At 62.7% G+C, this 81,641-nt stretch carries 72 protein-coding genes and 1 pseudogene (1 of these 73 running past the window's edge); 21 read left to right on the plus strand and 52 right to left on the minus strand.

The window, feature by feature from the left end; translation table 11 throughout:
• On the minus strand, window positions 1–85 hold the 5' portion of the coding sequence (locus M3I53_RS18075; protein ID WP_254317252.1) for an alanine--glyoxylate aminotransferase family protein. Its footprint begins 1,133 nt before the window's first position; the window shows 85 of its 1,218 coding nt (coding positions 1–85); it begins with the start codon at window positions 83–85; the stop codon falls past the left edge of the window.
• A gap of 162 nt (window positions 86–247) precedes the next feature.
• On the opposite strand from M3I53_RS18075, the gene M3I53_RS18080 reads away from it, so the two are divergent.
• Window positions 248–964, plus strand: a complete 717-nt coding sequence (locus M3I53_RS18080) for a GntR family transcriptional regulator (protein WP_254317253.1) — start codon at window positions 248–250, stop codon at window positions 962–964.
• Between the two features lie 26 nt (window positions 965–990).
• Here the strand turns inward: M3I53_RS18080 and M3I53_RS18085 are convergent, their stop codons facing one another.
• A complete protein-coding gene (locus M3I53_RS18085) occupies window positions 991–1,944 on the minus strand; it encodes a LysR family transcriptional regulator (RefSeq protein WP_254317254.1) in 954 nt (317 codons plus the stop codon).
• 164 nt (window positions 1,945–2,108) lie between these two features.
• Here M3I53_RS18085 and M3I53_RS18090 point away from each other — a divergent pair, with 164 nt between their 5' ends.
• Both M3I53_RS18090 and M3I53_RS18095 read left to right on the plus strand, forming a co-directional pair.
• Window positions 2,109–3,299 (plus strand): M20 aminoacylase family protein, encoded by a 1,191-nt coding sequence (locus tag M3I53_RS18090; protein WP_254317255.1) that lies wholly within the window; start codon window positions 2,109–2,111, stop codon window positions 3,297–3,299.
• On the plus strand, window positions 3,296–4,600 hold the full coding sequence (locus M3I53_RS18095) for an MFS transporter (protein WP_254317256.1): 1,305 nt from the start codon (window positions 3,296–3,298) through the stop codon (window positions 4,598–4,600). The genes M3I53_RS18090 and M3I53_RS18095 overlap by 4 nt, the downstream gene beginning before the upstream one ends.
• Window positions 4,601–4,718: 118 nt before the next feature.
• Here M3I53_RS18095 and M3I53_RS18100 read toward each other — a convergent pair whose 3' ends face one another.
• Complete coding sequence (locus M3I53_RS18100; protein ID WP_254317257.1) at window positions 4,719–5,093, minus strand: hypothetical protein; 375 nt, start codon at window positions 5,091–5,093, stop codon at window positions 4,719–4,721.
• Window positions 5,094–5,315: 222 nt separating this feature from the next.
• On the opposite strand from M3I53_RS18100, the gene M3I53_RS18105 reads away from it, so the two are divergent.
• Window positions 5,316–5,870 carry a type 1 glutamine amidotransferase domain-containing protein gene (locus M3I53_RS18105; protein WP_254317258.1) on the plus strand — a complete coding sequence of 185 codons (555 nt, stop codon included), beginning with the start codon at window positions 5,316–5,318 and terminating at the stop codon, window positions 5,868–5,870.
• Window positions 5,871–5,891: 21 nt separating this feature from the next.
• Here the strand turns inward: M3I53_RS18105 and M3I53_RS18110 are convergent, their stop codons facing one another.
• Window positions 5,892–7,826, minus strand: coding sequence for a potassium transporter Kup (locus tag M3I53_RS18110; RefSeq protein WP_254317259.1), 1,935 nt, complete (start codon window positions 7,824–7,826; stop codon window positions 5,892–5,894).
• 199 nt (window positions 7,827–8,025) lie between these two features.
• Here M3I53_RS18110 and M3I53_RS18115 point away from each other — a divergent pair, with 199 nt between their 5' ends.
• Window positions 8,026–9,006, plus strand: a complete 981-nt coding sequence (locus M3I53_RS18115; protein WP_254317260.1) for a helix-turn-helix domain-containing GNAT family N-acetyltransferase — start codon at window positions 8,026–8,028, stop codon at window positions 9,004–9,006.
• Between the two features lie 140 nt (window positions 9,007–9,146).
• On the opposite strand, the gene M3I53_RS18120 is transcribed toward M3I53_RS18115, so the two are convergent.
• The gene (locus tag M3I53_RS18120; RefSeq protein WP_254317261.1) at window positions 9,147–10,031 is read right to left on the minus strand and encodes an oxaloacetate decarboxylase; all 885 of its coding nucleotides are present in this window, start codon (window positions 10,029–10,031) and stop codon (window positions 9,147–9,149) included.
• Window positions 10,032–10,373: 342 nt separating this feature from the next.
• Between M3I53_RS18120 and M3I53_RS18125 the strand changes: the two genes are divergently transcribed.
• Both M3I53_RS18125 and M3I53_RS18130 read left to right on the plus strand, forming a co-directional pair.
• Window positions 10,374–10,985, plus strand: a complete 612-nt coding sequence (locus M3I53_RS18125) for a LysE family translocator (protein ID WP_375542548.1) — start codon at window positions 10,374–10,376, stop codon at window positions 10,983–10,985.
• 11 nt (window positions 10,986–10,996) lie between these two features.
• Window positions 10,997–11,851: an alpha/beta hydrolase gene (locus M3I53_RS18130; protein ID WP_254317262.1), complete on the plus strand. Its 855-nt coding sequence runs from the start codon at window positions 10,997–10,999 to the stop codon at window positions 11,849–11,851.
• 84 nt (window positions 11,852–11,935) lie between these two features.
• On the opposite strand, the gene M3I53_RS18135 is transcribed toward M3I53_RS18130, so the two are convergent.
• Both M3I53_RS18135 and M3I53_RS18140 read right to left on the minus strand, forming a co-directional pair.
• Window positions 11,936–12,205 (minus strand): hypothetical protein, encoded by a 270-nt coding sequence (locus tag M3I53_RS18135; protein ID WP_254317263.1) that lies wholly within the window; start codon window positions 12,203–12,205, stop codon window positions 11,936–11,938.
• A gap of 406 nt (window positions 12,206–12,611) precedes the next feature.
• Window positions 12,612–12,902: a hypothetical protein gene (locus M3I53_RS18140; RefSeq protein WP_254317264.1), complete on the minus strand. Its 291-nt coding sequence runs from the start codon at window positions 12,900–12,902 to the stop codon at window positions 12,612–12,614.
• Window positions 12,903–13,060: 158 nt separating this feature from the next.
• Between M3I53_RS18140 and M3I53_RS18145 the strand changes: the two genes are divergently transcribed.
• Entirely contained in the window at window positions 13,061–13,447 is a 387-nt protein-coding gene (locus tag M3I53_RS18145; RefSeq protein ID WP_254317265.1) for a DUF3175 domain-containing protein, read from the plus strand.
• A 179-nt stretch (window positions 13,448–13,626) separates the two neighbouring features.
• Window positions 13,627–16,212, plus strand: a complete 2,586-nt coding sequence (gene acnB / locus M3I53_RS18150) for a bifunctional aconitate hydratase 2/2-methylisocitrate dehydratase (protein ID WP_254317266.1) — start codon at window positions 13,627–13,629, stop codon at window positions 16,210–16,212.
• A gap of 102 nt (window positions 16,213–16,314) precedes the next feature.
• On the opposite strand, the gene M3I53_RS18155 is transcribed toward acnB, so the two are convergent.
• A complete protein-coding gene (locus M3I53_RS18155) occupies window positions 16,315–16,908 on the minus strand; it encodes a TetR/AcrR family transcriptional regulator (protein WP_254317267.1) in 594 nt (197 codons plus the stop codon).
• A 112-nt stretch (window positions 16,909–17,020) separates the two neighbouring features.
• Between M3I53_RS18155 and M3I53_RS18160 the strand changes: the two genes are divergently transcribed.
• Together M3I53_RS18160 and M3I53_RS18165 are read left to right on the plus strand one after the other, a co-directional pair.
• On the plus strand, window positions 17,021–17,401 hold the full coding sequence (locus tag M3I53_RS18160) for a DUF4267 domain-containing protein (protein ID WP_254317268.1): 381 nt from the start codon (window positions 17,021–17,023) through the stop codon (window positions 17,399–17,401).
• Between the two features lies 1 nt (window position 17,402).
• Window positions 17,403–17,723, plus strand: coding sequence for a DoxX family protein (locus tag M3I53_RS18165; RefSeq protein WP_254317269.1), 321 nt, complete (start codon window positions 17,403–17,405; stop codon window positions 17,721–17,723).
• Between the two features lie 62 nt (window positions 17,724–17,785).
• Here the strand turns inward: M3I53_RS18165 and M3I53_RS18170 are convergent, their stop codons facing one another.
• Window positions 17,786–18,148, minus strand: coding sequence for a BON domain-containing protein (locus tag M3I53_RS18170; RefSeq protein ID WP_254317270.1), 363 nt, complete (start codon window positions 18,146–18,148; stop codon window positions 17,786–17,788).
• A 102-nt stretch (window positions 18,149–18,250) separates the two neighbouring features.
• Window positions 18,251–19,120: a LysR family transcriptional regulator gene (locus M3I53_RS18175; protein ID WP_254317271.1), complete on the minus strand. Its 870-nt coding sequence runs from the start codon at window positions 19,118–19,120 to the stop codon at window positions 18,251–18,253.
• A gap of 141 nt (window positions 19,121–19,261) precedes the next feature.
• Between M3I53_RS18175 and M3I53_RS18180 the strand changes: the two genes are divergently transcribed.
• Window positions 19,262–19,912 (plus strand): ureidoglycolate lyase, encoded by a 651-nt coding sequence (locus tag M3I53_RS18180; RefSeq protein WP_254317272.1) that lies wholly within the window; start codon window positions 19,262–19,264, stop codon window positions 19,910–19,912.
• Between the two features lie 38 nt (window positions 19,913–19,950).
• Here the strand turns inward: M3I53_RS18180 and tatA are convergent, their stop codons facing one another.
• Complete coding sequence (tatA, locus tag M3I53_RS18185; protein WP_254317273.1) at window positions 19,951–20,178, minus strand: Sec-independent protein translocase subunit TatA; 228 nt, start codon at window positions 20,176–20,178, stop codon at window positions 19,951–19,953.
• A gap of 557 nt (window positions 20,179–20,735) precedes the next feature.
• On the opposite strand from tatA, the gene M3I53_RS18190 reads away from it, so the two are divergent.
• Window positions 20,736–22,928: a glycoside hydrolase family 28 protein gene (locus tag M3I53_RS18190; RefSeq protein ID WP_254317274.1), complete on the plus strand. Its 2,193-nt coding sequence runs from the start codon at window positions 20,736–20,738 to the stop codon at window positions 22,926–22,928.
• Between the two features lie 56 nt (window positions 22,929–22,984).
• Here M3I53_RS18190 and M3I53_RS18195 read toward each other — a convergent pair whose 3' ends face one another.
• From M3I53_RS18195 to M3I53_RS38215, 4 genes are all read right to left on the minus strand, one after another.
• On the minus strand, window positions 22,985–23,221 hold the full coding sequence (locus tag M3I53_RS18195) for a hypothetical protein (RefSeq protein ID WP_375542549.1): 237 nt from the start codon (window positions 23,219–23,221) through the stop codon (window positions 22,985–22,987).
• 19 nt (window positions 23,222–23,240) lie between these two features.
• A complete protein-coding gene (locus tag M3I53_RS18200; protein WP_254317275.1) occupies window positions 23,241–23,552 on the minus strand; it encodes a high-potential iron-sulfur protein in 312 nt (103 codons plus the stop codon).
• Between the two features lie 232 nt (window positions 23,553–23,784).
• Window positions 23,785–24,798, minus strand: a complete 1,014-nt coding sequence (locus M3I53_RS18205) for an NAD(P)-dependent alcohol dehydrogenase (protein ID WP_254317276.1) — start codon at window positions 24,796–24,798, stop codon at window positions 23,785–23,787.
• The gene (locus M3I53_RS38215) at window positions 24,795–24,926 is read right to left on the minus strand and encodes a hypothetical protein (protein ID WP_302057719.1); all 132 of its coding nucleotides are present in this window, start codon (window positions 24,924–24,926) and stop codon (window positions 24,795–24,797) included. Before M3I53_RS38215 ends, M3I53_RS18205 begins: the two co-directional genes overlap by 4 nt.
• 120 nt (window positions 24,927–25,046) lie before the next feature.
• Between M3I53_RS38215 and M3I53_RS18210 the strand changes: the two are divergent.
• A pseudogene (locus M3I53_RS18210) lies at window positions 25,047–25,443 on the plus strand (LysR family transcriptional regulator); the annotation flags it as partial.
• A gap of 94 nt (window positions 25,444–25,537) precedes the next feature.
• On the opposite strand, the gene M3I53_RS18215 reads toward M3I53_RS18210, so the two are convergent.
• Both M3I53_RS18215 and M3I53_RS18220 read right to left on the minus strand, forming a co-directional pair.
• Window positions 25,538–25,948 (minus strand): hypothetical protein, encoded by a 411-nt coding sequence (locus tag M3I53_RS18215; protein ID WP_254317277.1) that lies wholly within the window; start codon window positions 25,946–25,948, stop codon window positions 25,538–25,540.
• 110 nt (window positions 25,949–26,058) lie between these two features.
• Complete coding sequence (locus M3I53_RS18220; protein ID WP_254317278.1) at window positions 26,059–26,307, minus strand: hypothetical protein; 249 nt, start codon at window positions 26,305–26,307, stop codon at window positions 26,059–26,061.
• Between the two features lie 256 nt (window positions 26,308–26,563).
• Here M3I53_RS18220 and M3I53_RS18225 point away from each other — a divergent pair, with 256 nt between their 5' ends.
• On the plus strand, window positions 26,564–26,752 hold the full coding sequence (locus tag M3I53_RS18225; protein WP_254317279.1) for a hypothetical protein: 189 nt from the start codon (window positions 26,564–26,566) through the stop codon (window positions 26,750–26,752).
• A 108-nt stretch (window positions 26,753–26,860) separates the two neighbouring features.
• Here M3I53_RS18225 and M3I53_RS18230 read toward each other — a convergent pair whose 3' ends face one another.
• From M3I53_RS18230 to M3I53_RS18275, 10 genes are all read right to left on the minus strand, one after another.
• Window positions 26,861–27,151, minus strand: coding sequence for a hypothetical protein (locus tag M3I53_RS18230; protein WP_254317280.1), 291 nt, complete (start codon window positions 27,149–27,151; stop codon window positions 26,861–26,863).
• Between the two features lie 1,030 nt (window positions 27,152–28,181).
• Window positions 28,182–29,081 carry a LysR family transcriptional regulator gene (locus tag M3I53_RS18235; RefSeq protein WP_254317281.1) on the minus strand — a complete coding sequence of 300 codons (900 nt, stop codon included), beginning with the start codon at window positions 29,079–29,081 and terminating at the stop codon, window positions 28,182–28,184.
• A 233-nt stretch (window positions 29,082–29,314) separates the two neighbouring features.
• On the minus strand, window positions 29,315–29,953 hold the full coding sequence (locus M3I53_RS18240) for a TetR/AcrR family transcriptional regulator (RefSeq protein WP_254317282.1): 639 nt from the start codon (window positions 29,951–29,953) through the stop codon (window positions 29,315–29,317).
• Between the two features lie 286 nt (window positions 29,954–30,239).
• Window positions 30,240–31,103, minus strand: coding sequence for a 4Fe-4S dicluster domain-containing protein (locus M3I53_RS18245; RefSeq protein WP_254317283.1), 864 nt, complete (start codon window positions 31,101–31,103; stop codon window positions 30,240–30,242).
• A gap of 10 nt (window positions 31,104–31,113) precedes the next feature.
• Window positions 31,114–34,092 carry a molybdopterin-dependent oxidoreductase gene (locus tag M3I53_RS18250; protein ID WP_254317284.1) on the minus strand — a complete coding sequence of 993 codons (2,979 nt, stop codon included), beginning with the start codon at window positions 34,090–34,092 and terminating at the stop codon, window positions 31,114–31,116.
• A 91-nt stretch (window positions 34,093–34,183) separates the two neighbouring features.
• Window positions 34,184–34,582 carry a hypothetical protein gene (locus M3I53_RS18255; RefSeq protein ID WP_254317285.1) on the minus strand — a complete coding sequence of 133 codons (399 nt, stop codon included), beginning with the start codon at window positions 34,580–34,582 and terminating at the stop codon, window positions 34,184–34,186.
• 76 nt (window positions 34,583–34,658) lie between these two features.
• The gene (locus tag M3I53_RS18260; protein ID WP_254317322.1) at window positions 34,659–35,363 is read right to left on the minus strand and encodes an OmpW family protein; all 705 of its coding nucleotides are present in this window, start codon (window positions 35,361–35,363) and stop codon (window positions 34,659–34,661) included.
• 289 nt (window positions 35,364–35,652) lie between these two features.
• Window positions 35,653–37,641 carry an acyl-CoA synthetase gene (locus M3I53_RS18265; RefSeq protein ID WP_254317286.1) on the minus strand — a complete coding sequence of 663 codons (1,989 nt, stop codon included), beginning with the start codon at window positions 37,639–37,641 and terminating at the stop codon, window positions 35,653–35,655.
• Window positions 37,638–38,594 (minus strand): fumarylacetoacetate hydrolase family protein, encoded by a 957-nt coding sequence (locus M3I53_RS18270; protein ID WP_254317287.1) that lies wholly within the window; start codon window positions 38,592–38,594, stop codon window positions 37,638–37,640. The genes M3I53_RS18265 and M3I53_RS18270 overlap by 4 nt, the downstream gene beginning before the upstream one ends.
• 33 nt (window positions 38,595–38,627) lie before the next feature.
• Complete coding sequence (locus M3I53_RS18275; protein ID WP_254317288.1) at window positions 38,628–39,698, minus strand: VOC family protein; 1,071 nt, start codon at window positions 39,696–39,698, stop codon at window positions 38,628–38,630.
• A 332-nt stretch (window positions 39,699–40,030) separates the two neighbouring features.
• On the opposite strand from M3I53_RS18275, the gene M3I53_RS18280 reads away from it, so the two are divergent.
• Window positions 40,031–40,786: a TetR/AcrR family transcriptional regulator gene (locus tag M3I53_RS18280; RefSeq protein WP_254317289.1), complete on the plus strand. Its 756-nt coding sequence runs from the start codon at window positions 40,031–40,033 to the stop codon at window positions 40,784–40,786.
• A gap of 65 nt (window positions 40,787–40,851) precedes the next feature.
• Here the strand turns inward: M3I53_RS18280 and M3I53_RS18285 are convergent, their stop codons facing one another.
• The 6 genes from M3I53_RS18285 to M3I53_RS18310 all read right to left on the minus strand — a co-directional run bounded on the left by M3I53_RS18285 (window position 40,852) and on the right by M3I53_RS18310 (window position 50,566).
• Complete coding sequence (locus M3I53_RS18285; protein ID WP_254317290.1) at window positions 40,852–41,592, minus strand: membrane integrity-associated transporter subunit PqiC; 741 nt, start codon at window positions 41,590–41,592, stop codon at window positions 40,852–40,854.
• The gene (locus tag M3I53_RS18290; protein WP_254317291.1) at window positions 41,589–43,184 is read right to left on the minus strand and encodes an intermembrane transport protein PqiB; all 1,596 of its coding nucleotides are present in this window, start codon (window positions 43,182–43,184) and stop codon (window positions 41,589–41,591) included. The genes M3I53_RS18285 and M3I53_RS18290 overlap by 4 nt, the downstream gene beginning before the upstream one ends.
• Before the next feature lie 8 nt (window positions 43,185–43,192).
• The gene (locus tag M3I53_RS18295; RefSeq protein WP_254317292.1) at window positions 43,193–44,578 is read right to left on the minus strand and encodes a PqiA/YebS family transporter subunit; all 1,386 of its coding nucleotides are present in this window, start codon (window positions 44,576–44,578) and stop codon (window positions 43,193–43,195) included.
• A 173-nt stretch (window positions 44,579–44,751) separates the two neighbouring features.
• On the minus strand, window positions 44,752–46,224 hold the full coding sequence (locus M3I53_RS18300) for an efflux transporter outer membrane subunit (protein WP_254317293.1): 1,473 nt from the start codon (window positions 46,222–46,224) through the stop codon (window positions 44,752–44,754).
• Between the two features lie 2 nt (window positions 46,225–46,226).
• Window positions 46,227–49,400: an efflux RND transporter permease subunit gene (locus M3I53_RS18305; RefSeq protein ID WP_254317294.1), complete on the minus strand. Its 3,174-nt coding sequence runs from the start codon at window positions 49,398–49,400 to the stop codon at window positions 46,227–46,229.
• Entirely contained in the window at window positions 49,397–50,566 is a 1,170-nt protein-coding gene (locus M3I53_RS18310) for an efflux RND transporter periplasmic adaptor subunit (RefSeq protein ID WP_254317323.1), read from the minus strand. Before M3I53_RS18310 ends, M3I53_RS18305 begins: the two co-directional genes overlap by 4 nt.
• Before the next feature lie 429 nt (window positions 50,567–50,995).
• Here M3I53_RS18310 and M3I53_RS18315 point away from each other — a divergent pair, with 429 nt between their 5' ends.
• Window positions 50,996–51,793, plus strand: a complete 798-nt coding sequence (locus tag M3I53_RS18315) for a TetR/AcrR family transcriptional regulator (protein WP_254317295.1) — start codon at window positions 50,996–50,998, stop codon at window positions 51,791–51,793.
• A 116-nt stretch (window positions 51,794–51,909) separates the two neighbouring features.
• Here the strand turns inward: M3I53_RS18315 and M3I53_RS18320 are convergent, their stop codons facing one another.
• Together M3I53_RS18320 and M3I53_RS18325 are read right to left on the minus strand one after the other, a co-directional pair.
• Window positions 51,910–52,965 (minus strand): AI-2E family transporter, encoded by a 1,056-nt coding sequence (locus M3I53_RS18320; RefSeq protein ID WP_254317296.1) that lies wholly within the window; start codon window positions 52,963–52,965, stop codon window positions 51,910–51,912.
• A gap of 1,086 nt (window positions 52,966–54,051) precedes the next feature.
• A complete protein-coding gene (locus tag M3I53_RS18325) occupies window positions 54,052–54,234 on the minus strand; it encodes a hypothetical protein (protein WP_254317297.1) in 183 nt (60 codons plus the stop codon).
• A gap of 454 nt (window positions 54,235–54,688) precedes the next feature.
• Between M3I53_RS18325 and M3I53_RS18330 the strand changes: the two genes are divergently transcribed.
• From M3I53_RS18330 to M3I53_RS18340, 3 genes are all read left to right on the plus strand, one after another.
• Window positions 54,689–57,229 carry a DUF3772 domain-containing protein gene (locus M3I53_RS18330; RefSeq protein ID WP_254317298.1) on the plus strand — a complete coding sequence of 847 codons (2,541 nt, stop codon included), beginning with the start codon at window positions 54,689–54,691 and terminating at the stop codon, window positions 57,227–57,229.
• Window positions 57,230–57,243: 14 nt separating this feature from the next.
• Window positions 57,244–57,846 (plus strand): NAD(P)-binding domain-containing protein, encoded by a 603-nt coding sequence (locus M3I53_RS18335; RefSeq protein ID WP_254317299.1) that lies wholly within the window; start codon window positions 57,244–57,246, stop codon window positions 57,844–57,846.
• A gap of 98 nt (window positions 57,847–57,944) precedes the next feature.
• Window positions 57,945–58,334, plus strand: coding sequence for a VOC family protein (locus tag M3I53_RS18340; RefSeq protein ID WP_254317300.1), 390 nt, complete (start codon window positions 57,945–57,947; stop codon window positions 58,332–58,334).
• A 152-nt stretch (window positions 58,335–58,486) separates the two neighbouring features.
• Here the strand turns inward: M3I53_RS18340 and M3I53_RS18345 are convergent, their stop codons facing one another.
• Window positions 58,487–59,032 carry an FUSC family protein gene (locus M3I53_RS18345; RefSeq protein ID WP_254317301.1) on the minus strand — a complete coding sequence of 182 codons (546 nt, stop codon included), beginning with the start codon at window positions 59,030–59,032 and terminating at the stop codon, window positions 58,487–58,489.
• Entirely contained in the window at window positions 59,029–59,658 is a 630-nt protein-coding gene (locus M3I53_RS18350; protein ID WP_254317302.1) for a hypothetical protein, read from the minus strand. The genes M3I53_RS18345 and M3I53_RS18350 overlap by 4 nt, the downstream gene beginning before the upstream one ends.
• Window positions 59,659–60,549: 891 nt before the next feature.
• Between M3I53_RS18350 and M3I53_RS18355 the strand changes: the two genes are divergently transcribed.
• Window positions 60,550–61,122, plus strand: coding sequence for a cupin domain-containing protein (locus M3I53_RS18355; protein ID WP_254317303.1), 573 nt, complete (start codon window positions 60,550–60,552; stop codon window positions 61,120–61,122).
• Between the two features lie 34 nt (window positions 61,123–61,156).
• Here M3I53_RS18355 and M3I53_RS18360 read toward each other — a convergent pair whose 3' ends face one another.
• The 15 genes from M3I53_RS18360 to M3I53_RS18430 form a co-directional block, all read right to left on the minus strand.
• Window positions 61,157–64,312, minus strand: a complete 3,156-nt coding sequence (locus M3I53_RS18360; protein ID WP_254317304.1) for a multidrug efflux RND transporter permease subunit — start codon at window positions 64,310–64,312, stop codon at window positions 61,157–61,159.
• Between the two features lie 16 nt (window positions 64,313–64,328).
• On the minus strand, window positions 64,329–64,886 hold the full coding sequence (locus M3I53_RS18365; RefSeq protein WP_254317305.1) for a GNAT family N-acetyltransferase: 558 nt from the start codon (window positions 64,884–64,886) through the stop codon (window positions 64,329–64,331).
• Window positions 64,887–64,891: 5 nt separating this feature from the next.
• On the minus strand, window positions 64,892–65,419 hold the full coding sequence (locus M3I53_RS18370; protein WP_069261311.1) for a GNAT family N-acetyltransferase: 528 nt from the start codon (window positions 65,417–65,419) through the stop codon (window positions 64,892–64,894).
• Window positions 65,420–65,463: 44 nt separating this feature from the next.
• The gene (locus tag M3I53_RS18375) at window positions 65,464–66,825 is read right to left on the minus strand and encodes a metallopeptidase TldD-related protein (RefSeq protein WP_254317306.1); all 1,362 of its coding nucleotides are present in this window, start codon (window positions 66,823–66,825) and stop codon (window positions 65,464–65,466) included.
• Window positions 66,825–68,261 carry a TldD/PmbA family protein gene (locus M3I53_RS18380; protein ID WP_254317307.1) on the minus strand — a complete coding sequence of 479 codons (1,437 nt, stop codon included), beginning with the start codon at window positions 68,259–68,261 and terminating at the stop codon, window positions 66,825–66,827. The genes M3I53_RS18375 and M3I53_RS18380 overlap by 1 nt, the downstream gene beginning before the upstream one ends.
• Window positions 68,258–69,889: an ABC transporter ATP-binding protein gene (locus M3I53_RS18385; protein WP_254317308.1), complete on the minus strand. Its 1,632-nt coding sequence runs from the start codon at window positions 69,887–69,889 to the stop codon at window positions 68,258–68,260. The genes M3I53_RS18380 and M3I53_RS18385 overlap by 4 nt, the downstream gene beginning before the upstream one ends.
• Entirely contained in the window at window positions 69,889–71,001 is a 1,113-nt protein-coding gene (locus M3I53_RS18390) for an ABC transporter permease (RefSeq protein ID WP_254317309.1), read from the minus strand. The genes M3I53_RS18385 and M3I53_RS18390 overlap by 1 nt, the downstream gene beginning before the upstream one ends.
• Entirely contained in the window at window positions 70,955–72,010 is a 1,056-nt protein-coding gene (locus M3I53_RS18395) for a microcin C ABC transporter permease YejB (RefSeq protein ID WP_254317310.1), read from the minus strand. Before M3I53_RS18395 ends, M3I53_RS18390 begins: the two co-directional genes overlap by 47 nt.
• Before the next feature lie 8 nt (window positions 72,011–72,018).
• Window positions 72,019–73,917 (minus strand): extracellular solute-binding protein, encoded by a 1,899-nt coding sequence (locus M3I53_RS18400; RefSeq protein WP_254317311.1) that lies wholly within the window; start codon window positions 73,915–73,917, stop codon window positions 72,019–72,021.
• A 163-nt stretch (window positions 73,918–74,080) separates the two neighbouring features.
• Window positions 74,081–76,837 carry a TonB-dependent receptor gene (locus M3I53_RS18405; RefSeq protein ID WP_254317324.1) on the minus strand — a complete coding sequence of 919 codons (2,757 nt, stop codon included), beginning with the start codon at window positions 76,835–76,837 and terminating at the stop codon, window positions 74,081–74,083.
• A gap of 293 nt (window positions 76,838–77,130) precedes the next feature.
• Window positions 77,131–78,336 carry a lipopolysaccharide assembly protein LapB gene (locus tag M3I53_RS18410; protein ID WP_254317312.1) on the minus strand — a complete coding sequence of 402 codons (1,206 nt, stop codon included), beginning with the start codon at window positions 78,334–78,336 and terminating at the stop codon, window positions 77,131–77,133.
• Between the two features lie 14 nt (window positions 78,337–78,350).
• On the minus strand, window positions 78,351–78,782 hold the full coding sequence (locus tag M3I53_RS18415; RefSeq protein ID WP_254317313.1) for a biopolymer transporter ExbD: 432 nt from the start codon (window positions 78,780–78,782) through the stop codon (window positions 78,351–78,353).
• Between the two features lie 9 nt (window positions 78,783–78,791).
• Window positions 78,792–79,217: a biopolymer transporter ExbD gene (locus M3I53_RS18420; protein ID WP_069261321.1), complete on the minus strand. Its 426-nt coding sequence runs from the start codon at window positions 79,215–79,217 to the stop codon at window positions 78,792–78,794.
• Window positions 79,218–79,231: 14 nt separating this feature from the next.
• On the minus strand, window positions 79,232–80,143 hold the full coding sequence (locus M3I53_RS18425; protein ID WP_254317314.1) for a MotA/TolQ/ExbB proton channel family protein: 912 nt from the start codon (window positions 80,141–80,143) through the stop codon (window positions 79,232–79,234).
• Window positions 80,144–80,218: 75 nt separating this feature from the next.
• The gene (locus tag M3I53_RS18430) at window positions 80,219–80,926 is read right to left on the minus strand and encodes an energy transducer TonB (protein WP_254317315.1); all 708 of its coding nucleotides are present in this window, start codon (window positions 80,924–80,926) and stop codon (window positions 80,219–80,221) included.
• Window positions 80,927–81,641 lie beyond the last annotated feature (715 nt).

The raw sequence follows: 81,641 nt of genomic DNA on the forward strand, positions 1-81,641 counted from the left end.
CGCGCAGGATGCGATCGGGCACCGGGCTCGGCCCGGGAATCTGCAGGAAGTGGCGACCAGCGGGATGGAAATCGAGCTTCAACATGCAATCGCTCCTGTTTTGAATTTTGCATTCAAAAAACTATAATCCAGCCAGCTCCTCCGCAAAGAGAGAATTCCAACATGGTTTACCCCAGTATCAGCTAGCTCCTTTGGGGTCCTTTCCTTGGGCTAGAATTCGCTGGAAACCGATGGAAATGCCTTTTGCATGCAAAATCCAAACCTGAACCCCACTGCGATCAGCCCGGAGCTGCCGCCTGTTCCGCGCCAGCAACTCCATGACACCGTCGTCGACCATCTACGGCGCTTCATCGTGGAAGGCATGCTCGAGGCCGGGCGCAAGCTCAACGAACGCGAGCTGTGCGAAACGCTGGGGATTTCGCGCACGCCGCTTCGCGAGGCGCTGAAGGTGCTCGCCTCCGAAGGGCTGATCGAGATTTCGCCGAATCGCGGCGCCTCGGTCTCGAAGATGTCGGAGGCGGAACTGCGCGAGACCTTCGAACTCATGAGCGGGCTCGAAGCGTTTTCAGGCGAGCTGGCGTGCGAGCGGATCACCGCGGCTGAGATCGCCGAGATCAAGGCGCTGCACTACGCCATGCTCGCCTGCCGCGCGCAGAACGATCTGGCCGGCTACTACGGCCGCAATCAGGCGATTCACGACAAGATCAACGAAGCGGCGCGCAACTCGGCGCTGCGGCAAACGTATATCGCGGTGAATCGCCGTTTGCAGGCGCTGCGGTTTCGCTCGAACTTCGAAACCCCCAAGTGGGATCGCGCGATCCACGAGCATGGCGAAATGCTGGAGGCGCTCGATGCGCGCGACGGAAAGCGGCTCGCCGCGATACTGCGGCAGCATTTGCTCGCCAAACGCGATGCGGTGCTGAGGATTGGGGATACGCCGCCGGTGCAGGACGCCGGCAACTGATTCGTTGCGCGCGCCACGCCTTTCGACTACTTCGCCGTCGACTCCAAAAAACTCTGCGCAAGCTGCTTCCTCAGGTGATCGGCCGCGGGCGAGAGCCTGCGGCCCACGCGCGTGACCATCTGGCTCGAAAAGCCCGCCGCGATCGGATGATCGATCGGCACGGCCACCAGTTCGCCCAGATCGATGCCCCGGCGCGCCGTAATCGACGACATGAACGCCACGCCCAGCCCGGCGGCCGCGAGCGTCTGCGCCGTGTTGAACAGATCGACGCGATAAGCCGGCATCACGTTCAAACGCGCGTCGTCGAACAGCGACTGCACGAAGTGCTGCACACCGAACGACTCGGTCATGAAGATCAGGCGCTCGCTGGCGAGTTCGGCGGGCGCCACCTTCTGCAGCTTCGCAAAGCGGTGCGAGGGCGCGACGAGCGCGCAGAGCGGCCGCGAGGCGAAGGGATGAATGCGCATGGCAGGGTCGTCGGACGTGCGCGTGCACAGGCCGATATCGACGACGTCGTCGCGCACGAGCGAGAGTACGACCGGCGTCGGCCCCGAGCGGATCTCCACGAGGATGTCCGGGTACGTCATCGAAAAACGCTGCAACGCCCGCGCTATCAGATTGCCGATGAAACCCTCGCCCACGCCCAGCGCCACGCGACCGCGCCTTAGGTGCCGGTACTCTTCGAGGCGCGCGGCCAGATCGCGCTGGCGGCGCTGCCCGTCGCGATAGTGGTCCACGAGCACCTGACCGATCTCGGTCACGGCCACGCTGCGCCCGCGCCGCTCGATCAACGGAAAGCGCAGTCGCCGCTCCAGCGCCGCCACCTGCCGGCTGATGACCGAGGCGTTGATGCCCAATGCCTCGGCGGCCATGCGCACGCCGCCTGCGGCCGCGATTTCGGCCAGATAGCGCAACGGCCGCTCGCCGATATCGTCGATCACGCCTCGCGCCACCTCTTCCCGATCTGCCTTTCCCCGCACTGCATCGCTCCTTCCGCGCGCGTCGTCTTGCTGCGGCGCGACAATCGACTGTTGACTTCAAGTCAACATTTTCGATGCTTTTCCGTCATGGGTCGAGTTTTTCGTCGATGCAATACTCGGCCTTTGGCTTTTGCCCAAAACCCATTCCAATAAGGGGAGTCCCCGTGAGCGAGCACCACTACTGCGAAGTCGCCGACCTGGCCGAAGCCCGATCGGAACTCGACGAAATCCGTCATCACCTCCACAAGCACCCCGAGCTGTCGTACGAGGAGGCCGACACGTCGCGCTTCGTCGCCGACAAGCTCGAGTCCTGGGGCTACGACGTCACGCGCCGCGTGGGCGGCCACGGCGTCGTGGCGGCGCTCAAGGCGGGCACGAGCACGCGCACCGTAGGGGTGCGCGCCGACATGGACGCCCTGCCGATCCAGGAGCTGACCGGCCTCGATTACGCAAGCATCCACGCGGGCAAGATGCACGCGTGCGGCCACGACGGCCACACCACCGTGCTGCTCGGCGCGGCGCGCCAGCTCGCGAAAACGCGCAATTTCGACGGCACCGTCCACCTGATTTTCCAGCCCGCCGAAGAAGCCGGTTCGGACAGCGGCGCCCAGCGCATGATCGCCGACGGCCTGTTCGAGCGCTTCCCCTGCGAAGCCATCTTCGGGCTGCACAACCATCCGGGCGTGCCCATCGGCACCTTCGGCTTTCGCGCCGGCCCGCTCATGGCCGCGTGCGACACGGTCAAGCTACGTGTTCACGGCAAGGGCGGCCATGCGGCGCGCCCCCATCTGGCCGTCGACCCGGTGCTCGTGGGCAGCAGCATCGTGATGGCCTTGCAGTCGGTGGTGTCGCGCAACGTCGATCCAAACGAAGCCGCGGTCGTGACCGTCGGCGCGTTCCGTTCGGGCCACGCGCCCAACGTGATTCCCGAAGACGCCGTGCTCGAATTGAGCGTGCGCTCGTTCTCGCCCGAGGTGCGCGCGACGCTCGAGGCACGCATCCGCGCCCTCGTGCAAGCGCAGGCGCAAAGCTACGGCGCGACGGTGGACATCGAATTCATCCGCGGCTATCCGGTGCTCATCAACAGCGAAGCCGAAACCGAATTCGCACGTCAGGTCGCCGAGGAACTGGTCGGGCCGGAGCACGTCATCGCGCCATTCCCGCCGATCGCCGGCAGCGAGGATTTCGCGTACTACCTGCAGCAGCGGCCCGGTTGTTTCGTGCGCCTTGGCAATGGCGAAGGCCGGCCGATGCTGCACAACGCACGCTACGACTTCAACGACGAGAACCTGACCATTGGCGCCGCGTTCTGGACGCGCCTCGTCGAACGCTTCCTCAGCAAGGAGCGTGCATGAACGCCGCCACGGAACCGCTTCTGGAAACAGCCGAAGAAGCGCCGCTCTCGCCGGGCTACCAGCGCAAGATCGTTCTCGCGGCGGTGATCGGCAACCTGCTCGAATTCTTCGACTTCACGGTCTATAGCTATTTCGCGCTCACGATCGGCCATCAGTTCTTCCCGGCCGACAGCCAGGTCACGTCGCTCTTGCTCGCGTTCGCGGTGTTCGCCGTGGGCTTCGTGATGCGCCCGCTCGGCGGCATCGTGCTCGGCCGCTACGCGGACCGGGCGGGCCGCAAGCCGGCGCTCACGCTCACTATCCTGCTGATGGCGGTGGGTTCCGCGTCCATCGGTCTTGCACCCACCTATGCGCAGATCGGCCTGGCCGCCCCGCTCCTGATCGTCGTCGCCCGCCTCGTGCAGGGGTTCGCCCAAGGCGGCGAGTTCGGCGCGGCAACCGCCACCCTCCTCGAAATGGGCGGACAGGCAAGCCGCGGTTTTCGCGCGAGCTGGCAACTCGCGAGCCAGGGCGCGGCAGCGCTGCTCGGCTCGGGCCTCGCGGCGAGCCTCGGCTTTCTGCTCTCTGCGGAAACGATGCATAGCTGGGGCTGGCGCATTCCGTTCCTGCTCGGCACGCTCATCGCGCCGGTCGGCATCTATCTGCGCCGGCACATTCGCGAGGAGCCGCCGGCGCAGCGCGTAGTCGCGGACCGCGACGACCCGAAGCGCGGCGTGTATGTGCGCAACTGGTTTCTCACGATCTTCGCGATCATGGGCATGTCGGTTTCGACCTACGTGATGATGTACTACATGCCGACCTACTGCATCCAGTACCTGGGACTGCCGCCCAAAATGTCGATCCTCGCGGGCGTGGCGTCCAGCACGATCTCGCTCGTGATGTGCCCGATCTACGGCGCGTGGTCGGACCGCATGGGCCGCCGCAAGCCGCTCACGGTGATCGGGCGCGTCGCGTTGATCCTGCTGCTCTATCCGGCGTTCTGGCTCATGACGCACTTTCCGTCGCTGCCGGTCGTGCTCGCCGCGCTCGTCGTGCTCATGCTCTGCTATACGATGGGCTCTGCGCCCGCTTACGCGCTGATGCCGGAAAACTTTCCGAAACATCTGCGCGCTGGCTATATGTCGAGCGCCTACGCGATTGCGGTGTCGGTGTTCGGCGGCACGGCTCAGCTCGTGGCCGGCTGGCTCATCCATGTGACGGGCAACAAGATGGCGCCCGCGTGGTACATGATCGGCTGCGTGCTGATTTCGCTCATTGCCGTTTCAATGTTCGAGGAAACCGGCAACAAGCAGATCGACTGACCGCTCGCCTGAAAAGATGCAGCCCTAAAAAAGGGCGGGCGACGCTGGGTGCGTCGCCCGCCCTTCGCACTACACCCCGATTCTTCTTCGATAGTTAGTTTGACTACATACCCCGCCGTTATTGGCTGCCGCCAGGCTGAGTGCTCATCCCGCCATTACCATTGTCGTTGTTATACGGCATGCTCTGGGGGGTTCCCGTGGCAGGCGCAGGCGCCGCGCCAGTCCCGGTTCCCTGGCCGCCGCCGGTCGCTGTAGTGCCGGGCGCGCCATAGCCGCTATTGTTATAACGGGTGCCTGCGGTGCTGCCCGGCGGACGCGCCGTATTGATGCCCGCCGCGCCCGTCGTGCCGCCGCCCGCGCCTACGCCATTGCTACCCCCGCCGGCGCCACCGGCTCCACCGCCGGCTCCCCCGCCTGCGCCCTGCGCGAGCGCGGCTGCCGAACACGTTGCGATGATCACCCCAGCCAGCAATTGTTTGATCGATCCATTCATTTCGCTCTCCTTGAGGATTGTGGATGGAACTGCTACGTGGCGAACCGGCGGCGCACCACGCCTGGCTGTTGTTCCGCAAGCGCCATGCCGCCGCAGAGTCGAACCCGGCTGCGCGCCGTTTGCTCTGATTAGAGGTTTCACGCGCCGCGCGGCATCCGCCTTGCTACAGTTGAGATTGGTTGCAAACGGTCTCAGACGGTCTCAATCAAGGAGGAAATCGCAATGGCCAACATGCTCGACAACTGCAAGGTCGCAATCCTTGCCATGGACGGATTCGAGGAAGTCGAACTTACCGAGCCGCGCCGCGCATTAAAGGAAGCGGGGGCGCACGTGGACGTGATATCGCAGAAAAGCGGCGAAATTCAGGGCTTTCGTCACGTCGACAAGGGCAGCAAGATCAAGGTGGACCGCACTTTCGGCAGCGTGAAGGCGGATGACTACGACGCGGTCGTATTGCCCGGCGGCGTGGTGAACTCGGACGCCATCCGCCTCATCCCGGAGGCGCAGGCGTTCGTGCGTGCGGCCAACGACGCGCACAAGACGATTGCCGTGATCTGCCATGGTGGTTGGCTGCCGGTCTCGGCTGGTATCGTCAAGGGACACACCATGACGAGCTGGCCCTCGCTGCAGGACGATATCCGCAATGCGGGCGGCAAGTGGGTCGACGAGACCATGGTCCACGACGGCAACTTCATCACGAGCCGCAAGCCCGACGATATACCTGCCTTCAACGCCGAAATAATTTCCACCCTGTCGGCGGCGGCAGGCACGGCATGACAGCGCTGGCCGGCGTCATGCTCATAGCGCCACCTGCACGCCCAACTCGACCACGTGCGCGGGAGTCAGACCGTAGTACTCTGCGCTCGATGTGCAGTGATGCGACATGAACGCGAAGAGCCGCGCACGCCAGCGGCTCACGTCCTGCTGGGCTTGCTCGCGCAGCACCTCGTCGCGCGGCAAATAGAAGGTGGTCTGTTGCGGGTCGAAACGCCAGTCGCCCAGCCTGCCTTGCAGCGATGCCAACAGGCGCGGCAGATTGGGCCGCTCCACAAAGCCATGATGCGCGACGATCTCCCAGCATCCCGCGCCGAGGTCGCGAGCTTCGATGCGGGTTTCATCGTCCGCCTGTGGCGCGGACTCCGCAACGTTGGCGAACACGATCACCGTACGATGCAAGACGTGATTGTGACGCACGTTGCTCGCGAGCGCGGCCGGCGTCATGCCGGGTACGTTGCCCGGATACACGGCCGTGCCCGGCACTCGAGGCGGCTTCGGATCGGCAGTGCAGACACCGCGCAAAAAGGCGTCCACTGATTCGCCGCGTGCCGCATGGCGCGCCTCCAGTTCGCGGCCCCGGTTCCAGGTACTCATCGTGATGAACAGCAATGCGCCCACGGAAACCGGGAACCAGCCACCGGTGGGAATTTTCGGCAGGCTCGCGGCGAGCAGCATGCCGTCCACGATCAGCAGGGGCACGCATGCGAGCCATGTGGCGACGCGCGGCCAGCCCCATACTTCGCGGCACACCGACAGCATCTGCATCGAGGTGGTCACCATCGTCACGGCCACGGCGAGGCCATACGCGGACGTGAGCCGCTCGGAGCTGCGAAAGAACAGCACGAGAAACACCACGGCCACGAGCAATCCCGCGTTGACTGCCGGAACGTAGATCTGGCCGCGCCGCGTGCTCGAGGTTTCGATCGTACGCATGCGCGGCAGGAAGCCTAGTTCGATGGCCTGGCTCGTCATTGAAAAAGCGCCCGAGATCACCGCTTGGGAAGCGATGATGGTGGCAAGCATGGCGATGCCGACCGCCGGAATGAGCGCCCAATGCGGCACCGAGCGAAAGAACGGCTGGCTGGCGCCGCCCGGCTCGAACAGCACGGTCGCGGCCTGGCCGAAATAACCCGCGACGATCGCGGGCAGCACGACGCAAAAGAACGCAATACGAATGGAGCGCGTGCCGAAGTGGCCGATGTCGGCGTAGAGCGCCTCGGCGCCCGTCAACGCAAGAATTACGGCAGCGAGCACGCCGAACGCGAGCCCCGGATGCGCGAACGCGAGCCGCACGGCCCAGACCGGCGATGCCGCGGCGAGAATCGCCGGATAGAGCACGATGTGATAAACGCCCACCGCGCCGAGGCTCAAGAACCAGAGCGCCATGACCGGCCCGAACGTGCGCCCGACCATGGCGGTGCCGCGCGACTGGAACAGGAAGAGCGCCACTAGAATCGCCAATGAAACCGGCAGCACGGCGCTGTCGAATGCGGGATTGATTTCCTTGAGCCCTTCTACCGCGGAAAGCACCGAAATGGCGGGCGTGATCATCGAGTCGCCGTAAAACATCGCCGCGCCGACGAGACCCGCGAGCACGAGCAGACGCGGCGCGGGCCGCCCCGCCTTCGCGAACCCCGCCCGCACGAGCGCCGTGAGCGCGACGATGCCGCCCTCGCCTTCGTTGTCGGCGCGCATGACGAAAATGGCGTACTTGAGCACCACCACGATCAGCACCGCCCACAGGATCATGGAAAGCACGCCCATCACCACGGGCTGGGCCGTCGAATGCGCCGTCTGCACGGCTTCGCGCAGCGCGTAGATCGGGCTCGTGCCGATGTCGCCGAACACGACGCCGAGCGAGCCGAGCACCAGTGCGCGCTGGCCAGCGTCGTCGTCCTGCTTGCGCGCCTGCTCTTTCGGCGCGTTTGCGTGCGGGTCCAGGCGTTCCTTGAGCATGGCTGCGCGGCGTTCGTGGAGGTTTTGCCCTCTCGCAATTGGCGTTCCACTCGAACCTGCGCGAGTCAGGGGTCGATCGGCAATTTGCCGTCGGCGTTGGGAACTTGCCTTATCCGTCGGGCGCGTCTATATTGAGCCCAGATGGTTGCGAGTCGCAACCATTAGCCTAAATACCGTGAAGACCGTAACGGAGACCATCATGGATTTTGTCGACGTGCCCGCGCAGCCCCGCGAGACGACCATCCTCGAACTGCGCGAGTTCTCGCGGCGGCTCGTGCGCGAGCTGGGCTTCATGCGCGCGACGCTCGCCGACAGCGATCTCGCCCCGTCCGCCGTGCACGCCATCATCGAGATCGGCGCGCAGCCGGGCATCAACGCGAGGGCGCTCGGCGACATCCTGCGGCTCGACAAGTCGAACACGAGCCGGCAGGTCGCGCGGCTCGAAGCGGCCGGTCTCGTCAAACGCAAGACCGCCGACGATGACGCGCGCTCTTCCGAGCTGACCCTGAGCGCGGCAGGCCAGAAGCTGCGCGCGAAGATCGACCGCTTCGCCACGGATCAGGTTTCCAACGCGCTGCGCAAGCTCGTTCCTGCCGACCAGCAGACGCTCGTGCGAGCGCTCTCGCTCTACGCCGACGCGCTCGCGCACGACAATCCCAACGAGACCAGCGCAACGGCGCCGGCGGCGGGGGTGCAGATCGTCGAAGGCTACCGGCCCGGCTGCATTGGCGACATTGCGAGCCTGCACGCGCGGTTCTACGCGGCGAACTGGGGCTTCGGCTCGTACTTCGAGAAGAAGGTGGCGACGGAACTCGCCGACTTCGCCGGCGCGTTGCCAGCGGTTGGCAAGGCGCTCTGGCTCGCGGTGGAACGCGATCGCGTATTGGCTTCGCTTGCCATCGACGGGAACGAGTGCGGCAACGCAGGCGTCGCCCACCTGCGCTGGTTCATCGTGGACGACTCACTGCGCGGCACCGGCATCGGGCGGCGGTTGATGACGAACGCGATGCAGTTCGTCGATGCACACTACGCCGAGACCTACCTGTGGACGTTCAAGGGCCTGGACGCCGCACGGCACTTATACGAGTCGTTCGGCTTTCACGTCGCGGAAGAGTCCGAAGGCCACCAGTGGGGCACGAGCGTAACGGAGCAGCGCTTCGTGCGGCGCCGCGCCGGTTGACTCGCACGCATGTGCACCGAGGCGAAGCCGCCAGGCATCACGAGGGCGGCGAACGAAAGCAGGAACGCCACCAGTGGATCGCGCGTATGGCTGAACGCCGTGAAGAGCGGTACGGAAAACAGCGTGGTCGAGTGGGGCGTTCAGTCCTTCGGTGCGTACTCGCGATCGAGCCGGTCGAAGAGCGGCTTGTTGACGAGGCGCTGACGCTCGGCGAACGGCGCGACGATCGTCGCGTCTTCGTCGAGCCGGCCGTTTGCGCGCAATTGCCCGAGAGCACGCTGCATGCCGACCACTGCGCCCTGCAGCGCCGCGTTCGCGTACAGCACCAGCGCGTAGCCAAGGGCCGCCAGCGCTTCGCGCGACTGCACCGGCGTCTTGCCGCCAATTACGATGTTGATGAGCTGTGGTGCATCGATGAGTTTGGGCAGGCATTCGATGTCTTCGAGCTTTTCCGTGGCTTCGATAAAGAGAATGTCCGCGCCCGCCTCGATGAACGCGTGGCCGCGCGCAATCGCGTCTTCGATGCCGTGCACGGCGGCGGCATCGGTGCGCGCCATGATGAGCAGATTGCCGTCTTCGCGCGCGTCCACGGCCGCGCGGATCTTGCCCGCCATCTCGCTCGCGCCGATCACTTCCTTGTTGGCGAAGTGGCCGCACTTCTTCGGCATCACCTGGTCTTCGAACTGGATCGCATCGGCGCCGCTGCGCTCGAGCGTACGCACGGTCTGGCGCACGTTGAGCGCATTGCCGAAGCCCGTGTCCGCGTCGACGATGAGCGGCAGGTTGACGGCGTCGCGCACGCGCGCCGTGTGCTCGGCAATGTCGCTCAAACCGATGAAGCCGAGATCGGGCAGGCCGAACGACATGTTGGTGACGCCAGCGCCAGTGAGGTAGAGCGCTTCGAAGCCGGCGTCCTCGATCACACGGGCGCTCATGGCGTTGAAGGCGCCCGGCACGAGCAGGCCGCGGCGTTCGTTGACTTTGGCGCGGAACGCGGCACGGCGTGCGGCAGTGGAGGTGGTCATCGCAATAACTCCGTTCAGTGGGTTTTGAGAAGGCTCAGACATTTGCAGGATGTATGCCAACCAGCAGAAGCTGGCCGCAAGCCATGCAGAACAATACTTTAGCGGCCCCAGCGTACGACCGGCGTTTCGCACCCTGTATTTCCGGAGTTCGCGCAGAGCGACGCAGCGAGCGATGCGCCGCCGCGCACGCCGGCCAATCGTGCCGCCGCCAGCCGCGCGCTCGGCATAGGCCGCGCCACGCTTTTGCGCTTGATGAAGGGCGCGTGATCGCACGGAGTATCATGACAACCTCCACGATGCGTCGGTTGAGGGCGCATCGAACCTGCCGCGGAACCTGCCATCGTGAACTATTTCAACGTCCTGCTCGCGCTCTCGGGCGTCCTGCTGCTGAGCGTCGCCAGCCCCGGGCCGAACTTCGTCATCGTCACCTCCACGGCGGTGGCCTCGCGGCGCGCGGGCCTCGCGACCGGCCTCGGCCTCGCCGCCGCCTCCGGCACGTGGGCATGGATCGCCATCGCGGGCCTGAGCCTGATCGTCACCCACGTGGCCTGGATCGGCACCGGGCTGCGCATCGCAGGCGCGACTTATCTGATCTGGCTCGGCGCAAAAATGCTCCTCACCGCGCGACAGCCCTTGCAGGTTGCCGCGCAGCCGGGCGCATCGGGTTGGGCCGCCGCGAAGAAGGGCTACTTCGTCAGCATGACGAATCCCAAGGCCATTGCGTTCTACGGCAGCATCTTCGCGTTGATGGTGCCCGCTGCCGCGCCGCGCTGGCTCGAAGTGGCGGTCGTCGTGATCGCGATCCTCATCTCGTGCGCCTGGTATTGCTCGATGGCCCTGCTCGCCTCGCATCCCACCGTGCGCCAGTTCCTCGTCCGGCGCAAAGCCGCGCTCGACTCGGTGGTGGGCGTCGTGCTGGTCGGGCTCGGCGGGCGCATGCTCGCAGGGCGCTGAGCCTCGCGGCCATGAGCGGGCGCACGGCCTGGCGAAGGCGGCACGCCGCGCCGCTGGCGTCGGCGTTGACCCTGGCGTTCGTGCTCGCAGCGTCGTCCTTGCTGGCCCACGCGCAAAGCGCGCCCAGGGTCGTCGACCTTCCCACCCGGCCCGGCGTCACCCAGCGCTTCCTTTTCATTGCGCCCGCGGCGCCAAAGGCGGTCGCGATTCTTTACGCGGGCGGGCACGGCGGCCTCCAACTGGACCCGCAGGGAAACTTCGGCTGGGGCGCCAATAACTTTCTCGTGCGCAGCCGCATGCTGTTCGTGAACGACGGCGTCGCTGTCGCAGTCATCGACGCACCGAGCGACCGTCAATCACCGCCCTACCTGGAGGGCTTTCGCCTCACGCCCGAGCACGCCGTGGACGCCCGCATCGTGATCGCATGGTTGCGCGAGCAACTACACGTGCCAGTCTGGCTCGTCGGCACGAGCCGCGGCACGCAGTCGGTTGCGGCCATCGCGATTGCACTCGCGAAAGACGCGAACCCGGACACGGACCCAGGAACAGGCCCGGACGGCATCGTGCTCACCTCGACCATCCTGCGCGATAACCGGGGCGGCGACCCGGTCACGGGCATGAACCTCTCTGCGCTCAGGATTCCCGTGCTCGTGGTGCACAACAAGGACGACGCCTGCAAAGTGTGTCCGGCAGCCGAAACGGACACCCTCATGCAAAAGCTTACGCAATCGCCGAAAACGAAGCTGATACTCGTCTCCGGCGGCACTTCGCGGGGCGACCCGTGCGGGGCGTCCGCGTATCACGGCTTCAACGGCATCGAAAGCGACGTCGTGCACAGCATCACGGCGTGGATGCTCGCGCGTTAGCGGGGTTTTCGCGCCTCGTGCATTCGGGACGTCGTGGAAACGCCGGTGTATCGTGAAACGAGCACGCCGGGGTATTTCGCATGACTAACCGCCCTTCTTTTTCGCCGGCGCACTGTTGTGCCCGAACGACCCCGGCGGCTCCGCCCGGCCGTGATGGCCTAGCGGCACCTCTGCCGTCTGCTCCGGATGCGGACCGCCCTCGCGTGGCATGAACTCGGGTCGCGACTCCGGTTGATCGAAGCTGCCCGGCACACCTCGTGCGGGTTGCTCCTGCGCAGGTTTCTGGCCGGCGGCGCGCTCGTCGCCGGTCTCGTCGGCCTCATCCGGCGTGGGGTTTTGTGTCGATAGACCCATAACTCGGCTCCTTAAGGGGGCGCGGATGCGATGCATCCTGTTCACTCTTTTGGACCGCTCGCCGGAGCCGGTTGCACACCGGCTGGTGCCGACATCTGGGTCGGCGAAGGGTCCTGGGTTTGCGGGCGAGTGCCTTCGTCCGCACGTTTGCAGGCCGTACACCCGAGCGCCAGCGCGGCCGCGCCGAGCAGCCACCAACGCGGCCACGAACGCAGCCGCAAACGGGTGCGCGGACTCGCCAAATTTTTACGCGATTTAGCAGTGCTTTTCATCTGATCCCTCCCTTGTGCGCGCCAATTGCAATTCCGCGCGCCACGCTTGTAATTCTTCTACCCCGTCCCCGGCGCTCCGATTTTTCACGTTCGCGCTGGCGCGCTCCGTGTTGCGCCGGTCCCGCGCCCATCGTTCATTCCCGATAGGCCGCCATCACGATCCACATGTCGCGCTCGCCGTTGCTCACTTCAGCGGCCAGCGCATAGCGGTCGTGCGGGCTGCAGGCGTTTTGCAGCGCCTTACGCGCCTGCTCCGTATTGTCGTACTCGCGCCTTTCCAGCGGACGCACCTCGTTGCGTCCCTCAAACATCTTCTGGTCCTTGCGGTAGATAAGCGTTTCGTTTTTCCATTCGCGAAAGCATTCCCGGACATGCTGGAAATCGCCTCCGCAGACGTTCACTACGTAGCGTGGAGTTGACTTCATGATCGACCGCCTCCCTTGCCGGTTCGACGCGCACTTGCCGTTTTCCTCACGCCGCGCGCGTGCACACCCGTGTGGACGCATGGGGCGTGCCGGACCTCCCTCGCCATCGGCCGGTATTGCATTTGCGCACGGGGTGAATCTTCTGTGGGGGAGCCTTCATGAGCACGAGCCAGCATCCTTCTACGCAGCGCAAGGGCGGCCGCCCGGCGCGGCAGCGTCACGCCCACGCGAGCGCCGCCAAAAGTCACGCGAAAAGCGCCACGAGCGGCGCCGCGAATAAATGGTCGAAGCACGTGAACGAGACGAGCGACGCCATGGACATCGAGTCGGGCGTATTCAAGTCCGGCAGCGCCGAAGCGATCGCCCGCTCGCTCAAGGAATCGTCGCTGCACAGCCGGCGGCGCAAGGGCACGCCGTTTCAGTCGGCCATGTCGATGCTGAACTTCTACATCAACCGCGCGGGCAGGAACCTGCCCAAATCGCGGCGCGACACGCTCGTGAAAGCCAAGGGAAAGCTGCGGGAAGCGTTTGGCCGCAAACCCTGACGAAAAATCCCAGACTTTTTCACGCTGCCATGGGCGTTGGCGCCAAGTCTTATATAAGACATAAGACATTTGACGTTATATCGTATTGCGCTTAAAATCCCGGTCAAAGCAGTGCCTGGAAAAGCCTCGGAGTGCCTGAAAAGCCTTCGCCTTCAAACGCAATACCAGTAGGTCCCCCAATGCTTGAAAACTTTCGCGCTCACGTAGCCGCACGCGCCGCGCTCGGCATTCCCCCCCTCCCGCTTACGGCCCAGCAGACCGCCGAACTGGTGGAACTGCTGACGAATCCGCCTGCTGGCGAAGAGCAGACGCTGGTCGACCTGATCACCCACCGCGTGCCGGCGGGCGTCGACGAAGCCGCCCGCGTGAAGGCCGGGTTCCTGGCCGCCGTGGCCAAGGGCGAAACCGCCTGCGCGCTGATCTCGCGCGAGCGAGCCACCGAACTGCTCGGCACGATGCTGGGCGGCTACAACATCGCCCCGCTGATCGCGCTGCTGTCCGACGCCGAAGTGGGCACCGTGGCTGCCGAAGCGCTTAAGAAAACCCTGCTGATGTTCGACCAGTTCCACGACGTCAAGGAACTGGCCGACAACGGCAACGCCAACGCCCGTGCCGTGCTGCAAAGCTGGGCCGACGCCGAATGGTTCACGAGCCGTCCGGAAGTGCCGCAAAGCCTGACCATCACCGTGTTCAAGGTGACGGGCGAAACCAACACCGACGACCTCTCGCCGGCCCCGGACGCGACCACGCGCCCGGACATCCCTTTGCACGCGCTGGCGATGCTGAAGAACGCCCGTCCCGGCATCACGCCGGAAGAAGACGGCAAGCGCGGCCCGGTCAAGTTCATCGAATCGCTGAAGGAAAAGGGCCACCTGGTCGCCTATGTGGGCGACGTGGTCGGCACCGGCTCCTCGCGCAAGTCGGCCACCAACTCCGTGCTGTGGTTCACGGGCGAAGACATTCCCTTCATCCCGAACAAGCGCTTCGGCGGCGTGTGTCTCGGCGGCAAGATCGCCCCCATCTTCTACAACACGATGGAAGACGCCGGCGCCCTGCCGATCGAACTCGACGTGTCGCAAATGGAAATGGGCGACGTGGTCGAACTGCGCCCGTACGAAGGCCGTGCCCTCAAGAACGGCGCCGTCATCGCCGAATTCCAGGTCAAGTCCGACGTGCTGTTCGACGAAGTGCGCGCCGGCGGCCGAATTCCGCTGATCATCGGCCGCGGCCTGACGGCCAAGGCGCGTGAAGCGCTGGGTCTGGCGCCTTCGACGCTGTTCCGCCTGCCGCAAAACCCGGCCGATACCGGCAAGGGCTTCTCGCTCGCGCAGAAGATGGTCGGCCGCGCATGCGGTCTGCCGGAAGGCCAGGGCGTGCGCCCGGGCACGTACTGCGAACCGAAGATGACCTCGGTCGGCTCGCAAGATACGACCGGCCCGATGACCCGCGACGAACTGAAGGACCTCGCGTGCCTCGGCTTCTCGGCCGACCTCGTCATGCAGTCGTTCTGCCACACCGCCGCTTATCCGAAGCCGGTGGACGTGAAGACGCACCAGACGCTGCCGAACTTCATCAGCAACCGCGGCGGTATCGCGCTGCGTCCGGGCGACGGCGTGATCCACTCGTGGCTGAACCGCATGCTGCTGCCCGACACCGTCGGCACCGGCGGCGACTCGCACACGCGCTTCCCGATCGGCATCAGCTTCCCGGCAGGTTCGGGTCTGGTCGCCTTCGCGGCCGCCACCGGCACGATGCCGCTGGACATGCCCGAATCGGTGCTCGTGCGCTTCAAGGGCAAGATGCAGCCGGGCGTCACGCTGCGCGACCTCGTGAACGCCATCCCGCTGTGGGCGATCAAGCAAGGCTCGCTGACGGTCGCCAAGCAAGGCAAGAAAAACATCTTCTCGGGCCGCATTCTCGAAATCGAAGGACTGCCCGATCTGAAGGTCGAGCAAGCGTTCGAACTCTCGGATGCATCGGCAGAGCGTTCGGCCGCCGGTTGCACGGTGCACCTGAACAAGGAACCGATCATCGAATACCTCAACAGCAACATCACGCTGCTGAAGTGGATGATCGCCCAGGGCTACCAGGACCCGCGCAGCCTGCAGCGCCGTATCAAGGCGATGGAAGCATGGCTGGCCGATCCGCAACTGCTGCAACCGGATGCGGATGCCGAGTACGCCGCCGTCATCGAGATCGACCTGGCCGACGTGCATGAGCCGATCGTGGCCTGCCCGAACGATCCGGACGACGTGAAGACGCTCTCGGACGTTGCCGGCGCCAAGATTGACGAAGTGTTCATCGGCTCGTGCATGACCAACATCGGTCACTTCCGTGCCGCATCGAAGCTGCTCGAAGGCAAGCGCGACATTCCGGTCAAGCTGTGGGTCGCGCCGCCGACCAAGATGGACCAGAAGCAGCTGACCGAAGAAGGCCACTACGGCGTGTTCGGCACGGCTGGCGCGCGTACCGAAATGCCGGGCTGCTCGCTGTGCATGGGCAACCAGGCACAGGTGCGCGAAGGCGCAACGGTCATGTCGACCTCGACGCGTAACTTCCCGAACCGTCTGGGCAAGAACACGAACGTGTACCTCGGCTCGGCGGAACTGGCGGCTATCTGCTCGCGTCTGGGCAAGATCCCGACCAAGGAAGAGTACATGGCCGATATGGGCGTGCTCAACGCCAACGGCGACAAGATCTACCAATACATGAACTTCGACCAGATCGCCGACTTCAAGGAAGTGGCCGATACGGTGACGATCTAAGTGTGATGCTGGAGTACGGCGCGGGGCTTGGGTTGTAGATCCGCGTCGTGGCACCGGACAATGGCGCCGCAGGCTGAATGCCTGCGGCGCCATTTTTTTGGTTCACCGGGATCCGTGGGAGCCGTTGCGGGAAGCAATGACTGCCCGAACCACCAGCATGACGCGTTCGATCCTCGCGCCAGGCCGGATGCGGCCTGCACGTTCGAGTTCGGCAAGTCCATGCAGGGCTGCCCAAAAGGTCTCTGTCACGTTCTCGACATCGGTGCTGAACGGCGCAACGACCGACGCGAGCGCTTCGAAACCGGCCCGCAGTTCCGGTCGGGTTTCGGCGTCGCCAAACCGCAGATCGGTCGGGAGCGTAAACATTGCCTCGTAGAGCGCGGGACACCGCGCTGCGAAGCCGAGATAGGCCTTGGCGACATCCCCGAGGGCGTTTTCTTGCCCCGCCGCGCCCTGCGCCGCTCCCCGAAGCGCAACCGTGAGTTCCTGAAAGCCCTCTAGAGCAACGGCTGAAACAATCGCGTTCCGGTTTTCAAAATGCGAGTAAAGGACCGGCTGGCTATATTCGATCTCTTCGGCGAGGCGGCGAACCGTGACCGCATCCCAGCCTTCGCGCTCCGCGATCACGCGCGCTGCCGCGACGATGCGGGACTCGCGCTCAGCCCGCTGCCGGCCTTTGCGTTCGGCGATACTCAACCTTCCTCTCCCAGACCCCAATGGTCCATGGCTCGCGATGATACGGGAGCTTGATAATCTAGCAACGCTAGATTATATTCCGTCACTACAACCTGAGGCATAGGACTCTGTAATGCATTGGCTCTCGTCCGGACTGGCGCTATTCCTCGCCCTCGCCATTATCGCGATAGGCACCCAATATCTTGTGAGGCCAATGACTGCGACACGCAGTTTCGGTCTGCCGCTTCCAGAAAACGGCGCCAACACCGCCTGGTGGCTTCGCCTGAAGGGCGTGCGCGACATTGCGTCCGGCCTGGCGGTCCTGGCGTTCATGGTGTGGGGCACGCCGCTCGGGATAGGCATTGTCCTGCTCGTGGAAGCCGTCATCCCGGTTGGCGACATGCTGATCATTCTTGCCGCCAAAGGCTCCGCCAAAAGCGCCTTCGGCATGCATGGCGCGACGGCCGTGCTGATGGTCTTCACCGCGATTTCGACGATTATGGGAGGGCGTTGATATGATCCACGCGCTTTCGATCTGGCTCCTCGCCGCCGGCTTTTTTGGCGCCGGTCTCTTCAACGCCTACGGCACGTCCGGGTCGCAAAGCGATTACGCCCGCTGGGGTTACCCGCGCTGGTGGGGTCGTTTGACCGGCGCACTGGAGATGGTGTGCGCTGTTCTGATCGCGCTGCCGGCAACTCGCATGATGGGTCTGGCGCTCGGGGCGCTAATCATTGCGGCAGCAGTTTTGACCGTTCTGCGTCATCGCGACTTCTCGCACCTTGTGCCGCTGAGTGTCTTTGTCGCCGCGATCGCGCTCGCAGGATTTTCGGCTTGAGAGAGTCCACGCGCTGACTGCACATCCCGTGCAATCAGCGCGCGAATGCCAACGCGCTGTACTCAGCCGTTCCCGCCGTGAAAGAGCGTCAGCCTGTTCGTCACCGAAGTCACGCCCTGCACCGAACGCGCCACCTCTTCCGCCTGGCGGATCTGGTCGCCAGTGCGAACCGTACCGCTCAGCGTCACAGCGCCGCTGCGCGCGCGCACGAAAACGCCGGACACGTTGAATCCCTGCGCCCTCGACAAGGCTCGCCGCACGGCACGGGCAAGTGCGCGGTCTGCCTTTTTGTCGCTGGGCGCCGCCTGGGTCGTGCCCGGTGCCATCGACGCGTCCGTTGGCGCATTTTCCGATTGGGCATGCGCCATGCCAGCGACGGTGAACAGAAAAGACGCGAACACGGCGCATCGCAGATTTGATTTCATGACCCTCTCCTGACAGTGCCGCGCAGGGACGCGCCGGCCGCGACTCATATTGCACCACCATGCGAACAGCCGCTCCGAAGGCGCGCGAATCGCGCCGTCGCGCTACACAGCCGCGGATGCCGCCGCCACGCCCAGAAAGGTCTGCACGATTCCTCGCTTGCGTTGGCTGTGAAGGCAGGCGACCGAATCTATATTGCAGCCGCGCAGTTCCTCCACCGGGAGGGCAATGGAACGCGCGCCCTCGGGAATCTCGCGCTCGAGCACGAATCCGATGCCGAGGCCTTGTCGGACGGCCTCCAGAACGGCCTCGCGACTACCGAGGTTCATCGCTGTGCGGAGCGACATCCCCGCACGCCGCAACGCTTCGTCGACGAGCCGTTGGGTGTTGGAACCCGCCTCCCGGCGAATCACCGCATACGCCCCGAGATCGCCGAGGGATACGCTTTTGGCCGCTGCTAGCGGATGATGCTCCGGCACGAGCACCCGCATGTCCTGCCGCGCGACGGGAATCGACGCCACACGCGCATCGCTCCTGGCATTGCCGATAACCACCGCGTCGACCCGATACGCGAGCAGATCGTCCCAGACCTCGCGCTGACTTCCGAACGAGACCGAAACTTCGATATCGGGGTATTGCGAGCGAAATGCGGCCACCACCTGAAGAACCACCTGTGGCCCGTCGGCGGCAAGTTTGAGGCTGCCGTGCTGGAAGTTCGTCGCCCGGCTCACCATGTCCTCGATCTGCTCCTGCGCCGCAAACATCTGGCGGGTCAATTCGAAGAGCGGCTTCGCGGCATCGGTTGGTTGCACGCCCTCATTCGTGCGGATAAACAGCGCCTGCTTGCAATCCTCTTCGAGATTGCGGATCTGCGCCGTAATGGCCGGTTGCGTCAGACCGAGAAGATTCGCCGCCTTCGAAAAACTGCCCTCGCGCACGACCGCGTCGAACGCCCTGAGCTGGAAATAGCGCATCGCCACCTCGAACCTCACCCCATAAATCCCGATGCGAAAATATAGCACCGGTATTAATTTGACTGCACGGGGGACGCGCTCTACGCTCGGTGCGGTTGCGGGTGTGGTGATCCGCCCTTTTGACGCCTGATGAGATACGAAATGAGCAAACAGATCGACTACCTCAATCCCGCCCTCCCGCGGGGCCTGCGGCGAGTGGCGATGCCCGTGGTCGACGCGACCCCGGCAACACTGAACGGCTATGGCGGGCTGGTGGACGACCCGCACGCATGCCAGGTGGAAATCGTCCAGTGGCCTGCACTCGGGTCAAGACCTATCGACCCGGGAACCGGCGACGAAGCGGGCACGACTGAAGGCACGTTCGTCAGCGAGTGGCGCGGCGACATTCTCTACGGTCGCAACGAAGCGGTAGGCGGCAACTATGTTCTCGCCTACGCAACCGAGCCCGACGACGCACGCGAAGACAGCACCGCCGCGCCGGAACGCATGTTGATATGGCATGCGAACTATCACCCCGACGGCGGGCAACTGTTCTTTCCGCTCGATCGTCGCCCGTTCTACGTGCCGCTGGCATTGCCGGGCGACGACATTACGCCGGAGAAGTTCGTGTGCTTCCGCTTCGACGGACGGCAGGGTCTGTATATCCATCCCAACATCTGGCATGAAGGCGTGTTCACGCTCGACGGCACTCAGCGATTCTTCGACAAACAAGGCGCCGTGCATGCACGCGTCTCAGTCGAATTCGCGACAGAGTTCGGCTGTCTGCTCGAGGCCGCCATCACGCGTGACTGACGCGCGCCGCTCGCGCAGAAGCACTCGGACGCATGAGGCTAGCGAACATCGCTCGAGCGCGTCACGTCCTTTGCTTCTGTGTCGACGGCATCGCTGTGCTGCACTGCATGCTGCCTTTCAGGCGTTTCGTCTTGCGCCATGCCTTCCTTGAATCCCTTCACCGCGACGCCCAGATCGCCTCCGATGTTCCGTAGCTTCTTCGTACCGAAAACCAGTGCCACGATCAGGAGAACGATCATCCAATGCCATATGCTCAATGAACCCATAACTGAAAACCCTCTCTTTGCGCTCGCGCCTGTCGCTTGCGACGAATGATATGAACCTTGCGGCCCGACCGGGCGTATCGCCGATGTTCCGCAGGTGTATTGGAACGCGCCGATGTGTCTCGCACGTTTCCTGGAACGGCGGTTTTGTATGCGCATGTAACGCATGCACCTTGGAGATACATGCGAATACAAAGGGCACGACCGTTTTTGCGAGACGCTGAAGACGCTTCAGGAAATTGCTGGTCGAGGCGCCGGGCATCGTTCCCACGGGCGACCTATTAACCCCGCTCGTCTGACAAATTTACAATATCGTAAGCTCCCCGGGCCGTTGTCGCAGAAACCCAGGTACACCACCTAGATAAATCTGATTGACGATTTCGATGTCGTCTGACAACAATGTCCAGGGTGATCGAGTCAGCCGCTCCTGTTCGATCTCGCCGCTGTAACCGTCCTCTCCCGTTCGCAGTAGCGTCGCCATGCGGCCCAGTTGCCGCAGAAGTCGAGCAACGCCCCTGCAGTAAAACTATCCAGCGAGACAACATAGGAGAACGAATCAAATGGCAACTCATGACCAGGACGATCTCCTGTCCTCCGAAACCCGCAACCATGCGCCCGCCTCGCCCAAACGGCGCGCGTTCATGGCCTTTGCCGGCGCGTCCGCAGGCGCAAGCCTCCTCGCCGGCAGCCGCGCGGCGGCAGCAGCCGATTCCATGTTTCCCACGCCCGCCACCTTCGGAGGGAAACTTCCGCAGCCGCCCCGCCACTCCGCAGGCGACGCGATCTGGGGCCCGGATGGCCAGGCCACGGCGATCATCAGGAGGCTTGCCCACGTCGATCGCTCGCTGTTCTCGCGCGCCGACTTTCACGTGACGAGCTACGGTGCGCGCACGCTGCCCGCCACCGCGCTGATTACGTCGACCGCGTGGCCCGGCGGCAAGATTCCATGGGTAACGGGCGGCACGGAACAGACCGCGCATCCGAGCAGCGATCTGCAAAGCCCGGGCTCGGGCGTGATGGTGCCGTGCGACTACACGGGCACGCAATATGACTCATGCACCGCGATCAACACTGCAATTGTCGACGCAAGTCGCGCCGGCGGCGGCCGCGTCGTTGTGCCGGCCGGCAACTGGTACTGCGGCGGCCCGATCGTGCTGCTGAGCCATGTAAACCTCCACCTGGAATCGGGCTGCACGATCTATTTCAGCCCGAATCCTGCGGACTATGCGAAAAACGGCCCGTACAAGACGGCAAACGGCAATCTGTATCACACGCGCTGGCAGGCGAACGACTGCCTGAATTTCGGCTCGCCGATTTATGCGTTCCGCCAGACCAACATTGCCGTGACCGCCGACGACAACACCTGCGTACTGAACGGTCAGGCGATGACGCCGATGCAACTGAGCACCCAGGCGCCCACCTCGTGCTGGTGGACCTACAAGGGAAGCAGCAACACATACGGCTGCGCCGGTTCCTCGACGCCTTCCCAGGCCTATGTGAATCCGAACAACATCGCGCTAACGAGCCTCCCCGCTGGCCAGATCCAGAACCCGCAGGCGAACGTCTCCTTTACGAATCAGTACGGCGTGACGACGTCGCTGATGACGCTGCTCACCGGCACGGGCTGGAACGAGGACCAGAATTATCTGCCCGCGCTCTCGGAACTGCGTGTGCCCATCGAGAACCGCATTTTCGGCAACGGTCACTATCTGCGGCCGTGCATGATCGAGTTCATCGGCTGCACGAATGTGTATCTGCAGAACTACCACACGCAGAACACGCCGTTCTGGCAGCACCATCCTACCGATTGCACGAACGTGGTGATCGACGGCGTGTTTGCCGACAGCATCGGACCGAACAACGACGGCTTCGATCCGGACGCGTGCAATCACGTGCTGGTGCAAAACGTTCAGTTCAATACCGGCGACGACTGCATCGCGATCAAGTCCGGCAAGTATCTCGACACCGAGTACGGTCCGATGCAGAACATCGTCGTGCAGAACTGCACGATGCAAAGCGGCCACGGCGGTCTGACGATCGGCAGCGAAATGAGCGCGGGCGTGCGCAACGTCTACGCCCGCAACCTGACGATGCAAAACGAGAACTGGGCGAGCAATCCGCTGAATATCGCGCTGCGCTTCAAGAGCAACATGAACCGCGGGGGCTTCATCAACAACGTCTGGATCAACGGCGTGACGCTCGCCAACGGCGTGAACCTCGCGGGGAAATACGGCGGCGGCTCGCTAGGCGCTGCGATCAGCAAGATCACGGGCACGGGCACGACCGGTCTCGCAACGAACCCGTCGACGGGCCAGGGCGGCCTGATCACGTTCGACTGCGATTACAGCCCGTCCGGCGACGCGGTGCGCTGGAGTCCGTCGGTGATCAGCAACATCAACATCACGAACGTGAACGCGAGCAACGTGTCGGGCGCGGTGTCCTACTCGATGCCTTCGGGCTTCGTCGCCGGGTCGAACTCGTGCTTCCAGGCGATCGTCATGCAGGGCCCCGAAGCGGTCGATTACAACGGCCCACTGCCGGTGCCGAGCGTGAGTCCGATCAGCGGCGTTACGATCGCGAACTGCAACCTCGGCAACCCGGTGTGCACGGGCGCGGTTCCGACGACGCCTTCAACGTCCGCGACGGCCGCGCCGGGGCCGGTCTTCACGAGCAACGTGAGCGGCATTACGCTGACCAATGTGGTGATCGCGGGCACCACGTACAACACGTCGCTGAGCGCACCGGCGACCTGATGCCCACGCATACGGAACGCGGGCCACCGCGTTGCGTGTACGCGGCGACCGGTTCGTCAGCGTGGCTCCTCGTCTGCCGGAGGTTGCCGGCGTTTCGGCGCCGGCTCATCTCCCGACTGCAGCGGCTCGCGCGTACAGGCGTCCGGCGGCATGACAAAGGGAATGTCGTCGCGGCAGCACGCATACACCGGAAACCCGTATGCGTTCGTACCGACGATGGTCGTTGGCCCGTGCAGCGGGCACACCGCCTTCATGGCGCCTCCCGAAAAGCGTTGCTCGATGGCTTGTAGCATACCCCTCGCGGGGCCTCGCTCAAGCCTTCTTCACGTAGGCATTGCACCAGCCTTTGGCGTCGACGATCTTGCCGCCATAAGTCGCGCACGGACCGTTCGGCGCGCCCGGCTTGCCCTGAAACAGCTGGCAGTTCCCGCAGGTCTGCCCTGCCTGGAAGCGCGGGAACTTCGTCTTGTCGACTTTGCTCGCGTCGGTTTTGTAGCCGAGCGCCATGGCGGTCGGGTCGCTCTCGGAAAGCACCGGCGCGTCGGCGCGCGATTCGCTGGAAAGCGCCGCCGTGGAAGCCACGGAGGCGGCGAGGATCATGAAGCGACGACGGGAAAGCGGCATGGTGGGGCTCCTGAGGATGGAACGTACCCGGCTCTCGTGGTTGCTGATCAAGCGGCCGATTCGTTCGTGTTTTTTGCGTGTGCTACTTATTTATATCACTTCGTGATGCGTTGTAAAGAACGGAAACATTGCGCTTCGCATACCGCTTTTGATTAATTCGCTATGCCAGGCAATTTTCACGGCAATTGCAAATACGGCGCCACATCGTACCCGAAGCGGCGCTGCATTGATTTCACCAGGCCGCGCAGACCTTGCCGAAATGCGCCCCGGCCTGCTGATGACGAAACGCATCGGCCAGCTCGTCCAGCCCGAACGTACGGTCGAGCACCGGGCGAATGCCGGCCCGCTCGAGCGCCGCGACGTAGTCTTGCTGCTGGCGCCGGCTGCCCACGATCAAGCCCTGCAGGCGCGCCTGCTTCGCCATCAGCACAGAGGTCGGCACGGTGCCTTCGCGTCCGGTCAACACGCCGATCAGCGCGATGTGGCCGCCCACGCGCACCGCGTCGATCGACTGGGCTAGCGTGCCCGGGCCGCCGACTTCGATCACGTGATCCACGCCCTTGCCGCCCGTCATGTCGCGCACGAGCGCGCCCCACTTTTCGTGTTGCCGGTAGTTGACCGCCTGGTCCGCGCCCAGCGCCTTCGCACGCGCCAGCTTCTCGTCCGACGATGACGTGACGATGACCGAAGCGCCCATCATCCGCGCGATCTGCAACGCCGCGATCGACACGCCGCCGGTGCCGAGCGTCAGAACGGTGTCGCCGGCCTTGAGGCCGCCATCGGCCACCAGCGCGCGCCATGCGGTGAGCCCGGCCGTCGTGATCGTCGCCGCCTCGGCGTAGGTCCAGCCGGCCGGCGCAAGCGTGAAGGCGCTCGCGGGCCGCACGGCGTGCAAGGTCGCGAAGCCGTCCGCGCCGTCGCCGGGCGTCTGAGCGAAGTTGCCCACGGCCTGCCACGGCAACCCGTCGGCCCATTGCGGGAAGAAGCATGACACGACATGGTCGCCGCGCTTGAATTCCGTCACGCCCGCGCCGACCGCCGACACCACGCCCGCGCCGTCGGACATCAGCACGCGCCCATCAGCCGTTGGGATCGCGCCGTTGGCCACCAGCAGGTCGTGAAAATTGAGCGACGTGGCGTGAAGCTCTACGCGGATCTCGCCGGCGCCTGGCGCCCCGGGCTCGGCGATATCGCGCAGCTCGATGCGGTCGAGCCCGGCCGGCGCACGCACCACGGCGGCCTTCATGGCCGTGCTCCCTTCGCCTTGCATGCGGCGTCGAGCGCGCCGCGGAGCCAGTCCTGGCGCCCGTTGATCATCGAAAAGTTATCGGTCGTGACGGGCAAGGAGTCTTCAAGCCAGAGTATCTCGTTCATGTTCGTTACCTTTCGATGCTGTCGGTTTAGGGGCGGTGGACATGAGACTTCATGCGGGCTATGCCGAATTAATTTCCATCGCGGATTATTAGTTCCTTCATAAACCACGTTGATATCAGAATGCTCGATCTGAACCTCTCGCGGGCGCTCGACGCCCTGCTCGCGCGCAGCCCAGCGTCTGTCGCTCACGCAGCCGGCGGTGAGCGCCATGCTGACGCGTCTGCGGAGAGTTTCGGCGATCCGCTGTTTGTGCGCTCGCAACGTGGCATCGTGCCGGCCCCTATGCGCTGCGCGCAGTCGTCGTGCCGTATCTCGCGCGGCGGCGGGAAACGGCGCCCGGCGTGCGCGCCATGATCGTGCCGGTGCAAGCGGCGGCGTCGATCTGGCGCTGCCCACGCCCGCCGACCTGAATGCGCGGCGCCTCTTCGACGAGCGCTACGTGATGCGCGCGGATCACCCCGCCGCCGCGCGGCGGCTTACGCTGAAGCGCTTTTGCGCGCTCGATCACGCGCTGGTCTACCGCTGAAGAGCGATCTGAGTGGCGAGGGAGGCGCCGGGGCGAGGTCGTCACGTATCGGCACTTCGCAGTGAACGGCAACGCGCAAAGGCTATCAGCAGGACGGGCTGCCGTTGGCCGTGCAGAACGCCGCGGGCGCACCCGCGATGAGAGGAAGCGGCGTGACGGGTCTTGGCGGCGGCGGCACGATCCTCACGGCGCCGCACCACGAGGTATGGCTGCGCCCCGCGTTGGGCACGCAGGGCGCAACGGCCGTGCGCATCTCGTCGGCCGCTTCCTCGCTCAGTTCGTTGCGCTCGCGCGCTTCGAGCGCGGGCCGCAGCTGGTCGTCCAGCCATGACGCGAACGCGACGACACAGCCTGCCGCGACGGCCAGCAGCAGGACCCGCGCCTTGTGCTCGCGCAGCTTGATGAGCAGGCGCACCGCCGCCGGGCGCCCTGCAATGGGCGCCTCGGGCCCGGCGGCGGCCCGCACTGCCGCTCCTTCGATGATTCTCGTTGCCACTGTTTATTCGTTTTGCTCTTGTGATTGCGCCTGGCGCCCGTATCGAGGCATACGGATTAACGGCAGGTCGGCGCAATCCGAAAGGGGCGCAACGAAAATATTTGAAAGCCTCACTGGCCCTCGCGCGAGCGCTCCGCAAACGCAAACACGGTTTCGCGGAACCGCTCCCCCGCCGGATTGTGCACGGCGGGCTTCGTCACGAGATGCAGAGGCGCACGAAACGCCTCGTCCCCGGCCACGCGGCAGTAGCGCACGCTCTCCTGCTGGTAGCGACGCATGGAAGCGGGCACGAGCGTCACGCCACCGCCCGCGGCAGCCAGTGAACGAATCGAGGAATAGAGGCATCCCCTATGCGACATCGCCTAGCCCCCGCCACCGCGGCAACCGCGGACAACACGCGTGTCGGTGTGGTCGGACCGGAAGCGTGCTCGCGACCTATGCCCTCCATGTGTCGATGAGCACGATCAGTCCGGAAACGGCGGGAGAACTCGCCGGTCTACAACACTCTGGGGCAAGCAGTTCCTATTGGCCCCGGTGCCCGGTAATCCACAACTCGCAGCTTCACGCGGTCTTCTCGTGTTCGCGGGTGCCGACCGGGAGACGCTCGATCGCTGCATGCGGCTTCTCGAGTGCGTGTGCGTGCGCTTCGTCTATCACCTCGCTCAGGCGCTCCGATACGCCTGCGGCAACCTGGGCGAGTCGGCAATCGGGCTCACGGTAGCGGGTTCGCTCGCGCCGGCCCAATCGATCACATCTGCGCTCATCACGAGCTGGCCGAGGTCGGTGACGAGGTCAGCAACGTGACGTTTCCTTCTTCGTTGCTGCGAGCTGTGGACTCGTGTTTCAGCGCCGTTGTCATGTACCTTCGGCGCATGAGCACGATCTTCTCCGCCACCGGTTCGGAGTGTCGGTTCAGGACGTTGCGTCAGGTGAGCGGCCACGCGTTATAAACCCTTGAAGCGCCTCGACTGCTCTCAGGTCCCCGCGCTCCTTTAGCTTCGTGGCGAGTGCGCGCGCAAATATTTTCAGATCCTCGCGTCCGTGTGCGGCCTCAAACTGGTGAAGCGTTTCCCTGATGGCCGCCTGCATGCTTTCTTCGTGCAGCATGCTCGCGATGTGGGAAACGCCCCGCGCCAGCTCCATTTCATGCTCAGTCAGCCACAGCGCATCAACAACTGCCCTCTTGCGACGACCTCTTGTCATATCAATGCTCCTGGCCTATGCCTGGTCAACTGTTGGTTCGCTTCGACAACCCAAGAGGCGCATCCGCGCAAGTGACGGTGACGACGGATGAGCCCGCGCCGCACTAATCGAGGATCCAGGAGAGTCGCGGCCGCCCGTGCAGTGGCAGCGAACACCGTATTTTCGACGGCAGTTGCTGTGCGCGAGCTTTCGGCGGAGGAACCGTGATCCGTGGCGCCAGGGTTGAAAGTCACAGTCACCCATGCCAATCCACTTCGCTGCAGGTTGAGCTGACACTGGCCCGCCTGAGTGCCACGTCAATATGTGCTGTCAGATCCGGAGCCGGATGATGATTTCGAGGCCTAACGTTAGTGTCAAACAGTCGCGATCCATACGTAGCGCTTACCTGGTGCCGCGTTCCGCGTTCGCCGGAACGAAGGCGCGCGCCTGTGGGGGCGGTTTCTCATTAAATCAACATCTGCTCGGATCGCCGCATTTTTGTTAATTACACTCATTTCTGATTATTTAGTCAATATAAAATGAGAGCTCGATTCAACTCGGAGGGACAGCCCGACCTGCGGCTGAAGACGCTTGCCAACGCGTTCGCAAGTCGCCCCGACGGCCTCCTCGTGGTGGGCGGCGACGCCCAGGCGCTGCTGCCGGGATTACAGCCGTTTGCCGGTCGAAAGCTGCCGATCGTTGGCGGGCATGTAGTGCCTCGCACTGGACCTGCCTGAGGCGTTTTTCCGCCTCTATCGACAGTTCGCGGGGCCGATCCTCGATACAGTCCATCGCCTGGATGCCATTCACGACCAGGTTGGTGATGACTTGCGTTAGCTGGATGCGGTCGCCTGGAACCACGGGCAGGTCCGGCGAAAGCTTTCTTGTCAACGTAACGCGTTGGTTCAGAAGATCACACTGCAGCAGCGCTAACTGACTGCGGAAATCAGGAGGCCGTGGATTTCGTCGGTCTTCCCGGGGCTCCAGCATGTTCCGTCCCGGCAGAATGTACGGACAATGCGACGTCAGTCGTCCTCGAGCGGCGGGGAGCCTACATGCCCTGCTCGAAAAACTCTGCGGTATGGTCGATGAATGCTCTGACCTTTGCGGGTAACAGCGCGCGCCCGATATAGGCCAGTCGGACTTCCGCCGCCGAGTCAATGATCTCGAAGTCTTCCAGCAGACGTACGAGTCGACCCGCCTTGATGTCCTGCTCCACAAGCGCAAAAGGAAGCAGGCCCACACCGAATCCCTCGAGAATGATGTCGCGATTGAATATTGGGTTATTCGAGGCGATCTCGTATGTGATTGGCACCGCGACGTTTTCCTGATCCATTCGAAAACTCAGGGTTGGCTTGTGCATCGAGGGCGGCACCGTGACGAACACATGATCAGCCAGGTCGGCAGGATGCCGCGGCGGCGGACGTCTGCCCAGGTACGCCTGCGTTGTGACGATGACCAGCGGCAACCGCTGAAGAAGACGCGTCACGGCAAGATCCGTCGTCAACATGAACGGTAGCACGATGCCCAGATCGTACCCGTCGGCCGTCAGGTCGACAGACCGCTCGGTCAACGTGATATCGAGACTGACATTTGGATGTTTGCGTTTGAAAGATGCAATCAATGGCGCAAGCCATGTCAACGCAGCGGTAGTGTGCGCGACCACGCGTAATACGCCCGCGGGTAGTCGTCCGTGACCTGCAGCGCACGCTTCCAGGCAGTCGAGATCGTCGAGAACGCGACAGCAACCCTCGTAAAAGTGCTCTGCGGCTTCCGTGAGCGAAAACTGCCGTGTCGAACGGTGAAACAGTCGCGTTCCCAGACGCTCTTCCAGTGATGCTATTGAGCGTGAAACAACGGATGGTGACAGGGCCATCATTTCGCCCGCGCGTCGGAAGTTTCTCACTTCGACGATCGTGCGGAAGAGACGCAAGCTTTCTATATATTCCATGATCTACTTTTTCCAGCAACCACCTTCACGGTCCCAGTCGGGGGCGGTCCCCGCCATCGTTGAAGAGATAAATCGTCCACGGCAGTCTCTTTCGCGGTGGAGTGTCCGCCAAGGCTTGCGACGGGCATACTCCATACTTCGGCCGCAAGATTCATCACGCGTATTCCTCTGCAAGGTCCAATCGCAGCCCGTCTGGACTTGTCAGCGAATTGAATATTTTCGGCATTTCTGCACTAGGCGTCGGCGGTGCTTTTTTCCATTGGCGGCCGATACAGTACGGACGATGCAAATTCCTCCAGCACTGTCTGGATCAGCTGGTCGGCTGCACTTTGCGGATAACCCAGACTGAAGAGCTGCATGCCATCGCACAGGCTCACGAGGCCTAGCGCGAGCGCGTCCGCATGTAGTGGCAATGCGTTGTCGCTTTCCTTCAGGTGCGTTCGAATATAGGCGCTGACCTGTAATAGCTTCGCGCGTCGCAACGCATGAAGCCGCTCCTGAAAGGCGCTGTCGCGGCGCGCAAGAAGGTACGCCTCGACCCAAAGCGGAAAACATTCGAGGTCACGGTAAGAGCGGGCGAAATGAGCAATCGCGCGTGCCGTGGCTTGCTCAGGCGTGGTGCCATCTTCGAGGATCGCCCGCAGATTCGCCTGCGCCTCATCGGCATCGCGCCGCAACAGCTCCGTCAGCAAGTCCTGTTTGCTCGTGAAATTGGAGTAGAACGCGCCCCTTGAGTACCCGGCGGTCTCGCAGATGTCCTCCACGCTCGTCGCAGCAAAACCCTTCTCAAGGAACATGGTCCTTGCGGCGACGTACAGGCGCTCCCGGGTCAGCTCTTTTCTGCGCGCGTGGCTCAAGCGTTGGGGCTTCATGGCGTGGTTTGAGGCTATCTCACGGTCCGCGCTCGCCTGCGCAAAGGCGAACCTGTGAAATCGCTGTTTCTCGATGACCCCGCTGAAACCGGTTCATGCTCTCCAACGGATATGCGACATTACACTCATAACTGATCATTTAGTCAATATGTAAATTGAGGGCGCGAGCGAGGCCGGCTCGATTGATACACACAGCCATGCCTACTGCGATTGCGACCCGTTCTCCCCACCGGCTCAAGCCAGCGGCCGCACCTGCGGTCCGCCAGCTGGCGCGAGATGGGCGGCATCAGTTGGCCTCGACCGCGCTGTGCGACAGCGCGAGGCTGATTTCACCCAGGTACACACTTTCGCCGACCTTGCACTCGCGCGATGCATTCCCCAGAGCATGACGAATCTCGATCCGGTACATGCCACTATCTTTAGCGAGACCACCGAACCGAAAATCCCCGAATACGTCCGTGACGGTTTCTGCAACGCACTGGTCGCCCACGTACAGGACAATCGCTGCACCAGCGACGCATTCAACGACGCTCCCGACCTTGGCGCTGACGCTTCCGCCTATGAAGCAGCTTTTCCAGCGTTTCAAGCCGCCATACCACACGCGCGGTTTTGTTTCGAGATCGGGCCGCAAAACCTCGAGCCCTTCACGCTGGGCTTTTTCGGCCATGGCGGCATCATCGAGCTTGACGGCCTCGAAGACGCCAGTGGGGCAAGCCTGCTCGCAGCGCGGATGCTGCCAACCCTGGTCGAGCAGATGAGCGTCAAAAAACCACGTTTGCGGCAGTTGCAGTTCTTCGTTCCAGACTATCGCCTTGTATGGACAGGACTTGACGATGTCTTTGCGCCCTCGCGCCTTGTCCGGGTCAATGATGACGATGCCGTCGGATCGCTTGCGGATCGCATCGCCTCCGACGCGCATGCAGGGTGCGTCGTCGCAGTGATTGCACATCACCGGCAAGTACGTCGTTTCGACCATGTGGGACTCGCCCTGCACGCGGCGCAGGATGCGAATGGGACTCTCGGCATTCGCCGCGGCGGGCGCGGCATACCCAGGAAAGTCATTGCCAACGTGCTCATCCCGTGCAGCGATGACGCAGTTCTGGCAGTTCTCGCATTGCCCGACCTTGATAACCAGATTCCACTTGCTCATCGTGCGCTCCTCACGCTGCGCGACGGATCATGAAAGCGTCCGCGCCTTTCCACTTTTCCACCTGCACAAGACACGAATTCGGACTCATGCTGCTTGTACCCGCCGTCTGGGGCCGATCCGGAGTCAGCAAGTTCATGCAGCCGCCAATTTCGACGCACTCGCCGTCTATTTCTATCAACTGGTACTCAGCACTCGCCTCGTACGACTTGACTACTCCGGCGGTGACCAGAGGCGACACATCAGCCGCGCAGATCACTGCGCCCCGGTCGTTGTACACCTTGACGAGATCGCGATGGGCAATGCCTCGGGCCGCCGCGTCGACGGGACCGAGTCTCAGCAGCCAGAAGCGATGTCCGCCGATCAACGCACGATGATCTTCGATGCTGTTGACCGACGAGTTCTTGCCGTCGCAATGGGTGTGGAAACTGTAACGGCTATGAGTGGCGATCAGTTGCAGTGGATACCGCTGTACCAGTGGAGAGCGCAAGCCCTCCCAGGACGGGATGTATCGGTTCAGCGGCGGCCGCTCCGGGTTGTCCGCCGTGTGCCGCTTTAGCAACTCGGGTACGAACTCGAGCTTGCCACTAGGCGTTTGCAGGCCCATGCCGAATTTCTCGGCATATTGCGACGGCATCGGATGCGGTTCCTGTAGATCCTTGCGCCGGCCTTCCGCGAACCAGCGCATATCCACGGGATGTCGCAGTTCCGCTTTTTCGGTCGGCACAACGAAGTAGCCATTACGGCAGAACTCACGCCACGAAATGTGATCCGGCAAATCCGACGAGCTGAATACGCGCTTGACCCAGTCCAGCTCACCGCAGCCCTCGGTGAACACACTGCCAAGTCCCAGTCGGGTCAGAATAGCGGTGAAGATGTCATAGTCGGAGCGGGACTCGCCCAAAGGTTCGATGCATTTGTGCTGCAGCGTAATCATACGGTGGTTGACCGTGTTGAAGCCGTGATGCGCATAGCCACCGGAATTCGACCATTCGCCGATGTCCCACCGCTCCAGCGATGTGCATGCAGGCAGAATGATGTCGGCGAACTGCGCCTCGCCCTCCATCCAGATCGACTGGTTAACCACGAACTCGATGCTCGGGTGTCGGTAGGCGTCGGCCCAGCGCCCCGATTTCGTGACGGTGCTGAAGGCAGAGCCGCCATAGCGATAGATCATGCGGATCGGCGAATAACCGGGCATCGGGTAACTGAACGGCGCGAACTGCGCTTCCTGGGACATGCCGTCCCAGAGGTAGCCTGTCGCGTGGCCGTTGATGATGGCATCGGGCAACTGCTGCCGCGGGACCATCTGCTTGACCGGATTCATGGTCAGGATGTGCGGCATACGTTGATAGTTGTTCACGGCGTTCGCGGTCCACGCGAGGTCGCCAGACATCCCACCGTCCGCGTAGCCCGGAAAGTAGAAATTCAGATCGTGCGGAACACCGATTTCGAGGCAGCCAAAATTCACACCCGGCTTGCCCCAGCCTTGCATCGCCATCATCATGATCATGCAACGCGCCCATTGCGCGCCCGTCGCACCGCGTCCAGCGCCACCGAATCCGGCGCCTGTCATTCCGACGGCGAGATATACCTTCCTCGTTCCCCACCGCCGCGCGAGGGCGCGAACGTCTTTCGCCGGCACGCCAGTTTCCAGCTCCTGCCATTCGGGCGTTTTGGGCACGCCATCCGTCTCGCCCGTCAGGTAGGCCTGCCATTCGTCGAATCCGGTCGTCCGATTAGCGACGTAATCCTTGTCGTACAGGCCTTCCGTCAGCCACACATACATGATGGCGGTGGCGAGGGCCGCGTCCGTTTGCGGTCGAACCGGAATCCATCGCCCGCCCAGCAACTGGGCGGTCGGATTGCAGTGCGGATCGATATGGACGAACTCGATTCCCAGTTCCTTGGCCCATAGACGCCGCGGCGTCCCTTCGAATCCGGCGTAGGCGCCATTCGTGCTTTCGGGGTCGCTAGACCAGAAAACGATCATTTCGGCTTCCTTAAGGCAATCCTCGATGCCGCCATAGCCGGAGGGCACGCCAACGCGCATCGAGTTGCCGAAGTGATGCATGGCGCCCCAATACCAGCCTTCCCAGCTGTCCGGATTCGCGGCCACCCGTGTGAAGCCGATCAGGTTGGCGAAACGCGTGAGCGCGCTCAGGTAGTAGCCGATGTTGCCCCACTGATGGTGCGACGACATGGGGAACGTGATGGAGCCCGGTCCGTGAACACGTTTTTGCCGGTTGATCTCTTTCGCGACGATGTCCAAGGCCTCGTCCCAACTGATCCGCACATAGCCGGACTTGCCGCGGTTCTGCGGGTTGCGTTCGCCATCAGGATCGAAATCGACCCGCTTCATCGGGTGAAGGATGCGCTTGTCCGAATAGACGAGCGACTTGATCGCCAATGCGTGCGGCGCAACGAGGCCGCGCCGGGGCGGGCTAAACCGGCGTCCGCGCGCTTCGATCTCCCAACTCGGAGCATCCTTGCTGTCGAGATCGACAGGCGTCACGCGAATGATGCGTCCATTTTTCACGTACACGAATAACGGGCCGCCGTTGGTGCACGTGGTGTAGCGCTGCGTGCCGTCGTGCATGCGCGTACCCATCGGCAGGCTGATGGTTTGCATCATGCTCAGCGTTTGCATGAACCACACCAGTAACTCATCGTCGCCTTCAGTAACCACCTTGAAATTTTTCGCTGCGTGAATGATCTCCAGGTAGTCCGGAGTGGCGGAGAGAAATTTCAGGGCGGTTGCCACATCCTTGAAGAGCATGCGCACGTCGGGTTGCGGATGCCTGCCGGCACACGACCGGATGCGGCCGTTCTTGAGCTTGATGACGCGGCCGATGCTTTGATCCATGAGCCCGATCCACGCGACGAGATCGCGCTGCTTTAGCCGATCGCGATAGGCAGGGAAGCGGCGCGCTGTCAGGTCGAGGACCTTGGGCATGGCAAAGAGAATGGTCTTGAGGATCTGTCGTTTCACTTTTTGATCCAATGGGAAGGCTTCGCAGGTGCAAGCATCATGGAATTGCGGACCGGCTCCCTGAACGGGCAAGCCGCTCAGGTGGGCGCGATCATGTCTGGTGATTTAAAGACCCGGGAAAGCCGGGCCCCATTGCAGCAACGTTTCTCGGCCGAACGGATAGCTCAGGGTCGGCAAGTTGCTGTTGACGAGGTCGCCGTCCACGTAATGCTCCATGTGGAAGCCGGCGGGATCGGCCCCCACCGTGTACAGGCCTCCGCCAGGATGCGGGCAATCGGTCACGGCCGAGCCCAAAGCGGGTCGCCAACGTATCGAGCGCCTCGCGCGAGTTCACGCGGAACCCGACACCTGCAAACGCCGCCTTGCCTTGCGTCGAGACGTAGGAGAAAGGCGCGTCCCCATAGCTGCGCAGATAAAGCGAGTCGCCGCCCTGTTGCAGATCCAGATCCGGGTGGCGGAAAATAACGTATTCGATGTCTTCGATGAGCATGGAAAATCTCGCGATTGATGCGTTGGCGGCACGACCCGCCGCCTCGATCGATGTCTGGGAACGCGGGTCGTAATCGCTAGAATGTGTAGCCGACATTAAAAAATACGTTAATGGGCTCGATTCGGAGCGTCGACTTCGAAACGATCTGCGTTCCGTTTGCGGTCTGTCCGTATATGGTCATGTGCGTCTGGATAGGCATGTAGCCAACTGACGCTCCGACCGACCAGTGTTTGGAGAACGCGTAGCTTGCCCCGACCTCGAACACGGGGTTCCACGACGCACTGAGGGTCGCATGTATCGATCCGCCAGGACCGACACTATCGGTGATGAACTGGTTGTTGGTTGCGCGAACCTGGGTGAACCACGTGTAGTTCACGCCCAATCCGACGAAAGGACGAAATTTCGACTGAGCCTCGAACAGGTGGTATCGAAGCTCGATGGCGGGCGGCATCGGCCTCGTCGTGCCGAGGGTGCCGTACTTCGAGAGCGTCCCGTCGCCAACAAGATTCACTGTTAGTGGCAGGCCAAAAAGGGTGGCGATGCCGATGTGGTCGGTCACGTAGTATTCGGTGGTGATGCCGAGCGTATTCGTTGACGAAGCGTGCGCACCACTACCCGTTAATTGCTGATTGACCGGCATACCACCCACGCTTTCCACGGTAAGCGGCGTGGCATGACCCTGTGGCGCTACGTAAAGCCACCCCGTCGCCAGCGTAAAGCTTCCGGCCGATTGCGCATTCGCATTTCCAGCAAGCGCAGCCGAACAGATAAAACCCGCCATAACGGCAGGTCGAACATTTTTCCCGTAATTCCTCACGCGTCTTCTCCTGCCTCATCGGCTAAATATCTTTTTATCGTGCTCAGGGCTTTAACGAGCCGCCCATTGATCCGGCTCGTTGGATCGGCCTCGTATGTATAGACCGACTCGAAAAATCATCTCCTTTTATATAGGTATGCTAAATACAATGAATTGATTTACCCGGAGTCCATCTTCTTCACCTACCCAAAACCGGAGACATGATTCAAGCGTGCCATTACCGCGAGTGAGTGGACGCCTGCGTCGATGTCTCTTACGTTGCGTTGCTGTCAACGCTGCCCCTGGAGCCCTTCGCGACCGCGATTGAGAACGCGAACGGAAAGCGGCCAAGCGCGGCAGTCGCCAATGGTTCGAGTTCAGCGTCGGAAAGTTCAACGTGCACGGAAATCCCACGCAAGGCTTCTTCAACGATGCTGACGGTTGCCCCATGAACACCAGCTTCCACGAGCGCCGACTGCAGGGCATCTACGGTTTCGATCCGCTTAAGCGCGGGTTTGAAGATCTTGCCAACAGCCGTCAGGGGCATCGTTTCGACGATCCGTATGCCTTTGGGGAACGCGGCTCGCTCGCTGATCTCGTCACGCAGGAACGCTGTCATTTCTGCTTCATTTGCCGTTATGCCAGGCTTGAGCTGGACATAGGCGACCGGCAGTTCGCCTGCGTGCGTATCAGGGCGCCCTACTGCTGCAGCAATCTGCACTGCGGGATGTCGGTGCAGCGCTTCTTCGATCGCTGCAGGATCGATGTTGTGTCCGCCCCGAATAATGAGTTCCTTCTTCCGGCCTGTGAGCCAGAAGTAACCTTGCGCGTCGCAGCGTCCGAGATCGCCGGTATTCAGCCATCTGCCGCCATCAGCCAGGTCCATCCAGATGCCGTTGTTCTGCTCGGGCCGCATATAGCCGATGAACACGTTCGGGCCGGAGATCAGCAGTTGACCAACCTCGTCCGCAACGCAGTCCCGCACATAACGGCCCGATTCATCGGCCATCACGGCTTTCATGGCCTGGCCCGGCAGACGAAGGCCGATCGAGCCGATCCGCCGTTCGCCGAGCGGAGGATTGACGCTGCTAACGCAGGTACCCTCCGTGAGGCCATAGCCCTCGAGGATCCTGATTCCGGTTCGAGCCTGGAAAGCACGCAGCAATTCCACCGGCATCGGCGCGGCGCCGCACAACCCGTATTCGAGCGAACTGATATCCCGGCCGCTAATGGGAACGTCCAACAACGACCCAAAGAGGGTCGGCACGCCGCTAAAAAAGTTGATCCGGTAATGCTCGACGATATCCCAGAAGCGTTCGACGACGCCATCTCCGCGATAACCCTGCGGCGTGCCCAGCACGACATGTGCACCGCGTGAAAACGGCAGCAGACCCGTCACCATCACGGCGTTCACGTGGAAAAGCGGCAATCCGCAGAAGATCGTCTTGCCTGGCGCAACGCTTTCACCGAGAAATTCTCCGGCGCTCCATGCATTGGCCACCTCATTGCCGTGCCGGCGCATCGCAATTTTTGGCAGGCCTGTAGTGCCGCCCGTGCAGAAATAGGACGATACGTCATGCCGGTTCGTGCGTTGCGGGGTGGAGAGCGCGATGCCCGGCTCCCGTGCGACGGCTTCGCCGAAGTCGTGGATGCTGATCTGCGAAGGAACCGCGCCTCGCACGCCCTCCTCGCCATGCAACCTCGAGCACTCGCCGCGCTGAAGCATTCGAGCCGCAAATCGCTGTTCGCCGGGGGCGTGGTCGGCGAGGTTGACCAGCACGACATGCTCGAGCGAGGCAATCTTGTGCAAGACCGCCTGCACTTTCGGCCAGAGGTCCGTGCCGGGATACGGCGCCAAAGTGACAATCACGCTGGCGCCTGAGGCATTGAGCAGTTCGCCGATCGCGTCGCTTTCGAGCAGCGGATTGATTGCGCAGACAACGCCGACCGCCTCGCCGCCCCAGATCACAAAGTGCGTCTCGGGCAGATTCGGCAGTACATAAGCGACGACCGTGTCTCGCTGCACACCCAGCCGCGACAACATGTTTGCCGTGCGCGTGATGTCGCGCACCAGTTCGCTGTAAGTCCATCGCTCTGGGGTCGCGTAGTCGTTCGTGGTTGCGAAGAACGAGAGCGCGGGTGCAGATGGATTAATGGCGGCGCCCCGGCAGATCAATTCGTAGGTGCTCGACGGTAGATCCGCCGGCTGCTGCCCCTGCGATTCGATAGCGAGGACGTCCTGCTCGTTTGCGACGCCTTTCATGCGGCCTCTGCGACGACGACGTTACGCTGGGTGCCAAGATCGATCGAGCCATCCTGGCTGACGATACGTGCTTCGACCACATCGCCATCCTGAAGGTACTGCGGTCGCTCGGCTTGCAACGCGAGGAAAAGACGCCATTTCTCCGCTTCGGGCAGTTGTGCCGCGGCGCGTTGCTTTTCCGGCGACGGAATGATCAGCGCGCAACCAGACGGCGTACCCGTTGCGAGCAAGTCACCGGCATGCAGGTCTTGAACGCCGGACAGCTCGGCCAATGTCTCTGCCGGACCATAGACAAGACCCGAAGTGGAATCGTTCTGTCGGACCGTCCCGTTGACCGTCAGCGTCAGCACGAGCTCCTTGAGCTTCGGCATGTCGTGCTTCTCGAGCAGGCAAAGGTACGGGCCGACAGGGCCGAACGTGCGATAGCTCTTGCCCTTGTAGAACTGCATCTGTGGAATCTGGATATCGCGCGCGGAATAGTCGTTCACGATCACGGCGCCGGCAATGTAGTCGTGCAGGTTCTCGTCGGTAATCGTTGCGCGGGACGTGATGTCGCGTTTGAGCACAAGACCGAGTTCGATCTCGTAGTCGAGGAATTTCACCTCGTGCGGCTTCACCAGCTTCGAGTCCGCAGCAACGATGCAACTCGTGGCCTTCGTGAAGATCATGTTGAATTTCTTCACGTCCGGGTCCATGCCGGATTCGATCATATGCTGGCGGTAATTCGCGCCCTGGCAGATGAACTGCTGATTGGCCGTCACAGGCGAGAGCCACTGGACATCCGCTTCGGGAATCGTGGGGCCATTGAGCGTCATTAACCGCTCGACCGGATTGGCATGGACAAACTCAGCGGTCGTCTTGAACTCACCGGGAATCGGCGTGATAGCGTTTTGAGCCACTACGCCCCACTGGGCGCGGCCATCATGCAGATAATGCAGAACGTGAATTGCCATTTTGGCGGTCTCCGGGTTCGAAAAAGGGGTGCGTCAGGCAAAAATCTTGAACAGTGCCCGTAGCCTCGCCAGCGTGACGTCGGGGCTTCGGCGCAGGTTTGCGATCAGCGCCGCGATGTTCGCGGGCGTCAATCGGGGCTTGGTGAAGCTGCGCGGCATTGTCGGCCCCCACTGGGCCATCGCCTCGCGACTGACGCCATGGATTCCCGTCGGGGTGTCGCTGGTGAAAAGATCACCGTCGCAGTAGTGCTCATGCTTGTCTCCCCAAGGGTCCTGCCAGTAGTCGAAAATCTGGCTCCCGAGGATATGTCGGCCGATGCCCCACGCATGCGTCCATCCGCTCGCGCGCAGGACGCGCTGGCCCATACCGACCGCGTCCGCATCGACGAGCTCGTAGGCGCTATGGCTGTATCTCGGCGCGAACGCCTGTGCCAGCGCAAGCGTGTGATGGTCGGCGGGTCTGTCTCCGAGATCGAGCCGCATGAACGCGACAGCCGGTGAGCCATCGGGCAGTACCTGCACATCGCTGGGGATAAAACCAAAATGGCGCGTGTACCACGCACAGGTCTCCTGATAATCAGCGAGTTCCAGCACCACGTGCCCAAGCCTGATGATTTCAGGCGCGCCCTCGGGCGGTCGCTGCGTACCGTTGACGCGAACGGCGGCATCGACGGAATTGAAGGGCAACGGAAGCCGGTGCGGCAACGCGGACGCAGGCGCCTGGCCCCAGACCGCATCGACACGGAACCCGGACGGATCCTGCAACCGCACCACGTAGCCGCCGCCCGGCAGCGCAGAGTGCTCCAGCTCCGACGCGCCCGGCACCCTGGCCAGCGCGTCCAGTTCGGCTTCGCTGCCGACCTGCAGGCCAAATCCGACAAATCGCGCTTTGGACGCCTTGCGTACGACATAACAGAAGTGCGACGCGGCCGTACCGCGCAGAAGCAGCATCTCTTCGCCACGCGTTACCGTTCGCAGCCCGAAGTCGTTGAGAAACCGTTCAGCTTGCCCGAGGTCCGGCCGATCGAACATGAGATAGGCCAGCGCGTTCGCTTTCGCCGTCGGATTCGGGTAACGAGCCGGCTGTGCAGTAGTCAGTTTCATGGCGTGTAATCAAGCAGTTTGGATCGGTGATGCAGCCCGCAGCGCTGGCGCGCCGCGCCTCGGGAGCACATGAGCGCCCGCAGGCTCACCGGGCGGCCGATTTGCCGGCGCGTGAGGGATAGCGGGTCGTAACGCCCGGATGGGCGGATGGGGAAGGTGATGCTGGCCGCTCGGCGCAATGCCGATTCCGATTGCTGTCTCCACAGTCACTCCGTCTGTTTTAGTTAGACCGGCTCTCGACAGCCGATGGTGACATTAAACTCATCGCTGATCGTTTTGTCAATAAAGACATTCAAATCTATACTACGGTCATGACCAGACCTGGATCCATCATGACAACCACGACCAAGCGCGGGGCAGCCAGGCGCTCCCCGCCGGCGGCGGCCGCCTCCCCGGCTCCCGTCATCGAAGAAAAAGAGCCTCGCGGCGCGCGCCGCAAGCGCGAGACGCGCGCACGTCTGCTCGACGCCGCACTCAGGCTGATGGCCGAAAAGGGTATGGAAGGCGTGGCGATCAATGAAATCACAGAGGCCGCCGACGTCGGCTTTGGCTCGTTCTACAACCACTTCGAGTCGAAGGAGGCGATCTACGCGACGCTCGTCGACAACGTGTTCGAAGAGTTTGCGAACGTGCTCGATCGCCTCGCGGGGGGCCTTACCGACCCGGCCGAAGTGGTGGCCGTCTCGGTTCGCCACACGGTCCTGCGTGCGCGGCACAACCCCGTGTGGGGACGCTTTCTGATACGTGAAGGGTTTTCTGAGCGTGCGCTGAGCCGTGGGCTCGGCCAGCGGCTCCTGCGCGACATTCGAAACGGCATCGCTGCAAAGCGATTCGTCGTCGCCGACCCGTTTATTGGCTATCTTGCAGTGGGTGGCACAGTGCTCTCTGCCATCGCGGCCGAACTGAACTATGTCGTGCCGGGCGCAAGCGCCGCGGGTTTGCTCAAGCAACTCGGTTTCAGCGGCGAGCACTTTCCCGAGCGCACGGCAGCCATGTTGCTGCAAATGCTCGGCCTGAAACGGGCGGAGGCGGAAAAGATTGCCGCGCGTCCACTGCCCATCGTCGAGGAAGCCGACGAGGCAGCTTGAGTTCGGCCGGTCGTGGGGAGCCGGTCTGGCAACCGGCCCGTCCCGACTGGCGGCACGCCGCGAATTTATACCCCAGAGCGCGGAGCCGCCGCCCCCTCGACCGCGGTTTGCGCGCCGTCTAAAAATTGCGGGCAGGACAGCGTCGTCATCCCCGTTCTGCTGGACGCGCCCGAAGGTCTAAACGGCCGATCCGCCGCGGTCCCAGCGAACTCCCGCACGACCTCGCCTATCTGATCAGCGATCGCGTTGATCGCATGACGATGCCCGTCGACGATCGCCTGATAGCCGCCAGACACTGGCTCGCTCACTACGCTGTGGCAACTCAGCGTCTCCAGGCCCGCAGACCTGCTTACACTCCATACGACATCAACGAGTACGTGGGACCCCGGCCACGATTCAAAGCGCTGAACGTCGACGCCGACCTGATAGACGGGAACCTCCTCACCACGGCCAACCGCGTTGGCAGCGGACGCGCCGGCCTGCCGGCTCACGCGAGTAGCAATTGCATCGCGAATCTCGTCCGGAAGGGCCGACGACCAGCGATCGTCTTCGAGCACCTGCACCTGGGCCGGGTTGATCTGCACCACAAGCTGACTCCTGGCGACGGCGGCCGGCACGTTCACTGGGCGTACATCGATCCGCAAAGCGGGGCTTGTCGTATTCTTTGCGATGGCCGGCCCGGCGTCGGTTTCGAGCGTATAAAAGCGCGTCACGGGCGTTGCGCACGCCGTCAGAAGGGCCAACCCAACGACAGAGACGAGTGTCCTCACCATGGTGCGGGACGAGCGGGTTTGCGTTGCGATCATTGCTGGTCTCCTTTTTTGCCGAACAGCAGCGCCTGCGGATGGCGCTCCAGGTATTCGGAGAGCGCATTGAGCGACTGCAGCGTGCGCGTGAGTTGCTGCATGGCGTCCTGAACGTCGGACTGCATCGGCGCCGTCTGCCGCAGCGTCGATTCCGCGGTCGCGAAGGTCTTTTGTGCGGCAGCGAGCGTGTCGCGGGCTTGCGGCACGACCTCGGTGTCCATATGCCCGAACAGCTTGCTGGCGTTCTCCAGTGCACCGTCGAGGTTGGCGCCGATCCGGTCGAAAGGCACCTGGTTCAGTTTCCTTGCGATGTCCGCCACCTGCACCTGGAGCTCGTCGAGCGTATTCGGCACGGTCGGCAGTTCGATCGGGTTGCTGTGCACGTCGACACTCGCGCGCGGCGCCTTCGGGAACATGTCGAGCGCGACATACAACTGTCCCGTCAGGAGGTTGCCAGTCCGCAATTGGCCGCGCAGCCCTTCCGTCACGAGATGCTGCAGCATCTCGTGACCGCCGGGCGTGTCCGGCGCCGGCAGCGCCTCGCTGGAGCGCCGGCTGAGCCGGTCAGGGTAAAGCGCCATCAACACCTTCATGCTGAAGCTCTTCTGCTTTTCGTCGTACTCGATACCAATCTCGGTCACCTGCCCCAGCGCAATCCCGCGAAGGTCGACAGGTGCGCCAACAGACAGTCCACGCAAAGACTGATTGAAACGCATGACGACATTGAGCGGCTGGCCGTCGGGCTCGCGCATGGCGTCCGATTCGTCCGCGGCGAGTCTGAACTCCGCCCTGTCTGCTGCCGGTCGGCCAGCGTCCTGCCCGGCCGGAGACTGGAACGCCAGCCCTCCCACGACGACAGTCGCGAGTGATTGCGTATTGAGCTTCAGCCCGTTGGAATCGAGACGCAGATCGACGCCGCTTGCATTCCACCACCGCGTATTGCTGCCGACGTACTGGTCGTACGGCGCATTCACGAAGACGTTCACGATGACGCCGGCGCCGTGAGGATCGAGGGAGTAGCCAATCACCTGACCCGCCTGGATGCGATGGTAGAAGATGGGGGCGCCGATATCGATCGAGCCCAGTGACTCACCTCGCAGCGTGTACTGGTGCCCCGGCTGTCCCGTGGTGACAATGGGCGGGCTTTCAAGACCGAGGAACGCGGTTCGCCTCTCGGTCGAGCGCCCGATGTCCACGCCGATGTACGCACCGGAGAGCAACGTGCCAAGGCCGGAGATACCGTTGGCGCCAATGCGCGGGCGCACCACCCAGAATCGCGTGCCTTGCGTCGCAAACTTCTCTGCGTCCTTGCTCAACTGGATATTCACGACGACGCGGCGCAAATCGGCGGACAGTGCAATGGCTTGCACGACACCGATTTCAACGTCCTTGTACTTTACCTTCGTCTTGCCTGCCTCAATGCCCTCCGCGTTATTGAAGGTGACTGTCACGACGGGTCCCTTTTCTGCAACGGATTTGACCACCAGGGCAACCCCGATCAATGCACAGATTAGCGGTACTAACCAGATGAGGGATGGCAGCCAACGTTTGCGCGGCTTGAGTTCAGGAGGGGATAGATTGGAAAGATGCATCGTCTGTTTCAGGAAATGCGGTTGGTGGCGAGAGAAGCAGCCGGAACTTCATCGTACGCAGTTGGAGCGTCACGCGTCCCCGCGCCCACGTTGTCCCAGATGAGCCGCGGATCGAATTGATGCGATGCGAGCATGGTCAGGATCACAACCGCTCCGAAAGCGAGAGCGGCCGGTCCCGCAGTGATGACGGCAAGCGAGCCGAAATGCACGAGTGTGACCGTCAGCGCAACGACGAAGACGTCGAGCATCGACCATCGGCCAATGCGCTCGACGAGCCGGTACAGGATTGCTCTTTCACGAGCGCGCCATCCCGAACCGTGAGAAGCGGCTACCGTGAGAAGCGTGAGAACAACGAGCTTGAGAACCGGCACGAGAACGCTGGCGACAAAAACGACGACAGCAAGGGGCCAGTCTCCCGAAGTCCAGAAATACGCGACGCCGCCAAGGATCGTGTCGTCCTCCGAACCGCCCACGGATGAGGCGTGCATGATCGGCAGCAGGTTCGCCGGGATATAGGCAAACGCGGCGGCGAGAAGCAGACTGGCCGTTCGCCTCAGGCTGTCCGGCCTGCGTTCGTGCAGCACATGCTGGCATCGGGAGCAGCGCTGGTGGGCCTCTCCTTCGATACGTGCCTGGACGAGTGCGCACGCGTGACAGCCCACAAGGCCGGCGCGTTGTGCCGTGATGGCGCGCGGTGAGCCGGTTTTGCGCGCCCCCAATGGCCGTGTGAAACGCCCTCGTCCTGTACTTACTCTCGACCAGCGAACGTCCGCAATTCGAGAACACCTGATTTCGTCACGGACCGCCCAGAGCCTGCTCGGGTCAAATGAAGCAACAAGGCCCAGCATGACAGTCAGCGCACCCGTGGCGAACAATCCCGGTCCCGGGATCACTTCGGCGATGCTGACCATTTTCACGATAGTCACCAGCACACCGAGCATGAACACCTCGATCATTCCCCACGGCCGAACGAGCTGCACAAGACGCACCATCGCGTTGAATCGGGGTGGCAGTTTGCCTAGCTGGAGCGGCACCAGCACATATAGCAATGCGAGCAGTTCGATCAACGGGAAGAGTACCGCCGAGCAGAACACCATGGTCGCGACGACGCGCATGTTGCCGGCCCAAAGCGAGCGCACCGCGCCAAACAGCGTCGCCTCGGATGTCATGCCGTTCGCGCGTAGCTCGATCACAGGGAAACTCTGTGCGATGCAGAAAACGATCAATGCGGCGAGCGTCACAGCGCAAATCCAGTCAAGCGGCCATCCGCTACCCGGTAGCGCTGTCATGCCCGCACCGCAGCGCGAACAGGCTGCGCGGCTCCCCTTGACACTGGAAGGCTTGCGAAACAGCAGATCACATTCGTGGCAGGTAATTAATCTCTGATATTCCATACGGAGATAAAGCGGAAATCCGGGGGCATTCGCACTGGCGCAACGGCCGAATCACGCGGCCGGCGCGGCGGCCGGTCAATTGATGTGGCCAACGGCCATCGCGGCGCTCGAGACACTGCTGAACGGCGGGGGCGGTCCTGGCGGATCGCCCTCGCGTTTCACGATCGCCTGGGTCAATGCGTTGATGCGGTCGTCTGCTGAGTCTGAGCCGAGGGCAGTTCCCCCATCGCCTGGAACAGGGCGGCTGTATCGCTCATGCGCTGGCCCGATGCGCGCACTGCGCCGATCTCGGCGTTCAGATACCGCGACTCGCTCGCGTGCGTTGCCGCCGAAGGCAGCGAACCCAGGCGATGGCGCGACGCCGTGTCCTCGAATGCCGTGCGCGCGGCGTCGGCGGCGACTTCGCTCGACGCGAGGGTCTGTGCGTCGTTATCCAGCGCGGCGAGCGAATTCGCTACGTCCTGAAACGCCGAAAGCACAGTGGACTTGTAATGCAGCACGGTGGCGTCATACGTATCGATCGAAGCACGGCGTTGCGCGAACAGCGCGCCGCCATGGAAGATCGGCTGCGAGAGGCTTGCGCCGATAGCCCAAAGACCGCCCGCGCCCGAGAGCATCATCGGCCAGCTGAAGCCGCCGCGACTCATCGCGCCCGTCAGCGACAGGCTCGGGAAAAGTTGCGCCGTTGCCTCGCCCACATCGGCGGCGGCCGCCTTGACGGCGGCGTCGGCAGCCTGGATGTCCGGGCGCGAGCGCAACAGGTCCGAAGGCACGGCGACGGGCACGTGCTCTGGCAACGACAGGCTGTCCAGATCCGGCACGCTCGGGGCGTTGTCCGGTGTACGGCCGATCAGCACCGCCAGTGCATGAATCGCCGTCGCGCGTTGCTGACGCAACCCGGGCAACGTCGCCGCGATGGAAGCCGCGTCCTGTTTCGACTCGAGCGCCTGGACGCGCGATACTGCGCCCAGCGCGTAGCGCTGCTCGTCCTCGTTCGCCGCATCGTTCGATACGGCAACGAGCCGCTCGGTGAGCGCAATCTCGCGATCGAGTGCCGCCACATTGATCGTGGCAGCCACGATGTTTGCAGCGAGCGCACGGCGCGACGCTTCCAGTTCGAATGCCTGCACATTCACACGGGCCGCGCTAGCGGAATTCGCATAGCGCGTCTGGCCGAACAGGTCGAACGTGTAATGCGCTTGCAACTGCCCGGCAAAGAAGTTGTATTGCACCTGCTCGGGCAGGCCAAGCTGGGGCGCCACCGGTGAACGGGCGCGCTGGACCTGCGCGGCGCCGTCGATCGACGGCAGCGTCGATGAGCCGATCTGCGCGCGCAGTTGCTCCTGCGCCGCAGCGAGCGTACGCTGCGTCGCCGCAAGCGTCGGGCTGTTGTGCAGTCCTTCGTCCACAAGTGCGTCCAGCGCGGCGCAGTGGTAGAGCTGCCACCATTGCGGTCCGGGCATGGCGCCGACATCGAAGGTCTGCGCGACGCCACCCGCTGCCACCGTCTTCGCCGGCTGCGTCTCGGCACCGTAATGCTCGGGCGACGGCATGGCCGGCGCCTCGCCGCTCGGCCCGAACGAGCACGCCGTCACGGTGAGCGCCACAGCCGCGGCAGCCACGGATGTCTTGTAAGGAAAACTCATGATTAACCCTCCGTATGCTCGACGACGACGTGTTGCTCGCCGCGTTCGTCACTACGGACCCTGAAGCAGGTCGCGTAGAGAGCCGGCAGAAAGAACACCGTCAACAATGTGGCGACGGTGATGCCGCCCATCAGCGCAGTCGCCATAGGCCCGAAGAAGCCCGAGCGCAGCAACGGAATCAGCGCGAGCACGGCGGCGGCGGCCGTCAGCATGATCGGTCTGAAACGTCGCACCGTTGCACCGATGATGGCGTCAAAGCGCGCGTGCCCCGCCGCAATGTCCTGATCGATCTGGTCCACCAGAATCACGGAGTTGCGCATGATGATGCCGAACATCGCGATCACGCCCAGCAACGCGACGAAGCCGAAGGGCTTGCCGAAAAGCAGGAGCGCCGTCACCACGCCGATCAGGCCCAACGGTGCGGTGAGCACGACGATGAAGGTGCGCGCGAAATTCTTCAGCTGGATCATCAGCAGCGTCAGCACCGCAATGATCATCAACGGCATTTCCGCGTTGATCGACGTCTGGCCCTTCACGCTCTCCTCGACTGCGCCGCCAACCTCGATCCGGTAGCCCACAGGCAGCTTCGCGCGCACCGCCGTGAGTGCGTTCTCGATGCCGTGCGTCACGTCGATGCCCTGCGCGTCGCCGCGCACATCGGCCTGCACGGTGATGGTCGGCTGGCGGTCACGCTCCCAGATCACGCCGTACTCGAGCGTGTCGCGCACATGGCCGAGCGAGCCGAGTGGAACCGGGCCGCTCGGTGTCGGAATCGCAAGGCTCGTGAGCTTTGCGGGGTCGACGCGCTCGCTCTTCGGCGCACGCAGATCGACGTTGATCAGCTTGTCGCGCTCGCGGTACTGCGTGACGGTGTAGCCGGACAGCGTCATGGCGAGGAAGCTGGAAACGTCCTCTGATGTGACGCCAAGCTGGCGCGCGCGGTTCTGGTCGATCTCGAACGAGATCGAACGTTCGGCCGGCTCGTCCCAGTCGAACTGCACGTTGCGCGTGCGCGGGTCGGCACGCACCTTCTCTGCGACCGTTTCCGCGATCGATCGCACCGTCGCGATATCGTCACCGCTCACGCGGAACTTGATCGGAAAGCCCACGGGCGGACCGTTTTCGAGGCGTGCAACACGTGTGCGGGCACCGGAAAAGTCCTTCTCCAGTTTCCCGTCGAGCCAGTGCATCAGTTCTTCGCGTGTTTCGACGTCTTTGGCCGTGATCACGAACTGCGCGAAGTTGGGCTGCTGCAGCTGCTGGTCGAGCGGCAGGTAAAAGCGCGGCGCGCCCGTGCCGACGAAGTCGACATAGTGGTCGATTCCGGCCTTGCCATCGAGGACCTTCTCGAGGCGCTTCGATTCACGCAGCGTCGCCTCGAACGAGGCGCCTTCCGGCAGCCGGAGGTCGACCAGCAGTTCGGGACGCTCGGAGTTCGGGAAGAACTGCTGCGGCACGCGCGTGAACGCAACCATGGCGAGCGCGAACAGGCCGCAGGTGACGCCGAGCACGACCCAGCGCCGCTCGATGCACCACGTGACCCAGCCCGACAGGCGTCGGTAGAAGCCCGTGTTGTACACAGCGTGCTCATGATCGTGTCCCTCGCCAGCGTGAACCTTGCGCTCGGGCAGCATATAAAAGCCAAGCAGCGGCACCAGCACGACCGCCGCGAACCACGAAACGATCAGCGCGATGGCCGACACCTCGAAGATCGAACGCGTGTACTCGCCCGTGCTGGATTTCGCCAGCGCGATGGGCAAAAAGCCCGAGACCGTCACGAGGGTTCCGGTCAGCATCGGAAACGCGGTACTCGAATAGGCAAATGCTGCCGCGCGCATGCGGCTCCAGCCCTGCTCGAGCTTCACCGCCATCATTTCGACGGCAATGATCGCGTCGTCGACGAGCAGGCCCAGCGCAAGCACGAGCGTACCGAGGGAAACCTTGTCCAGCCCGATACCGAAGATATGCATACACAGCGCGGTCACGGCAAGCACGATCGGGATCGTGATCACAACCACCATGCCAGTGCGCAGACCGAGCGAAACGAGGCTCACGACCAGCACGATCGCCACGGCTTCTCCGACCGAACGCACGAACTCGTCCACGGAGTGCTTGACCGCGTGCGGCATGCTCGAAACCGGCGCGAGCTTCAGCCCTGCCGGCAGCGTTGCCTGCAGTTCGGCCGTCTTCGCGTCGAGCGCCTTGCCGAGGTCGATGACGTCGCCGCCCTTTTGCATCGTCACGCCGATGCCGAGCACCGCCTGGCCTCCCACGCGCATCTGTGTGACGGGCGGATCGTCATAGCCGCGCCTGATGGTTGCAATGTCACCGAGACGGAACGAGCGTTTGTTGACGGTGATCAGGGTGTCCGCAAGCGAGCGTTCGTCCTTGAACGCGCCGCTCGGCCGCACGAATACGCGGTCGTCCGCCGTCGTGATGGTGCCGACGGGCGCAACGGCGTTCTGTGCATCGATTGCCTGGGCGAGTTGCTGCGGCGTGATCGAAAGACGCGTGAGCTGCGCATTCGAAATCTCGACGAAGATATGCTGGTCAGGGTCGCCGAAGTAATCGACCTTGGCGACGCCCGGCACGCGTAGCAGAACCGTGCGCAGCTGGTCCGCATAGTCGTGCAGTTGCGCGGGCGTGAAGCCGTCGCCTTCGAGCGCGTAGATGTTCGTGTAGACGTCACCGAACTCATCATTGAAGAAGGGCCCGACCGTTCCCCTCGGCAGCGTCGCCGCGATATCGCCCACCTTCTTGCGGACCTGGTACCAGGTCTCGGGCACCTCCTTGACGGGCGCCGAGTCCTTCATCGCGAAGAAGATCATCGACTCGCCGGGGCGCGAGTAGCTCTTGATGTTGTCCACATACGGTGCCGCCTGCAACTGGCGGCCAATCCGGTCCGTGATCTGATCCTGCACTTCGCGGGCCGTCGCGCCCGGCCAGTACGTCTTGATGACCATCGTCCGGAACGTGAACGGCGGGTCTTCCGATTGCGCAAGATGGGTATAGCCGATCACCCCGAAAAGCGTGGCCAGCCCGATCAGAAAAATCACGAGCTGCTGGTGCCGCAGCGCCCATGCAGAGAGGTTAAAGCCCGTACCGCTGGCGCGTTCCTCCCCGGAAGCATTCGCCGGCGCGCGTTCGAGCGCGTCTTTGTCGTCGCGCGCGTTCATACCGAGCCCTCCGGATGCAGCGGAGGCACCACCTGCACGTGCTCTCCCGAACTCACTGCATGCACGCCCTGCAGGATGACTCGGTCGCCATCGTGCAGTCCCGAACTGAACGAGACAGTGCGTTCGTCGTACCGCTCGATCGTGACCGGGCGCAACTCTAGCGTGTCGCTGCCTTTACGCACCACCCACACGGCCGGATTCTCACCCTTGTGGAAGAGCGCGGTCACCGGCAGCGTGAAGACCTGGGCGGCATCGTCCGCCTCGCTGAATGCGACATTCGCGGTCATGCCAAGACGCACTTCGGGACTCGGTGCGGTCAGCGTGAGCTTCACACGCCACGTGCGGCTTTGCTGATCGGCCGCCGCCGAAACCTCGCGCACCCGCGCTTCGAAAGTCTTGCCAGGCAGCGCGGGCAACGTAACGCGCGCGTTGCTGCCGACCGCGAGAGCGTTCAGCGTTCTTTCGGGCGCATCGCAAGCGATATCGACGTCGCCGGTCCAGTCGAGGTGATACACAGCCTGGGTTGCCTGAACGTTCTGGCCGGTATCCGCATCCTCCGACGTGATGACGCCGTCGTGGTCCGCGGTCAGCGTCGCGTAGCGCAGGTGATCCGTCGCGAGCGCCATCTGGGCGAGCGCGGAAGTGCGCTGCGCAAGCGCCGAAGCGTAGGCATCCTCAGTCTGCTCCAGTTGTGCGGGAGCAATCAGGTTCGCACGCGCCTGAGCCTGATCGCGGTCGAGCTGCTGCCTGGCAAAAACGAGGCGATGCTCGGCGGCGTCGAGTTGGGCGCGCGCATTGACGAGGTTGTTCTGCAAATCCGTCGGGTCGAGCAACGCAACCACCTGTCCCGCCTTGACCGTATCGCCGATATGCACTCGCCGCTCGATGACCTTGCCTCCCACCCGGAACGACAGAGGCGTCGAATAGCGCGCCTGTACCTGTGCCGGCAGCGAGTTGCTCTCGGCGTGCCCATCGGGATGAACCGCAAGCGCAACGACGGGCTTGGCCTCCGGGGCGACTGCGTCAGTCTGGTGGCATGCACAAAGAGCGATGGCGCTGCACGCCGCAACGACGACAGTCAACTTGTGCGTCGACGGAAAGAAGGAAGGTAGGAGGGAGCGCACTCGTTTCAGCGCGACAAGACCGGGTTGTTTCACGATGTTCACAAGGCAGGTGATGAATACAGGTAGAAAAGTCATCCGCGCCGATGGCTAGTCGCGCCTGCAAGAAGCGCGCGTTGCCCGTAGCGCGAAAACGAAGCCATTGATGCGGAACGGATCCTCTTCGACGACCCCACGGACCGGCGGCCCGAGCTTTGTTGACAGGGCATCGCAGCTGATCGCCACATGCGTCTCGAAGCGGCTCGGCACCATCTGACAGGCGCATTCGCTGATGCATGCGCGCTTCTCTGCGCGGCGCCCGCGGACTTTGGCGCCAGGCATCTACCAGCATCTCGGAGACGCCTTCGTTTCCCGTCGGTCCCGACTGTTTTCCGGTCCACCGCCGCACGGATGACATTAAACCCATTACTGATGCTATTGTCAACCATGACAATTAAATCTACACTCTGACAATATATGGTTCCAGGAGCTGATATGCCCAACGTCCCGATTTCCCGCACGAGTCGTCGGCAACAGACGAAGGCGCCAGTGGCCGGCCGCGAGTCCACCGCAACGCGATCGCCGCGCGTGGCCCGACGTAAGCTCGAAACGCGGCTTCGTTTGCTCGATGCCGCGTTTGCGCTGGTGACGGAAAAGGGAATGGAAAGCGTCACGATCACCGAGATTACGAACGCCGCCGACGTGGGATTTGGGTCCTTCTATAACCACTTCGAGTCAAAGGAAGGGATCTTCGCCGCGCTCGTCGAATGGTTATTCGAGGATTTCGCGACTACGCTTGATCGTCTCGCAACCGGGTTGTCCGACCCGGCCGAGGCGATCGCAGTGTCGGTACGTCATACGCTTTTGCGTGCCTACCGGGAGCCGGTTTGGGGTCAATTGCTGATACGCGAAGGGCTATCCACGCGGGTACTGACCAGGGGGCTGGGTCAGCGGCTACTGCGGGACACAAAGAGAGGGATTTCGGAGCGACGCTTCATGGTTGCGGACGAACTGATGTGCGTGTTTTCCGTGATTGGTACTGTCGTCGCTGCAGTAGCTGCTGAGCTTCACCTCCCTGGATCTTCAAAGCGGGCGGTTCGCGCACGAAATACCTTTCGATCCAGGCACGAAAAGTTCGCCGACAGCACGGCGGCCATCGTGTTGCAGGCGTTCGGCCTTAAACGCACCGAAGCCGAAAGGATTGCTCATCGCCCCTTCCCTGCGGCCCCTCTAGCGGCGAGCGTTTCAAGCGAAACGGCGGAACGACGCCAGGCACGGAAATACCGCCTTTAACGCTTCAACAATGCTTTAGGAAAGCTAACGCTTCAGCGACGGCAAGCGCCGGCAGACGATCGAGCATCATCCGCCGCCTGCCGGTACGCTGCGCAGCGACCGCTGATCTCAAACGATCAATCCCGGTACAGTGTGCTTTCAAGATAGCCCCGCCGTAGCTCTCGCAACGCGGAAGCAAAGACGGCACTCACAGGCAGCGCAAGCAGCACGCCGAAGAAACCGAACAGTTGCCCAAACGCCAGCAATGAGAAAATGACCGCCAGCGGATGCAGGCCGATGCGCTCGCCAACGAGCCTGGGTGTCAGAAAGACACTCTCGATGATCTGTCCGATTCCGTATACGGCGACCACCGCTGCGAAAGCGTACCAGTTCCCGAATTGCAGAAACGCAGCGAGAAGCGCAAGAGCCAGCGCGGTCGAGAATCCAATATAGGGGACGAACACGGCAAGTGCGGTGAGAAGGCCGACAGGCAGCGCGACGTCCAGTCCGGCGATCGCCAGAGCCGTGGGGTAATACACCGCAAGTATCACGACGACGAGCAGTTGCCCATGGAGGTACTGCGCCAGCATGTGGTCGATTTCCGCAACAAAGTGCCGAGTTCTTCTGAGCCAGCGCCGCGGCACAAAACTCTCCATGCGCTCCAGCGCCTCGTGCCGGTCGTAGAGCAGATAGAAAAGGACGAGCGGCACTAGCACCACATTGCTCACGAGGTTCATCATCACATTGCCGCTCGTACGCACGTACTGCCATGCAGCGAGAACAGCGCCGTGCTCGCCTGACATCAGTCGCGCCGTCAATACGTCGCGGACATTCGCCAGATCGAGCGAGTAGTTGATTCCCAGGAAAGCCAGTCGGGGTTGCAGCGCAGCGTCGAGTTTGGATGCCAATGAAGGCACCTGTTTTGCCAGTTCGGGCCCTTCCCTCTGGATGATCACGAATACAAGCAAAATGAGCAGCATGACAAGCAACGCGAACACGGAAATCATGACAAACGCGGCAAGACCGCGGGGTGCGCGATGACGTACCAGCCACTCCACGCCCGGTTGCAATACGTACGCGATCATGGCACCGAGCAGAAACGGCGTCAGGACGGGGCGCAGGCTCCATAACAGAACGCCAGCCGACAGGGCAACGGCTCCCCAGAACAATGATTGGCGATGGTAGGCAGTCATAGGTACACCCTTGCGGCGTTAAATCATCTGTTCGGCACGCGAGTGGCGCCGGTCATGGTTCGTATTCGCGCATCGCCGATATTCCTGCCAACCATGGACATAGGATCATGCACGGCGACCGGGCGGAGCACTGCAACGATCCGCGGTCGCAGGCCGGCAGATCCGCCGGTACCGAAAGCCAAACGCCAGCGAATGTTCCCCTGCAGTGGGGGCATTCGTTATGCGCTTACGGGAGCCGAAGCCGCACTTGCTGGTTTTGACTCGCGACGGCGCCTCCGCCCATGCTTCTGCCCGTTATCGGGTCGACAGCGCGGCGCCGCATCGTCATCAGGCAATCGAAGCAGGACGGGGCACCGGCGCGAAAAAGAGTGGCGGCACCAGCAAGCACGCCAAGCGACTCCTCTTCGGTCTTACCATCGGCTACCGTGTTTACCGCCGTTGCGGAAGCAGCAAGACCGGTAAGCAAAAGCAGCGCTTTCCGTTTCCTGTCACTGTCGCAAAATGGGCTGAGTCTGGATACGCCGCTTGCACCCTGCTGTGGTCACCACAGATTTGCGCGCACCCGCATCGGGAAAGATCGAGGCGCTTGCGCTTCGTATACATGATATTATCATCACAATTGGTAAATTAGTCAATAACAGTATCGACCTCCCTTCTTCCACGATTTGCGCGACCGTGCGCAGCACACGCGCTCTCTCCCATATGGAACCGCTTGCCGGCCAGCGTCATCAGTGAAACCGGCTTACTCAGTTCAGTACCGTCCGTGGAATACCTGACGACCGCTTTCCATTCGTAGTTTTACCGCCGCGCGGCATCGGCATGATCGGCTCAACCAGGGCCGCGGGGCTCCCGAGCCGTCTCGCAGAGGCCACCATAGCAGCGGCATTTGTGATCCACCGACGCCGGCACCATGAAACCCCCGTTCGAGTCAGTTGCCGGACCGCCAACGACTGTTGTCTCGATTGACGAATCGGCGGCCGCATTGGCATGGGCCATTATCGGCAAAAGGAGGGCGGCGAGCGACTTCTTCATCGCCACCCCACATTCGAATGTTCCATCTTTTGCGGCCACGTGATCCGATGAAGTTCAGTGCACCCGCGCGCCATTCAGTGCAAGCAGGCGCTCCAGTTCCAGCAGCGCCTCACCAAGCAGGTCAATGGCGCCGTTCGGCGTTGACGCCGTAGCAGCACTTCGAAGCGCGTCCTGTACGATCTGGTGAGCGCTTTCCGGTTTTGCTTTACCTATAGCAGCGATGTATTGCTGTTCCATGAGTACTCCTTCTCGTGACAATATGAATCCGACACCTGTGGACGAGGTGATGACGAGAAGTATATGCATCGCAGACGTTGAATTGACGCTCGCAATTGTTTGTTTCCGTCTCGCGAACGCGCGAGCAAAGCCCGCCCGCCGGGCGTCCCCCACCCCTGTTTCCCATATCGTATCGGCGAAAGGCCACGAACCAACCGGATCATGATGGGCAAAGCTCGCTGTTGTGTTTTTCCGTCGACCGCCCTGACGAGCCGCCGAGCGGCGACCGGACTCGGCAACTGTCGCACATTTCCACGCGCTTTTTTATTGTTTCATCATTTATGATATAGTCGTCACTTACGACGTCGGACTGCTAACGTCTGTTCCATTACGGCGTGGGCACATTGATGGATGGCGCCTGCTGCGCCATCTGGCATGCAAAGACGTTCTGCGCGTCTCTTTCCATGCCCGAGCTATGCGACAAGCACTTCTGGTCACTCTCCGCCTCATCGTCCTTGCATTGTCTGGCCTGGTTCCGGCCTTTGCATACGCGGCTGGCACCCCGCCTCTCGCGCCGGACAGTAGCTATTTTGTGCCCATCGCTGGCGTCGGTTCCGACGCCGTGGAAGCGCTCAATGCGCTTCAGGCCAAGGAAGACGCGATCAGGCAACGCGCATCGACGGCAACCAGTGATGCCGAACTGATCGAACTGGACTCGCTGAGCCGGCGTGTCGTCGACGACGTCGACAGACTGGTCGCAACCTCGTTGGAGCCCGAGCTGGAAAGGACGCATGCGCAGCTCGATGTGCTCGGAGCTGCGCCCGTTGCCGGCGCGAGTTCAGAAACACCCGCCGTCACCCAGCAACGCAACGCCCTCACGACGCAGAAAGAGCGGCTCGATGCGCAAGTCGGGCAGGCGGAAGGCATCAAAGGTAATCTGGTCAACGTTGACGCACAGATTGCCCGATTGCTTCACGAACATCTGAAAGACCAACTGGCGCTTCGCACCGGGAGCATTCTGAGCGCTGCGTTCTGGGCGCCCGTCGTTCACCCGGATGCGGCTGACTACCAAAGTCTGCGAGCGTTTGGCGAGCAGGTCGAAAAGCAGATGCAATCGATGTGGCAGCCGGGACGCCGGATAACGAACACGCTTCTTTTACTGATCGCGCTGGCATGCGCAACAGTCGGTATCCGCGTTCTTGAACGAACGGCAGGATCGGTTTGCCTTCGGCGTCTGCCGGAAGGACGGCTGCGGCGAAGCGCTTTCGCGATATCGACCGTGTTGGCGACGCTGGCAGCCACGATGGTTGCGGTACACCTCGCCGGCCTGGCCATAGTCAGTCAACAAAGTTTGTCGCCCGCCCTTCAGACCTTCACTGATGAACTTGTCAAACACATTGTCAATTGTGCGTTGGTCGTCGCGCTTGGCAGGGCGTTTCTGTGCACCAGGCATCCAACCTGGCGCCTACCTGCCATCGCCGATCCCGTTGCGCACGCGCTCAGATCTTTTCCGCGAACTTTGGCCGCGCTCCTGTTGTTTTCAGGGGCGATAGAGCAAATCAACCGAGCCGTCGATACCAGCCTTCAACTCACGATTTTCACTCGCGGTCTAGTCGCGTTGATCGTCTCGTTGACCATCGGTACTTCATTGCTGCACACGAACCGGGTACGCACCGCACTCGCTGCGGTCGGAAATTCGCCTGAAGGTCGGTCGACAATTGCGGGCTTGATTCATGCTGCCGTCTGCGTTGTCGTCGTGGGGGCCTTGGCCGCATTGCTCTGCGGGTACATTTCCGTTGCGCGTTTCCTGACCTACGAACTCGTGTGGTTCGACATCGTCCTGTGCAGTCTCTATTTTCTTGTGGTGCTTACGCGTGATCTATGCGAAAGCGTCTTTTCGCCAGCGCATTCAAGCGGCAATACGATCAAGCATCTGTTTGGTCTCGAAAATGCCCATCTCGCCCAGATTGCGACGGTCCTTTCCGGAGTCTGCCGAAGCGCGCTCATCGTCGCTGCGGTCGTTGCGCTGCTCACAGGTGGCCTGGGAACTACGCCCGCCGATCTCATCGACAGCATTTTCGAAGTGCTAGGCGGGGACTGGCTGCGTGCGCTCAATATCGTCCCCGCTCATATCCTCAGCGCCATACTCACATCCGGCGTTGGTCTGTACCTTGTGCGGTCCGTGCGCAAATGGTTCGACAGGGAGTTGTTGCCGAAGACAGAAATGAGTCCTGGCATGCGCACGTCCCTGCTGACGTTGTTTGCGAACATTGGTTACGTACTCGTCGTACTGCAGACCTTGTCCGTGCTAGGCGTCAGATGGCACAACCTTGCATGGATAGTGAGTGCATTGTCGGTGGGAATCGGTTTCGGTCTGCAGGAGATCGTAAAAAACTTTATTTCCGGACTCATCTTGCTCGCGGAGCGGCCGGTGAAGGTGGGCGATATGATCAGTATCGCCGGCATCGAGGGCGACATACGACGCATTAGTGTACGCGCCACCCAGATCCAGCTTGCAGACAAGTCAACCGTGATCGTGCCGAACTCACAGCTCATATCGCAGAATGTGCGCAACGTCACGATGGGAAACACCACACAAGGTGTCACCTCCCTGGTGCTCACATTCGCGTTGGATGTCGACCCGGAGCGCGTCCGCGAGATTCTTCTCGACGCCTATAGTGATCACCCTTCGGTTCTGGCGCATCCGTCGCCGTCTGTGATGTTCAGTCAGCTGACGCCCGATGGCATTACACTCACGGTCACGGGGCACGTCAGGAGTCCCAGGATCGTTGCCGACACCAGAAGTGAACTTCTGTTCGCCATCCTGAAGCGGCTGCGTGCCGCGGACATCCCGTTGTCGAATCCACGAACGGTTTTGGTCCACGGACCGCTCGTTTGCGCCCCCGATGGGCACGGGGCCGCTTCGAACGGACCACCGCGTAGCAGTTTTTCGTTAGCCGGCACAACCAGCGTACCGGCGAACGCCCGGAATACAGCAGGCAGCGTTGAGGTATAACTACGCAGCCGCCCTTGGTTTCAGTCTCTCAAAAAACGAAACCCGAGCCGGGGAAACGATTCAGGCGCGTTCGAGCAGATGTAGTAGCGCCCTGCCCGAGTCGGTCAGCGCAAAACGGGCATCCACGACATCCACCAGCCCCGCGTTCTGAAGCGGGCTTCGCGACGGTACTGCTCGACCGCGACCTGAGCAAGGCTGAAGGAGGCGCGCGGGGAAAGGCAATTGCGACGAACGACTGCAAGACCTGGCCGACTGCGAGTTCGTCATCACGATGCTTACCTGGCGACGGCGCGGTGCTCGACGTCGCACTCCAGCTCTCGAACGTGCTCCCAACCTACGCGGTCCATGTGTCGATGAGCACTATCGGTGGGGAAACGGCGCGTGAACTCGCCGATCTGCACCAAGCGCTCGGTCAGCAATTTGTGTCGGCTCCCGTGCTCGGAAATCCGCAGCTCGCGGCTTCGCGTAATCTTCTCGTGTTCGCGGCCGCAGACAGAGAAACGCTCGACCGCTGCTTGCCGCTTCTCGAATGCCTCGGCCGGCACGTCGTCGTCACATTGGCGAACACGCCGAAGAGGCCAATCGGATCCAGCTCGCCATCGAACACCCTCCTATAGGTGCCGCGTAGCCGCACCATGAGGATGGCACTGCCCATACCGTTACGAGGCGGCCCGACCCCGGGTGTCGCGTGACACGATTCCTAAAAGGACTAGTCATGAAGACGCGAATCAGAATCGCCAGGCCTGTTAGCGACCTTGCCCGCACTGAACGCATGTATTGCGCGGCGCTCACGCTGGCGGTGCTGGGAAGGTTTCAGGATCATCAGGGATTCGACGGCGTGATGCTTGGAAGTCCGGGCGTGGACTATCACTTTGAGTTCACCCATTGCCGCGCACATCCGGTTGTGCCAAGCCCGACGAGTGAGGACTTGCTGGTGTTCTACATTCCGGATCGACAAGAGTGGCAATCAACGTGTGATCGCGTTGTCGAAAATGGATTTGTCTGCGTAACGTCGCTCAACCCTTATTGGGATGTCTCGGGCCGGACGTTCGAGGATCCCGACGGCTACCGGGTGGTTTTGCAAAATGCAGCGTGGAGCTGCTGACGCACATATCACGCAAGTTTCCGCTTTCTGGCGTTCATCGTTCGCCGAGGCGAGCGCGCAGGCACAGTATCAACCCGGCGTCGCAAGCCGCCTCGCCGTAGGCGGACGCGTGCCAGCAGTCAATGCAAGCCGACGCGCGAAAGCGTCCGCTGTCACTCCCGAGCCAGCACGGCGCCCGCGCGCGCGGTCGTGGACGGCATAAGCAGCAAGGCTGCCGCGAGCGAGACGAGACATCCGGCGCAGACTTCCTCGATACGCAATTCTGCAAGCGGCACGATGGCGACACCAAGCTGGCCGTAAACAAGCCCGACAAGCATCGTGACAAAGAACACGCCGCGGGCATACGCATGAAGAATGTAATAGGCCCAGCCGAAAACCGACAAAGCCATCGCGGCCACGAGAATCCAGGCTTGGTGTCCGCACACGGTAATGAGCAGCACGCTGGCCGCCGCGCCGCTCAGCGTGCCAGCAATGCGCTTGATGACGCGTGCTCGCGTGCCCTGATACGAGGTCGTCCCAAGAAAAACGACGAACGTGCTGATGACCGCCCACATCGAACGGTCTTCCGACAACTCGCCGCCCATCAATATGGCGAGAAGGGCCGCGACGGTGGCGACGAGAGCCGGCCGCCATGCGAGCCGGTGAAATCGATGCGCGAGCACGGTGGAAAGGGGCCGTCCGGTCTGCCGTCCGATCACGTGGAGGTCGGCACGTAACGCACGGCCGCGCGAGCCCGTGCCTTCGCGGCCACGATGGTATGGGGCAACGCGAACATGAACGACGGCGCCGGCGCGCGGCCCCGCTCCATCGGAATGACGACGCGCCCAACGAATGCGACGATGAACGGAACCACCGCCATGGCGGTCAGCATTGCCTTTAGCCGCGTGGGGGAAGGATGCAGATACAGGCCGAGGTAAAAGGACACCAGCATGAGCATCGCTGCGCCCACCGCGCGAGCACCGAGCGATTGGCACAAGATGCCCACGAAGACAATGAGCAGCGCTCCGGCGTCGCGCTGCGCGGGCTGCAAGGCGAGCGCGGTGGCACCGGCAAAGGTGGCGCAGTTGCACAAAAAAAGAATGAGGAGCGAGATGAGCCAGCTCGACCAACGCGCTTCGCGCAGAAACAAAGGCGCAATCATTGCGAACAACGCGCCAGGTACGGCAAGAGTCGGCGTTTCATCATGCTGGAGCGCCCAGGCCACGCCCACGGCCGCCGTCAGCAGGCAAGCGAGCGTAGACCGTGCTGCACCGCGCAGGCGCGCAAAATCGGGGTCCTCGACAAGTGCGCGCTGCAACGCGCGTGAGAAGGCGGCGGCGATCATGGTCGACGATATCCGTGCGTGTCGGCAACCGGGCTTGTGGCCGTGGCCGATGTCCGGGCGTAACAGCCCGGCGTTGGGATGGACACCTGATGCGCACGCCTCCCGGGATCTCCGATCTGGCATGCGCCCGGCGAGGCGTACTCCCGGGCTACACCTGATCTCCGTCGCGGGCGCGACGCGAGCCAGGAGGCCCGGGTTTTCCCGGATGATAGCCGATCAAAATTACGCCAATGGCACCCATCATCGGAACTGCGAAATAGGACTGCAGGTAGCGGTTGCTATCCCAGTCCATGATCGCGACCGTGTCGCCCAGCGATTGGCCGGTTAAAGGCCCCGATCGCGTCCGAAGACCGCTCGCAGCACGACTGCTTGGCGGATTTACTCGGCAAGGTTCTTCGCTCGCACCATCGAACCCTGCCTTCGCATGACGGCGAGAAACCCGAAATGCACATTGAACGCGAGATCGGCTGGTTAAAGCGTGGCCGGCGACGAATCATCTCGATGTTGGGAATGATTTCACTGACCAAACTCCCGGGGCATCTAAGCCATTGCCTGAAACGTTTGGCGATTTTTAGCGCGCGGTCGAAGAGTGGTACCCTGCAGGTTTCACACTATCGTTCACGAGCCGCAGAGGGCAGGCCACTGCGCTGAGCGGTTCCGTGACCTACAGTCACGGCGTGAACGCCGACGTATGCACGAGAATTAGAATTAGATTCCAAAGGCTTATCCCATCGCTTATTGGCCGATTTGTCTCTGGAATTGCCAGATATACACCGTGAGACCACCCTTGCGATAAAATTATTGGGCACCTAATGGCGTACGACAAAACCGGGCTTTCACCCAGTCCCGTGTTCGGACTCAAACATATTAAACAGACAACAAAATTCCGCCATGGTTTCGAAACCCGTTGAATCACTGAACGTCGTCTCCGTAGGCAGCAAGATTCGCGGACTGCGCAAAAGACAAGGCCGTACTCTCGAAGACATCGCCGCCGCGGCGCAACTCTCCAAACCCTTTCTCTCGCAGGTGGAGCGCGATCGCGCCACCCCCTCGATCACCTCGCTCGTGAGCATCGCCAAGGCGCTCGGCGTGCCCGTAAGCTATTTCGTCGATGCGCCCACCGAAGCGGGCTGCGTGTGCCGTGGCGAGGATCTGAAGTTTTTCGGTTTCGCAAATTCTGCCGACCTCTATGCACGCCTCACTAATCCCTCTGGCGGACGCCAGCTCGAAGCCATTCTCGTGCGTATGCCACCCGGCGAGCGCTCCAGCGAAGTCACCACGCACGCAGGCGAAGAGTTCCTGCATGTGCTCTCTGGTGAAGTGACACTCACGCTAGAAGGTCAAACATTCGTGGTCCGCGCGGGCGACAGCGCGCACTATGAATCGACAGTGCCGCACGCCTGGAGCAATATGTCCGATCAGGAGACCGTACTCGTCTGGGTGGGCACGCCGCGTCTGTTCTGAGCTGCGGCCATACGGGCATAGGTGCGTGCAGCGGTCAGGGCTCCTCCGTTTCCGCCTCCTTCGTGCGTTGCGCAGTTCGCTCTCTTCGGCGCGGCGGTACCCGATGCACGGGTCTTGCCGCCACGCGCGACGCCACCGCGTAGTAAAGCACTGGCGTGAACACGAGTCCGAACAGCGTCGCCGCGATCAAGCCGCCGAGGACTCCCGTACCGATGGCGTGCCGGCTCTGCGCGCCGCCGCCCTGCGAGAAAGCGAGCGGCAGCACGCCGAGCACGAACGCCGCCGAAGTCATCACGATAGGCCGCAGGCGTTCGACGCTCGCGTCCACAACCGCGGCGCGCAGCGGCACCCCGCCCGTACGGCGCACGGCCGCGGCCTGCACGATCAGGATCGCGTTCTTCGCCGCGAGGCCGATCACGGTTACCATACCCACCTTGAAATAAATGTCGTTGGGCAGCCCGCGCAGGAGCATCGCGCTCACCGCGCCGAGCGCGCCAAGCGGAACGACCAGCAGTACCGAAAGAGGCGTGATCCAGCTCTCGTAGAGCGCCGCCAGCACCATGAACACCGCAAGCAGCGAAAGGCCGATGAGGAGCGGCGTCTGGCGCGCGGCCTCGACTTCTTCGAACGCGGCGTCGGTCCATTCGCCATACACGCCTTCGGGCAAAGCGAGCGCGAGCCGCGCCATCTCCGCCATCGCTTCGCCCGAGCTTTGCCCCGGTGCCGCGCGCCCCGTCACGTCGAGCGACGGATAACCGTTGTAGCGGCTCAGCATCACGGGGCCGAGCGTCCAGTGCGTGGCCGCAATCGACGACATCGCCACGGACCCGCCGAATGTATTTTGTACAGGCAGGTCGAGCAGCTGGCTGGCGTTCATGCGCGTGGGTGCGTCGGCGGCGACGATGACGCGGCGCATGCGCCCCCCGGCTGGAAAGTCGTCGACATAACTGGAGCCGAACGTGCTGCCCAGCACGTCCGCGATGCGGTCGAACGATACGCCATATGCGTAGGCCTTATCGCGGTCGACTTCGAGTTCCACGCGCGGCCCGTCAGGCAGGTCCTCCGAGTGGACCTGCGCCACCACGCGACTCTTGCCGGCCGCGTCGATCAGCTGGTCACGCGCGGCCTTCAATCCGTCCATGCCGACGCCCCCGCGATCCTCCAGCCGGTACGTAAAGCCCTCGGAGTGGCCGATGCCCGGCACCGCGGAAGGCAGCATAGCCTGCACGTCGCCGTCGAGGATGGTGCCGAATTGCTCGTTTAGCGCGTCGCGCACAGTCTGCGCGTCGATTTCGTCCTTGCCGCGCTGACCCCACGGCTTGAGCTCGACGAACGCCATCGCCACGTTCTGCCCGCTGCCCGCGAAGCTCCACCCCACCACGCTCGTCACGTTGCCTACAGCCTGCTGCTTGCCAAGCATCGCCTCCACCCGCTTTACCACCTCGAGCGTGCGCGCCTGCGTGGCGCCCGCGGGCAACTGAATCATCACCTGCAACTGCCCTTCGTCCTCACTCGGCAGGAAGCCCTGCGGCAGCTTCCAGTACAAGAGCGCCCCAACCGCGCACAGCACCACGTAGATCGCTAGCACACGCGGTCCGCGCCGCAATAGCGCGGCCACGACCGCCCGGTAGCCGCGCGAGGCACGCGCCGCTTGCGCCGTCAAACCGCGCTCGGGCTTCGGCGTTCGCTTCGGCATCCTTAGCAGACTCGCACAAAGGGCCGGCGTTAGAGTGAGCGCCATGAACGACGAACACAGCATCGACGCGATCATCGTCACTGCGAACTGCCGATAGATGCCGCCTACGTTGCCGTTGAAGAACAGCATCGGCACGAATACGGCGGTGAGCACCGCCGTCACACCGACGATCGCGCCGCCAATGCGCTTCATCGCGGCGCGCGTGGCTTCGCGCGGTGCAAGCCCGCGCTCGTGCATCATGCGTTGCACGCTCTCCACGACAACGATGGCATCGTCCACGAGTATGCCGATAGCGAGCACGAGGCCGAACATGGTGAACACGTTGATCGACATCCCGGCCCAATACAGTGCTACGAATGCGCCCATGAGCGTGACGGGGATCACCACCGTGGGCACGAGGGTGGAGCGCAGGTCGCGCAGGAATAGCCACATCACCGCGAATACGAGCACCACGGCTTCGATGAGCGTGATCACCACTTCGTGAATCGCCACGCGCACGAAGTATGCGGTATCGAATGGAATTTCGATCGCTACGCCCGGAGGAAGACGTCTGGACAGCTCCGCGAGACGCGCACGAATCCTGTTCGAAGTCTCCAGCGCGTTGCCGCGTGGGCCGAGATGGATGCCGACGGTCGCCGCCGATCTGCCGTTCAGGCGCGAGTAGAACGAGTAGTCGGCGCGGCCCAGTTCCACGCGCGCGATGTCGCGCAAGCGCACGAGCGAGCCATCCGGCTTCGCCTTCAGCACGATCTGTCCGAACTCGTCGGCCGTTTCGAGTTGCCCCTTCACGCTCACCGACTCGGTGATTTGCTGCCCGTTCACGAACGGCGCGTTCCCGAGCGTGCCCGCTGTCACCGGCGAGTTCTGCGCGGCGATGGCCGCGTTGACCTCGGCCGCCGTGAGGCCGTATTCGCGCAGCTTCACCGGATCGAGCCAGACGCGCATGGCCTCGTCGGCGTCCCAGAGCTCCGCCGCGCCAACTCCCGGTGCACGCTTGAGGTCGCGAAGGATGAAGCGGTTCAGGTAGTCACTGAGTTGCGCGGAATCGCGCGTGCCGTCGGTGGACGTGAGCGCGACTAACATCAGAAACGTATTCGACGCCTTCTCCACGTCGATGCCCTGCTGCACCACTTGCTGCGGCAACCGCGCCTCGACCTGCTTCAGACGGTTCTGCACGTCCACGAGCGCGATGTCGGGATTGGTATCCGACGTGAAGGTCACGTCGATTTCCAGGTCCCCCAGCGCATCGCTCGTCGTCTCGTAGTACTGCAGGCCTTCGGCGCCATCGAGGCTCTCCTCGATCACGCTCGCGACGTTGTTGCCCACCTCCTCCGCCGACGCACCCGGATATTCCGCGCTGATAACGATGCGCGGCGGCGAGAGCTGCGGATACTGTGCGACCGGCAGCATGGGAATCGCGAGCACGCCCGCGACGATTATCGCGAGCGCGATGACCCATGCGAAGACCGGCCTGTCGATAAAAAAGAAGGGCACGCGCTCGCCGGTACGATTAGGGGAACAAGGGTGAAGCGAACGGCGGTGCTTCCGCGTAGCGCGCCATATGAAGCGTATCGGCAAGTACGCCGGCGCGCATTGCGGCACCGCGCGAGCGGCCCTCTACGACGAAGCCGAACTTGCGATAGAGCGCGATCGCGGCTTCATTGTCGGCGAACACTTCGAGTTCGAGCCTGCGCAGGCCCAGCGAATGGTCGGCACAGGCGACGATCGCCGCCATCAGCGCGCTGCCCACGCCACGACGCTGCCAGGCGTCGTGCACGCCGAAGCCCACGCAAGCGCAGTGTGAGCGGCGCGCCTTCGCGACATCGAGCTGCGATTGTCCCACCACGCGTCCGTCGATATCGGCGCAAATCGTGATGCAGCCGGGCGCCCGGCTCTCATACCACGCACGCAAGGATTCCGGGGTGCGCCACCCGCTCAATAGCGTGCCGTGGCGCACACCTGGCTGATTCATCAAGTCGGCGATCGCCTCGAAATCGGCGGGCTCGCAGGTGCGCACGCGGATAGTACCGGGTGACGCGAACGCGGGCGATGGTGTCGGGACGTGCATGGGGATCACTCCGGGGTGAGGGGCAGCGGATCGTGCAGGCGCGCCATCAAGAAGAAGTCGGCGAGTATTCCTTCGCGCAATACTGCGCCGCGCAAACGCGCCTCGACTTCGAAACCGCACTTTCGGTAGAGCGCGATCGCGGCAGCATTGTCGGTGTAGACGTGAAGTTGGAGCCGCCGTAGGCCCAACCAGTTGTCGGCGAAGTCGAGGATCTGCTCCATGAGGAACGTTCCGACGCCCCGACGCTGCCAATCGTCGTGCACGTTTATGCCGATCTCGCCGACGTGCGCGCGGCGCAACTTCTGCGGATGCAGTTCAGCTTCGCCCACGATAGTCTCGCCCACCAACGCGCCGATGATGACGGCCGGCGATACCACGTTCGCGATCCACTCACGGGTCTGTGCGACCGAACTATACGGTGGCTCTGCATTGCCCCGCACTATTGACGGGCTGTGCCCCAGCGCATGCAACGCTTCGGCATCGCCGGGGCGCAATGCGCGCACGACGAGCCCCTCGGGTAAGCGCGACTGCATTGTTGTTTCCTTCGTGTTTGAGACGTCAGGGACGCTCAGGCAGGCTACAGCGTCAGTTCAAACGACTTCACCAGCACCCCGGGAAGCTGCATGCCGCCTGTCGCGCGTTGACCCCAGGTGTCTTCGGACAGGCGCAGCTCGGGCTGCGCACCGAGACGCTCGAGGCGCTCGCCCAGCAGGCCGTACAGACTGTCGTCGAAGCGCATCGCGTCTACCGGCGCAACGACACGCCCCTCCTCCACCCAGAACGTCGCAAAACGCGTCATGCCGGTCAGGCGGCAGCCCATGCGATCCGAGAAGTTCACGTACCAGAGGTTGCCGACGTACAGACCCGTGCCCAGCGCCGCGAGCACATCCGCATCCGCGAGGTCGCCGCCCGGCATCGAAAGCGACGACGGCGCCTCGCTCGCCAGTGCACCGTTAGGGAGCAGGCCGTACTCGCGCGCCGTCCGGGCGTTTGTCAATTGCGCGACGCTCCTCCCCTCACGCACGAGCGGCACGCTTTCGCGCAAATAGCCGTCGTCGTTGAAGGCAGGTGTAATACCAAGTCCGAGCTCTTCAGTGATCGAGACGCGCGCGTCGAGCGAAAGCTCGCCGCCATGCAGCCGGTAAAGCGGGCTCTGCGACGTCGCCTGCGCGCGCGCTGAAAAGCCGCCCCACGCAGCAACGCCCAGCAGCTCTTCGAGCGCCGCTGGCGCGAGCCATGCACGGTACCGGCCCGGCCCGAGCGCTCGCGGCGCGAGCGCCAGCACGGGCAGGCGTGCCGCCGCCTCCTGCACCTTGCTGGCAAACTTCGCGTCGTCCCAGTTCTCGCCCGCATAGGTCGTCTTGATGGCGCGGCCGCCCGGATGATAGAGCGACCAGCTGAAGCAGAAGTTTTCGACTTCGTGCCAGCCACGGCTGCCGCAACTGGAGGCGAAGCCGCGCGCGAGCATGCCGCCCGCGTAGAAGCCAACGAAGTCGAGCCCGCGCGCGCATTCGGCCACGACATGGATGAGGGCATGCGGATCCCGCAGCCGTCCCGTGCGCCGCGTCGAACGCTGCCACGCTGTCGTGTCGTAGAGCAGATGGGGATCATCAGGTGCATCACGCAGGTCCGAGCGAAGCGTTTGCAACGTCGCGCCCACATCGCGCAGATCCTGATCAGCGTTGCCGCAGATGTCGAGCGTGGAATACGCCTGGCGCGCGCCATCGATCATCCGAAGCGTGAGCTTGCCTTGGGAGACGAGTCCCATTTGCCGTACTTTGCCGCCGTTGAAACGAATGAAATCCGATTGCTCTCCGGCAAAGGAAGTGAGCGCCGTTTCACCAGCCAGCAACAACCCGTCGATCGCATCGGCGAGCATCATGAAATGCGAGTGCCAATCTACCGCCACACGCTCGCTTGCAAAGAGTACGTCGCTCATCAGGCGCCTCCAAAAACGTCTACGTTGCTGAAGACGCACGCCGGTGACGCGTGCCCCACACGAATGACCTGCGCGGGCTCTCCCTTGCCGCAATAAGGCGTGCCGTAGACCTCTCGGGTGCTCGCGTCGCCTACGGCGACGAGACTGCGCCAGAAGCTCGCCGAAATGCCGCGATAATTAGGCCGCTTGACGACCTGCGTGAGCTTGCCGTTCTCGATGAGCCGGCCATATTCGCAACCGAACTGGAACTTGTTGCGATGGTCGTCAATCGACCAGGACGTATTCGAAGTCATCAGAATGCCGTTGTCGATGCTTGCGATCATCGCGGCGAGTGTTTCGGTACCGGGCTCGATGTTCAGGTTCGCCATGCGGTCGATAGGCGGGCGATTCCAGTTGGCCGCGCGCGAGTTCGCGACCCCCGGCAGCCCGGCGCGCTGCTGCGAGAGTGCCCCACCGAGCGGCCGCTCCAGCACCCCGTTGCGGATCAGGTATTGCTTGCTCGCCGAACTGCCTTCGTCGTCGAACGCGTAGGTAGCGGCTTCTTCGCGCAGCTCGGGGTCGAACGTCACATTCAGCAACGGGGAGCCGTACTGATAGCTGCCGAACATCTCCGGCTTCACGAAGCTCCAGCCAGCGAAGTTGCGCTCGTCGCCGAGAATCCGGTCCAGTTCGAGTGGATGACCGATCGATTCGTGAATCTGCAACATCATCTGGTCCGGCATCAGCAGCAGGTCGCGCGTGCCCGACGGGCAATTCGGCGCCGCGAGCAGTTGCAGCGCTTCGTTCGCCACACGGGCGCCAGCACCATTGAAGCCGTGCCGTGCGAGTATCTCCAGACCTCCCTGCCCGAGCGCGCCGTGGTCGCCGGCAAGCGTTCGCACCTGCGTGTCGCCGTTCGCATGCGCGGCCACGCTCAGCCCTGGCATGAGGTAGCGAAAGCGCTGCTCGATGCTCACACCGTCGCTCGTGAGATAGAGTTGATCCGTGTGCGCGACGTGCATGCTGGCCACGCGCTCGACGATGCGCGAGTCGAGGTTCGCCGACGCGCATTCGTGCGCGAGTTGGCTGAGCCACTCACGGCGGGTGGGGAGCGGCGTGTCGATGTTCGGCGACGCATAGCTGCCGCTCGCAACGGGCCGGGCAATGCGGCGGTAATCGATCAACGAGACTTGCGCACATGCGAACGCCCGCGCCGTGGCGATATCGAGTGCGCACTGGAGGCCCTCGGCACTGAGATCGGCGGTAGCCGCATAGCCGGCACCGGCGCCGGCCCAGGCCGTCAGCATTGCGCCCCGCTCGCGCACCACACGCAGCGGCTGCGCGACGTCGTTGCGCACCACGTGGTCCTCGATAACTTCGCCCATCATGCGCAGCGACCAGAAATCGGCGCTGCTCTTCAGCGTGCGCGCGCCCTGCAGCCAACGCTCTTCGATCATGCGAACTTCTCCTGTAGCACCGCCGGCTCGTCCAGCATCGACGACGCCAGCAGCGATTGCGTGTAAGGATGAGACGGCGCGTGCAGCACGTCGAGCGTGTCACCCTGCTCAACGATGCGGCCCGCTTTCATCACGATCACACGATGCGCCATGGCGCGCATGACGGCCAGATCATGCGTGATGAACAAATAACTCAGCTTGTACTTCTTCTGCAAGTTCGTCAGCAGCGCGAGTACCTGTTTTTGGATCGAGACGTCGAGCGCGCTGGTTGGCTCATCGAGAACGATCAGTTCCGGTTCCACCGCCAGTGCACGGGCAATGGCGATGCGCTGGCGCTGTCCGCCCGAAAATTCGTGGGGGTAGCGCTGCATCGAATCGGCGGGCAGGCCCACTTCCTCGAGCAGTGATGCGATACGCATACGTCGCGCCGGTCCGTCAACCTCCGGTCTGTGCACGGCCAGCCCCTCTCCGACTATCTGCTCGATCGTCATGCGCGGAGAAAGCGACCCGAATGGATCCTGAAACACCACCTGCATGCGCGCGTACAGTGCGCGGCGGGCCCTCGCCTTGCGTTGCGCCGAGAGCGCAACCCCATCGATGCGGATCTCGCCCGCTGCCGCGCTTTTCAGGCCGAGTACGGTGGCCGCGAGCGTCGATTTGCCCGAGCCCGACTCGCCGACGATACCGAGCGTTTCGCCGCGCCGCAGCGTCAGGTTCGCTTCGTGCAAGGCACGGAAAGTCGAACTGCCGAAAACCGAGCGCCAGCCTTTGACCGCCGTGCGGTAATCCACGGCGAGGCCTTTCACGTCGAGGATGGGCGGCGCATCCACTGCGACCGGCGCCACCTCGCGACGCGGCTCGCTATCGAGCAGGCGCTGCGTGTAGGGATGCTGCGGGTTCGAGAAAAGCTCTGCAGTCGTGTTCGTTTCTACGAGCACGCCCTTTTCCATTACCGCCACGCGCTGCGCAAAGCGCCGCACGAGATTCAGGTCATGCGTGATGAGCAATATGGCCATGCCACGGGCTGCGGCCTCCTGCTCCTGGAGATCGATCAGCAAATCGACGATCTGCTGGCGCACGGTCACATCGAGCGCCGTGGTGGGCTCGTCGGCGAGCAAGAGGCGCGGGCGGCACGCGAGCGCCATCGCGATCATCGCACGCTGGCGCTGTCCGCCGGATAGCTGATGCGGAAAGCTGTCGATGCGGCGCTCCGGCTCGGGAATGCCGGTGCGCCGCAAGAGCTCGATGCCACGCTCGCGCGCCGCGCCGGCGCTGAGCCCCTCGTGCAGACGCAGGCTTTCGGCGATTTGCTTGCCTACCGTGTACAGCGGGTTCAGGGCGGTCATCGGCTCCTGAAAGATCATGGCGATATCGGCGCCGCGAATGCCGCGCATCTCCTGCTCGGTTTTCTCCAGCAGATCCTCGCCGTCGAACTGCATGCGCCCAGTGAATCTTGCATGCTCGACGAGGCCGAGGATCGACAGCGCCGTCACGCTCTTACCCGAGCCCGATTCGCCGACGAGCGCCACGCGTTCGCCGCGCTCAATCGAGAGACTCAGTTCGCGCACCGCCTGTTTCTCGCCGAAGCGCACGCCGAAGCGCTCGATTTCCAGCAAAGGACGATTCATTATTTACCTCCGCCGAATGCCGAGCCACGCGCACGCGTATCGAGCGCGTTACGCAGTGCATCGCCCATGAACGTGAGCAGCAGCAGCGTGATCACGAGCGCCGCGAAAGCCGAGAGCGAAATCCACCATGCCTCGAGATTGTTCTTGCCCTCCTGGAGTAGCTCGCCAAGGCTGGGCGTAGGTGGCGGCACGCCGAGCCCGAGGAAGTCGAGACTCGTGAGCGAGAGAATGGCCGCACTCATGCGAAATGGCAGGAACGTGATAACCGGAGTCAGGCTGTTCGGCAGCACGTGGCGCCACATGATCTGCCAGTTGGAGAGGCCCATCGTGCGCGCCGCCTTCACGTAGTCGAGCGAGCGGTTGCGCAGGAACTCAGCGCGTACGTAATCGGAAAGCACAAGCCATCCAAACATGGAAAGCAGGATAAACAGTAGCCAAAGCGTGGGCTCGAAGATCGAGGCGAAGATGATGAGCAGGTACAGATCAGGCATCGAACTCCAGATTTCGATGAGTCGCTGCCCGATGAGATCGGTTCGTCCTCCATAGAAACCCTGCACCGCGCCCGTCAACACGCCCAACGCGATGCCCGAAACCGTTAGCGCCAATGCCATCAGCACCGAAAGCCGGAAGCCGTAGAGCAAGCGCGAAAGCACGTCGCGGCCGAACTGATCGGTACCGAGCCAGTTTGTGGCCGAGGGCGCGGACGGATACGGTCGCGCCGCGAAGTAGTCGATCGTGTCGTAATGAAAATGATTGGGCGGGTAGATCGCGAAATTGCCGCTCGATTCCAGACGTTGCCGGATATACGGGTCGAGATAATTGGTCCTCGCCGGGAAGTCGCCACCGAAGATCGTTTCTGGATAATCCTTCACGATCGGAAAGTAGTATTGACCGTCGTAACGCACGACGACCGGCCGGTCATTTGCGAGCACCTCGCCGAGCATGCTGATCGCAAACAGCGTGACGAAGATGACAAGGCTCCAATAGCCGAGCGGCTGTGCGCGAAAGCGTTGCCAGGTGCGGCGCCATGGGGAGACCGACGGCGCGTGCGGAACGGCTGCGGAATCAGCGGTCCAGGCGGTGGAACTGGATGCGGGGGTCGACGAGGACATAGCAGACGTCAGCAATGAGTTTGGTTACGAGGCCAATCAGCGTGAACAGAAACAGCGAGCCAAGGACGACGGGGTAATCGCGGCGGATAACCGAGTCGTAAGAGAGCTGGCCCATGCCGTCCAATGAGAACAGCGTTTCGATGAGCAGGTTGCCGTTCAGAAAAGCACCCACGAACGCGGCGGGCAGGCCAGTGACGAGCGGAATGGCGGCGTTGCGCAGTACGTGCTTCCACAGCACGTCGCGCTCGGGCGCGCCCTTTGCCCGCGCGGTCAGCACGTACTGGCGGCCGATCTCTTCGAGGAAGGTATTCTTCGTGAGGATCGTGACGATCGCGAAGTTGCCGACCACGGAGGCCGTTACCGGCAGGACGATGTGCCACAGGTAGTCGAGCACCTTGCCCGCGAGGCTCAGGTCCGCGAAGTCATCGGACGTGAGACCCCGCATGGGGAACACCTGCCAGAAGGTGCCACCACCGAAAAGCATCAGCAGGAGCACGCCGAGCACGAAACCCGGCACCGCATAGCCGGAGAGCACGAGTACGCTGGTCACGGTGTCGAATCGCGACCCGTTGCGCACCGCCTTGGCGATGCCGAGCGGCACGGAAATCGCGTATGTCAGTAGTACTGTCCATAACCCCAGCGTGATCGAAACCGGCAATTTCGAACGGATCACGTTCCAGACACTGTCGTGCTGGTAGTAAGACTGGCCCAGATCGAACGTTGCGTAGTTCTTGAGCATGAGGAAGTAGCGCGTGAGCGGCGGCTTGTCGAAGCCGAACTCCTTCTTGATCTGCTCGATCTGTTGTGGATCCACGCCCTGACTGCCGTGATACCCGCCACCACCTGCGCCGGTCTCGCCGCCGCGGGTCGCATTGCCATGGCGCAGTTGCGCCATGATCTGCTCGACCGGGCCGCCGGGCACGAACTGCGTGACGACGAACGTGAGCGTGACAACGCCGATCAGCGTCGGCACCATCAGCAACAGACGTCGAAAAATGTAGGCGAACATGGTGCTCCTCAGTGGGCAGCCGCTTGCGCGGTCTGGGCGACTTTCGCGCTTTGCGGCTTGCGATACCAAAAGTCGACGATCCAGTCCTGGGCCCCGAACGATACGGGCACGACGGACGGATAGCCGAGCGACGTCTTGTAAGCGATGCGCGCATTGGGAGCGTAGTACTCCGTCACGAGGTAGTACTCGTTCATCAGCACGCGATCGAGGGCACGTGTCGCCGCTTCGAGGTCGTCGAGCGTGTTCGCGGCCTGCACTGCCTTCACGAGCGCGTCGACGGCCGGCGAGCGCACACCGGGATAGTTCTCCGAGCCTACCTCGGAGGCAGCCGCGCTGCCAAAGCGGCGTGCAAGCTCCGCGCCGGGAATCGTCACCGGGCTGTAGAGCCAGGTAGTCATGTCGTAGTCGAAGTTGTCCAGGCGCTTCTGGTACAGCGCACTGTCGATTTCGCGCAGATGCGCACTGATGCCAAGCGTCGCGAGTGCCTGTGTATAAGGCAGGATCACGCGGTCCATGCCCGGCTGGTCGTCCAGGATTTCGATGTTCATGGGCTCGCCCGCGGCATTGCGCAGTGCGCCGTCACGATAGTGCCACCCGGCCTGCGCAAGCAGATCGCGCGCCTCACGCAGATTGCCGCGCAGCGAATCGGGCGGCAGCGTCGTAGGCTGCTTGATCATCGGCCCGAACACTTCCGGCGGCAGGCTCGCCCGCCACGGTTCGAGCAGCTTCAACTCTTTCTCACCCGGCATGCCGGTCGCGCCAAAAGGACTTGCCTCGAAATAGCTGTGCAGGCGCAGGTACTGACCGTAGAACATCATGCGGTTCATCCAGTCGTAATCGAACGCGAGAGAAAGCGCGTGGCGCACGCGCACGTCCTGGAACATCGGCTTGCGCAGGTTGAAGAGCATGCCCTGCATCTGTGCAGGCCCGTCCGGGAAATTGGTCTGCTTGAGCATGCCGTTACGGAAATTCTTGCCCACATACTTGCGCGCCCACTGGGTCGCGCTGTCTTCCACGTGCACATCGGCGTCGCCGGCCTTGAACGCCTCGAGCTGCGTGTACAGGTCGAGGTAAAGCTTGAACGTGATGCGCTCGAAGTGGTACATGCCGCGACGCGTGGGCAGGTTGACCGCCCAGTACGCCGGATTGCGGCGATACGCAATCTGTTTGTCGTTCTTGCGTTCGGCGATCAGATAAGCACCGCTCGCGATGGGCGGCACGTTAGAGAGTTGGTCGAATGGAACGCGCGTGCCGTCGGGTTTCATCCCCCACTTCGGCGAGAAGATGGGCAAGTCGCCCGCAATGAGCGGCGCGTCACGCTCCGCACGACGGAACTCGAAACGGATCGTTGAGGGGTTCACCACGACCGTTTTCTTTATCACCGAAAACTGCGCATTGAAGAGCGGCGAAGCTTGAGGGCTCGTGAGCGTGTCGAACGAATATTTGACGTCGGTGGCCGTTATTGGATCGCCGTTCGAGAAGCGCGCAGCCGGGTTGATATGGAACGTCGCTGACGAGAGGTCGGCCGCGACTTCAACGTTATCCGCGATCAGCGGATATTCGGAGGCCAGTTCGTCCCAGCTGCGCTGCATTAGCGTGTCGAACATCAGATTCTGGATGTCCGGCGCGGGTGCACCTCGCACAAGGAAGGGGTTCAGTGAATCGTAGCTTTGAAAATCATTGTAGTTTTCGAAACTCAGGACGCCACTCGACGATGCATCTGGGTCCGCGTAGTCGAAATGCGTGAAGCCGGCGGAATACTTAGGCTGGTCGTATTGTGCCAGCGCCGTAGCCGCTTGCGCCGGCACCACGTAAAGCGCACCCGCACCAGCTGCCAGCACCAGTGCGGAAGCAGCACCAAACCAATGCGGCGACAATCGTGACAACCTCAACTTCTTCAATCTCATCGTCTGTCTGCATGAGGACGTACGCCGGCGTGTGGCCGATGCACGGTTCGTCGGTTCGACGCGGCAGGGGTCTGCCGCCGTCGCTCGCCACTACAGGAAACATTCGAGGCAGGCGGCCACGGCCGCCTGCTTCGTGCACTGCTCACTACGTTGCGCCGAATGTTCAGAACTTGTAGGTCGCTCCGATCTGCGCGAAGCGGCCGATATAGTTGTACAGCGACGTGTCGTAGCCCGTCTGGTCGAGCGCGCTGCTGGCAAAGATCGGATCGAACGGAGGCGTGCGGTTGAAGATGTTGTTGATGCCGCCGTAGATCGTCCAGTGCTTGATGCCCGTGTAGGTGACCATCAGGTTGAACTGGCTATACGAGCCCACCTTGTCCGCTACCGCCGTCGGGGCCGCCACGGAAAGCGCCTGCGCGTACGGGCCCGTGAACATCCAGGTGAGCGCCGCATTCCAGCCGTGATATGCCCAGTCGAGCGTCGTATTGCCCTTCCAGCGCGGGAAGCTGCCGCCGAACGGCTGCGTGATGGTGTAGTTGTTGCCTGCACCGTTGATCGGACCCGTGGACTGCCCCAGCGTAAAGTCCTTCACGTACGCCCAGTCGGCCGTCAGCGTGAACGTGCCCGCCTTCGTCGGCAAAGACTGACGGAGGGTGCCTTCGAAGCCGTTCGTGTCGAGGTAGCCGAGGTTCTCGTACGGGAAAACTTCATACACCACCTGGCCTTGCGCATTCGTAACGACCTGCGACGGCGAAGCCGCCTCGCCGATGACGTGATCGACACGGATCTTGTACCAGTCGAAGCCGAAATCGGTCGTGCGCGTCGGCGACGTCTGGAAGCCGAGGTTGATGTTGCGTGTGCGCTCCGGCTGCAGGTTCGGATTGCCCTCGGTGATCGTCGTAACTGTGCCGGTGGCCGACTGCTGGATACCGAGCGTCTGCGAAGTGCTGTTTTCGACGAACGTCGGTGCGCGGAAGCCGCGGTTATAGGAGCCGTACATCGTCAGCGCCTGGACGGGCTGATAGCGCAGGGCGAAACGCGGGGAGAACGCGCCACCAAAGTCGCTGTAGTGGTCGTAGCGGCCCGACTGGCTAAACGTCAGGTTGTGGATGATGGGTACATCGAACTGGTAGTACACCGCCGCAACGTTGCGCTGACCGTTGACGGTTTGCAGCATCGGGTTGGCCACGAGGCCTTGGGAAAACTCCGCGCCCGGGTTGATGACCTCGCTCTGGTGCAGGAACTGCGCGCCGAAGCCAACGCCAACATCGCCCATCGGCAGGTGGTACACGTTCGGCGTGGCCAGCGTCGCGTCAACCGTATCGAGCTTCGAGATGCCCTGGTTGTTCGCGTTCATGTACAGGCCATTCAAGCCGTTCGGCGTCGCGGACGGATTGGCGAAGTCGTACGTGCCGTTCTGATAGATGTTATTCAGCGTCGCAGCGTTGAGCTGATTCGTGTAGGTGTTCGAAACGTTGCTCTGCGAGTGGCTATACGCAGTCGACCAGTCCCAGTCGCCATACTTCGGCACAGTGAACGAACCGTGGATGCCCGTTGATGCGCGCCAGAAATTCGCGTCCGTTTCTTCGGCCACGGTACGCGGAAACGAATAGGTGAGCGGCGTATCCACGCCATATGGGTTGTACCGATTGCTTGCCGGCACGACGTTGTTGAACGGCGTCAGTCCGACGCCCGGTGTGTACACCAGCGTCGGCGTTTGCGGGCTGCCGACTGTGTTGTTCCAAAGACCGTCGTTCTGGGTCGTCTGGTTGTAGCTTTCCCACAGATCGGCAAAGGCAGTGGTTGTGTCGTCGATCTTGAAGTCGGCATGGACCTTCGCGCTCGCGCGCGTGGTCTCCGGCGCGATCGACATGCTGTTGGCGGTGTTGAAGGCGCACACCGTGCCCCCCAGGCCCGCAGCCGCGCCCAGGAAATTGCTGGCGGCTGGATGGACCGCGCCGCCGTATGGGCACCCGCTCAACGCCTGCGCAGTGTTGGGACCCGTCTGCCAATAGGACGGCGCGAGCAGCGAGAGGCCGCCCGGTTTGTCCGTGAAGTCCTGCGCCGCCGTGGAGTCGCGGTCGGCGAGCGTCGAGCCCGCCGAGTGATAGACGCTCGCGGACGCGGTGACGTTGAAGCGGTCCGCATTGAGGTCGCCGAAGCCCGCCAGAACGCCGAACTTCGTCGCGCCGTTACCGCCGCCGTCGCTCACCGAACTGCCGTAGCTGCCGTCGAACTGAAGACCGCGGAAATCGTGCTTCGTGATGATATTGACTACGCCCGCGATGGCGTCCGAGCCGTATTGCGACACGGCGCCGGTTTTCACGATCTCGATGCGGTCGATCGTGTTGAGCGGGATGGTATTGAGGTCGAAGAAGCTGTCGGTGCTGTTCGAATAGAAGGCGAACGGCGCAACGCGCTGACCGTCGACGAGCACGAGGGTGTACTTCTCGCTCAAGCCGCGCAGTGCGATACCCGACGCGCCCGCTGAGAAGTTGCCCGCCTGGCCTTCGCTCCAGCTATTGGCGGAGTTGGCCGAGGCCGAGCGCAGGTAGTCGGCCACGGTAGTCGCGCCGCTATTCTGAATGTCCTTCGTGGTGATCGTTTGCACCTGCTGGAAGCCCGTCTTGTCCGATTGCCGGATCAGCGAGCCGGTCACTTCGAACTTCTTCATCTGCTTGACGGCTGTTTTGTCCCCAGTCGTGGCGGCCGCACTGCCTGTTCCGGTAGCATCCGACTGCGCGCTCGTGCCTGATTGCGGTGTTGCCGCTGGCACGGCTGCACTATCGGCCGCGACAGCCACACCGCCGTTAGTCGCCGCCTGGCTCTGCGCAAATGCAGGTACGGCGAACGCAGCAGAAAACGCGAGTTCAGCCCAGATTATCCTTCGAATGGCCACCGCCAATGCCCTTTGTTTCACAGTTCCCCCTTCTCTCTCGTCGGTCACGTCTACTTCGTTATGCGAAGCAAGGTCTCGTGAACCCCCGCATTAGATTTGACGACGCTGTCGCATCGCGCCACTTTTTTACCTGGATTCGCCCTCCCCAGGGCTCTTCCATTTACAGCCGACCACTTACCCCCAAAACCTCGTGCTGCTTTACTTCTGTCACATCCACCCCTGCCGAGCCAAACCGGGCCACGCCATTCCTTATTTCTTACGTATACCTAATTAACTACCGAACTTTGATGCGTTGTTGCGATTCGCTCAAACACTCACGGCTTCGATGCCACCAGCACCCAGAGCTGCGCCAGATCAGCGCTGCCATCGTTGCCCCGTACTGCATTGAAAGCCTGGATCGCTCGCGCTTTCTGTCCCGAGGCAAAATACGCCTCGCCGAGGCGCAGTCGCGCTAGATCCTGGTGATCGAGGCCGCCCTTGACAATGAGCGATTCCATGGTCGCGAGACCCTGCTTCGCCTGCCCCGCATACACCTGATTGAATGCCGCATCGAACGGTGCGACGGGATTGCCCGGGTCGGGCGCAGCGTTGGCGCGCTTTGCCGCTAGTGCCTGCAGGCGACGTTCGCGATCGGCTCCAGCATCGCGACCCAGCACGCCAGACGCAAATCCCTGATCGATGATCTGCTTGCCTTCGGCCGTAGACCCGGCAACGATCGCCAGTTGCGTCATCTCCATGTAGTCATCGGCGCTGGAGAGCGAACCCGTCGCGCGGCGCAGGCGATACGTGTCCAGATCCAGTGCGCCCAGATAGCCGGGCTTGCTGCGAATCGCGTGCAGCAGGTCGTCCCAATATGACTGCTTTGGGTGATAAGCCACGAGCTTTTCGAGCGCGCCGCGATAAGCTTCCTGGTCGTTCGCATGCTGAGCGCAGGTACCGAGCAGCTGCAGTTGCGCCTCCTCCGGCGTATGGCCACCGCGCACCTGGGCTTCGACGCTCGCATTCAGCAGACGCGTCGCACTGGCGTAGTCGCCCGAGAGGTAGTACGACTCGACCAGCAGCGTGGCCATCTGGGGATCGCCGCCGCCAGCCTTCTGGTAGCGCTGCGCGACCTTGATCGCCTGGGCATAGTTCTTCTGCTGGAAGTAGATGCCCGCAAGCGCCGCCGTCGTGCGCTGCGCGTCCTCTCCCTTGAGCTGCCCGCTCGCGAGCAGCGATTCATACGCCTGCGCGGCAACGCCGTTCTGGCCTGCCGCCATGGCGGCGGCGCCGCGCATCTCTTCGACCATGTACGTTTCGTACGGCGTCTTGTTCGGCACGGCCGCGGCCTGCGCAATCTTGTTGAGCGCGTCCTCGTAGTGATGCGCGCGGTAAAGGTTCTGCGCATCGTTCAGCGGCTTCGCCACGTCGGGACGTAGCGTGTCGGCCGCCCGCGCCGCTGTCGGCACCATGGCCAGCGTCGACAATCCGCTCACCGCGAGCGCAAGCGCCGCCCTCTTGAATCGATACGGAATACTCATCGCTTTCGAATGCCTCACTGCATGTACTGTTCGTTGCCGATCAAGCCGATCTTCGTTGCGCCTTCGCGCTGGGCCGCGGCCATCACTTCGGCCACGTCCTTGTATGGCGCGAGCCGGTTCGGACGCAAATGAATTTCTGCCTGCTCCGGTTCGGCCGCGACCTGCGCGAACCTGCGCTCCAGCGTCGCCTGATCGGGCACCACTGTGCCGTTCCAGGTCATGGTGCCGTCGAAGTCGATGTCGATCTGCACCACCTCCGGCTGCACGACCGGCGGCGGCGGATTGCCCACCGGCAAGTTCATCTTCACGGCGTGCATCTGGATCGGAATGGTGATGATCAGCATGATCAGCAACACGAGCATCACATCGATCAGCGGCGTCGTGTTGATGTCCACCATCACTTCGGGTTCGCTTGCTCCGCCGCCCGACGATACGTTCATGCCCATAAACGCCCCTTAACCGCCGCGCGCCGGCGGCTCCGTAATGAATGACACCTTCGCGATTCCCGCCCGCTCGCACGACGTGATTACGCGCCCGATGGCCTCATAGCGCGTCGCCTGGTCGCCGCGGATATGCACTTCCGGCTGCGGCGTCTGCACGGACACTGTCTTCAGGCGTGCCAGCAGCGTCGGCGCATCGACGTGTTGCTCGTACCAGAAGAAGTCGCCATCGCGATTAACCGCAATCTCGACGCTCTTGGGCTGCGTCTGCAGCGGCGTCACCGTCTGCTTCGGTAGCTGGAGCTGCACCGTATGCGTCACCACGGGAATCGTGATCAGAAAGATGATCAGCAACACCAGCATCACATCGACGAGCGGCGTCGTGTTAATGGACGAGATGACCTCGTCGTCATCGCCCTCGCCTCCCACGCTCATGGCCATGGCGTACTCCTCGCTCAGTCGGCCATGACGGCGGCGCGCGGCGCGGAGCGCGCGACGCGCTTGCCGCCAGCCAGCAGAACCGTATGCAGTTGCGCGCCGAAGCCGCGGACACGCTCCATCACAGCCTTGTTGCGTCGCACGAGGAAGTTGTAGCCGAGCACCGCCGGCACGGCCACGCCCAGACCGATGGCGGTCATGATGAGCGCCTCACCGACCGGTCCCGCGACCTTGTCGATCGAAGCTTGGCCTGCAATACCGATGGCCGTCAGCGCGTGATAGATGCCCCACACCGTACCGAAGAGGCCGACGAACGGCGCGGTCGAGCCCACGGTGCCGAGGAATGCCAAGCCGTCCTGGAGGCGGTTCGACACGTTGGTGATGGCGCGCTCGACCGAAACGTCGATCCACGTGTTTCGATCGACGGCCTCGAGCAGCGCCTCGTCGTGATGCTCGCCGGCCTCGATCGCGGTTTCCGCGATGAACCGGAACGGCGACGACTCCTCGAGCTGCTTTGCACCTTCTGCGAGCGACGGCGCGCTCCAGAGCTGCTCGTCAGCGCTCTTCGCACGACGGTTTGCGCGGAACTGCTCGAAGAACTTGGTGATCATGATGTACCAGCTGCCCATCGACATCACCACGAGCAGCAACAGGACGAAGCGCGCGACGAAGTCGCCGTTCTTCCAGAGCGCGCCGAGACCGTATGGGTTCGTGACCGTCTCCGAGGTGGCCGGTGCGGGGGGCGGCGCCGGCTGGTCCGCGCTCGCGGCCGGTGACGGTGCGGCGACGGCTGCGGTGGCGGGCGCCGACGCGACTGCCGCAGGGGCGCTAGCCTGCGCGTTGGCAAGCTGCGGTGCGACAAAGGTATCGACCGTGGCTACGGCGATCAACATGCTTGCCGCGAGTGCGGCGTAGGAACGCTTTTTCATGCCTGCTCCAATTCATCCGTTGAACATCTAAAAATCCGGGTAATGACTCGCCACCCGATCCATGCAGCCCGAGCGTCAGTTGAGACTGAACGAGAACGGAACCTGCACGCGTACCGGCTGGCCTTGCGAAATGCAGTTGAACTTCTTGACTGCGTTGAATGCAGCGGCATCCAGACTGTCGTCATTGGCCGACTGCGCCACTCGCTCATTCGTAACGTGACCTTGCGGATCCACCACGAATTCGATGAGCACGTCGCCGGTCACACCGTTGTCCTGTGCCTCTTTCGGATAGCGGATCGACGAACGGATCTCATCCGAGTTTGGACACACAACGCCCACTTCGTGGCTCACCGGCTTCTGCACGGGTGCAGGCGGCGCGGGTGGTGCAGGCGGTGCGGTGACAGGCGCGCTGACTACGGGCGCAGCCTGATGCACGATCGACTGCTGCGGTGGCGCCTGCACCGGCACTTCGGGAGGCGGCACGAAAGGCGGCGGCGGAGGCGCGAACTTCGGCGGCGGCAGCTGCACGGTAGGCAGCGGGGGCGGCGGCGGCGGTGCTACGGGCTGGATGATCTTCGTTTCAATCGGATGCTGAATCACCTGCACGACCTTGTTTGCAAGACCATTGACCAACGCGTAGATGAGCACAATGTGCAATACGATTACCGCGCCAATTCCGCCGTAGCGGCGCACAGGGTTCTGCTGCCTACGCCCGAATTCGCGTGGGCGGCCTGGTCCGCCCGAGCGCACGCCTTCGGCTGGCGCTCCCACTTGCACTTTCATCACCACCTTCGCTCCCTCGGCGCAGTACGCCCCAATCCTGCCGCAGAAAACCCTCGTCACCTCATGACCACTAGTCCGCGTGACAGAAATTCACTTTATGCTAAATTACATTCGCACTACGAATTACTAAGCGGATTCTGCGCGGCAATTTCGCGCCACTCCGGAACCCGCAATGTCTTTTGCGCAGGACTATTTGATAGTCGTGCTAGCTCAATACCTTTCGTGCCGACACCGATCCGGCCAGCTGTCCGCCCTTTGCTTTGCGCCTGAACCCTTCGGGCGCTTGAGGACAGCAGCTCTATGTGTCAGTTTTGTTGAAGCGGATTGAAGATAGCAAAAAAAAATGCCGGTGAGAAAACTTTTTTTGATGGAGCAATATCATGTTTAGGCATTTGCTCTCTTATTGCGAATTCCAGCACCAATGTGGCTCAAGCGCTTTCCCGTCAATCATCGCAATGGTGCAAATCTGCCTCTTTTGAAATCCGAGTGGGCGGTTTGGCGGGTCAAGGGCGGGCGTGAGCCCGGCGCAGGGAACCCTTGAGGGGCTTTGAATCGACAAGCTGGCGCATGGCTGGTTGCGGCAGAATGCTGCAATCAGACATGCGGGACGATGCGAGTGACGAATCAACTCTTTGAAGCCGCCTTGGGAATCAAGGCACCGTGGTACGTGCAAGGTGTCGACTTTGATACGGCCAAACGACAACTCACGATTGCC

This window comes from Paraburkholderia sp. CNPSo 3272 (assembly GCF_024206495.1).
Classification (GTDB): domain Bacteria; phylum Pseudomonadota; class Gammaproteobacteria; order Burkholderiales; family Burkholderiaceae; genus Paraburkholderia.

Bases quoted from the DNA above. Each gene is read 5' to 3' on its own strand.
- M3I53_RS18080 (WP_254317253.1), top strand. From the start codon at position 248: ATGCAAAATCCAAACCTGAACCCCACTGCGATCAGCCCGGAGCTGCCG.
- M3I53_RS18095 (WP_254317256.1), top strand. From the start codon at position 3,296: ATGAACGCCGCCACGGAACCGCTTCTGGAAACAGCCGAAGAAGCGCCG.
- M3I53_RS18100 (WP_254317257.1), bottom strand. From the start codon at position 5,093: ATGAATGGATCGATCAAACAATTGCTGGCTGGGGTGATCATCGCAACG.
- M3I53_RS18105 (WP_254317258.1), top strand. From the start codon at position 5,316: ATGGCCAACATGCTCGACAACTGCAAGGTCGCAATCCTTGCCATGGAC.
- M3I53_RS18110 (WP_254317259.1), bottom strand. From the start codon at position 7,826: ATGCTCAAGGAACGCCTGGACCCGCACGCAAACGCGCCGAAAGAGCAG.
- M3I53_RS18115 (WP_254317260.1), top strand. From the start codon at position 8,026: ATGGATTTTGTCGACGTGCCCGCGCAGCCCCGCGAGACGACCATCCTC.
- M3I53_RS18120 (WP_254317261.1), bottom strand. From the start codon at position 10,031: ATGACCACCTCCACTGCCGCACGCCGTGCCGCGTTCCGCGCCAAAGTC.
- M3I53_RS18130 (WP_254317262.1), top strand. From the start codon at position 10,997: ATGAGCGGGCGCACGGCCTGGCGAAGGCGGCACGCCGCGCCGCTGGCG.
- M3I53_RS18135 (WP_254317263.1), bottom strand. From the start codon at position 12,205: ATGGGTCTATCGACACAAAACCCCACGCCGGATGAGGCCGACGAGACC.
- M3I53_RS18140 (WP_254317264.1), bottom strand. From the start codon at position 12,902: ATGAAGTCAACTCCACGCTACGTAGTGAACGTCTGCGGAGGCGATTTC.
- M3I53_RS18145 (WP_254317265.1), top strand. From the start codon at position 13,061: ATGAGCACGAGCCAGCATCCTTCTACGCAGCGCAAGGGCGGCCGCCCG.
- acnB (WP_254317266.1), top strand. From the start codon at position 13,627: ATGCTTGAAAACTTTCGCGCTCACGTAGCCGCACGCGCCGCGCTCGGC.
- M3I53_RS18160 (WP_254317268.1), top strand. From the start codon at position 17,021: ATGCATTGGCTCTCGTCCGGACTGGCGCTATTCCTCGCCCTCGCCATT.
- M3I53_RS18165 (WP_254317269.1), top strand. From the start codon at position 17,403: ATGATCCACGCGCTTTCGATCTGGCTCCTCGCCGCCGGCTTTTTTGGC.
- M3I53_RS18170 (WP_254317270.1), bottom strand. From the start codon at position 18,148: ATGAAATCAAATCTGCGATGCGCCGTGTTCGCGTCTTTTCTGTTCACC.
- M3I53_RS18175 (WP_254317271.1), bottom strand. From the start codon at position 19,120: ATGCGCTATTTCCAGCTCAGGGCGTTCGACGCGGTCGTGCGCGAGGGC.
- M3I53_RS18180 (WP_254317272.1), top strand. From the start codon at position 19,262: ATGAGCAAACAGATCGACTACCTCAATCCCGCCCTCCCGCGGGGCCTG.
- tatA (WP_254317273.1), bottom strand. From the start codon at position 20,178: ATGGGTTCATTGAGCATATGGCATTGGATGATCGTTCTCCTGATCGTG.
- M3I53_RS18190 (WP_254317274.1), top strand. From the start codon at position 20,736: ATGGCAACTCATGACCAGGACGATCTCCTGTCCTCCGAAACCCGCAAC.
- M3I53_RS18195 (WP_375542549.1), bottom strand. From the start codon at position 23,221: ATGCTACAAGCCATCGAGCAACGCTTTTCGGGAGGCGCCATGAAGGCG.
- M3I53_RS18200 (WP_254317275.1), bottom strand. From the start codon at position 23,552: ATGCCGCTTTCCCGTCGTCGCTTCATGATCCTCGCCGCCTCCGTGGCT.
- M3I53_RS18205 (WP_254317276.1), bottom strand. From the start codon at position 24,798: ATGAAGGCCGCCGTGGTGCGTGCGCCGGCCGGGCTCGACCGCATCGAG.
- M3I53_RS38215 (WP_302057719.1), bottom strand. From the start codon at position 24,926: ATGAACGAGATACTCTGGCTTGAAGACTCCTTGCCCGTCACGACCGAT.
- M3I53_RS18220 (WP_254317278.1), bottom strand. From the start codon at position 26,307: ATGTCGCATAGGGGATGCCTCTATTCCTCGATTCGTTCACTGGCTGCC.
- M3I53_RS18225 (WP_254317279.1), top strand. From the start codon at position 26,564: ATGCGGCTTCTCGAGTGCGTGTGCGTGCGCTTCGTCTATCACCTCGCT.
- M3I53_RS18230 (WP_254317280.1), bottom strand. From the start codon at position 27,151: ATGACAAGAGGTCGTCGCAAGAGGGCAGTTGTTGATGCGCTGTGGCTG.
- M3I53_RS18235 (WP_254317281.1), bottom strand. From the start codon at position 29,081: ATGGAATATATAGAAAGCTTGCGTCTCTTCCGCACGATCGTCGAAGTG.
- M3I53_RS18240 (WP_254317282.1), bottom strand. From the start codon at position 29,953: ATGAAGCCCCAACGCTTGAGCCACGCGCGCAGAAAAGAGCTGACCCGG.
- M3I53_RS18245 (WP_254317283.1), bottom strand. From the start codon at position 31,103: ATGAGCAAGTGGAATCTGGTTATCAAGGTCGGGCAATGCGAGAACTGC.
- M3I53_RS18255 (WP_254317285.1), bottom strand. From the start codon at position 34,582: ATGCTCATCGAAGACATCGAATACGTTATTTTCCGCCACCCGGATCTG.
- M3I53_RS18260 (WP_254317322.1), bottom strand. From the start codon at position 35,363: ATGGCGGGTTTTATCTGTTCGGCTGCGCTTGCTGGAAATGCGAATGCG.
- M3I53_RS18265 (WP_254317286.1), bottom strand. From the start codon at position 37,641: ATGAAAGGCGTCGCAAACGAGCAGGACGTCCTCGCTATCGAATCGCAG.
- M3I53_RS18270 (WP_254317287.1), bottom strand. From the start codon at position 38,594: ATGGCAATTCACGTTCTGCATTATCTGCATGATGGCCGCGCCCAGTGG.
- M3I53_RS18275 (WP_254317288.1), bottom strand. From the start codon at position 39,698: ATGAAACTGACTACTGCACAGCCGGCTCGTTACCCGAATCCGACGGCG.
- M3I53_RS18280 (WP_254317289.1), top strand. From the start codon at position 40,031: ATGACAACCACGACCAAGCGCGGGGCAGCCAGGCGCTCCCCGCCGGCG.
- M3I53_RS18285 (WP_254317290.1), bottom strand. From the start codon at position 41,592: ATGATCGCAACGCAAACCCGCTCGTCCCGCACCATGGTGAGGACACTC.
- M3I53_RS18290 (WP_254317291.1), bottom strand. From the start codon at position 43,184: ATGCATCTTTCCAATCTATCCCCTCCTGAACTCAAGCCGCGCAAACGT.
- M3I53_RS18295 (WP_254317292.1), bottom strand. From the start codon at position 44,578: ATGGAATATCAGAGATTAATTACCTGCCACGAATGTGATCTGCTGTTT.
- M3I53_RS18300 (WP_254317293.1), bottom strand. From the start codon at position 46,224: ATGAGTTTTCCTTACAAGACATCCGTGGCTGCCGCGGCTGTGGCGCTC.
- M3I53_RS18305 (WP_254317294.1), bottom strand. From the start codon at position 49,400: ATGAACGCGCGCGACGACAAAGACGCGCTCGAACGCGCGCCGGCGAAT.
- M3I53_RS18315 (WP_254317295.1), top strand. From the start codon at position 50,996: ATGCCCAACGTCCCGATTTCCCGCACGAGTCGTCGGCAACAGACGAAG.
- M3I53_RS18320 (WP_254317296.1), bottom strand. From the start codon at position 52,965: ATGACTGCCTACCATCGCCAATCATTGTTCTGGGGAGCCGTTGCCCTG.
- M3I53_RS18325 (WP_254317297.1), bottom strand. From the start codon at position 54,234: ATGGAACAGCAATACATCGCTGCTATAGGTAAAGCAAAACCGGAAAGC.
- M3I53_RS18330 (WP_254317298.1), top strand. From the start codon at position 54,689: ATGCGACAAGCACTTCTGGTCACTCTCCGCCTCATCGTCCTTGCATTG.
- M3I53_RS18340 (WP_254317300.1), top strand. From the start codon at position 57,945: ATGAAGACGCGAATCAGAATCGCCAGGCCTGTTAGCGACCTTGCCCGC.
- M3I53_RS18350 (WP_254317302.1), bottom strand. From the start codon at position 59,658: ATGATCGCCGCCGCCTTCTCACGCGCGTTGCAGCGCGCACTTGTCGAG.
- M3I53_RS18355 (WP_254317303.1), top strand. From the start codon at position 60,550: ATGGTTTCGAAACCCGTTGAATCACTGAACGTCGTCTCCGTAGGCAGC.
- M3I53_RS18365 (WP_254317305.1), bottom strand. From the start codon at position 64,886: ATGCACGTCCCGACACCATCGCCCGCGTTCGCGTCACCCGGTACTATC.
- M3I53_RS18370 (WP_069261311.1), bottom strand. From the start codon at position 65,419: ATGCAGTCGCGCTTACCCGAGGGGCTCGTCGTGCGCGCATTGCGCCCC.
- M3I53_RS18375 (WP_254317306.1), bottom strand. From the start codon at position 66,825: ATGAGCGACGTACTCTTTGCAAGCGAGCGTGTGGCGGTAGATTGGCAC.
- M3I53_RS18380 (WP_254317307.1), bottom strand. From the start codon at position 68,261: ATGATCGAAGAGCGTTGGCTGCAGGGCGCGCGCACGCTGAAGAGCAGC.
- M3I53_RS18385 (WP_254317308.1), bottom strand. From the start codon at position 69,889: ATGAATCGTCCTTTGCTGGAAATCGAGCGCTTCGGCGTGCGCTTCGGC.
- M3I53_RS18390 (WP_254317309.1), bottom strand. From the start codon at position 71,001: ATGTCCTCGTCGACCCCCGCATCCAGTTCCACCGCCTGGACCGCTGAT.
- M3I53_RS18395 (WP_254317310.1), bottom strand. From the start codon at position 72,010: ATGTTCGCCTACATTTTTCGACGTCTGTTGCTGATGGTGCCGACGCTG.
- M3I53_RS18400 (WP_254317311.1), bottom strand. From the start codon at position 73,917: ATGAGATTGAAGAAGTTGAGGTTGTCACGATTGTCGCCGCATTGGTTT.
- M3I53_RS18410 (WP_254317312.1), bottom strand. From the start codon at position 78,336: ATGAGTATTCCGTATCGATTCAAGAGGGCGGCGCTTGCGCTCGCGGTG.
- M3I53_RS18415 (WP_254317313.1), bottom strand. From the start codon at position 78,782: ATGGGCATGAACGTATCGTCGGGCGGCGGAGCAAGCGAACCCGAAGTG.
- M3I53_RS18420 (WP_069261321.1), bottom strand. From the start codon at position 79,217: ATGGCCATGAGCGTGGGAGGCGAGGGCGATGACGACGAGGTCATCTCG.
- M3I53_RS18425 (WP_254317314.1), bottom strand. From the start codon at position 80,143: ATGAAAAAGCGTTCCTACGCCGCACTCGCGGCAAGCATGTTGATCGCC.
- M3I53_RS18430 (WP_254317315.1), bottom strand. From the start codon at position 80,926: ATGAAAGTGCAAGTGGGAGCGCCAGCCGAAGGCGTGCGCTCGGGCGGA.